Source organism: Bradyrhizobium sp. CB3481 (assembly GCF_029714305.1).
In the GTDB taxonomy this organism is placed as follows: domain Bacteria; phylum Pseudomonadota; class Alphaproteobacteria; order Rhizobiales; family Xanthobacteraceae; genus Bradyrhizobium.
Window position 1 is genome coordinate 623,623 of record NZ_CP121647.1, and the last position, 112,999, is coordinate 736,621.

At 63.9% G+C, this 112,999-nt stretch carries 107 protein-coding genes, 1 tRNA gene and 1 riboswitch (2 of these 109 running past the window's edge); of the genes, 61 read left to right on the plus strand and 47 right to left on the minus strand.

Annotated features, from left to right (window positions below; genetic code table 11):
• The 3 genes in view from soxX to soxC are tightly spaced (at most 44 nt apart) and all read right to left on the minus strand, a layout consistent with a single transcriptional unit that may run on beyond the window.
• Positions 1–318, minus strand: partial view of a sulfur oxidation c-type cytochrome SoxX gene (gene soxX / locus QA643_RS02920; RefSeq protein WP_283034688.1) — the 5' portion only. Its footprint begins 27 nt before the window's first position; only the first 318 of its 345 coding nucleotides appear in the window; its start codon is at positions 316–318; its stop codon lies beyond the left edge, outside the window.
• 44 nt (positions 319–362) lie between these two features.
• Positions 363–1,034 carry a cytochrome c gene (locus QA643_RS02925; RefSeq protein ID WP_283031718.1) on the minus strand — a complete coding sequence of 224 codons (672 nt, stop codon included), beginning with the start codon at positions 1,032–1,034 and terminating at the stop codon, positions 363–365.
• Complete coding sequence (gene soxC, locus QA643_RS02930; RefSeq protein WP_283034689.1) at positions 1,018–2,226, minus strand: sulfite dehydrogenase; 1,209 nt, start codon at positions 2,224–2,226, stop codon at positions 1,018–1,020. Before soxC ends, QA643_RS02925 begins: the two co-directional genes overlap by 17 nt.
• Before the next feature lie 253 nt (positions 2,227–2,479).
• On the opposite strand from soxC, the gene QA643_RS02935 reads away from it, so the two are divergent.
• From QA643_RS02935 to QA643_RS02955, 5 genes are all read left to right on the plus strand, one after another.
• Positions 2,480–2,845: a metalloregulator ArsR/SmtB family transcription factor gene (locus QA643_RS02935; RefSeq protein WP_283031719.1), complete on the plus strand. Its 366-nt coding sequence runs from the start codon at positions 2,480–2,482 to the stop codon at positions 2,843–2,845.
• A gap of 47 nt (positions 2,846–2,892) precedes the next feature.
• Positions 2,893–3,576, plus strand: a complete 684-nt coding sequence (locus tag QA643_RS02940; protein ID WP_283031720.1) for a DUF938 domain-containing protein — start codon at positions 2,893–2,895, stop codon at positions 3,574–3,576.
• Between the two features lie 138 nt (positions 3,577–3,714).
• Complete coding sequence (locus QA643_RS02945; protein WP_283031721.1) at positions 3,715–4,959, plus strand: MFS transporter; 1,245 nt, start codon at positions 3,715–3,717, stop codon at positions 4,957–4,959.
• Positions 4,960–4,997: 38 nt separating this feature from the next.
• A complete protein-coding gene (locus QA643_RS02950) occupies positions 4,998–5,360 on the plus strand; it encodes a nuclear transport factor 2 family protein (protein WP_283031722.1) in 363 nt (120 codons plus the stop codon).
• Between the two features lie 204 nt (positions 5,361–5,564).
• Complete coding sequence (locus QA643_RS02955; protein WP_283031723.1) at positions 5,565–6,797, plus strand: MFS transporter; 1,233 nt, start codon at positions 5,565–5,567, stop codon at positions 6,795–6,797.
• A 97-nt stretch (positions 6,798–6,894) separates the two neighbouring features.
• On the opposite strand, the gene QA643_RS02960 is transcribed toward QA643_RS02955, so the two are convergent.
• Positions 6,895–7,389 carry a VOC family protein gene (locus QA643_RS02960; RefSeq protein ID WP_283031724.1) on the minus strand — a complete coding sequence of 165 codons (495 nt, stop codon included), beginning with the start codon at positions 7,387–7,389 and terminating at the stop codon, positions 6,895–6,897.
• A gap of 176 nt (positions 7,390–7,565) precedes the next feature.
• Positions 7,566–8,111, minus strand: a complete 546-nt coding sequence (locus QA643_RS02965) for a carboxymuconolactone decarboxylase family protein (RefSeq protein WP_283031725.1) — start codon at positions 8,109–8,111, stop codon at positions 7,566–7,568.
• A gap of 159 nt (positions 8,112–8,270) precedes the next feature.
• Here QA643_RS02965 and QA643_RS02970 point away from each other — a divergent pair, with 159 nt between their 5' ends.
• Positions 8,271–9,455 carry an acyl-CoA dehydrogenase family protein gene (locus QA643_RS02970; RefSeq protein WP_283031726.1) on the plus strand — a complete coding sequence of 395 codons (1,185 nt, stop codon included), beginning with the start codon at positions 8,271–8,273 and terminating at the stop codon, positions 9,453–9,455.
• 150 nt (positions 9,456–9,605) lie between these two features.
• Positions 9,606–10,745, plus strand: a complete 1,140-nt coding sequence (locus QA643_RS02975; RefSeq protein ID WP_283031727.1) for an acyl-CoA dehydrogenase family protein — start codon at positions 9,606–9,608, stop codon at positions 10,743–10,745.
• Between the two features lie 168 nt (positions 10,746–10,913).
• Here QA643_RS02975 and QA643_RS02980 read toward each other — a convergent pair whose 3' ends face one another.
• The 12 genes from QA643_RS02980 to QA643_RS03035 form a co-directional block, all read right to left on the minus strand.
• Positions 10,914–11,954 (minus strand): amino acid ABC transporter substrate-binding protein, encoded by a 1,041-nt coding sequence (locus QA643_RS02980; RefSeq protein WP_283031728.1) that lies wholly within the window; start codon positions 11,952–11,954, stop codon positions 10,914–10,916.
• Positions 11,955–12,006: 52 nt separating this feature from the next.
• Complete coding sequence (locus QA643_RS02985; protein WP_283031729.1) at positions 12,007–12,606, minus strand: L,D-transpeptidase; 600 nt, start codon at positions 12,604–12,606, stop codon at positions 12,007–12,009.
• Positions 12,607–12,761: 155 nt separating this feature from the next.
• Positions 12,762–12,884: a DUF2474 domain-containing protein gene (locus QA643_RS02990; protein ID WP_283034690.1), complete on the minus strand. Its 123-nt coding sequence runs from the start codon at positions 12,882–12,884 to the stop codon at positions 12,762–12,764.
• A 5-nt stretch (positions 12,885–12,889) separates the two neighbouring features.
• A complete protein-coding gene (gene cydB / locus QA643_RS02995) occupies positions 12,890–13,900 on the minus strand; it encodes a cytochrome d ubiquinol oxidase subunit II (protein WP_283031730.1) in 1,011 nt (336 codons plus the stop codon).
• Positions 13,897–15,294, minus strand: coding sequence for a cytochrome ubiquinol oxidase subunit I (locus QA643_RS03000; protein WP_283031731.1), 1,398 nt, complete (start codon positions 15,292–15,294; stop codon positions 13,897–13,899). The genes cydB and QA643_RS03000 overlap by 4 nt, the downstream gene beginning before the upstream one ends.
• Before the next feature lie 158 nt (positions 15,295–15,452).
• Positions 15,453–16,412, minus strand: a complete 960-nt coding sequence (locus tag QA643_RS03005) for a hypothetical protein (RefSeq protein ID WP_283031732.1) — start codon at positions 16,410–16,412, stop codon at positions 15,453–15,455.
• Positions 16,413–16,645: 233 nt separating this feature from the next.
• Entirely contained in the window at positions 16,646–16,846 is a 201-nt protein-coding gene (locus tag QA643_RS03010; protein ID WP_283031733.1) for a hypothetical protein, read from the minus strand.
• A gap of 174 nt (positions 16,847–17,020) precedes the next feature.
• A complete protein-coding gene (locus QA643_RS03015) occupies positions 17,021–17,632 on the minus strand; it encodes a sigma-70 family RNA polymerase sigma factor (protein ID WP_283031734.1) in 612 nt (203 codons plus the stop codon).
• 488 nt (positions 17,633–18,120) lie between these two features.
• Positions 18,121–18,828, minus strand: coding sequence for a response regulator (locus QA643_RS03020; protein ID WP_283031735.1), 708 nt, complete (start codon positions 18,826–18,828; stop codon positions 18,121–18,123).
• Entirely contained in the window at positions 18,825–20,570 is a 1,746-nt protein-coding gene (locus QA643_RS03025) for a DUF3369 domain-containing protein (protein WP_283031736.1), read from the minus strand. The genes QA643_RS03020 and QA643_RS03025 overlap by 4 nt, the downstream gene beginning before the upstream one ends.
• Positions 20,540–22,534 (minus strand): ATP-binding protein, encoded by a 1,995-nt coding sequence (locus QA643_RS03030; protein ID WP_349253282.1) that lies wholly within the window; start codon positions 22,532–22,534, stop codon positions 20,540–20,542. Before QA643_RS03030 ends, QA643_RS03025 begins: the two co-directional genes overlap by 31 nt.
• Before the next feature lie 89 nt (positions 22,535–22,623).
• Complete coding sequence (locus QA643_RS03035) at positions 22,624–22,887, minus strand: hypothetical protein (RefSeq protein WP_283031737.1); 264 nt, start codon at positions 22,885–22,887, stop codon at positions 22,624–22,626.
• Between the two features lie 404 nt (positions 22,888–23,291).
• Here QA643_RS03035 and ugpB point away from each other — a divergent pair, with 404 nt between their 5' ends.
• From ugpB to QA643_RS03090, 11 genes are all read left to right on the plus strand, one after another.
• Positions 23,292–24,593, plus strand: coding sequence for a sn-glycerol-3-phosphate ABC transporter substrate-binding protein UgpB (gene ugpB / locus QA643_RS03040; RefSeq protein ID WP_283034692.1), 1,302 nt, complete (start codon positions 23,292–23,294; stop codon positions 24,591–24,593).
• 138 nt (positions 24,594–24,731) lie between these two features.
• Positions 24,732–25,688, plus strand: coding sequence for an aminoglycoside 3'-phosphotransferase/choline kinase family protein (locus QA643_RS03045; protein WP_283031738.1), 957 nt, complete (start codon positions 24,732–24,734; stop codon positions 25,686–25,688).
• Positions 25,689–25,917: 229 nt separating this feature from the next.
• A complete protein-coding gene (locus QA643_RS03050; RefSeq protein ID WP_283031739.1) occupies positions 25,918–27,540 on the plus strand; it encodes an ABC transporter substrate-binding protein in 1,623 nt (540 codons plus the stop codon).
• Positions 27,541–27,986: 446 nt separating this feature from the next.
• Positions 27,987–29,000: an ABC transporter permease gene (locus QA643_RS03055; protein ID WP_283031740.1), complete on the plus strand. Its 1,014-nt coding sequence runs from the start codon at positions 27,987–27,989 to the stop codon at positions 28,998–29,000.
• A 5-nt stretch (positions 29,001–29,005) separates the two neighbouring features.
• Positions 29,006–29,905, plus strand: a complete 900-nt coding sequence (locus QA643_RS03060; RefSeq protein ID WP_283031741.1) for an ABC transporter permease — start codon at positions 29,006–29,008, stop codon at positions 29,903–29,905.
• A 97-nt stretch (positions 29,906–30,002) separates the two neighbouring features.
• Positions 30,003–31,799, plus strand: coding sequence for an ABC transporter ATP-binding protein (locus tag QA643_RS03065; protein WP_283031742.1), 1,797 nt, complete (start codon positions 30,003–30,005; stop codon positions 31,797–31,799).
• Between the two features lie 107 nt (positions 31,800–31,906).
• Entirely contained in the window at positions 31,907–32,089 is a 183-nt protein-coding gene (locus QA643_RS03070; protein WP_283031743.1) for a DUF4089 domain-containing protein, read from the plus strand.
• Positions 32,090–32,094: 5 nt separating this feature from the next.
• On the plus strand, positions 32,095–33,492 hold the full coding sequence (locus QA643_RS03075) for an AtzE family amidohydrolase (protein ID WP_283031744.1): 1,398 nt from the start codon (positions 32,095–32,097) through the stop codon (positions 33,490–33,492).
• A gap of 2 nt (positions 33,493–33,494) precedes the next feature.
• The gene (gene hpxZ, locus QA643_RS03080; protein WP_283031745.1) at positions 33,495–33,896 is read left to right on the plus strand and encodes an oxalurate catabolism protein HpxZ; all 402 of its coding nucleotides are present in this window, start codon (positions 33,495–33,497) and stop codon (positions 33,894–33,896) included.
• The gene (locus QA643_RS03085) at positions 33,893–34,597 is read left to right on the plus strand and encodes a GntR family transcriptional regulator (RefSeq protein ID WP_283031746.1); all 705 of its coding nucleotides are present in this window, start codon (positions 33,893–33,895) and stop codon (positions 34,595–34,597) included. The genes hpxZ and QA643_RS03085 overlap by 4 nt, the downstream gene beginning before the upstream one ends.
• 143 nt (positions 34,598–34,740) lie before the next feature.
• On the plus strand, positions 34,741–35,943 hold the full coding sequence (locus tag QA643_RS03090; protein ID WP_283034693.1) for a urate hydroxylase PuuD: 1,203 nt from the start codon (positions 34,741–34,743) through the stop codon (positions 35,941–35,943).
• A gap of 21 nt (positions 35,944–35,964) precedes the next feature.
• Here QA643_RS03090 and atzF read toward each other — a convergent pair whose 3' ends face one another.
• Positions 35,965–37,776 carry an allophanate hydrolase gene (gene atzF / locus QA643_RS03095; RefSeq protein ID WP_283031747.1) on the minus strand — a complete coding sequence of 604 codons (1,812 nt, stop codon included), beginning with the start codon at positions 37,774–37,776 and terminating at the stop codon, positions 35,965–35,967.
• 211 nt (positions 37,777–37,987) lie between these two features.
• Positions 37,988–38,512 (minus strand): MarR family transcriptional regulator, encoded by a 525-nt coding sequence (locus QA643_RS03100; RefSeq protein WP_283031748.1) that lies wholly within the window; start codon positions 38,510–38,512, stop codon positions 37,988–37,990.
• Positions 38,513–38,661: 149 nt separating this feature from the next.
• On the opposite strand from QA643_RS03100, the gene QA643_RS03105 reads away from it, so the two are divergent.
• The gene (locus QA643_RS03105) at positions 38,662–40,524 is read left to right on the plus strand and encodes a feruloyl-CoA synthase (RefSeq protein WP_283031749.1); all 1,863 of its coding nucleotides are present in this window, start codon (positions 38,662–38,664) and stop codon (positions 40,522–40,524) included.
• A gap of 213 nt (positions 40,525–40,737) precedes the next feature.
• Here the strand turns inward: QA643_RS03105 and QA643_RS03110 are convergent, their stop codons facing one another.
• Complete coding sequence (locus tag QA643_RS03110; protein ID WP_283031750.1) at positions 40,738–41,253, minus strand: MarR family winged helix-turn-helix transcriptional regulator; 516 nt, start codon at positions 41,251–41,253, stop codon at positions 40,738–40,740.
• A 136-nt stretch (positions 41,254–41,389) separates the two neighbouring features.
• Between QA643_RS03110 and QA643_RS03115 the strand changes: the two genes are divergently transcribed.
• On the plus strand, positions 41,390–42,577 hold the full coding sequence (locus QA643_RS03115) for an ABC transporter substrate-binding protein (protein ID WP_283034694.1): 1,188 nt from the start codon (positions 41,390–41,392) through the stop codon (positions 42,575–42,577).
• 389 nt (positions 42,578–42,966) lie between these two features.
• On the opposite strand, the gene QA643_RS03120 is transcribed toward QA643_RS03115, so the two are convergent.
• The gene (locus QA643_RS03120) at positions 42,967–43,497 is read right to left on the minus strand and encodes a MarR family transcriptional regulator (protein WP_283031751.1); all 531 of its coding nucleotides are present in this window, start codon (positions 43,495–43,497) and stop codon (positions 42,967–42,969) included.
• Positions 43,498–43,577: 80 nt separating this feature from the next.
• Between QA643_RS03120 and QA643_RS03125 the strand changes: the two genes are divergently transcribed.
• The 3 genes from QA643_RS03125 (at position 43,578) to QA643_RS03135 (ending at position 47,990) form a co-directional block, all read left to right on the plus strand.
• Entirely contained in the window at positions 43,578–44,789 is a 1,212-nt protein-coding gene (locus tag QA643_RS03125; protein WP_283031752.1) for a cytochrome P450, read from the plus strand.
• Positions 44,790–44,893: 104 nt separating this feature from the next.
• The gene (locus tag QA643_RS03130) at positions 44,894–46,108 is read left to right on the plus strand and encodes an ABC transporter substrate-binding protein (RefSeq protein WP_283031753.1); all 1,215 of its coding nucleotides are present in this window, start codon (positions 44,894–44,896) and stop codon (positions 46,106–46,108) included.
• A gap of 301 nt (positions 46,109–46,409) precedes the next feature.
• Complete coding sequence (locus QA643_RS03135) at positions 46,410–47,990, plus strand: tannase/feruloyl esterase family alpha/beta hydrolase (RefSeq protein WP_283034695.1); 1,581 nt, start codon at positions 46,410–46,412, stop codon at positions 47,988–47,990.
• A gap of 130 nt (positions 47,991–48,120) precedes the next feature.
• Here the strand turns inward: QA643_RS03135 and QA643_RS03140 are convergent, their stop codons facing one another.
• A complete protein-coding gene (locus QA643_RS03140; RefSeq protein WP_283031754.1) occupies positions 48,121–49,395 on the minus strand; it encodes an NAD(P)/FAD-dependent oxidoreductase in 1,275 nt (424 codons plus the stop codon).
• Between the two features lie 309 nt (positions 49,396–49,704).
• Between QA643_RS03140 and QA643_RS03145 the strand changes: the two genes are divergently transcribed.
• The 7 genes from QA643_RS03145 to QA643_RS03175 all read left to right on the plus strand — a co-directional run bounded on the left by QA643_RS03145 (position 49,705) and on the right by QA643_RS03175 (position 55,880).
• Positions 49,705–50,010 carry a hypothetical protein gene (locus QA643_RS03145; RefSeq protein WP_283031755.1) on the plus strand — a complete coding sequence of 102 codons (306 nt, stop codon included), beginning with the start codon at positions 49,705–49,707 and terminating at the stop codon, positions 50,008–50,010.
• Between the two features lie 70 nt (positions 50,011–50,080).
• Complete coding sequence (locus tag QA643_RS03150) at positions 50,081–50,911, plus strand: RNA polymerase sigma factor (RefSeq protein ID WP_283034696.1); 831 nt, start codon at positions 50,081–50,083, stop codon at positions 50,909–50,911.
• Between the two features lie 313 nt (positions 50,912–51,224).
• Positions 51,225–52,400 (plus strand): ABC transporter substrate-binding protein, encoded by a 1,176-nt coding sequence (locus QA643_RS03155; protein ID WP_283031756.1) that lies wholly within the window; start codon positions 51,225–51,227, stop codon positions 52,398–52,400.
• Positions 52,401–52,552: 152 nt separating this feature from the next.
• Entirely contained in the window at positions 52,553–53,470 is a 918-nt protein-coding gene (locus tag QA643_RS03160) for a branched-chain amino acid ABC transporter permease (protein ID WP_283031757.1), read from the plus strand.
• Positions 53,467–54,414, plus strand: a complete 948-nt coding sequence (locus QA643_RS03165) for a branched-chain amino acid ABC transporter permease (protein ID WP_283031758.1) — start codon at positions 53,467–53,469, stop codon at positions 54,412–54,414. The genes QA643_RS03160 and QA643_RS03165 overlap by 4 nt, the downstream gene beginning before the upstream one ends.
• The gene (locus QA643_RS03170; protein WP_283031759.1) at positions 54,407–55,174 is read left to right on the plus strand and encodes an ABC transporter ATP-binding protein; all 768 of its coding nucleotides are present in this window, start codon (positions 54,407–54,409) and stop codon (positions 55,172–55,174) included. Before QA643_RS03165 ends, QA643_RS03170 begins: the two co-directional genes overlap by 8 nt.
• Positions 55,167–55,880 carry an ABC transporter ATP-binding protein gene (locus QA643_RS03175; protein WP_283031760.1) on the plus strand — a complete coding sequence of 238 codons (714 nt, stop codon included), beginning with the start codon at positions 55,167–55,169 and terminating at the stop codon, positions 55,878–55,880. Before QA643_RS03170 ends, QA643_RS03175 begins: the two co-directional genes overlap by 8 nt.
• A gap of 19 nt (positions 55,881–55,899) precedes the next feature.
• Here QA643_RS03175 and QA643_RS03180 read toward each other — a convergent pair whose 3' ends face one another.
• Positions 55,900–56,388 carry a TetR/AcrR family transcriptional regulator gene (locus QA643_RS03180; protein ID WP_283031761.1) on the minus strand — a complete coding sequence of 163 codons (489 nt, stop codon included), beginning with the start codon at positions 56,386–56,388 and terminating at the stop codon, positions 55,900–55,902.
• Positions 56,389–56,534: 146 nt separating this feature from the next.
• Between QA643_RS03180 and QA643_RS03185 the strand changes: the two genes are divergently transcribed.
• Complete coding sequence (locus tag QA643_RS03185; RefSeq protein ID WP_283031762.1) at positions 56,535–57,698, plus strand: enolase C-terminal domain-like protein; 1,164 nt, start codon at positions 56,535–56,537, stop codon at positions 57,696–57,698.
• Positions 57,699–57,745: 47 nt separating this feature from the next.
• Here the strand turns inward: QA643_RS03185 and QA643_RS03190 are convergent, their stop codons facing one another.
• Together QA643_RS03190 and QA643_RS03195 are read right to left on the minus strand one after the other, a co-directional pair.
• The gene (locus QA643_RS03190; protein WP_283031763.1) at positions 57,746–59,182 is read right to left on the minus strand and encodes a glutamine synthetase family protein; all 1,437 of its coding nucleotides are present in this window, start codon (positions 59,180–59,182) and stop codon (positions 57,746–57,748) included.
• A 113-nt stretch (positions 59,183–59,295) separates the two neighbouring features.
• Entirely contained in the window at positions 59,296–60,654 is a 1,359-nt protein-coding gene (locus tag QA643_RS03195; RefSeq protein WP_283031764.1) for an aromatic ring-hydroxylating dioxygenase subunit alpha, read from the minus strand.
• A gap of 94 nt (positions 60,655–60,748) precedes the next feature.
• On the opposite strand from QA643_RS03195, the gene QA643_RS03200 reads away from it, so the two are divergent.
• Both QA643_RS03200 and QA643_RS03205 read left to right on the plus strand, forming a co-directional pair.
• A complete protein-coding gene (locus tag QA643_RS03200) occupies positions 60,749–61,540 on the plus strand; it encodes an IclR family transcriptional regulator C-terminal domain-containing protein (RefSeq protein WP_283031765.1) in 792 nt (263 codons plus the stop codon).
• 3 nt (positions 61,541–61,543) lie between these two features.
• Positions 61,544–62,029, plus strand: coding sequence for an N-acetyltransferase (locus tag QA643_RS03205; RefSeq protein ID WP_283031766.1), 486 nt, complete (start codon positions 61,544–61,546; stop codon positions 62,027–62,029).
• Positions 62,030–62,173: 144 nt separating this feature from the next.
• Here the strand turns inward: QA643_RS03205 and QA643_RS03210 are convergent, their stop codons facing one another.
• The 4 genes from QA643_RS03210 to QA643_RS03225 all read right to left on the minus strand — a co-directional run bounded on the left by QA643_RS03210 (position 62,174) and on the right by QA643_RS03225 (position 64,464).
• Positions 62,174–62,707: a hypothetical protein gene (locus tag QA643_RS03210; protein ID WP_283031767.1), complete on the minus strand. Its 534-nt coding sequence runs from the start codon at positions 62,705–62,707 to the stop codon at positions 62,174–62,176.
• Between the two features lie 69 nt (positions 62,708–62,776).
• The gene (locus QA643_RS03215) at positions 62,777–63,004 is read right to left on the minus strand and encodes a hypothetical protein (protein WP_283031768.1); all 228 of its coding nucleotides are present in this window, start codon (positions 63,002–63,004) and stop codon (positions 62,777–62,779) included.
• A 25-nt stretch (positions 63,005–63,029) separates the two neighbouring features.
• The gene (locus QA643_RS03220; RefSeq protein ID WP_283031769.1) at positions 63,030–63,389 is read right to left on the minus strand and encodes a PilZ domain-containing protein; all 360 of its coding nucleotides are present in this window, start codon (positions 63,387–63,389) and stop codon (positions 63,030–63,032) included.
• Between the two features lie 169 nt (positions 63,390–63,558).
• On the minus strand, positions 63,559–64,464 hold the full coding sequence (locus QA643_RS03225) for a helix-turn-helix transcriptional regulator (protein ID WP_283031770.1): 906 nt from the start codon (positions 64,462–64,464) through the stop codon (positions 63,559–63,561).
• 151 nt (positions 64,465–64,615) lie between these two features.
• On the opposite strand from QA643_RS03225, the gene QA643_RS03230 reads away from it, so the two are divergent.
• The 5 genes from QA643_RS03230 (at position 64,616) to boxB (ending at position 71,088) form a co-directional block, all read left to right on the plus strand.
• Complete coding sequence (locus QA643_RS03230) at positions 64,616–66,154, plus strand: benzoate-CoA ligase family protein (protein ID WP_283034697.1); 1,539 nt, start codon at positions 64,616–64,618, stop codon at positions 66,152–66,154.
• A 172-nt stretch (positions 66,155–66,326) separates the two neighbouring features.
• A complete protein-coding gene (locus tag QA643_RS03235) occupies positions 66,327–67,145 on the plus strand; it encodes an alpha/beta hydrolase (RefSeq protein ID WP_283031771.1) in 819 nt (272 codons plus the stop codon).
• 33 nt (positions 67,146–67,178) lie between these two features.
• Positions 67,179–67,697: a DUF309 domain-containing protein gene (locus QA643_RS03240; protein ID WP_283031772.1), complete on the plus strand. Its 519-nt coding sequence runs from the start codon at positions 67,179–67,181 to the stop codon at positions 67,695–67,697.
• Positions 67,698–67,803: 106 nt separating this feature from the next.
• Positions 67,804–69,492, plus strand: a complete 1,689-nt coding sequence (boxC, locus tag QA643_RS03245; protein WP_283031773.1) for a 2,3-epoxybenzoyl-CoA dihydrolase — start codon at positions 67,804–67,806, stop codon at positions 69,490–69,492.
• A gap of 159 nt (positions 69,493–69,651) precedes the next feature.
• A complete protein-coding gene (gene boxB, locus QA643_RS03250; RefSeq protein WP_283034698.1) occupies positions 69,652–71,088 on the plus strand; it encodes a benzoyl-CoA 2,3-epoxidase subunit BoxB in 1,437 nt (478 codons plus the stop codon).
• A 148-nt stretch (positions 71,089–71,236) separates the two neighbouring features.
• On the opposite strand, the gene QA643_RS03255 is transcribed toward boxB, so the two are convergent.
• Both QA643_RS03255 and QA643_RS03260 read right to left on the minus strand, forming a co-directional pair.
• On the minus strand, positions 71,237–72,037 hold the full coding sequence (locus QA643_RS03255) for an SDR family NAD(P)-dependent oxidoreductase (RefSeq protein ID WP_283031774.1): 801 nt from the start codon (positions 72,035–72,037) through the stop codon (positions 71,237–71,239).
• 748 nt (positions 72,038–72,785) lie between these two features.
• Positions 72,786–73,844, minus strand: a complete 1,059-nt coding sequence (locus QA643_RS03260) for a polysaccharide deacetylase family protein (protein WP_283031775.1) — start codon at positions 73,842–73,844, stop codon at positions 72,786–72,788.
• 168 nt (positions 73,845–74,012) lie between these two features.
• Here QA643_RS03260 and QA643_RS03265 point away from each other — a divergent pair, with 168 nt between their 5' ends.
• The 10 genes from QA643_RS03265 to phoB all read left to right on the plus strand — a co-directional run bounded on the left by QA643_RS03265 (position 74,013) and on the right by phoB (position 83,849).
• A complete protein-coding gene (locus tag QA643_RS03265; RefSeq protein ID WP_283031776.1) occupies positions 74,013–75,407 on the plus strand; it encodes an OmpA family protein in 1,395 nt (464 codons plus the stop codon).
• Positions 75,408–75,409: 2 nt separating this feature from the next.
• Positions 75,410–75,706, plus strand: a complete 297-nt coding sequence (locus QA643_RS03270) for a hypothetical protein (RefSeq protein WP_283031777.1) — start codon at positions 75,410–75,412, stop codon at positions 75,704–75,706.
• A 268-nt stretch (positions 75,707–75,974) separates the two neighbouring features.
• Positions 75,975–77,036: a lysylphosphatidylglycerol synthase domain-containing protein gene (locus QA643_RS03275; protein WP_283031778.1), complete on the plus strand. Its 1,062-nt coding sequence runs from the start codon at positions 75,975–75,977 to the stop codon at positions 77,034–77,036.
• A 44-nt stretch (positions 77,037–77,080) separates the two neighbouring features.
• A complete protein-coding gene (locus QA643_RS03280) occupies positions 77,081–78,382 on the plus strand; it encodes an ATP-binding protein (protein ID WP_283031779.1) in 1,302 nt (433 codons plus the stop codon).
• A 139-nt stretch (positions 78,383–78,521) separates the two neighbouring features.
• The gene (pstS, locus tag QA643_RS03285; RefSeq protein WP_283031780.1) at positions 78,522–79,532 is read left to right on the plus strand and encodes a phosphate ABC transporter substrate-binding protein PstS; all 1,011 of its coding nucleotides are present in this window, start codon (positions 78,522–78,524) and stop codon (positions 79,530–79,532) included.
• Positions 79,533–79,746: 214 nt separating this feature from the next.
• Complete coding sequence (gene pstC / locus QA643_RS03290; protein ID WP_283031781.1) at positions 79,747–80,736, plus strand: phosphate ABC transporter permease subunit PstC; 990 nt, start codon at positions 79,747–79,749, stop codon at positions 80,734–80,736.
• Between the two features lies 1 nt (position 80,737).
• A complete protein-coding gene (gene pstA / locus QA643_RS03295; protein ID WP_283031782.1) occupies positions 80,738–81,583 on the plus strand; it encodes a phosphate ABC transporter permease PstA in 846 nt (281 codons plus the stop codon).
• Complete coding sequence (gene pstB / locus QA643_RS03300; RefSeq protein ID WP_283031783.1) at positions 81,580–82,401, plus strand: phosphate ABC transporter ATP-binding protein PstB; 822 nt, start codon at positions 81,580–81,582, stop codon at positions 82,399–82,401. The genes pstA and pstB overlap by 4 nt, the downstream gene beginning before the upstream one ends.
• A gap of 10 nt (positions 82,402–82,411) precedes the next feature.
• On the plus strand, positions 82,412–83,128 hold the full coding sequence (gene phoU, locus QA643_RS03305; RefSeq protein ID WP_283031784.1) for a phosphate signaling complex protein PhoU: 717 nt from the start codon (positions 82,412–82,414) through the stop codon (positions 83,126–83,128).
• A 10-nt stretch (positions 83,129–83,138) separates the two neighbouring features.
• The gene (phoB, locus tag QA643_RS03310; RefSeq protein WP_283031785.1) at positions 83,139–83,849 is read left to right on the plus strand and encodes a phosphate regulon transcriptional regulator PhoB; all 711 of its coding nucleotides are present in this window, start codon (positions 83,139–83,141) and stop codon (positions 83,847–83,849) included.
• A gap of 361 nt (positions 83,850–84,210) precedes the next feature.
• Here the strand turns inward: phoB and QA643_RS03315 are convergent, their stop codons facing one another.
• On the minus strand, positions 84,211–84,723 hold the full coding sequence (locus QA643_RS03315; RefSeq protein WP_283031786.1) for a GcrA family cell cycle regulator: 513 nt from the start codon (positions 84,721–84,723) through the stop codon (positions 84,211–84,213).
• A 503-nt stretch (positions 84,724–85,226) separates the two neighbouring features.
• Between QA643_RS03315 and QA643_RS03320 the strand changes: the two genes are divergently transcribed.
• The 3 genes from QA643_RS03320 to QA643_RS03330 all read left to right on the plus strand — a co-directional run bounded on the left by QA643_RS03320 (position 85,227) and on the right by QA643_RS03330 (position 88,561).
• Positions 85,227–86,435, plus strand: a complete 1,209-nt coding sequence (locus tag QA643_RS03320; RefSeq protein ID WP_283031787.1) for an aspartate aminotransferase family protein — start codon at positions 85,227–85,229, stop codon at positions 86,433–86,435.
• The gene (gene argF / locus QA643_RS03325; RefSeq protein ID WP_283031788.1) at positions 86,435–87,361 is read left to right on the plus strand and encodes an ornithine carbamoyltransferase; all 927 of its coding nucleotides are present in this window, start codon (positions 86,435–86,437) and stop codon (positions 87,359–87,361) included. The genes QA643_RS03320 and argF overlap by 1 nt, the downstream gene beginning before the upstream one ends.
• Positions 87,362–87,556: 195 nt before the next feature.
• Entirely contained in the window at positions 87,557–88,561 is a 1,005-nt protein-coding gene (locus tag QA643_RS03330) for an Hsp33 family molecular chaperone (protein WP_283031789.1), read from the plus strand.
• A 797-nt stretch (positions 88,562–89,358) separates the two neighbouring features.
• On the opposite strand, the gene apaG is transcribed toward QA643_RS03330, so the two are convergent.
• Entirely contained in the window at positions 89,359–89,751 is a 393-nt protein-coding gene (apaG, locus tag QA643_RS03335; protein WP_283031790.1) for a Co2+/Mg2+ efflux protein ApaG, read from the minus strand.
• A 238-nt stretch (positions 89,752–89,989) separates the two neighbouring features.
• Here apaG and QA643_RS03340 point away from each other — a divergent pair, with 238 nt between their 5' ends.
• From QA643_RS03340 to QA643_RS03350, 3 genes are read left to right on the plus strand one after another with little or no spacing between them, the layout of a single operon-like run.
• On the plus strand, positions 89,990–91,222 hold the full coding sequence (locus QA643_RS03340) for an OpgC domain-containing protein (protein WP_283031791.1): 1,233 nt from the start codon (positions 89,990–89,992) through the stop codon (positions 91,220–91,222).
• Entirely contained in the window at positions 91,219–92,001 is a 783-nt protein-coding gene (locus tag QA643_RS03345) for an SGNH/GDSL hydrolase family protein (protein ID WP_283034699.1), read from the plus strand. The genes QA643_RS03340 and QA643_RS03345 overlap by 4 nt, the downstream gene beginning before the upstream one ends.
• A 12-nt stretch (positions 92,002–92,013) precedes the next feature.
• Positions 92,014–93,075 carry an SGNH/GDSL hydrolase family protein gene (locus QA643_RS03350; RefSeq protein ID WP_283031792.1) on the plus strand — a complete coding sequence of 354 codons (1,062 nt, stop codon included), beginning with the start codon at positions 92,014–92,016 and terminating at the stop codon, positions 93,073–93,075.
• A 167-nt stretch (positions 93,076–93,242) separates the two neighbouring features.
• Here QA643_RS03350 and QA643_RS03355 read toward each other — a convergent pair whose 3' ends face one another.
• Positions 93,243–94,436, minus strand: a complete 1,194-nt coding sequence (locus tag QA643_RS03355) for an O-succinylhomoserine sulfhydrylase (RefSeq protein WP_283031793.1) — start codon at positions 94,434–94,436, stop codon at positions 93,243–93,245.
• 70 nt (positions 94,437–94,506) lie between these two features.
• Positions 94,507–94,586, minus strand: a riboswitch (SAM riboswitch).
• A gap of 122 nt (positions 94,587–94,708) precedes the next feature.
• Here QA643_RS03355 and QA643_RS03360 point away from each other — a divergent pair.
• The gene (locus QA643_RS03360; protein WP_283031794.1) at positions 94,709–95,815 is read left to right on the plus strand and encodes a 2'-deoxycytidine 5'-triphosphate deaminase; all 1,107 of its coding nucleotides are present in this window, start codon (positions 94,709–94,711) and stop codon (positions 95,813–95,815) included.
• Positions 95,816–95,982: 167 nt separating this feature from the next.
• Here QA643_RS03360 and QA643_RS03365 read toward each other — a convergent pair whose 3' ends face one another.
• Positions 95,983–97,320, minus strand: coding sequence for a sorbosone dehydrogenase family protein (locus QA643_RS03365; RefSeq protein WP_283031795.1), 1,338 nt, complete (start codon positions 97,318–97,320; stop codon positions 95,983–95,985).
• A gap of 211 nt (positions 97,321–97,531) precedes the next feature.
• Between QA643_RS03365 and QA643_RS03370 the strand changes: the two genes are divergently transcribed.
• On the plus strand, positions 97,532–98,974 hold the full coding sequence (locus QA643_RS03370; protein WP_283031796.1) for an MATE family efflux transporter: 1,443 nt from the start codon (positions 97,532–97,534) through the stop codon (positions 98,972–98,974).
• A gap of 129 nt (positions 98,975–99,103) precedes the next feature.
• Here QA643_RS03370 and QA643_RS03375 read toward each other — a convergent pair whose 3' ends face one another.
• From QA643_RS03375 to QA643_RS03395, 5 genes are all read right to left on the minus strand, one after another.
• Positions 99,104–99,589 (minus strand): hypothetical protein, encoded by a 486-nt coding sequence (locus tag QA643_RS03375; RefSeq protein ID WP_283031797.1) that lies wholly within the window; start codon positions 99,587–99,589, stop codon positions 99,104–99,106.
• A gap of 118 nt (positions 99,590–99,707) precedes the next feature.
• Positions 99,708–100,109 (minus strand): SRPBCC family protein, encoded by a 402-nt coding sequence (locus QA643_RS03380; protein WP_283031798.1) that lies wholly within the window; start codon positions 100,107–100,109, stop codon positions 99,708–99,710.
• 169 nt (positions 100,110–100,278) lie between these two features.
• The gene (locus tag QA643_RS03385; RefSeq protein ID WP_283031799.1) at positions 100,279–100,638 is read right to left on the minus strand and encodes a VOC family protein; all 360 of its coding nucleotides are present in this window, start codon (positions 100,636–100,638) and stop codon (positions 100,279–100,281) included.
• 54 nt (positions 100,639–100,692) lie between these two features.
• A complete protein-coding gene (locus QA643_RS03390) occupies positions 100,693–101,532 on the minus strand; it encodes an AraC family transcriptional regulator (RefSeq protein ID WP_283031800.1) in 840 nt (279 codons plus the stop codon).
• Positions 101,533–101,541: 9 nt separating this feature from the next.
• Positions 101,542–102,120, minus strand: a complete 579-nt coding sequence (locus QA643_RS03395; RefSeq protein WP_283031801.1) for a methylated-DNA--[protein]-cysteine S-methyltransferase — start codon at positions 102,118–102,120, stop codon at positions 101,542–101,544.
• 145 nt (positions 102,121–102,265) lie between these two features.
• Between QA643_RS03395 and QA643_RS03400 the strand changes: the two genes are divergently transcribed.
• From QA643_RS03400 to QA643_RS03410, 3 genes are all read left to right on the plus strand, one after another.
• Positions 102,266–102,339, plus strand: a tRNA-Gly gene (locus QA643_RS03400).
• A gap of 21 nt (positions 102,340–102,360) precedes the next feature.
• Positions 102,361–102,939, plus strand: coding sequence for a hypothetical protein (locus tag QA643_RS03405; protein WP_283031802.1), 579 nt, complete (start codon positions 102,361–102,363; stop codon positions 102,937–102,939).
• Between the two features lie 117 nt (positions 102,940–103,056).
• The gene (locus QA643_RS03410; protein WP_283031803.1) at positions 103,057–105,132 is read left to right on the plus strand and encodes a HAMP domain-containing methyl-accepting chemotaxis protein; all 2,076 of its coding nucleotides are present in this window, start codon (positions 103,057–103,059) and stop codon (positions 105,130–105,132) included.
• A gap of 22 nt (positions 105,133–105,154) precedes the next feature.
• On the opposite strand, the gene QA643_RS03415 is transcribed toward QA643_RS03410, so the two are convergent.
• From QA643_RS03415 to QA643_RS03435, 5 genes are all read right to left on the minus strand, one after another.
• Positions 105,155–105,475, minus strand: coding sequence for a cupredoxin domain-containing protein (locus tag QA643_RS03415; RefSeq protein ID WP_283031804.1), 321 nt, complete (start codon positions 105,473–105,475; stop codon positions 105,155–105,157).
• Between the two features lie 10 nt (positions 105,476–105,485).
• Positions 105,486–106,007 carry a DUF4142 domain-containing protein gene (locus QA643_RS03420; RefSeq protein ID WP_283031805.1) on the minus strand — a complete coding sequence of 174 codons (522 nt, stop codon included), beginning with the start codon at positions 106,005–106,007 and terminating at the stop codon, positions 105,486–105,488.
• A 238-nt stretch (positions 106,008–106,245) separates the two neighbouring features.
• Complete coding sequence (locus QA643_RS03425; protein ID WP_283031806.1) at positions 106,246–106,929, minus strand: RNA polymerase sigma factor; 684 nt, start codon at positions 106,927–106,929, stop codon at positions 106,246–106,248.
• Between the two features lie 160 nt (positions 106,930–107,089).
• The gene (locus QA643_RS03430) at positions 107,090–107,452 is read right to left on the minus strand and encodes a nuclear transport factor 2 family protein (protein WP_283031807.1); all 363 of its coding nucleotides are present in this window, start codon (positions 107,450–107,452) and stop codon (positions 107,090–107,092) included.
• A 117-nt stretch (positions 107,453–107,569) separates the two neighbouring features.
• A complete protein-coding gene (locus QA643_RS03435; protein WP_283031808.1) occupies positions 107,570–108,472 on the minus strand; it encodes a LysR family transcriptional regulator in 903 nt (300 codons plus the stop codon).
• A gap of 124 nt (positions 108,473–108,596) precedes the next feature.
• On the opposite strand from QA643_RS03435, the gene QA643_RS03440 reads away from it, so the two are divergent.
• The gene (locus tag QA643_RS03440; protein WP_283031809.1) at positions 108,597–109,661 is read left to right on the plus strand and encodes an aromatic ring-hydroxylating dioxygenase subunit alpha; all 1,065 of its coding nucleotides are present in this window, start codon (positions 108,597–108,599) and stop codon (positions 109,659–109,661) included.
• A 137-nt stretch (positions 109,662–109,798) separates the two neighbouring features.
• Positions 109,799–110,938: an alpha/beta fold hydrolase gene (locus tag QA643_RS03445; protein ID WP_283031810.1), complete on the plus strand. Its 1,140-nt coding sequence runs from the start codon at positions 109,799–109,801 to the stop codon at positions 110,936–110,938.
• Positions 110,939–111,003: 65 nt separating this feature from the next.
• Here QA643_RS03445 and QA643_RS03450 read toward each other — a convergent pair whose 3' ends face one another.
• Positions 111,004–111,354, minus strand: a complete 351-nt coding sequence (locus tag QA643_RS03450) for a RidA family protein (RefSeq protein WP_283031811.1) — start codon at positions 111,352–111,354, stop codon at positions 111,004–111,006.
• Between the two features lie 91 nt (positions 111,355–111,445).
• On the minus strand, positions 111,446–112,999 hold the 3' portion of the coding sequence (locus tag QA643_RS03455; RefSeq protein WP_283031812.1) for an FAD-binding dehydrogenase. 105 nt of this gene lie beyond the right edge of the window; 1,554 of the gene's 1,659 nt are visible here — the last part of the coding sequence; the start codon falls outside the window, past its right edge — the gene reads right to left on this strand; it ends in the stop codon at positions 111,446–111,448.

Genomic DNA, 112,999 nt, shown 5'->3' on the forward strand with positions numbered 1-112,999 from the left:
CGCGTTGATTTCCTTTTCAGTCAGGATTCGGTTGCGCCCGAACGGAGGCATCACGGTCAGCGGATTGCGGCGGGTTTCGTCGTGGAGAATGGTGACGAGATCCTCGCGCTTGGGGTATTTGCTCTTGATGTCCACCAGCTCGGGTCCGATCGTGCCCGGTAGGTCGCCGCCCTTGATGACGTGACAGGTCAGGCAATTGCCTTTGCTGCGGTCGAAGGCGAGCTTGCGACCTTCATCCACCGTGGATTGTGCGTGCGCAAGGCCGGTAAAAGCGACAGTGCCGATCGCCAGAGCCAGCGCGAAGGCCGGGAACCTCACGGATTTCGTCTTCAATGGAGCGATCACAGGCGTTTCCGTCATTTCTATTTTGGTTGCATCGTATCCAGCGGCCCGGTGGTGCGCGGCGTCAGGTTTCTGCCCTCCGCGGTCGACGAAATCTTGACGTCGGCGGCGTTTGTGCAGGCGCTCATGCAGGGCTTGGCCGCGGTATCGGGGCGCGGGTCGGTCCAGATGAAGCTGTCGCGATTGCGCATTTTGACTTTCGGCAGACTGTTGCGATCGGCAACAAATTCATGGGGAACGAGGTCATTCAGGTTCAGAATATAGGCGGTCAAAGCATAAACGTCATCCGCTGACAATGTGTGCGGCGCGGGCATCGGCATGGCGCGGTTAATATAGTCCCATAGGGTCGGGGCAAACGGCCAGTAGCTGCCGACCGTCGGCTCCGGACGCTCGTCCCGGAGCGATCCGACGCCGCCGACCAGCTTGGGAAACCGGCCTTCGCCTTCGCCAAAGGTTCCATGGCAGGCGGCGCATTGCTCGGCATAGACGTCGGCGCCGCGGTCGACCGTGCCCTTGCCCGGCGGCAGGCCGGCGCCGTCCTCGCCGCGCACGTCGATATCCCATCCGGCGATCTGCGCTGGCGTTGCCGCTGTTCCGTAACCGAACGCGCCTGGTTCGGCCGCCCCGGCGAGACTTCCAGCGGCCAGCAGGAAGGCGAGGGCCGGCAGGGTAATCTTACGCGAGCTGAACATTGAACACGCTTCCGTCCGGCTTGACCTGCCAGGTCTGGATCGAATTGTTGTGGTAGACCGAGTTCGAGCCGCGCTGCTTGCGCAGCTCTGCAATCGTCGGCTGCACGTAATCAGTCTCGTCGACCACGCGGGAGGCGACCAGCGCCGGGCGGCCGTCCCAGCGCCAGGGCAGCGTGAATTTCGTCAGCGCCTTCGATAGCACCGGCTCATGCAGCCGCGCACTCTGCCAGTTGACGCCGCCATCGGTGGAGACGTCGACGCGTTTCACCTTGCCGCTGCCGGTCCAGGCAAGGCCCCTGATCTCATAGACGCCGGGGCCGTCGAGCGGCTTTTCCGGGCAGGGAAAGGTGACGACCGATTTGGCGTCCATTAGCCAGGTGAAGCCGCGCGAGGTGCCGTCCGGCATCAGGTCGGTGTATTTCGAGGTTTCCTCGCGGCTGTGCCACGGCTTTTCGCCGAGCTTGATCCGGCGCAGCCACTTGATGTTGACGTTGCCTTCCCAGCCCGGCACCACCAGCCGCAGCGGATAGCCCTGTTCGGGCCGCAGCGCCTCGCCGTTCTGCGCATAGACGATGAGGCAATCGTCCAGGCATTTGTCGAGCGGGATGCTGCGGTTCATATGCGCGCCGTCGGCGCCTTCGACCATCGCCCACTTCGCCTCTTTCTTGACGCCCACTTCCTCCAGCAGCGTCGACAGTTTTACGCCGGTCCATTCGGCGCAACTGACCATGCCGTGGCTGAACTGCAGCGAGTTCATCTGCGCGGCGCGCCAGTTCATGCCGCCATTGGCCGGGCATTCGATGAAGTGAATGCGCGAGGTCTGTGGGAAGCGCAGGACGTCCTTCATCGTCAGCAGCAGCGGCCGCTCGACGAGGCCATGGATCATCAATTTGTGCTGCGCCGGATCGACATCGGGCCGCCCGGCATGGTGGCGCTCGAAGAACAGCCCGTTTGGCGTGATGATGCCGTGCAGGTCCTGCAGCGGCGAAAAGCTCACTGAGGATTCCGCGCTGGCGGTGAGCCAGGGCACGTTGCGGCGGATGACGGAGGCTTCGGTATCCGCAGGCCGTCCGTAGGGCCGGTCGACCACGCCCGCGCCAATCGATTGCGACCACGGCGCGTCCGCGGGCGGAGATGGCTGCGAAGGCTGGGCGATGGCGGATTTGCCGCCGAGGGCGAGGCTGCCGGTCAGGGCCGCGCCGAGGCCAAGAAGGCCGCGCCGGCCGATCCGCGCAGGCGAACCGGCGGTTTCAGGGAGAACAACGTTGCTGCTTGGCGATCTGTAGCGCACGTTCCTTCTCCTTGCGGCCAATTCGCCGCATCATTTATTGCTTTTTCGAAGCGGTATCCACATTTGCTAATTTAGTCAATGCTAAAGAACCGCCGGAGCGCTAGAGTGTCGGGCGTGCTTCGCAGGCACGGAAAACCATCCCGGATCTTACGCCATGAGAGCAGTCGCCGCGGCAGCCAAAAAGCCGCAACCGGCCCCCGGCGCCGACGATGCGGCGGCGCTGAAAAAGTTGGCGAAGCAGGCGGGCGAGGCTGCGCAACTCCTGAAAATGCTCGCCAACGAGAAGCGTTTGCTGGTCCTGTGCTTTCTCGCCGTTCGCGGCGAGATGACGGTCGGCGAACTTGTCGGCGTAGCGAAGCTGAGCCAGTCGGCCTTGTCGCAGCATCTGGCGAAACTGCGCGCCGATGGCCTGGTCGAATTCCGCCGAACCTCGCAGACACTGCATTACCGGGTGGCGGATACGCGCGCATTGCGCTTGTTGCAGGTGCTGAAAGAGATTTATTGCGGTGAACTGAAGTGACCTCTTCGGTGTTTTGAATACGCAAGGAATTTCAGGCGAGGCGGACAATGGCCGAATATGTCGTGGAATTCGGCAAGGATGGCCGGCCGGTCGAGCCCGACGGGCGGCTCGATGCGGCGGCGTTTCATCGCAACCATGCGCCGATCTGGTCAGTGCTGCAGACATTTCTCGCCGGCAAGTCCGGTGACGTCGTCGAGGCCGGCAGCGGCACCGGCCAGCATGTGGTTCATTTTGCCAAGCATGCGCCTGACATCACCTGGTGGCCGAGCGATCTCAACGAAAACCACCTCAAAAGCATCGAGGCGTGGCGCGCCTATACGGCGCTGCCGAATATCCGTCCGCCGCTGCGCATCGATCTTTCCGATCCCGCCTGGTGCCCGGCGATGCATGACGGCAGCGGACCCGCCAAGCTGCTTGCCGTGTTCTGCGCCAACGTGATTCACATCGCGTCCTGGCGGGTGGCCGAGGGGCTGTTCGCCGGCGCCGGCCGTTATCTCGGCGCCGATGGGCGCCTGTTTCTCTATGGCCCGTTCAAACGCGACGGCAAGCACACCGCGATGAGCAATGCCGTGTTCGACACCAGCCTGCGCGAGCAGGATGCCGAATGGGGCGTGCGCGACATCGCCGATCTCGAGAAGCTTGCTGCCGGCGCGGGCCTTGCGCTGGTCGAAGCCGTGCCGATGCCCGCCAACAACATGATCCTGGTTTTCGCGCGATCGGCCGGGTCTTAGGTCAACAATTCCATCGAGCGTGACGGGAGCGCATAGCGCGCGCCCGTTTGCGCCGGTTGATTGCACCGACTAGCGTCTTCATAGTGCCGGCAAATCGATCGATGAGGCTCCCCCCGGGGCCGGCCGGGCGGGAAGCTGATGTTGGATACGACTGCCACCGAAGAGATCGCCAATGACGCACGCGCGCGGGCCAACGTGCTGCGGCTTGCCGCGGCGCAGGCGCTGACCGGCGCCAACTCGGCGGTCATTTTCGCCACCGGCTCGATCGTCGGCGCGACGCTGGCCCCAAACATCTCGCTCGCGACCGTGCCGCTCTCGATGTATGTGCTGGGCCTGGCCGCCGGCACGTTGCCGACCGGCGCGATCTCGCGCGCCTATGGCCGCCGCATCGCGTTCATGATCGGCACGTTCTGCGGCGTGCTGACCGGCGTGCTCGCCGCCCTGGCCGTGCTCTACGCTTCGTTCTGGCTGTTCTGTGGTGCGACGTTCCTCGGCGGCCTCTATGGCGCGGTCGCACAGTCCTACCGGTTTGCCGCGGCCGATGGCGCCAGCGCAGCGTTCCGCCCGAAGGCGCTGTCATGGGTGATGGCCGGCGGCGTGTTCGCCGGCGTGCTCGGTCCGCAGCTCGTGCAGTGGACTATGGACATCTGGCCGCCCTATCTGTTTGCGTTCAGCTTCGTGGTGCAGGCGTTCGTCGCGCTGGTGGCGATGGCGGTGCTGTCGGGTGTCGATGCGCCCAAACCCGCACCGTCGGACATGCATGGCGGGCGGCCGCTATTCGAGATCGCGCGGCAGCCGCGCTTCATCGCCGCCGCCCTGTGCGGGGTGATCGCCTATCCGATGATGAACCTCGTGATGACTTCGGCGCCGCTCGCCATGAAGATGTGCGGGCTGACCGTCAGCGATTCCAATTTCGGCATTCAATGGCACATCGTGGCGATGTACGGGCCGAGCTTCTTCACGGGATCGCTGATCGCGCGCTTCGGCGCGCCAACGATCGTCGCGCTCGGCCTCATGTTGGAGGCCGCCGCCGCAAGCATCGGCCTTTCCGGCATCACCGTGATGCATTTCTGGGCGACGCTGTTCGTGCTCGGGGTCGGCTGGAACTTTGCCTTCATCGGCGCGTCCGCGCTGGTGCTGGAGACGCACCGGCCGCAGGAACGCAACAAGGTGCAGGCCTTCAACGATTTCCTGGTGTTCGGGATGATGGCGGTGGGCTCGTTCTCGTCCGGCCAGTTGCTGGCGCATTACGGCTGGTCGATGGTCAACATGGTGGTGTTCCCGCCGGTGCTGCTCGGTCTCGCGGTGTTGTCGTTCGCGTCGTTCGCCAAGCGGCGGGCGAAATTGCGCGCGGTTGACCAAATTCCAGATCCGGGCATCTAATTCAGTACCTGTCGTTCAAGTCAATCGATGGAGGCCTCATGCCGTCGCGCGCCCGTCTTGATGAGTTCATCGCTGCCGTCGTCTCCGGCGATCATGCCGGCGCGATCGAGCGTTTCTACACCGAGGATGCCAGCATGCAGGAGAACGCGGCGCCGCCGCGGGTCGGCCGCGACGTGCTGGTGGCGCATGAGCGCGCGGTGCTGGAGCGTGTCCAGCGCGTGACCTCGACCTGCGTGACCTCGATCGTCGAGGGCGACCACGTCGCGATTCATTGGATTTTCGACTTCGTGTTTCATTCCGGCAAGACCGGCCGCTTCGACGAGGTCGCGCTGCAGGAATGGCGCGGCGACAAGGTCTGGCGCGAGCGTTTCTTCTACGATCCGTCGAAGCCGGCGGCCTAGAGCATGATCCGGAAAAGTGTGAAGCGGTTTTCCCTCGCGACAAACGCGGACGCGTTTGCGCGGAGATCATGCTCAAACAAAGCTGCTGCCACCTGCTGACAATTCGGCGCACATCGAACTGATCGCCCTTGTAGCTTTGTTGGCTGTTACGACATGTGCCCGGACAAGCGCGGACTGACGAAACAGAAGCGAAGAGATATCTTTTTGGACGCTCGTAATTACCATTCGATCGACGAAACCTCGATCCGCTACGATGGCTGGCGCATCGTCGCGGTCTGCTTCCTGCTGGCGACGTTCGGCTGGGGGCTCGGCTTCTATGGCCAGAGCGTCTATGTCGCCGAGCTGCAGCGGCTCCACGGTTGGCCGGCATCGCTGATCTCGTCCGGCACCACCTTCTTCTACCTGTTCGGCGCGGCGCTGGTCGCCTTCGTCAGCGAAGCCATCCGCGCATTCGGCCCGCGCAATTGTCTGATCGCGGGCACGTTCGCGATGGCCGCCGCCGCCGTTGCGATCGGCCAGGTGCGCGAGCCCTGGCAGCTCTATCTCGCCAACGCCGTGCTGGCGTTCGGCTGGGCGGGCACCAGCCTTGGCATTATCACCAACACGCTCGGCCTCTGGTTCGACAGCAAGCGCGGCATGGCGATCAGCCTGGCGCTGAACGGCGCAAGCTTTGGCGGCATCGTCGGCACGCCGCTGTTGATCGCGGCGATCGGCCATTTCGGGTTCGAGGGCGCGATGACGGCGTCCGCGGTGGCGATGGTCGTGCTGATGGTGCCGGTGATCTTCCTGTTTGTCGGCCGGCCGCCGGTTCTTGCTGATCTCGGCGCGGTCGACGCCGCGGACGCGCCGTCGCCGCAGCAAATCCGCGCGCGGGCGTTTCGCGATATCGGCTTTCTCTCGGTGTCCTCGGCGTTCGCGCTGGTGCTGTTCGCGCAGGTCGGCTTCATCGTGCACCTGATCGCATTCCTGGACCCGGTGATCGGCCGCGAGCGGGCCGCCCTTGCCATGGCGCTGCTGACGGCGATGGCGGTGGTCGGCCGCGTGCTTTTCTCCTTCGTGATCGACCGCATGAACCAGCGCCTGGCGTCCTCGCTTTCCTTTGTCAGCCAGGCGGTCGCGCTGCTGATCGTGATCAATGTGCACAACGACTACATTCTGATCGCCGCCTGCGCGCTGTTCGGTTTCTCGGTCGGCAACCTGATTACGCTGCCGGCGCTGATCGTGCAGCGCGAGTTCGATCCGCGGTCGTTCGGCGTGCTGGTGAGCTTGATCACGGCGATCAACCAGATCACTTACGCGTTTGGTCCAGGCGTTGTCGGCCTGCTGCGCGATTTTTCGGGCGGCTACACGCTGCCGTTCTATGGCTGTATTGCAGTCGAATTGACGGCGGCGGTGTTAATTATGATCCGCGGCAGAGCCCTGTCATTGCGAGCGTAGCGAAGCAATCCATCGTGCGGCATAACGGATGGATGGATTGCTTCGTCGCTTTGCTCCCCGCAATGACGGCGGAGAAAGCAATGAAGGCGGTGGAGAGTTAGGCCTCCCGCGCCCGCAGCAGATCCTCCAGATCGAGCCGCTTGGTAAACATCGCAAGCGAGCCGTCCGCCGCGCGTGGCCATTCTTCCTTCGGCCGGTCGCGGTAGAGCTCGACGCCGTTCTGGTCGGGATCGCGCAAGTATAGCGCCTCGCTGACGCCGTGATCGCTGGCGCCGTCGAGCTCGATGCCGGCCTCGATCACGCGAAACAGCGCATCCGCCAGCGCCGGGCGGGTGGGGTAGAGAATGGCGGTGTGAAATAGCCCGGTCGTGCCTGATGGAGGCGGATGGCCGCCTTTGCTTTCCCAGGTGTTGAGGCCGATGTGATGGTGATAGCCGCCGGCCGAAATGAATGCCGCACTGGTGCCCATCCGCTGCATCACCTCAAAGCCGAGCACACCGCAATAGAAACCGAGCGCGCGTTCGAGATCGGCGACTTTGAGGTGGACGTGCCCGATCCGGGTGCCGGGGATGATGGGAGGATGTGGGGGCATGGCATCTCCACTCGCGATTCCTAAACCTCGCCCCGCTTGCGGGGAGAGGTCGGACTTTACGCGAAGCGGAAAGTCCGGGTGAGGGGGTACAGGTCTATCGTTAGGTCACGATTCGCGGAGGGAGCCCCTCACCCCAACCCTCTCCCCGTGAAGAACGGGGAGAGGGAGAGGAGAGGTCATGCCAAGTCGGAAATTTCGCCCTCCGGCAATCCAAACTCGAACGTGTTCAGCGTCATCGACACCATCGTGTAATAGCCGCACAGCCCGATCACCTCGACCACGCCGCGCTCGGTGAGCAGCTTCACCGCCTCATCATACAGACCCTGCGACACACCTTTGCCCTCATGCAGCGATTTTGCGAGGTCGTAGATCATCCGGCCCTTCGGATCGTCGAATACAGGCGTGCGCCGATCCCTTATGTCCTCGATGATCTTCGGGTCCATGCCGCCTTTCAGCGCCAGGCGCTTGTGGGCGAACCACTCGTAATGCGAGGTCCAGTGCCGCGCGGTGACGAGGATCGCGATCTCGGAAAGTTTTGCCGGAAAGATCGTGTTGAAGCGGAGCTGCTCGCCGAGCCGCGTCGCGTGCCGCGCCATGTCAGGGCTGTTGAGCCAGGCCATCATCGGCGCCGGCGGCGCGCCGCGTTTTCCCGCAATCGCCTCGTCGTAGATTTCTTTCTGGTCGGTATTCATTTCGCCAGGCGAAAGTAGCTTCAGCCGCATGCCCGTTTCCTCTTGTTTTTCAATCGTTCCGGCTTTTGCGCACCCGATCGGGTATCATGACCACTGTACCAGCGGCATGGCCTGACGTCAGACATATATTGAATTCCGCGCGCCGAGGGCTAAGGTCGTCGCCAAACATCCCACATGGAAACGCCTGACATGTCCGATCTGGAAACATTCCGCCGTGAAACCCGAGCCTGGCTGGAGGCCAATTGCCCGCCGGAGATGCGCCGTCCGATGACCTCGGAGAACGATACCTATTGGGGCGGGCGTAACGCAAAATTCTCGTCCGAGCCGCAGCGCGTCTGGTTCGAGCGGATGCGCGACAAGGGCTGGACCGTGCCGGACTGGCCGAAGGAATATGGCGGCGGGGGACTCGATCGCGCCGAGCACAAGGTGCTGCGCGAGGAGATGACGGCGATGGGCGCGCGGTCACCGCTGTCGAGCTTCGGCATCTGGATGCTCGGGCCGGCGCTGCTCAAATACGGCAACGAGGCGCAGAAGAAAGAGCATCTGCCGAAAATCGCCGCCGGCCTGATCCGCTGGTGCCAGGGCTATTCCGAGCCGAACGCCGGATCGGACCTCGCTTCGCTGCAGACCCGCGCCGAAAGCGACGGCGACGATTACATTATCAACGGCCAGAAGATCTGGACGTCATATGCGAACTACGCCGACTGGATCTTCTGTCTGGTGCGCACCGATCCCACGGCAAAGAAGCACGACGGCATCAGCTTCATCCTGTTCGACATGGCTTCCAAGGGCGTCTCGACCAAGCCGATCCTTTTGATCTCGGGCTATTCGCCATTCTGCGAAACCTTCTTCGACAATGTGCGCGTGCCGAAGTCGCATGTGGTCGGCACCGTCAACCGCGGCTGGGATGTCGCCAAATATCTGCTGCAACATGAACGCGCGATGATCTCGGGCACCGGAGAGCGCGGCATCGGCCGTCCGCTCGGTCAGGTCGCGGCCGACTCGCTCGGCAGCGATGATGCCGGCCGGCTCGACGATGCCATGCTGCGCAGCCAGATCGCTCAGTTCGACATCGACGAGGCGGCGTTCGCGGCGGTGGCCGAGCGCGCGATCGATCTCGCCAAGGCCGGGCAGTCGCATCCGGCGTTCTCCTCAGCGATGAAATATTACGGCACCGAGCTCAACAAGCGCCGCCATGAAATCCTGATGTCAGCCGGCGGCATCGATGCGCTGGAATGGGAAAGCGAGCGCTCGCGCGGCGGCGCCCGCCCGCGCGCCTGGCTGCGCACCAAGGCCAACTCGATCGAAGGCGGCACGTCAGAGGTGATGCTCGGCATCGTCGCCAAGCGCATCCTCGATCTGCCGGGGGCGTGAGTAATAGTTCCTCATCCTGAGGAGCGCGAAGCGCGTCTCGAAGGATGAGGCCCCGATGTCGGCCTCATGGTTCGAGACGGCGCCAAGGCGCCTCCTCACCATGAGGATCAAGATCGAAATCAATCGAAGATTATTTTGACGGAATTACCAATGCCCCTCGTCCTCACCGAAGAACAATCCATGTTGCGCGACAGTGCGCGCGGCCTCATCAACGACAAGGCGCCGGTGTCGCATCTCCGGCACCTACGCGACAGTAAGGATGAGACGGGATTCTCCCGCGACCTCTGGAAGGCGTTCGCCGAGATGGGTTTTTCGGGTCTCCTGGTGCCGGAGAATTTTGGCGGCAGCGGGCTTGGCTATGTCGAGGCCGGCGTAGTGATGGAAGAAATCGGCCGCACCTTGATGCCGTCGCCGTTTCTCTCGACCGCGGTGCTGGCAACGTCAGCGCTTTTGCGCGGCGGCAGCGAGGCGCAGAAATCGGCGCATCTGCCGAAGATTGCCGACGGCTCGCTGCTCGCCGCGCTCGCGGTCGATGAGGGAACAAAGCATCGCCCGCTGCAGACCAGCCTGCAGGCGCTTCGCGCCGGCAACGGCTTTAGGCTGAGCGGCGCCAAGGCGCTGGTGGTCGACGGCCACACCGCCGATCTCCTGATCGTCGCCGGCCGCACCGGCGGCGCGCCCGGCGAGCGCAACGGGTTGACGCTGTTTCTGGTCGATCCCAAGGCCAAGGGCGTTGCGATCGAACGCACCGTGATGGTCGATGCGCACAACGCGGCGCGCATCGCGTTCGATCATGTCGAGGTCAATGCCGACCAGGTGCTCGGCGAGGTCGATCAGGGTTTTCAGCTGCTGGACGGCCTGCTCAATATCGGCCGCGGAGCCGTGGCCTCCGAAATGGTGGGCCTCTCCGAAGAGGTATTCGGCCGCACCGTCACCTACCTCAAGGAGCGCAAGCAGTTCGGCAAGCTGATCGGCGAATTCCAGGCGCTGCAGCACCGCGCCGCCGAACTCTATGTCGATATCGAGATTACGCGCGCTGCGGTGTTGAAGGCGCTACAGGCGCTCGACGCCGATCTCGATCAGGCCGGCGCCGCGATCGCCGTTGCGAAAGCACGCGCCGGCACCACGGCGACGCGCGCGGTGCAGGAAGGCGTGCAGATGCACGGCGGCATGGGCATGACCGACCAGTTCGACATCGGCTTCTTCATGAAGCGCGCGCGGGTGTGTCAGGAGTTGTTCGGGGATAGCAATTACCACGCCGAGCAGTTGGCGCGGATGAAGAGTTATTGATTGTTCCTGAGGCGCACGAAGCGCGCCTCACACACCGATGTCATCACCCGCGCAGGCGGGTGATCCAGTACGCCGCGGCCTATCGGCTGAATCACTAACGTCTCTGGGATACTGGGTCACCCGCCTGCGCGGGTGACGACGGTCTTTGTGTGGCGCCGGCGTCGCGCGTTACCGTATCGGCGGCGCGTACTGGATCCCGCCGTTGCTCCACAGCGAATTCAGCCCGCGCGGGATCTTCAGCTTCGATCCTTCGCCGACATTGCGCTCGTAGATCTCGCCATAATTGCCGACATGGCGGATAACGCGCGCAGCCCAGTCCTTCGGCAAGCCGAGGTCTTCGCCATAGGTGCCTTCGGTGCCGACCAGGCGCATGACGTCCGGCTTCTTCGACTTCAAGGCTTCGTCGATGTTCTTCGAGGAGACGCCGAGCTCCTCGGCATTGATCATCGCGTAAAGTGTCCACTTCACGATCATCATCCAGTCGTCGTCGCGCTGGCGCACCACGGGGGCGAGCGGCTCCTTGGAGATGACGTCGGGCAGGATGACATGGTCGCTCGGCTGGATCAGGTTCAGCCGCAGTGCGTAAAGCTGGGAGACGTCGGCGCTGAAGGTGTCGCACTTGCCGCCTTCATAGGCCTTGAGAACGTCTTCCAGCTTGGGAAGCTTCACTTCCGTATATTTCATGTTGTTGGCGCGGAAATGGTCGGCCGCGTTGAGCGCCGTCGTCGTCCCCTCCTGCACGCAAACCTTGCTGTTGTTGAGGTCGAGCGCGGAATCGATGTTGCGCGAGCGCGGCACCATGAAGCCCTGGCCGTCATAATAGGCGACGGCCGGGAAATAGAGGTCATAATTGGTTTCGCGCGACATGCTCCAGGTCGAGTTGCGGGAGAGGATGTCGACCTTGCGGCTCTGCAGCTCCTTGAAGCGTTCGCTGGCGTCCAGCGGCACGAACTTCGCCTTCTTCGGATCGTCGAAGATCGCGGCAGCCACCGCGCGGCAGAAATCGACGTCGAACCCGGTCCAGTCGCCCTTGTCGTCGGGGATCGAGAAGCCGGGCAAGCCCTTGTTGACGCCGCACAGCACCTCGCCGCGGCGGATGGTGCGCTTCAAGGTCTTGGTATCGTACCGCTCATAGGTGATCGCGGCAGCCGCAACCGCAGCCGCGACAGCCAGCCCGATGAGCAGGCCGCCTCGAAATGTCCGTAGCATTTTTAACTCGCCAATATGTTGGAATGGAGCGCTGAAGAGACAGCGGCGGGGACTAAAGCTCAGGCTTCTGACGGATGATCACCTTGGTGCCGACAGGCACGCGCTCATAGAGATCGGTGACGTCGGCGTTGACCAGCCGGAAACAGCCGGAGGAAACGGCGGTGCCGATCGTGTCGGGACGATTGGTGCCGTGAATGCGGTAGACGGTGGTGCCCAAGTACATCGCGCGGGCGCCGAGCGGATTGCCGGGGCCACCGGCCATGAAGCGCGGCAGATAGGGCTGGCGCGCGATCATCTCCGGCGGCGGCGTCCAGTCCGGCCATTCCGCCTTGCGGGTGATGTTGACGAGCCCCTGCCACTGGAATCCTTCGCGGCCGACGCCGATGCCGTAACGCAGCGCGCGGCCGCCGCCCTGGATCAGATAGAGATGGCGCTCGGCGGTGACGACGATGATGGTGCCCGGCGCCTCGTTGGTGCGATAGAGCACCGCGGTCTTCCTGAACTGCGGATCGAGTTCGACGGATTCGTCGGGAAGCAGTCCCGGCTGATCGCCGACATCCGGCTGGCGCAGCTGCGCCTGGCTCTGCGAGGTCGAAATGACCAGAGCGCTGGTCGCGACCAACATCCAGATCAGCTGCCGAAATTTTTTCATTGCAGAATTCTCCTAGCGGCCGCGTTTGCCAAATCAATGAAACCATCAAATCTCAGGGCTAGCTTGATGGCAAGTTTAGGGCGAGTGCGACTTATATCCCACTGAAATATCTTCAATTTCCGTAAGTCGCCATATTCATGGGATCTTACGCCGCCTTATTTCGGTGCGATCCAGAGCCGCAGCAGAAACGAAATCAGCGCTACCGTGCCGACCCCGCCGAGCCACAGCGCGACGAACCACAGCAAACGATGGGTCAGAGGACGCTGGCCTGGCTTGATCTCTGTCAATGGTATCCGCTTTCCGGTCTGACCTTGCCGCGGAATACCCAATAGGCCCAGGCGGTGTAGGCGAGGATCAGCGGGATCAGCCCGGCGACCCCGACCAGCATGAAGAGCTGGCTGTTCTCCGGCGCCGCCGCCTGCCAGATCGTGATGCTCTGCGGCACGATGTAGGGATACATGCTGATGCCGAGGCCGGCATAGGACAACGCGAATAACGCCAGCGCCAGGAAGAACGGCTGGTAGTCCAATTTCTTCGCGAGGCTGCGCAGCAGGAGCGCGGTGATGACGGCCACTGAGATCGGCACCTGCGCGGTCAGGAGGACATTCGGCCAGGCGAACCATCGATGCGTGTACTGCACATGCAGGAACGGCGTTGCAATGCTGACCGCACCGATCGCGCCCAGCATTGCCAGCAAAAATATCCAGCTCAGGTGATAGGCGCGGTCGCGCAATTCACCTTCGGTCTTCATGACGAGCCATGTCGCCCCGAGCAAGGCATAGCCGATCACCAGCGACACGCCGGTCAGAATGCTGAACGGCGTCAGCCAGTCCCACCAGCCGCCGGCATAGTGACGCCCCTCGACATGCACACCCTGCAGGATGGCCCCGAGCGCGATGCCTTGCGCCAGCGTCGCCAGCAGCGATCCGCCGAAAAAGGCGATGTCCCATTTGTTTCGCGCCTTGGTCGTGCGCCAGCGGAATTCGAAGGCGACGCCGCGGAACACTAGGCCGAGCAGCATCGCGATCATGGGCGTATAGAGCGCCGGCATCAGCACGGCATAGGCCAAGGGAAACGCGGCCATCAGCCCGCCGCCGCCGAGCACCAGCCAGGTCTCATTACCGTCCCACACCGGTGCGACGCTGTTCATGATGACATCGCGATCCCGCTTCTCCGGAAACAGCGGAAACAGGATGCCGAGGCCGAGATCGAAGCCGTCCATCACGACGTAGACGAACACGGCGAAGGCGATGATGAAGGCCCAGACGGTGGCGAGGTCGACCGCGATGCTCATGGGCGGGCTCCCTGGGTCGCGGGTGTGATGCCGGCGGATCTGATCGGCGTCTCATGCGACGGTCCTTCCTCGCCGGGATGCGGCGGTGCCGCCATCAGGCGCAGCAGGTAGATCACGCCGGCTGCAAATACGATGAAATAGACGATGATGAAAGCGAGCAGCGAGGAGCCGACGGCGGGCGCGGCCAACGGCGAAGCCGAATCGACGGTTCGTAACAGTCCATACACCGTGAACGGCTGGCGCCCGACCTCGGTGGTGATCCAACCGGCCAGCACGGCAATGAAGCCCGCCGGCGCCATCGCCACCGCGAACATGTGCAGCAGCCGCGAATCGTACAGCTTGCCTTGAAAGCGCATCAACAGGCTGAACAGGCCGAGCGCCAGCATCAGCAGGCCCATGCCGACCATGATGCGGAACGACCAGAACGCGATGGCGACCGGCGGCCAGTTTTCGCGCGGCACCGTATCGAGCCCGGCCATCGGCGCATCCGGCGAGTGCTTGAGAATGACCGAGCCGAGCCTCGGCACTTCGATCGCGTAATCGACCCTTGCGGCTTGCTGGTTGGGCAGGCCGAACAGGATCAGCGGGGCGCCGTCCTTGTGGCTCTGGAAGTGGCCTTCCATCGCCATGATCTTCACCGGCTGATGCTCCAGCGTGTTGAGCCCATGCTGATCGCCGGCGAGGATCTGAATCGGCGCCACCAACGTGGCCATCCACATCGCCATCGAGAACATCACGCGCGCGCCTGCGAGGTGGCGGTCGCGGAGCAGGTGCCAGGCACCGACCGCGCCGACCACCAGCGCAGTGGTGAGATAGGCCGCCAGCACCATGTGCACGAGGCGGTAGGGGAACGACGGATTGAAGATCACTTTCAGCCAGTCGGCGGCGATGAACTGCCCGTCGGCATTGACGGTGTGGCCGGTCGGGGTCTGCATCCAGGAATTGGCGGAGAGAATCCAGAACGCCGAGATCAGCGTGCCGATCGCGACCATCAGTGTCGCCAGGAAATGCAGTCTTGGGCCGACGCGCTTGAGGCCGAACAGCATCACGCCGAGGAAGCCGGCTTCCAGGAAGAACGCCGTCAGCACCTCATAGGCCATCAAGGGGCCGATCACCGGACCGACCTTGTCAGAGAAGGCCGACCAGTTGGTGCCGAACTGGTAGGACATCACGATGCCAGATACGACGCCCATGCCAAAGGCGACGGCAAAAATTTTCAGCCAATAATTGAAAAGATTGATGAAGACCTCGCGGCCGGTCCACAGCCACAGCGCTTCGAGCACGGCGAGATAGCTGGCGAGCCCGATCGAGAAGGCGGGGAATATGATGTGGAACGACATCGTGAAAGCAAACTGCGCCCGGGCCAATACGACCGCATCAAAGCCTTCGAACATCGGCACCACCTGTCGCAGTTTCGCGGACGCAATTTTTCGCAAACGGAACAAGCGTTTTCGAAAATTGCGTCCGAACCAGGTGTTCAGTCTACCACGCCCGTTATGACGATGACACTATACCTGCGCGCATGCATGCCGCGCGGAACAGGCGTGCAGGCCTATCTGCCATCCCATGGATTCAGTCCCAGCCTTCGGACGATCTCGGCCTGCACGGCACGGGTCTGCTCCTTGCCGACCAGCACTGGGCTTCGAATTTTCTTGCCGGTGTGGAGCCGGATCGCGATGACATAGTGGCTGCCCCTGCGGCCGCCGCTTTCGATGTCGATGCGCTCGACATTGTCAGCGCCGACCGTCGCCCTCTCTATCGTCCCCTTCAGCGACAGCCGTTCAAACTGGATGGCGCCGTCGTGGACAATCCAGAAGGCGCTGGTTCGACGCAGATATCGGATCAGCACGAAGGCCATGATCGCGCCGAGCGACCAGACGGCAATTCCAAGGGCGGACAATTTGCCGCTCCATAGTGCATAGATGAACGGAAGGCTCAGCGAACCGGCGAGCAGCACCAGAAGAGCCCGGTAGGCCTGGACGCGTCTGGAACCGATCGGCTTGCCCAGCCGTATCCTGGCATTGGCCGCGTCGAGCGGGTTCTCGACCAGGTCGGGAGCCGGCAATTGCAGCAGCCGGGCAATCTGCAAGGTGGTTCTTTGCACCTGGGTGACATCAGGCAGCGGCGGCGAGGTCAGCGTATCTTTCGCCTCGGTCTCGACGACGAGGGTGAACTCGACCGATTTGCCAATGCTCTTGCGCAGGCGCATTCCGGTTATTTCATCATCCCGGATCAATCTTCGGTGCACCTTCCCGAAGGGACGCTGTTCACCAATCAGAATCCCGCCCGGCGTAACGATCCAGACGACGTTGCGATCGAACAGCGCCGCGCCCAGCAGCAGGCATCCGAACAGCAGTGCGAAGAGGGCGGCGATGCCGAGCCACTGGTCGTTTGCAAGGTGCGCGAGGCCGGGCAGGGCGATCAGGCACAAGACGACGGCAATGCCCGCGAGGACGAGACGCTCATTGAGCGTCGTGCCCTTGCGTAATCGGATTTCGTTCTCGTCTGCCACAGCATCCACCGCCGGCGGCAAACATCACGTGCGGCCTTATCGCGTCAAGCGGCAACGCGAGGGGGATGAAACACGATTGCGCCAGCGGGGATCGAACTTCGGTCGGACGTGAGTCTTTTCCGTGTCACGCAAACAGCGGACGCCAAATACAAAGCGACCCGGCTGTGGGGGGCATCCCGGCCGGGTCGTTGGAGGTTGCTTGGAGGTCTAGAGCTTGGGAGGTGAGAGAAAATTCAGCGGGGGGTCTCGCTGTCGTAGGAGATCACACAGATCTCCTTTGGACTCTTGGTGCCGCAATCGACCACCTGTTCACGCACGAACGAGGAGCCGGTGTCACGCTGGACGCGGGGCTGGACGTTCTGGGCCGAAAGGGTGGCGAGCGTTGCGACGGCGCCGAGCGGGACGATGAAAAAGCGGAAGGACGGCTTCAGCATGTTCGCTCTCCTGTTCGGCGTTGGCGTTGCGTTGATGGCAGGTATAGGGGCTGAGTTTTTCCGGGTGATGTCGCCGATTGTTTCATTTGTTTCGTCGGAGGTAATCCTTATCCGCCGAAACCGACCCCGTTTTACGTCCCCAATACCCCGCTAATCGATTGGAATAACTAGGTTTTATGCCGCGAGGCTGTCTACGCCGGCGCCCTTAAGCAACTCGGCCAATTGTTTGCGGGCATAGAACATCCGGGTCTTCACCGTGCTCTGGGGGATGCCGATGATCAGGCCGGCCTCTTCCACCGACTTCTCGTGGTAGTAGACCAGATTGATGATCTCGCGATGCGCCGGCGACAGCTTTGCGACGCAGGCGCGCAGGATCGCGCTGGTGTTGCTGCGGTCGAGCGAAGCTTCCGGGGTGTCGGCCTCGTCGGCGATCTCAAGCACGTCTTCCTGCTCGATATCCTCATGCTTGCGCTGGCGCAGCGCGGTCAGCGCCTTGAAGCGGGCGATCGACAGCAGCCAGGTCGAAACCTGCGAGCGGCCCTCGAACTGCGCGGCGGTGCGCCACACGTCGAGAAACACCTGGCTGACGAGGTCTTCGGCCATCGTGGTGTCGCGCACCATGCGCAGCACGAAGCGGTAAACCCGAACGCTGTGGCGGGAGTAAAGCACGTGCATGGCCGTCCGGTCGCCCTTGGCAATGCTCAGCAGCAGCGTTTCGTCCGATGTCGCGCGGGCGGCGGCGATCGACTGGTTGGCTGCGGCGTTGATGGCAATGACGTTCGACATGACAGGCTCCCAATTCCCCACGCCCGGCGGCGTTTCGTTGGGAGGATTGTTAATGAGGCTCGGTTTCGGGATGTCTGCTCGACAAGGGGAAAATGGTTTCGTGCCGCAGAGAATTGTTTCGTCGCGCGGCCTGCGACGAAACATTCGGCCCAGAAAAGCCAATAATTTCAATGTGCGGAAAATTGGAAGATTTCAGCTGCGGATTTGTTCCGTGCAAACACCCGCTCGTCGTCCCTGCGAACGCACGGACGACGGGCAGAGAGTGCGTGCGCACGTTGTCCCGCCACAGCTCGTCATCCCCGCGAAGGCGGGGATCCAGTACGCCGGGAAGGCTGTGATCAATCCGATAGGCCGCGGCGTACTGGGTCGCCCGGTCCTAGTGCGCAATTGCGCACAAGGCCGGGCGATGACAGCGGAGTTTGTTGCGCCCGATTGCCTCCGCCGAATGGCTTGCGCGGAAGGTGCGTTCGCAGGAACGACGGAGAAAGCTAACCCTTCTCGCCGGTCGGCGAGAACAGATAGCCGCCACCACGAATCGTGCGGATCACGGCGGGCTTGGTCGGGTCGATCTCGATCTTGCGGCGGATGCGCATGATGCGGAGGTCGACCGCGCGGTCGAAGGCTTCGGCGTCGCGCGCATTGGCCAATTCCAGAAGCCGCTCACGCGACAGCACGCGCTTCGGATTGGACGCGAACACTTTTAGCAGGCCGAATTCGGAAGCCGTCAGCGGATGCTCGTTGCCTTCATCGTCGCGCAGCGCTTGGGCTTCGAGATCGAGCCATTTGGTGCCGAACCGCACCAACTGCTCTTTCTCCGCCTTGGCCGGCGTGCTGCGGCGAAGCACCGAGCGGATGCGCGCCATCAGTTCACGCAGCTCGCAGGGCTTTGCAATGTAGTCGTCGGCGCCGAGCTCGAGGCCGACGACGCGGTCGATCGGGCTCGCCGTCGCCGTCAGCATGATGACGGGAACGTTGATGCGGCTCTTCAGGTCGCGAATGATCGACAGCCCGTCTTCCTCGGGCATGTTGAGGTCGAGCACGACGAGGTCGGGCACGGTGGTCTCGATCTCTTTGCGCAGGCTTTTTCCGCCGTCGCACAGCGTGACGCCGAAACCATGCATCTTGAGGTAATCGCCGACCATCTCGCGGGCCGGTGCCTCGTCGTCGACAATGAAGATGTGCGGGTTCTGGGTCATGTCGTCTCTGTCGCCGGCAGTGTAACGGTAAAGGTCGATCCCTGTCCGGGGCCGGCGCTTTCCGCGGTCACATGGCCGCCATGCATATCGATGATGCGTTTGACGATCGACAGGCCGAGGCCGGTCGAGCTTTCGCCGGCCGTCGGCTTGGCCGACAGCCGCTGAAAGCGGCCGAACAGCCGGCCGAGATCCTCAGGCGACAGGCCGGCGCCCTGGTCGGCAATGCGGATCACGGTGTCGCCGTCCTCATGGTTGACGGTGACCGTGATCTTGCCGCCGATCGGCGAATATTTGATGGCGTTGCTGACGAGGTTGTCGATCGCCTCGCGGATCCGGTCGGTATCGCACATGGTGACAACGTTCGGCGGCGCCGACACGTGGATGGTCTGCTGCTTGTTGACCGCGGAGGGCAAGTTGGAATCGGTAACCTCGGTAACCAGCGCCGCGATGTCGACCGGCTCGCGGCGGATGGTGATGTCGAAGGCGTCGGCCATTGCATCCGAAATCAGGTGGTCGACCATCGTGGTCAGCCGCTTGGTGGCGTCCCTGATATGCTCGACCTGGGCGGTGACGTTCTCCTTCGGGGAGCCGGCGCCGATCAGTTCGGTCAGCATCTCGGTGCGGCCGAGGATCACGCCGAGCGGGTTCTTCAGGTCGTGCGCGACGGTGCCGAGAATTTCATTCTTGAAGCCGTTGGCGCGCTGCAGCCGCAGCCACTGTGCCGAGAGGCGGCGGTTGGCCTGCATCAGCGCACGGGTGCGCTGGGCAACGCGGTCCTCGAGCTGGGTGTTGGCCTCGTGCAGTTGCCGGTAGAGGATGACATTGTCGAAGGCGATCGACAGGCGGCTGGAGAAGATTTCGACCAGTGCGCGGTCGGTATCCGACAATTGGCGCTCGGCCTGCAGCAGCACCACCACCTCGCGGCCGCTTCCGGTGCGCAAATAAAGCACGCTGCGATGGTCGGCGAACTCGTTCTTGCGGCGCTGGAAGGCGGCTTCCACCATCGCCCGCAGATCCGGATCGAGCGCCTTGGAGCTGGTGGTGCCGATGAAGCGGCTGTAGCAGCCTGAACCGGCCAGCACGGAGAACTCGCTGCCCGAGGCGCCGTCGTCGCGCAGCACCAGGATGCCGGCGCAGTCGACATTGAGCAGCGAGGCGAGCTGGGTCAGCACGCCCTCGGCCAGCCGCTGCATCGACTTGAAGTCGTACAGCGTCGAGGCGGCGTCGATGATGATCTCGAGCCCGCGCCGCGTCTGCACCATGCGCTCGAGCTGCTGGTAGCTGCGCAGCGCCGCGGTCAGCGAGGTGAACAGCTTGTCGGCGGTCAGCTCCGTCTTGGCCTTGTAGTCGTTGATGTCGTACTGGACGATGACGCGGCGCTCCGGCGCCTGGCCCGGCTGTCCGGTGCGCAGGATGATGCGGACGGTCTCGTTCTTGATCTCGTTGCGGATGTATTCGACGAGCTCCAGCCCTGCGACGTCGGTCTCCATGATGACGTCGAGCAGCACGGCGGCGACATCGGGATTGTCGCGCATCAGCTTGCGACCTTCGGCCGCGGAGTAGGCGGAGAGGATTTCCAGCGTCGCGCCGTTCAGGCTGTAGTCGCTCAGCGCAAAGCGGGTGCCCTCGTGCACGGCAGCATCGTCGTCGATGACGGCGACCTTCCATTTGCGGGCGGACGAGTCCTCCGGAGCAGCCCCGGTATCGTCGATCAGGTGGAGGACATCGTCCTGTTCGGCCATTGCGAAGTTCCGTCGGCTACTGTCTGGTCTATAATCGAAGGTCCGCCCTTGGCGACCTTGGGCATGATAATGCGGAATGTGGTGCCTTGTCCCAGCCTCGACTCCAGCATCATCCGGCCGCCGAGCTGTTGAGTGACAAGATTATAGACGATATGCAAGCCCAGCCCGGTACCGCCCTCGTTGCGCCGCGTCGTAAAGAACGGGTCGAACGCCTGCCGCTGCACGTCCGGCGTCATACCGGCCCCGTTGTCGGCGAAAATGATCTCGACATCGTCGCTGCCGCGGGCCCGTGCCGAGATCGAGATCGCCCCGGAACGGCCGTCGCCGAAGGCATGGTTGGCGGCGTTGAGGAAAAGATTGGTCAATATCTGGCCGTAGGAGCCGGGATAGCCGTCGATGACGAGCCCGTCCGGCACGTCGACCGACAGCGTGATCGCGGCCTTCTTCAATACGGGCTTCAGGCTCGCGACGATCTGGTCGGTGGCCTCGCTGAGATTGAACTGCCGGCGCTCGGCATGCGAGCGGTCCACTGCCACCTGCTTGAACGACTGGATCAGCTCGCCGGCGCGGTGCAGGTTCGCCACCAATTGCCCGGCCGCATCGCGCGAGGACTTGACGAACTCATCGAGCTTGGAGCGGCGCAGCGGCTCGGTGCGCAGTTCGGACTCGAACGTCTCGGCGCGGCGCGCGAAGCTCGAGGCCACCGTCAGGCTGATGCCGATCGGATTGTTCACCTCGTGGGCGACGCCGGCCACCAGCCCGCCGAGCGCCGCCAACCGTTCGGCGTCGATCAAATTCTGCTGCGCGGTGTTGAGCTCAAGCAGCGCGCTCTCGGCGCGCTCCTTGGCGGCGCGCAGCTCGTCCTCGGTCTTGCGCTTGGCGATGGCGTTTTCGCGGAATACGTCGACCGCGCGCGCCATGGCGCCGACCTCGTCCCTCGCAGTGGTGCCCTGCACGCTGCGATCGTAATGGCCTGACGTGATCGCATGCATGGACGCCAGGATCTGCTGCAGCGGCAGGCGGATCGAGAGTGCGATCAAGACGCCGGCGGACAGGATGATGCCGAGGAACATCACCGCAATCGACAGCACCCGGCGCGAAATACCCGATAGCGTGCGGTCGAACGTCTCCTGCGCCTTCTGCTCGCGCTGGCGCATCTTGACCGACAATTCGTCGATCACGCCGATCGCCTCGGCCTGGCTGGCATCGATGGTGTTGCGCAACAGCTCGGTCCGGATCGCGAGCTGCTCGGTCAGCTTCGCCATGCCCTCGCGCAGCGCCACCGTCCGCGCCTGCAGGCGCTTGAGCGCCATGCGCTGCAATTCATTGTCGGCGAGGTCGGCCATCACGGGGATGGTCTTCTCGATCGTCTCGGTGTTCCGGCGGGCGTCCTCGGCCGAGGTCGAGGCCGGCGACAAATAATAGGCGTTGGCGGCGACCAGCAGCGCCGTAAACGCCTCGCGGGACCTTCCGAGCGCCGGCCAGATCTGCGCGTCGCGGTGCCCGGTGGCACCTTCGATGACCGAGTAGAGTCCCGCCATTTCCCTCGCCGGGCCCAGCACCTGCTGCTCATAGGTCTTGGTGATGGTCGCCTGCGCGGCGCGCAATTCGCCAAAGCCGTTGAGGAAGCGGTCGGTGACCTGCTCGAGCCGCTCGACCGACCCCGACAGTATCGGGTCGTTGGCGGCGCGGTTGGTCAGCGTGCCCAGCACCGCCTCGCGCAGCAGCAGGATTTCGGCGAACAGTTCCGGGCTCGGCTGGTTGATATAGCGGTGGATCAGGTTCTGCAGCCGGCTAGTCTCGCTTTCGAGATGCGCCAGGATCTTGTCGGACTCCCGCACCAGGCGGACATCGTCCCAGGCCGAACCGAGCACTTTGGCGCCGTTCCAGATCAGGATCGCGAGCACGACCACGACGGCGGAGTTCAGCGCCGCAATCGACAGGATGCGCCAGCGGATCGGCACCGCCCGCAGCCACTGGACGACGCGAAAGCGGCCGCGTACGGCGAAGTTCGGCGGCCGTTCCGCTGTCTGCTGCTGTTGCGGTGCGCCGGTCAAATCCGCTCCGTCTTGTCTGGGCGCCAGACCAATAGCGGCGCGATCGTGCCGATCAATGCAACGATGGTACGGTCGGGGGCGGTTGCGCGGGTTCCGGTCTGTTCCTGTTCTGCAGCGGATTGGCCTTGGCGATCGCCTTGGGAATCGGTTTGGGGGTCTTGCGTGTGGAACCCGCGCGCAAATGCGCCCGTTGAGACCGCCGCAAGCAACAGCGCAACAACAAGCACGAAGGTCCGCGAAAGGTTGGCGCGGCGGTACACTGGCGACAAATCCCCTTCAGATGAAGTCTGCGCCGGGAACAAAAAGGTTCAATGCATTTTTAGCAGAATTTACCGATGCTTGGCTATTGGCCGGCCCGGCTGCCGGATAGGATGCCCAAGGTAATTTCGGCAATGCTCCACAATCTCTAATTGTGCATTGCGATGATGCCGGCCGATTGAAACCTCCAGCGCGGGGATTTATGAGGGCGCGCAGGAGAGCAAGATAACGACGTCAGAACAGCTCCCAACCTCATCCTGAGGAGCCCGCGAAGCGGGCGTCTCGAAGGATGCAGGCCACAGACGGGGCCTCATGGTTCGAGACGCGCTTCGCGCTCCTCACCATGAGGGGCTTGGGAGCCATAGAGGGACCGCCGGTGAAATTGGCCTTCAGATTCTTGCAAGTCATGGCGGCCGCGGCGCTCGCGTCCGCCGTGTCGGCATCTCCATTGCGGGCCGCCACCGAGATCAACTGGTGGCACGCGATGTCGGGGGAACTCGGCAAGCATGTCGAAAAGCTGGCGGCCGATTTCAATGCCTCACAGTCCGACTACCGGATCGTGCCGACCTACAAGGGCAATTACACCGAGACGGTGACGGCGGCGATCTTCGCGTTCCGTTCGCGCAGCCAGCCCGCGATCGTCCAGGTCAACGAGATCGCGACCGCGACCATGATGGCGGCCAAGGGCGCGATCTATCCGGTCTTCGAGCTGATGCGCGACCAGTCGGAGCCGTTCTCGCCGGAGGCCTATCTACCGGCGGTAACAGGCTATTATTCCGACGTCGCCGGCAACATGCTCTCGTTCCCGTTCAACGTATCGACGCCGATCCTTTACTATAACAAGGATCTGTTCCGCGCCGCGGGCCTCGATGCAGAGGCGCCGCCGAAGACCTGGGCCGAGATCGGGGCTGCGGCAAAACGCCTGCGCGCGGCCGGCTCGCCCTGCGGGCTGACCACGTCATGGCCTTCCTGGGTCCATGTCGAGAATTTTTCCGCGTTCCACAACCTGCCGCTGGCCACCCGCGGCAATGGCTTCAACGGGCTCGACGCGGAATTAACCTTCAACAGGCCGGAGGTGGTGCGGCATGTCGCCCAGCTCGCCGAATGGCAGGCGACCAAGATTTTCGATTACAGCGGCCGCGGCCAGTCGGCCGAGCCGCGCTTTCAGAAGGGCGAATGCGCCATCTTCATCGGCTCGTCCGGCACGCGCGCGGACATCAAGGCCAATTCCAGGTTCGAGGTCGGCTACGGCATGATCCCATACCGGAGCGAAATCGCCGGCGCGCCGCAAAACTCGATCATCGGCGGCGCCACGCTATGGGTGCTGCGCGACCGCCCGGGCGCCGAATATGCCGGCGTCGCGCGGTTCTTCGCCTATCTCTCGAAGCCGGAAGTGCAGGCCGCCTGGCACCAGAACACCGGCTATCTGCCGATCACCCGCGCCGCCTTCGACCTGACCCGCAAGCAGGGCTTCTACGACCGCGATCCCGGCGCGGCGATCGGAATCGAGCAGCTCACCCTGAAGCCGCCGACCGAGAACTCGAAGGGGATTCGGCTTGGCTCCTTCGTGCTGATCCGCAACGTGATCGACGAAGAGCTCGAGCACGTTTTCAAGGGCAAGCAGTCCGCGCAGGCCGCCCTCGACCAGGCCGTCGAACGCGGCAACCGCCTGCTGCGCCAGTTCGAGCGGGCCAATCCGGATCGGTAGTGTCCCCTCCGTCATTGCGAGCAACAACATGTCCGCCGTCATTGCGAGGAGCAAAGCGACGAAGCAATCCATCTATCCGCTCGTGGCGCTATGGATTGCTTCGCTTCGCTCGCAATGACGGATAAAGTCGTTGCTTCCATGACCGCATCACTTCCGCTCTTCACCGCCTATGAGTCCTTCAGCGCCTTTCGCGCCGACCCGGCGCAATGGCTGCCGATTTCGCGCGATATCGCCCGCAGCCATGGCCTCGCATGCACGGCACCGCACGTCTTCGCCACCGGCACCAATCTCGTCCTTGGCCTTGACGAAAAACTGATCCTGAAAGTCTTCCCGCCATTTCTTCGGGGCCAGTTCAACTCGGAACGAAGCACGCTGGCGCAGCTTCGCGGTCAGCTTCGCATCCCGATTCCCGAAATTGTCGTCGAAGGGGAGCGCGACGGCTGGCCTTATCTCGTCATCACGCGGCTGTCGGGTGTGTTGGGAGCGGATGCGTGGGCGTCCTTGCCGGAACCGGACAAAGAGCGCGTGCTTGCCGAAATCGGCGAGACCATTGCGCAGGTGCAGCGCGTCCCCGCCGGGGCGCTGGCGCGCATCGAGCCGGGCTGGGAGGTCTTCATGCGCGGGCAGATCGAAGGATGCCGCGCCCGGCATGCGCGGCTTGGATTGCCCGCAAAATTTCTCGACGGGATAGACGAACTCCTGCGCGATACGGCGGCGGCGCTGCTTGCGCTGGACGGGCCGCCGGTGATCCTGACCGGCGAATACATTCCGGAGAATTTTCTCTTGAGCCGCGGCGGCTCAGGTTGGCAGCTCGCGGGGTTGATCGATTTCGGCGACGTCATGACGGGCAGGGGCGAATACGACCTGCTGGGCCCAAGCGCCTTCATGACGTCAGGCATGCCGCGCCGAGTTAGATGCCTGTTCGAGGGCTTTGGCTATTCGGCTGCGGACATCACGCCCGAACTGAAGCGTCGGCTGATGGCGCTGATGCTGCTGCACCAATTCAGCGATCCGATCAGGCACATCTGCATCGAGGGCTGGCAACAAAAGGCCGCCAACCTCAAGGAATTGCAGGAGCTGCTCTGGCCGGTCTGAGCGCGCCTAGCGATGAAGCGTCAAGAATTTATGCCTAATCGATGGGCAAATATGCCGCTTTGTATGCAATCTGCCAGCTTGTCGCACCCGCCACAGGCGGCGGGGCGAAGTGAAATATCAAGCCACATCAATCGATTAGCGCGGTGATAACCTTCTCTTAGGGGTTGGCACAAACCTTGCGATTCCCTGTTCCAAGGCCCGTTTCCCTCAGGCGTTTGGAGCATCACCCATGAAGCGTCGCGATTTTCTCAAATCCGTGTCGGGGCTGGCGGCCGCCGGTGCGCTCTCGCCGGCACCGGCGATCTGGTCCGCCGCCAAGGCGGATGCGCGTTCGGAGACGCTGCTGATCGTCTCCGAGAGCGGCCCGAACAACCTCGACATTCACGGCGTCGGCACCAACGTGCCGGGCTATGAGGTGTCGTGGAATTGCTATGACCGCCTGATCAGCCACGAGATGAAGTCGGGTCCCGGCGGCGTGCCCTATTACGACCGCGACAAGTTCAAGCCCGAGCTCGCCGAGGACATGAATGTCGGCGACATGTCCGTGACCTTCAAGCTGAAGAAAGAGGCGACATTCCATGACGGCGCGCCGGTCACTGCCAAGGACGTCAAGTGGTCGCTCGATCGCGCGGTGAGCGTCGGCGGCTTTCCGACCTTCCAGATGGGCGCGGGCTCGCTGACCAAGACCGAGCAGTTCGTTATCGTCGACGACAACACGGTGCGGATCGATTTCGCCAAGAAGGATCGCCTGACGATCCCCGATCTCGCCGTCATCGTGCCCTGCGTCGTCAATTCGGAGCTGGTGAAGAAGAACGCCAGCGAGAAGGACCCCTGGGGCCTCGAATACACCAAGCAGCAGACCGCGGGCTCCGGCGCCTACAAGGTGACGAAGTGGACGGCCGGCACCGAGGTCGTCATGGAGCGCAACGACGCCTGGGTTGGCGGTCCGTTGCCGAAGGTGAAGCGCGTGATCTGGCGCATGGTGCCGCAGGCCGGCAACCGCCGTGCGCTGCTGGAGCGCGGCGACGCCGACATCTCCTACGATCTGCCGAACAAGGATTTCGTCGAGCTGAAGGATAGTGGCAAGCTCAACATCGTCTCGGTGCCGTATTCCAACGGCGTTCAGTATATCGGCATGAACGTCAAGATCGCTCCGTTCGACAACGTCAAGGTCCGCGAGGCCGTTGCCTGCGCGATCCCCTACCAGAAGATCATGGATGCGGTGCTGTTCGGCCTCGCTAAGCCGATGTTCGGTGCCGCCGCCGACAAGGCGACCGAAGTGGCCTGGCCGCAGCCGACCAAATACGTCACCGACATCGCCAGGGCCAAGGCGCTGCTGGCGGAGGCCGGTTATCCCAATGGCTTTGAGACCACGCTGTCGTTCGACCTCGGCTTTGCCGGCGTCAACGAGCCGCTCTGCGTGCTGGTGCAGGAGAGCCTCGCGCAGATCGGCATCAAGACCACCATCAACAAGATCCCCGGCGCCAACTGGCGCACCGAGCTGAACAAGAAGGTGCTGCCGCTCTACACCAACGTGTTCTCCGGCTGGCTCGATTATCCCGAATACTTCTTCATCTGGTGCTACGACGGCAAGAACTCGATCTTCAACACCATGAGCTACCAGTCCAAGGAGATGGACGGTTACATCAGCGGCGCCGTCGATGCGGCCGCAATCGGCAACACCGCGAAATACGACACCGACGTAAAGGGTTTTGTCGATCTCGCCTTCAAGGACATCCCGCGCATCCCGCTGTATCAGCCCTACGTCAACGTCGCGATGCAGAAGAACGTGTCGGGCTATCAATACTGGTTCCACCGCAGGCTGGACTACCGCGCGCTGGTGAAGGCGTGATGCGTCATGCCGCGTGCGGATGAAACGCTAGCGTGCTCCGCTCTCCCTCTGTTCAGTGAGGGGCGCACCGCTCTCTCACTCCCTCCCCCCTTGCGGGGGAGGGGCGGGGAGAGGGGTAGCGGCAACGGCGGTGCGCGTGGCCTACCCCTCTCCCCAACCCTCCCCCGCAAGGGGGGAGGGAGCGCAGCGGAGTTCGCTCTCAAATGGATGCATCAAACTGCTTTTGCTTTTTTTCGACTTGGTGAGGACGTCGCCGCTCTCCTTCTGTTCAGTGAGGGACGCGCCGCTCTCTCACTCCCTCCCCCCTTGCGGGGGAGGGGCGGGGAGAGGGGTAAGCCACACGCACTGCCGTTGCCGCCACCCCTCTCCCCAGCCCTCCCCCGCAAGGGGGGAGGGAGCGCAGCGTCGCTTGCGGCAGCACCATTCCTCGTCACCGGGAGCGCCCCATGCTGACCATGATCGGCAAGCGGCTGATGTTTGCGATCCCGTCGCTGATCGGGGTCGTCATCGTCACCTTCCTGCTCACCCGCGCGTTGCCCGGCGATCCCGCGGCCTATTTCGCCGGCCCCGCGGCGAGCAAGGAAGCCATCGAGCAGATCCGCAAGAAGCTCGGCTTCGACAAGCCCCTGGTCGAACAGTTCTTCCGCTACACCAATGATCTCGCGCATGGCGATTTCGGCACGTCGCTGACCACGGGCCAGCCGGTTGCGACCGAGATCCGTAATCGCCTGCCGGCTTCCGCCGAACTCACGCTGCTCGGCCTTGTCATCTCGATAAGCATTGCGATTCCGCTCGGCGTGCTCGCTGCGACGCGGCCGGGCTCCTGGATCGATCATCTCTGCCGCGTCACCACGACGGCCGGCGTGTCGCTGCCGGTGTTCTTCACCGGCCTGGTGCTGGTCTATCTCTTTTATTTCCGGCTCGGCTGGTCGCCGGCGCCGCTCGGCCGGCTCGACGTCTTCTACAGCGCGCCGGCGCATGTCACTGGCTTCTATCTGATCGACGCGCTGATCGCGCGAGACTTCGAGACCTTCCGTTCCGCGCTGAGCCAGTTGATCCTGCCGGCCGCGACGCTCGCGATCTTTTCGCTCGCGCCGATCGCGCGCATGACGCGGGCCTCGATGCTCGCGGTGCTGGCCTCCGACTTCGTCCGCACCGCGCGCGCCAGCGGGCTCTCGCCGTCCACCGTGATCGTCACCTACGCGTTTCGCAACGCGATGCTGCCGGTCATCACCACGCTCAGCATGGTGTTCTCGTTCCTGCTCGGCGCCAACGTGTTGGTCGAAAAAGTGTTCGCCTGGCCCGGCATCGGCTCCTATGCGGTGGAGGCGCTGATCTCCTCCGACTTCGCGCCGGTCCAAGGCTTCGTGCTGACCATGGCGGTCATGTATGTGCTGCTCAATCTCGTCATCGACATTCTCTACGGCGTGATCGATCCGCGTGTGCGGCTTGAGGGGTAAGGAAGATGAGTAGCGTTGCGCCTGCCGTCGAACCCGCCGCGCCCGCGCGGACCTCGAGCCTGTCAGCGACCTTCGAGCATGTCAGATACGTGCTCGGCGAGAACCGCGTCACGGCGTTTGCCTTCGGCCTCCTGGTCGTCATCCTGTTCGCTGCGATCTTCGGCCCGTTCATCGTGCCCTACGATCCGCTCGCCAGCGATACCTCTTCCGCGCTGAAGCCGCCGTCTGCGGCGCACTGGTTCGGCACCGATCAACTCGGCCGCGATATCTTCAGCCGCGTCATCGTCGCCACTCGTCTCGACACCTTCATCGCGGTCGCCTCGGTGGCATTGGTATTCCTAATGGGCGGGCTTGCCGGCATCGCCGCCGGCTATTTCGGCGGCTGGACCGACCGCATCGTCGGGCGCGTCGCCGACACCATCATGGCGTTTCCGCTGTTCGTGCTGGCGATGGGTATCGTGGCGGCGCTCGGCAACACCGTGCAGAACATCATCATTGCGACCGCGATCGTGAACTTTCCGCTCTACGCCCGCGTTGCCCGCGCCGAAGCCAATGTCCGCCGCAACGCCGGCTTCGTGCAGGCGGCGCGGCTGTCCGGCAATGGTGAGATAAGGATACTGCTGGTGCACATCCTGCCCAACATCATGCCGATCATGATCGTGCAGATGTCGCTGACCATGGGCTACGCGATTCTGAACGCCGCCGGCCTTTCCTTCATCGGCCTCGGCGTACGGCCGCCGACGGCGGAATGGGGCATCATGGTCGCCGAAGGCGCGACCTTCATGGTGTCAGGGGAATGGTGGATCGCACTGTTTCCGGGCCTGGCGCTGATGATCGCGGTGTTCTGCTTCAATTTGCTCGGCGATGGCCTGCGCGACATCGTCGACCCGCAGCGGAGGACGTGATGCCTCGCGTTAGCTTTGCGCGTCCTGTAAATGAGACAGTGGTGCTGACCTTTCTACTGTGCATGGGGTTGTTTTCGATATTTTTGCGGAGGTCGTCATGACGGCCCAGCCTCTGCTCGACGTTAGCGACCTCACGGTCGAATTCACCACCCGGCGCGGCATCGTCAAGGCGGTGCAACACGTCAACATCTCCGTCGCCAAGGGCGAGACGCTCGGCATCGTCGGCGAGTCCGGCTCCGGCAAGTCGGTGACCTCCTATGCCGTAATGCGGATTCTCGACCGTGCCGGCCGGATCGCCGAGGGTTCGGTGATGTTCTCCGGCATCGACGTCAAGGCGGCCGGCGAGAACGAGATGCGCGATTTGCGCGGCCGTGAGATCTCGATGATCTTCCAGAACCCGCGCGCGGCGCTGAACCCGATCCGGAAAGTGGGCGACCAGATCGAGGACGTGCTGCGCCAGCATGTGCAGAGCGCGGCCAGCGACCGCGGCGAGAAGGCGATCCAGGCGCTGGAGCAGGTCAAGATCGCGCGCCCGCGCGAACGTTATCACGCGTATCCGTTCGAGCTCTCCGGCGGCATGTGCCAGCGCGTCGTGATCGCGCTGGCGCTGGCCTGCAATCCGCGGCTCCTGATCGCGGACGAGCCGACCACCGGCCTTGACGTCACCACGCAGAAGGCGGTGATGGACCTGATCGTCGAGCTGACCAAGCGCCGCCACATGTCGACGATCCTGATCACCCACGACCTCGGCCTCGCCGCTGCCTATTGCGACCGCGTGGTGGTGATGGAAAAGGGCAGGGTGGTCGAGACCGCGAAGTCCGCGGACATTTTTGCCAAGCCCGAGCACCCCTACACGCGCAAACTGATGCGCGCGACGCCAAGAATTGGGGTGTCATTGCGCGATTTGTTGCCGGAAGATGAGGCTCCAGCCTCTCCCCGCACGCGGGGAGAGGCCGACGCGCGCAGCGCGGCGGGTGAGGGGGACTCTCCGCGCACCGTGCTCGCGGAGGCGGCCCCTCACCCCGACCCTCTCCCCGTAAAGGACGGGGAGAGGGAGAAGCCACCCCTCCTCACCGTCGAAAAACTCGTCAAGGAATATCCGCGACAGGGCGCAAGCGCGGTGCTGACAAAACTATTCTCGCGCAAGCCGCCGGTGGAAGCGGAAGTGTTCCGCGCCGTCGACGGCATCAGCTTCACGGTCGGCCATGGCGAGAGCGTCGGCCTGGTCGGCGAGTCCGGCTGCGGCAAGTCGACGACGTCGATGATGGTGATGCGTCTCTTGGACCAGACCTCCGGCCGCATCGCCTTCGACGGCGAGGAGATCGGCGCCATCATGCCGCAGGCGTTTGCGCGGCTGCCGCAGCGCAAAAGCATCCAGATGGTGTTCCAGGACCCGACCGACAGCCTCAACCCGCGCTTCACCGCCGCCCGCGCCATCGCCGATCCGATTCTGCAGCTCGGCGACATCAGAGGGCGCGACGCGCTGCGCGCCCGCTGCGAGGAGCTTGCCGGTCTGGTCGGGCTGCCCGTCAATTTGCTCGATCGCTTTCCGCATCAGCTATCCGGCGGACAGAAGGCGCGCGTCGGCATCGCGCGCGCGATTGCGCTGCGTCCAAAGCTCGTGATCCTCGACGAGCCGACCGCGGCGCTCGATGTTTCCGTGCAGGCAGTCGTACTCAATCTGCTGCAGGATCTGAAAGCGTCGATGGGCATGAGTTATTTGTTTGTGTCGCATGATCTGAACGTGGTGCGTTTGCTGTGCGATCGTGTCATCGTCATGCGTAGCGGGCGAATCGTCGAGCAAGGCGCGTCCGAACGCGTGCTCGGCGATCCCCAGGACGCCTATACAAAGGAATTGCTGACGGCGATCCCGCATCCGCCGTTGCCGGTCTAGCTGTCATGCCCCGCGAAGGCGGGGCATCCAGTACTCACTGATGCCGGTGGTTACTGGATCGCCCGGTCAAGCCGGGCGATGACACGGAAGAGAGAAGGTAGAGTGAAATGGCCGACGATCATCTTGATCAGTACATCGATGCCGTCGCGAAAGCGTTGGCACTGCCAGTCGAGGAAGCCTGGCGCCCCGCGGTGCGCACCAATCTTGAGGTGTCGCTGAGGCTGGCGCGGCTCGTCGATGAATTCCCGCTGCCGGACGAGACCGAGCCGGCCAGCATCTATTCGGCTTGATGGTCATGACCGCAGCATCAGACCTCCTGTCGGCGCAACAGATCGCGCAAGCGGTATCCGGCCGCCAGCTTTCGGCGCTGGGTGCGACCGAGGCGGCGTTGGCGCGGGTCGCGGCGCATGATCGCGTGCTGAATTCGTTCACTGACGTTACCGCCGATCGTGCCCGCGCCACGGCCAAGGCGATCGATGCCACGATCGCAGCAGGTGAAAAGGTCGGCCCGCTCGCCGGTGTGCCCTTTGCGGTGAAGAACCTGTTCGACGTGAAAGGCCTCGCCACCCGCGCCGGATCGAAGATCAACCGCGACCTCGCGCCATCGCCACGCGACGCCACGCTGATCGAGCGGATGGAGGCGGCCGGCGCCGTGCTGGTCGGCGCACTCAACATGGGCGAATACGCCTATGACTTCACCGGCGAGAACGTGCATGACGGCCCGTCGCGGAACCCGCACGATCCGACGCGGATGACCGGCGGTTCTTCCGGCGGCTCGGGCAGCGCCGTCGGCGGTGCGCTGGTTCCTATCGCGCTCGGATCCGACACCAACGGATCGATCCGGGTGCCGTCCTCGTTCTGCGGTATATTTGGCCTGAAGCCGACCTACGGCCGGCTGTCACGGGCGCGCTCGTTTCCCTTTGTCGCCAGCCTCGATCATCTCGGTCCGCTCGCGCGAAGCGTCGGCGACCTCGCGCTGGCCTACGACGCCATGCAGGGATCTGATGCCGATGACGCCGCCTGCACCACGCGACCGGTCGAGCCTGTCACTTCGCTATTAGCAAAGGGCGTCGACGGCCTGCGGGTCGCAGTGGCCGGCGGCTATTTCCAGAAGAACGTCTTTCCCGAAGCGGTCGAGGCGGTCACGCGTGTTGCCAAAGCACTGAACGCAACGCAGACGGTCGAATTGCCCGAGGCCGCTCGTGCCCGCGCCGCGGCCTATGTGATCACGACCACCGAAGGCGCCTCGCTGCATCTCGACCGTCTGCGCACGCGTCCCAATGATTTCGATCCGGCGGTGCGCGACCGCCTGATCGCCGGCGCGATGGTGCCGGCGCCGCTGGTCGATCGCGCGCAGAAATTCCGCCGCTGGTACCGCGCCAGGGTGCTGGAGCTGTTCAAGTCGGTCGACGCGATCATCGCGCCGGCGACGCCCTGCACTGCGCCGAAACTCGGTCAGGTCAATTTCGTGCTTGACGGCGTCGAGCTGCCGGTGCGCGCCAATATCGGCATTCACACCCAGCCGATTTCGTTCATCGGTCTGCCGGTCGTCGCGGTGCCGGTGCCGCTGGAGCCGATGCCGATCGGCGTGCAGATCATCGCCGCGCCCTGGCGCGAAGATATCGCGCTACGCGTCGCGCATGCACTGGAACAGATGGGTGTCGCGGCCGCGCCGGCGCGGAGAGGATTTTGAGGATGGAAATCGATCTTCCCGATGTGCTCGCCGAGGTCACCGCGGAATTCCAGCGCTATGAGGCGGCGCTGGTGTCGAACGACGTCGCGGTGCTCGACGAGTTGTTTCGCAATGATCCGCACACCCTGCGTTACGGCATCGCCGAGAATCTCTACGGCTACGAGGCGATCATGGCGTTCCGCGCCGCGCGCTCGCCGGTGGGGTTGATGCGGCGGACCGACAAGACTGTCATCACGACCTATGGCCGGGATACCGCGGTCGCTTCGACGCTGTTCTATCGCGATGCGTGGGCCGGATCGAAAGTCGGTCGCCAAATGCAGACCTGGGTGCGGTTTCCCGACGGATGGAAGATCGTCGCCGCGCATGTGAGCATCATCGACGAGCCGAAAGGTCAAACGGCATGAGGCTGGACGACCTTTCGGAAACCGGGGTTCGCCGCGTCGATCGCCCGTCGTCGCGACGCGACAAGGTCACGCGCGCGGAAGAGCTGCGGCTGCAGCTTGCCGACGAGATCGTGCGCGGCGTGCTGCCGCCGGGATCGCCGCTCGACGAAACCGATATTGCGCGCCGCTTTTCCGTGTCCCGTACGCCGGTGCGCGAGGCGTTGCGTCAGCTTGTTGCGAGCGGGCTCATAGAGGCCCGCGCCCATCGCGGCGCGGTGGTGGCGCAGCCTTCGCTGGACCGGTTGACTGAAATGTTCGAGGCGATGGCGGAGCTGGAAGCCCTGTGCGCCGGCCTCGCCGCCGAGCGGATGCCGCCGGCGGAACGCCAGAAGCTGGAGGCGATCCATGAGGAGCTGCGCGTGCTCAGCCATGCCGGCAATCCCGAGCGCTTCCACGAAGTCAACGAGCGTTTCCACAACGCGATCTATGCCGGTTCGCAGAACGGCTACATCGCCGAGATGACATTGGCGACGCGGGTGCGGGTGCAGCCGTTCCGCCGCGCCCAGTTCCGCAACCTCGGCCGTCTCGCCAAATCGCATGCCGAGCACGATCGCGTCGTCGTCGCCATCATGCGCGGCGACAAGGCCGGCGCGGCGGCGGCGATGCGCGCCCATATTGAATTGGTGCGTGGAGAGTATGAGATTTACGCGGTGTCGGTATAGTCGTTTTGCGGAGCTTTTGATCGGAGTCAACTTTCTGCCGGCCGGCCTGCGGTAACCGACTATTGGCAAATGCTGGAAAGGTTTATGACAAAGGCAATTCGGGACAAGGCTGGGATCGTGTTTGAAAGCGCGCTCTCGCGATGATCTGGCAATCCATCATTACGGATTGGTTGAGCCTGGGCTTTCGCTGGCTGCATATCGTGGCTGCGATCGCGTGGATCGGCAGCTCGTTCTATTTCATCCACCTCGACCTCAGCCTCAAGCCGAGCGGCGACCTTCCCGATGGCGTCCAGGGCAGCGCCTGGCAGGTCCACGGCGGAGGCTTTTACCGGATCATAAAATATCTGGTTGCGCCGAAGGCAATGCCCGACGAGCTGACCTGGTTCAAGTGGGAAGCCTACACCACCTGGCTGTCCGGCATCGCCTTGATGATCGTCGTCTACTATCTGGACGCCGACCTGTTCTTGATCGACAAGTCGAACCTCGATCTCTCACCGCTGCAGGCCGCCGCCTTCAGCGCCGGCAGCCTCGTCCTTGCGTGGATCCTCTACGACACCGCGTGCAAGACCGCTCTGGCCCGGAACGAATGGCAATTTGCGTTGGGCGGCTACCTGTTTCTGGTTGGCCTGACCTGGATTTTCACGCACGCCTTAAGCGGGCGCGGCGCCCTGAACCAGATCGGGGCGATCGTCGGCACGATCATGGTGGCCAACGTCTTTCTGGTCATCATTCCCAATCAGAAGAAGATCGTTGCCGCACTGCTCGCGGGGCAGTCGCCCGACCCGCGGCTCGGCAAGGCGAGCAAGCTTAGGTCGGTTCATAATAACTACCTGACCCTGCCGGTGGTCGCGCTGATGATGAGCAACCATTATCCGCTTATTTTTGCGACGCGCTATAATTGGGTGATCGTCGCGATCCTGCTGCTGCTCGGCCCCGTCATCAGGCATTTCTTCAACGCCCGGCACGCCGGGAAGAAATCTCCGTGGTGGGTCTGGATTATTGCTGCCGCCGGGATGCTCGCCATCGGCTGGCTTTCGGCGGCAGGGCCTCCCGCCGTTGCGGTAGGTGCGCTGCCCGAGACTCAACCGAAATTTTCGGAAGTCGAAGAGATCGTGGTGTCACGATGCAGCATGTGTCACGCGAGCGAACCGGTCTGGGCGTCGATCGCGACAGCGCCCAAGGCCGTCCTGCTGGACCGGCCAGAGCACATCAGGCGCAACGCCAAGCTCATCGGCCGATATGCGGTGTGGTCGATTGCAATGCCGCCCGGCAACGTCACGGAGATGACGGGTCAGGAGCGCGCGACCATCGCCGCATGGCTTGCGGCGGGCGCCCCTGGTAATTAGCCGAACGGCTAGCCCGCGCGATCAAATCTTTGTCCCCGCATTCTCCATGAACGCGCGCCAGCCGCCGAATGCGGAAATATCGCGCGCGCCGTTGATCGCGGCCGCCTCCACGAGAAACCCTTTCACGGCTCGTCCGTCGGCCAGGCCAATCGTGCCGATGCCGAGCGGCGGCGGGATGGCGGCGACGAATTTGCCGAAGGCGGTGGCCGACAATGCCCAGAGCTCTAGCTTGATCGCGCTTCCGCTGCTCGCGTCGACGCGCAGCATGCCGGGCTTCGGCGGCGTAGTGTCGAGCGCGTAAAGCTTGTAATCCGGCGCGGTTTCGGTCGCCTCGAGCAGGCGGGCGCCGAGCGCCTGCAGTTCGCCGTTGAGCGCCATGCCCGAGAGATGCGCGCCGACCACGGCGATGGTGATTTCATCACCGCTCGCGGCTGATGGCCGCGATGCGAGCGGCGGCGGCATCACGCCGTGGGCTCCGATTTTCAGTTTGGTGTTGGCATGAAACACCCGCCCGATGCTGGCGAGCTCGGCGTCGCGGCCGGCGGGCGCGAGCAGCGTGACGCCGAATGGAATGCCGTCGTCGCGCATCGCGGCCGGCAGTGCGAGGCCGCAGAGGTCGAGCAGGTTGACGAAATTGGTGTAGGTGCCGAGCCTGGAGTTGAGCTCGATCGGATTGGCCAGCACCTGCGCGGTCGTGTAGGCGGTCGGTGCCGTCGGCAGCACCATCGCGTCGAACTGGGCAAAGCTGCGCTCGGCGGTGCGGCGCAGCGCTTGCAGCCGATAGAGCGCGGCGAAGGTCTCGGCCGCCGTCAACCGCGCGCCAGCTGCGGTGATCTCGCGCGTCACCGGATGGATCGCGTCAGGCGCCGACGCGAGCAGGTCGCGGATCACGAGGTAGCGTTCGGCGACCCATGGCCCCTCGTAGAGCAGCCGCGCGGTCTCGTAGAACGGTTCGAGGTCGAACTCGACCAGCGTGGCGCCAAGCTGCGTCCAGCGCTTCAGCGCCGCGTCATAGGCTTTCTCGGCGGCGCGGTCGCCGAAGAAGATCAATTGGCCGTTGCGGGGAACGCCGAGTCGGAGTTTTTCGGGAAACGCTGTTACTGCACCAAGTGGCCGATTGCGCGAATATGGATCGGCGCTGTCGGGTCCCGCCATCGCCGCCAGCGCGGTCATCGCGTCGTCGACCGTGAGCGAAAACACGGAAATGCAGTCCAGCGTGCGGCAGGCCGGCACTAGCCCGGCGTTGGAGATCAGCCCAAGGCTCGGCTTCAGCCCGACGATGTTGTTGAGCATCGCCGGCACGCGGCCTGAGCCGGCCGTGTCGGTGCCGAGCGCGAGCGGCACGAGGCCGGCCGATACCGCGACCGCGGAGCCCGAACTCGATCCGCCCGGAACGAGGTCGCCGCGGATCGGATTGACTGGAATGCCATAGGGCGAGCGCACGCCGACGAGCCCGGTGGCGAACTGGTCGAGATTGGTCTTGCCAATGATGATCGCGCCGGCGGCGCGCAGTTTTGCAACCGCCGTCGAATCCTGCGCCGGCGAATAGGAAAAGGCCGGGCAGGCCGCCGTGGTCGGCAGGCCCTGCGCGTCAATATTGTCCTTCACCGCGACAGGAATGCCGAACAACGGCAGCACGGCCGCGTCCTTCGAAGCGAGCGCCTCGGCCTCGCTTAGCGCGTCGTTCTCGTCGCGCAGGCTGATGAAGATGGCGGGATCGTTGTGGTCGCGGATGCGCTTGTAGGAGCGGGCGACGGTCTGCGCTGGGGTGAGCGTGCCGGCGCGGTGCGCCGCGACGATGGCGGAGGCGGTTTCAGGCGCGTCGGACCCCATGGCGGGCAAAACTCCAGCGAGCAAAGACTACCCGGAAGAAAGCAAGCGATGTGCCATTGTGTACAATAGCGAGGATCGATCCGAATTTGATGATAGTTAAACTATTTCAGTGGCTTAAATCGACGGCCCGCTGGCTCGGCCGGGTCGGTGCGGCGGAACAGTTGCATAAAAAATAGGCGACCTCGCTCCCAGCGAGGCGGGCAGGCCTTGATCAGGTGAACGCCGAAAGAATCTGCAGGAGTTTCTCCCGGTTTGCCTTGCCGATCTTCTCGGCGACATGGCGCTCATGTTCGGTGGCGAGGCGCTTGAACTGGGCCAGCGCTGTTTTGCCGCGCGCCGTCAGGTGCAGGGCGTGGGAGCGACGGTCGGTGGCGGAGCGGATGCGGCTGATGAGGTCGCGATGCTCGAGACTGTCGAGCAGATGCACCAGGCGGGCGCGTTCGATCCCGAGCCGCTTGGCGACGGCCATCTGGCTCAGGCCGGGATTGGCGCCGATCACGGTCATGACGGAATACTGCGTCGGGCGGATATCGACGGCGCCGAGCGTGCGGATGAAATCCTGAAATATCCAGATCTGGAAGCGCCGCACGGCATATCCGGCGTGGCCGGCCAGCGCGTCGAGGCCGATCTCGTCGTCGAGGTTTGCGCCGCCATTGGCGGCCTGCTTCCGTCCGCGAGGCAGCCTCGCGCTGGGTCGCGATCTGCCTGTTTTGGATACCTGCGCGCTTTCCGTCATCGTCTACGCTTCTAGCGCATCGGCGCTCCGATGAGAAGATTGTTGTTGACGACAACAATTGTTGTGCTCAACATTAGCCGCAAGCAGCCTTCTGAGCTGCAGGCCGGCGTGACGCCGGCGATCGGCGAACCAGCCGGCAGGAGGAAACCATGACCATCGCCGCATCAAGCGGTGACAAATCCAGCAAACTGTTTGCGACGCCCGCGATCGTCGCCGATCGCCGCGCCGACGGCAGCATCATCGTGAAATCGACCGCTCCGCTAGGCGAAAGCACGCGCTGCATCGGCGACTGGCTGGAGCATTGGGCGCGGCAGGCGCCGGACCGCATCTTTCTTGCCGATCGCGCCAGCGCGGATGCGCCGTGGTCGACGGTCACCTACAAGGATGCATTGAAGCAGGTACGGGGCGCGGCCGCCTGGATCCTCGCGCAAGGCCTCAGTGCCGAGCGGCCGCTGGTGATCCTGTCCGATAACAGCGTCGAGCACGCGCTGTTTGCGCTCGCCGCCCAGCATGTCGGCGTGCCCTCGGCCGCGATCTCGCCGGCCTATTCGCTGATGTCCAGGGATTACGACAAGTTCAAGAGCATGGTCGGGCTGCTGGAACCAGGCGCGATCTATGTTTCCGCAATAAAGCCGTTTGCTGCAGCGCTTGCTGCGATTAGGCCGTTGCATACGGCGACCATCGTCAGCGGCAATGCGGATGATGGCGACGCGGTCGCCTTCCGAACCATCGCGGCGACGCCGGAAACAACCGATGTCGACAAGGCGTTCGCCGCAATCACGCCCAATACCATCGCAAAATTCCTGTTTACCTCAGGCTCGACCGGCACGCCGAAGGCCGTCATCAACACCCAGCGCATGCTGACCTCGAGCCAGCAGGCGAAAGCGCAGACCTGGACGTTCCTCGAAGATATCGGCGACAAGCTCGTGATCCTCGACTGGTTGCCGTGGAGCCACACCTTCGGCGCCAACCACAATTTCAATCTGGTGCTGCGCAATGGCGGCACGCTCTATGTTGACGGCGGCAAACCGGCGCCCGGCCTGTTTTTGACCTCGCTCGCCAATCTGCGCAGCGTGAGGCCGACGGTCTATTTCAACGTGCCGCGTGGCTTCGATATGCTGATCGCGGCGCTGCGCGGCGAAGACGAATTGCGGCACAGGTTCTTCAGCGAAGTAAAATTCGCCTTCTATGCCGGAGCGGCGCTGCCGCAAAATCTCTGGGATGCGCTGGAAGAGCTCTCGATCAAGACGGTCGGCCGCGCGCTGCCGATGGTGTCGGCCTGGGGCTCGACCGAGACCTCGCCGCTCGCCACCGACTGTCATTTTCAGGCCAGGCGCTCCGGCAATATCGGCGTGCCGATACCGGGGACCGAACTAAAACTGGTGCCGTCGGGCGACAAGCTGGAGGTGCGCGTGCGTGGCCCGAACGTCTCGCCGGGCTACTGGAAGGCGCCGGAATTGACCGCGCAGGCGTTCGACGCCGAAGGCTTCTATCTGATCGGCGATGCCGTCACCTTTGCCGATCCGGAGCGTCCCGAGCTCGGCCTGTTCTTCGACGGTCGCGTTGCCGAGGATTTCAAGCTGAACTCCGGCACCTGGGTCAGCGTCGGCACGCTCCGCGTCGCCGGGATCGCAGCGCTGGCGCCGCTGGCGCAGGACATCGTCGTCACCGGCCATGGCGGCGACGAAGTGCGATTCCTTATCTTCCCGAATATCGCTGCCTGCCGGGCCCATGCCGGCCTGCCTGATACTGCCGATGTGAAGGACGTCATCGGCCACGATAGGGTTCGCAGTGCGATCGCGCAGGGCCTTGTGAAACTGAAGGCGCAGAGCGGCAATTCGTCGGGACATGCGACACGCGCGCTGCTGCTGGCCGAGCCGGCCTCCGTCGATGGCGGCGAGATCACCGACAAGGGCTACATCAACCAGCGCGCGGTGCTGACGCGGCGCGCGGGCGCGGTGGCAACGCTCGACGACGATGCTTCGGCCGAATGGATCGGCTGCGCCGGCTGACTTCTTGCGCTCCTCATGGGGAGGAGCGCCACCGGGTCCGCGCGAAGCGCGGCCCGATGACAGGCTCCGCGTCTCCGGACGATGCTTCGCTTCGCCGGGAGAACCATGAGGCCACAGAAGGGCCTGCATCCTTCGAGACGCCCGCTTTGCGGGCTCCTCAGGATGAGCGGTTTGGAGAGGCAATAACGCAGCAGAAATAGGACGTGCTGTGCCTCAAATGCCGTTCTCGTGCGCCTCGACCAGCCGCACCAGCATCTGGAGAAAAGCCGCCTGCTCGGCTTTGCTGAGCACCGAAAGCGTCCGCGCGTTAAAACTCTCGCCGAGCCGGCTGGCTTCGTCGGCGCGACGCTCGCCGGCGGCGCTGAGGCTGAGTTCGACCGCGCGGCGGTCCCGCGCCGAGCGCTTGCGCTTGAGAATGCCGGTCTCCTCCATCCGGGCGAGGATTTTCACCAGGTTGGGCAGCTGCATTTTCAGGACCGCGGCAAGCTCGCTTTGCGTCACCGTCTTGTTGTCACGCACCGCGACCAGGATGGCGTATTCGAGCGGCGAGAGTTTCAGCGATTCAAAATACGGGTAAAACGCCTCGAAGTTCTGCAGTTGCAGAATCCGGATCATGAATCCAGGGGTTTCCTGGAGCGCGCTGAGATCGAGCTCCCGCTGTCCGTCCGGCTCGGCCGCCTTTGCGGCCCCGTTACCCCTGCGCGTCGTCGCTTTGCCGATTCTACCCATGGGCAATAGCTCGCACGTCGTCATGTGAATTGACAATCCTCAAAATGCTTATAAAATATAACTAATCAGAAGCGGTCGCGAAGGCCCGCCGTATCCACACAGGAGGGAACGCATGCGACAGTTTTTTCGCCTTGGAATGCTTGTGGCCGCGCTCGGCGGCATGTTCGCCGGCGCGGCTCACGCCCAGGACCGCGTTCGGATCGGCGTGCTCAACGACCAGTCAGGCGTGTTTTCGACCTATCAGGGCGTCGGCTCGGTGATCGCAGCGCAGATGGCCGTGGAGGATTATGGCGGCAAGGCCGCCGGCAAGCCGGTTGACGTCATCACCGCCGATCACCAGAACAAGACCGATGTCGGCGTCGGCATCGCGCGGCGCTGGTACGACACCGAAAATATCGACGCCATCTTCGACCTGCCGAATTCGGCGATCGCGCTTGCGGTGGCCGCGATGAGTGAGCAGAAGAACAAGGCGTTCATCGGCTCCGGCGCCGGCACGGCGCTCCTCACTGGCGAGAAATGCACGCCGAATACCGTGCACTGGACCTACGACACCTATGCCTATGGCCGCGGTCTCGGCAAAGCCGTGGTGGCGCAGGGTGGCAAGAAATGGTTCTTTCTGACCGCCGATTATGCCTTCGGCCATGACCTGGAGAAGCAAGCGATGGAGGGCGTCAAGGCCTCCGGCGGCGCAGTGCTCGGCGCCGTGCGCCATCCGCTCGGGACGGCCGACTATGCCTCGTTCCTGCTGCAGGCGCAGGCCTCGGGCGCCGACGTCGTCGGCGTCGCGAATGCAGGCGACGACACCATCACCTCGATCAAGCAGGCGGCGGAGTTCGGGCTGACGCAAAAGCAGAAGCTGGTCGGCCTGATCCTTGGCATGAACGGCATTCCCGCGCTGGGGCTGAAGGCGGCGCAGGGCGCGCAGATCATGAATCCTTTCTACTGGGATCTGAACGACGGCACGCGCGCCTTCGCAAAACGTTTCGCCGAACGCCATCCGCAGAAGAATTATCCGAACGACATGCAGGCCGGCGTCTATGCTTCCGTGCTGCATTATCTCAAGGCTGTCGACAAGGTCGGCGGCGCCGCTGACGGCAAGGCCGTGGTCGCTGCCATGAAGGCGATACCGACCGACGATCCCTTGTTCGGCAAGGGAACGATCCGCAGCGACGGGCGCAAGATTCATCCGCTCTATCTGCTCGAAGTGAAGAAGCCGGACGAATCCACGTCGAAATGGGATCTGCTCAAGGTCGTCGCGACGATTCCCGGAGATCAGGCGTTCCGTCCCGAGAGCGAGGGTAACTGCCCGTTGGTGACGAAGTAGCTTGGCCTTGCGAACGCCCGGCCGTCGCCTATGCGCCCATTGTCCTAGTCCGATGTGCCCACAAACTCGTCGTGCCCGGGCTTGTCCCGGGCATCCACGTCTTGGCAGCAAAGGAAGTCGTAGATGGCCGGGACAAGCCCGGCCATGACGATCGGACCGCTTACGGGTCATTCGTGGAACTTTCGACGGGCCCGTCATTTATGTTGCCAAGGCAACTAGTTTGTGAGAGCGTATTCTCAGAACAAGCGGCCGAACGAAGAGCACGGAGTGCCGAAGGCCGTATAGGGGAGAAACGGATGTCCGGGCGATTGGATCGTCACGACGCATTGCGCCATCGCACGCGCGTCGGCTCTGCGGCGTATGTTCGCGCTGCGGCCGCCTCCGGCCGTTCAGGCGCGATCGTCGATTTCGCCGGCGCCTTTTACCGCATCGAGATTGCCGTGCACCCGCAGCAGCAGCGCGATCAGCGTCTCGCGTTCCGGCTTGCTCAGGCAGGACAGCAGGCGACGTTCGCGTTCCAGCGCGACCGCGATAACCTGATCGTGGGTGGTATAGCCCTTTGCCGTCAGCGAGATCGAATGGGTGCGCCCGTCCTGGCGGTCGGCGCGGATGTTGACCAGACCGCGCTCCTCCATTCCGGCCAAGGTCCGGCTCACTGGGCCCTTGTCGAAACCGATCACGTGGCAGATGCGGGCCGCCGAAATTTCCGGCTCGATCGCCAGCAGCGACAGGATCCGCCATTCCGTGACGTTGACCCCGAAACGCTTCTGATAGACGACGGTCGCGCTGCGCGACAATTTGTTGGCGATGAAGGTGATGAGCGCCGGCACGTAACGGTCGAGGTCGAGCACCTGTTCGGCGCGCCCGCTCCTGCCTGCCGTACCCGCGCGAGGGGCGCGCGCCTGTCTGTTCCTGCTCATGCTCTTCCGAAGCCGCTCCAGCATTTTAGACATAGAGACAGCGCACGCCGCTCTGCAAGAACATTATGCGGGAGACCCACATGAGCGCGACAGAGAAAGCTGCACCGTCAGGCGTTCCCAGCCTGGACGTCGATCCGTTCTCGACCGAGTTCTTCGACGATATGCATGCGATCCATGAGGTCCTGCGCGAGGCTGGACCGGCGGTCTGGCTCGATAAATGGGGCGTCTATGGCGTAGCGCGCTATGCCGAGGTGCATGCCGTCCTCAACGATCCCCTGACGTTCTGCTCGAGCCGTGGCGTGGGTCTCAGCGATTTCGCCAAGGAAAAGCCGTGGCGACCGCAAAGTATCATTCTGGAGGCAGATCCGCCGGCGCACACCCGCACGCGCGCGGTGCTGAACCAGGTGCTGTCGGCCAGCGCATTGAAGCCGCTGCGCGGTCACTTCACCGACTTGGCCGAAGCCAAGGTTGATGAACTGCTCGCGCGCGGCAGTTTTGACGCGATCGCCGATCTTGCCGAAGCCTATCCGCTGTCGGTCTTCCCCGACGCGCTCGGGCTGAAACAGGAAGGGCGGGAGAATCTGTTGCCCTATGCCAGCCTGGTGTTCAACGCGTTCGGTCCGCCGAACCAGCTTCGCCAGGAGGCGATCGAGCGCTCGGCGCCGCATCAAGCCTATGTCGCCGAGCAATGCCAGCGCGAGAATCTTGCGCCCGGCGGTTTCGGCGCCTGCATCCATGCCCGCGCCGATGCCGGCGACATCACCCATGAGGAAGCGCCGCTTTTGGTGCGTTCGCTGCTGTCGGCCGGGCTCGATACCACCGTCTACGGCATCGGCGCCGCCGTCTATTGCCTGGCACGCTATCCCGAGCAACTGGCGAAGCTGCGCGGCGATCCGACGCTGGCGCGCAACGCCTTCGAGGAAGCGATCCGCTTCGAAAGCCCGGTGCAGACCTTTTTCCGCACCACCACGCGCGAGGTCGAGCTCGGCGGGCACGTGATCGGCGAGGGCGAGAAAGTCTTGATGTTCCTCGGCGCCGCCAACCGCGATCCGCGGCGGTGGGAAAACCCTGACAATTACGACATCACCCGCCGAACCTCGGGCCATGTCGGCTACGGCTCGGGCATTCACATGTGCGTCGGCCAGCTTGTCGCGCGCCTCGAAGGCGAAGTGATGGTGGCGGCGATCGCGCGCAAGGTCGGCAAGATCGAGATCTCCGGCCCTGTGAAGCGCCGCTACAACAACGCGCTGCGCGGGCTCGAAAGCCTCCCGATCGCCATTTCCGCGGCCTGATGGATACCGCCGGCAGCTGATCGGCAGCTCTAGCGGGTGCGTCGCGTCATTCTTAAACCCGGCGAAAGTCCGGGAACGCTAAAGTCATCACGGAGGAGAAAACAATGCGGGGTTTAGGGTTGGGTCTGGCGCTGGCCCTGTCGTGCGCGGCAAGTAGTGCAGCGCATGCGCAGATTTCCGACAACGTCGTGCGCATCGGCGTGCTCAACGACATCTCCGGTATCTTCCAGGATACCAACGGCATGGGCTCGGTCGAGGCCGCGCGCATGGCGGCGGAGGATTTCAATGGCGGCGGCAAGGGCATCAAGGTCGAGATCGTCTATGCAGACCACCAGAACAAGGCCGATGTGGGATCGGCGATCGTGCGCAAATGGCTCGACGTCGATGGCGTCGATGCGGTCGTCGACGTGCCGAACTCCGCGGTCGGCCTCACCATCAATTCGCTGCTGCGCGACAGCCGCATGACGTTTCTGGCTTCGTCGACGGCCAGCTCCGACCTGACCGGCAAGGCCTGCTCGCCCAACACCATCCAATGGGTCAACGACGCCTGGGCGACCGGCAATTCGACGGCGGCGGCGATGATGGCGCGCGGCGGCAAGGAATGGTTCTTCATCACCGTGAATTTCGCGCTCGGCCAGGGCATCGAGGCTGAGGCCACCAACTACATCGAAAAGCACGGCGGCAAGGTGCTGGGCTCGGCGAAGCATCCACTCAACACGGCGGATTTTGCCTCGCTGCTGCTGCAGGCGCAGAATTCCAAGGCCAAGGTGATCGGGCTCGCCAATGCCGGCGGCGACACCGTGAATGCGGTGAAGCAGGCGGCCGAGTTCGGGCTGCAGCAGGGCGGTCAGAGCATGGTGGCGTTCCTGCTGTTCATCAACGACATCCACGGCATGGGGCTGAAGGTCGGCCAGGGGCTGCAACTGTTCGAGGCGTTCTACTGGGACATGGACGACGACACCCGCGCGTTTGCAAAGCGCTTCGGTGCCCGGCCCGGCATGAACGGCAAGATGCCGAGCGGCAACCAGGCCGGCGTCTACGCCTCGACCTTGGCCTATCTCAATGCGGTGGCCGCGACGGGCAGCGATCACGCCAAGGACGCGGTGCCGCAGATGAAGAAGTTCAGGGGTAAGGACAAGCTGTTCGGCGACGTCACCATCCGCCAGGATGGCCGCGTTATTCACCCGATGTACCTGTTCGAGGTGAAGAAGCCGGAGGAGTCGAAGTACCCCTACGACTATTACAAGCAGGTCTCGACCATTCCCGCCGACCAGGCTTTTCGCCCGCTCGCCGACGGCGGCTGCGCGCTGGTGAAGTGAGGCGCGGCACGATAGGTGCCGGCATGGCCGGGCGTAGCCGTCCGAAGGACGGCGTCGCTTCCGCCCGCCTGTGTCCCAGCCATCGACGTTCTTCACGCAGAGACCAAGACGTGGATGCCCGGGACAAGCCCGGGCATGACGCGTTTGTGGATGTACGCCGGGCCAGTTCGATGGCAGCATATGCTGCAATACCAAGGGGGAAACGATGCAACGCCTGGGAATCGATATGCGTATCTCGGTCTGGCTGATCGCACTGACGCTGGCGATCTCGCTCATTGCCGCAGAAGCGACCGCCGCGAAGATGACCGGTGCTCCCGCGGCGACATGCAGCGGCCTCGTCGGGCCAGCCGACAACGGCGTGAAGATCGATTCCGCCAGCATCGTCGCACCGTCGCCGCTTGCGGTCGCCGAGAAGGGGCCGACGCCGGCGGCGCGCGTCTCGCCGGCCAATCCGGAATTCTGCAAGGTGCTCGGTCACATCGCGCCGTCAGACCCCAATGCGCCGCCGATCAAATTCCAGGTCAACCTGCCACTCGAATGGAACGGCCGCTCGCTGCAATATGGCGGCGGCGGCTTCAACGGCGTGCTGATCACCGGGCTGGCCTTGCCGCCGGCCTATCCGTTCGGCGCGCCGTCGCCGCTGGCACGCGGCTTCGTCACCTACGGCACGGATTCCGGCCACGAGACCAAGCCGGGCGAGCCGCCGCAGGTCTTTGCGCTCAATGACGAGGCGTTCGAGAATTTTGCGCATCGCGCCTACAAGCGCGTGCGCGATGCCGCGATCGCCCTGATGGTGCGGGCCTACGGCAACCCGCCGGCAAAACTCTATTTCATGGGATCGTCGGAAGGCGGCCGCGAGGCGCTGACCATGGCGCAGCGCTATCCCGATGATTTTGACGGTATCTTCGCCCGCGTGCCCGTTATCAACTGGGTCGGCCTGCAACATGCCGGAACGAAATCGGGCCTCGCCACGATGGGCGAGGGCTGGATACGTCCGGCGCAGGTCGACCTCGTCGCCAAGGCGGTGCTCAAGGCGTGCGACAAGACCGACGGTGCCGAGGACATGCTCGTTCTCGATCCCGTCGGCTGCAAAGCGAAATTCAGGGTGGAAGAGCTGCGCTGCGCGGCGGGCCAGAGCGGCGATCAATGTCTGAGCGAGCCGCAGGTCGCGGCGATCAAGACGCTGCATGGGACGTACAAATTCTCCTTCGCGCTGGAGAATGGCCTCGACGATTACCCGGGCTGGGGCGTCTCCGGCGAAAATACCCCGGCGTTCGGCCCGACCGGCGGCTGGAACGCCTGGTGGCTCGGCAAGGCCGCGCCGGTGCAGCCGCCGGCGCCGAACAACGGCATCGCCTGGATCTATGGCGCGGGCGGCATTCAATATGTCTTCGCGCGCGATCCGAAGCTCGACGTCACCACTTACAAGCCCGAAGATCACAAGGAGCGGCTGCTGCAGGTGTCACGGCTGATGGATTCGACCAATCCGGATTTGAGCCGCTTCGCGGCGCGCGGCGGCAGGCTCGTCATTCTCGAAAACATGGCCGACTACGCCCAGAGCCCCTATGCCGGCATCCGCTATTTCGAGAATGTGCAGCGCACGCTCGGCAAGGAGAAGACAGCAGAGTTCGCAAGGCTCTACACGGCGCCGGGCGTCGATCATGTCGGCTCCGGCGCGCCGGCCAATGTCGACATGCTGGCGGTGCTGGTCGACTGGGTCGAGAAGGGCAAGGCGCCCGGCGATCTCGACGTGACCGAGCAACGGCTCGACACGCCGGCCTTCGAGACAACGCGCTCGCTGCCGCTGTGCCAGTGGCCAACGTGGCCGCACTATAAATCGGGCCCGATCGATCGGGCCGCGAGCTTTGCCTGCGCGCCGTAGACCCTCATGGTGAGGAGGCGCCTTGGCGCCGTCTCGAACCATGCAGGCCCGTCTGTGGCCTACATCCTTCGAGACGCCCGCGTTGCGGGCTCCTCAGGATGAGGGTTCTGCAGATCGTGATGCCTCAAAGCTACCCCGTCACCTTGCTCGATCCCTGCGTGATCAGCCGAGCGGCGCGCTGGTCGCGGGCGTGAATCCACAGCCAGCTTAGCGCGACGCTGAGGCGGTTGCGTAGGCCGATCAGGAAGTAGATGTGGGCGATGCCCCAGATCCACCAGGCGAGATTGCCGCGTAGCTTCATCCAGCCGAAATCGATCACGGCCTTCTTCTTGCCGATCTGAGCGAGGCTGCCGGCGTGCTTGTAGCGGAACGGCGGCAGCGTCTCGCCGTTGAGGCGCGCCTTGATCAGCGCGGCCACGTAACGTCCCTGCTGCTTGGCCGCCGGCGCGATGCCCGGTACGGGGTTGCCGTCCGGGCCTGCGATCGTCACGGTGTCGCCGATCGCGAACACGTCGGGATGGCCGGGCACGGTCAGATCAGGCTCGACCTTCAACCGATAGGCGCGGTCGGCCGGCGCGTTCATCCATTCCGCCGCCCGCGAGGCGCGCACGCCGGCGGCCCAGACGATGGTCCTGGCCTCCAGCTTCTTGCCGCCGAAGACGACGCCATCGATGGCGCATTCGGTGACGGGCTGGCCCAGCACCACCTCGACGCCGAGTTCCTCCAGCGACCGCTGCGCGTAGGCGGAGAGATCCTCCGGAAATCCCGCGAGCACGCGCGGACCGGCCTCGACCAGGACGACGCGAGTCTTGTGCGTGTCGATGTTGCGAAAATCCGGCGGCAGTGTGTCCTTGGCGAGATCGGCGATGGTGCCGGCCATTTCGACGCCGGTCGGGCCGGCGCCGATGATGACGAAGGTCAGCAGCGCGGCGCGCCTGATCGGATCGGTTTCTCGCTCGGCACGCTCGAACGCGACAAGGATACGACGCCGCAGCGTGGTGGCGTCCTCCAGCGTCTTCAGGCCGGGGGCGAACGGCTCCCACTCGTCATGGCCGAAATAGGCGTGGCGGGCGCCGGTGGCGAGCACCAGCGTGTCGTAGGCGATGGTCTCGCCGTCTTCGAGCAACACGCGCTTACCCCCTGCATCGATGCCGTTCACATTGGCGAACAGCGTCGTCACCTCCTTGCGGTCGCGCAGGAGATAGCGCACCGGCCAGGCGATCTCAGACGTCGCCAGCGAAGCGGTCGCGACTTGGTAGAGCAGCGGCTGGAACAGATGATGGTTGCGGCGATCGATCAGCGTGATTTTTACCGGCGCGCCGGCGAGGCCGAAGGCGGTTTCCAGCCCGCCGAATCCGGCACCGACGATCACCACGTGATGAGGCTGGTTCGGCGCTGTCGTCATGGTGTGGCCCCGGTCTATGAATGCAGGGGATTATGTAGCCATTCGCGCCTGATGGTCCAATACGCCTTTGCTAATTGGCCGATAGCGAAACGTTATCACCTGTCGTCCCGGCCTTGAGCCGGGACCCATAACCACCCAGGGGCTTTGTTGAGAAGGCTGGAGCCACAGCAACAGCGTAACAACCAAATCCTGTGGTTATGGGTCCCTGCGTTCGCAGGGACGACGGCAAAATAAATCTCCTGCCACCGCATCCTTTGTCAGTTCCCGACCGTCCTTGGGGTCGAGATGGCCACTGACGAGGAGAGCGTCATGCGACGAACCGTGATAAGGTACAAGACAACGCCTGAAATGACCGAGAAGAACGCCGAACTGGTCGCAAATGTGTTTGCGGCGCTGAAGGCGGTGCAGCCGGAAGGCCTGCGCTATCTATCGCTGCGGCTGGAGGACGACACCTTTATCCATTTCGTCGAGACTGCGGCCGAGGGCGCCAGCCCCTTGCAAGGCCTTCCGGCATTCGCGGCGTTCCAGAACGGCATTCGGGAACGTTGTGCCGAGCCCCCGCTCGCCAAGGGCGCGACGGTTATCGGCAATTATCGCATGCTGGGCGATACATGAATTCGCCGGAGGCTGAGTGACCGTGATTTCCGAGACGTCGAACTCTGAAATCGAGCGTCTGCTGATCGCGATGCGGCCAAGGCTGCATCGCTATTGCGCGCGCATGGTCGGCTCAGTGATCGACGGCGAGGACGTCCTGCAGGACGCGCTGATCAAGGCGGTGGAGGCCCATGCCACCGCCGGTCCTGTCGGCAATCCCGAGGGCTGGCTGTTCCGGATCGCGCACAACACCGCGCTGGATTTTTTGCGCCGTAAGCGCCGCCTGGAAGCGCTCCGGGGCGATGCGGAGATGGACATGATCGTAGACCAGCTCGATGCTGTGGAGAGTCGCCAGATCGCCGCGACCTCCTTGCGCACCTTCATGCGCCTGCCGGTGGCGCAACGCTCAAGCGTGATCCTGATGGACGTGCTCGGATGTTCGCTCAAGGAAATCTGCGAGGTCATGGAATGCAGCCTGCCGGCGGCGAAGGCATTCCTGCATCGCGGCCGTGCGCAGTTGCGCGACATCGCCGATGAACCTGATGATGCGCCGCAAGCAAAATTGTCGGATGCAGACCGCGCGCGCCTCGGCGCCTATGTCGCCCATTTCAACGCGCGCGATTTCGACGCGATCCGGGCGATGATTGCTGATGACGTCAGGCTCGATCTCGTCAACAAGACCCGCATGCGCGGCAAGGTCGAAGTGTCCCGCTATTTCGGCAATTACGCGAAGGTCAGCGACTGGCATCTGGTGGCCGGCCTGGTCGAAGGGCGCCCCGCCATCCTGGTGTTCGATCCGGGCGAGCGGGATTCAGGCCCGAAATATTTCATGCTGCTGGACTGGTCGGCCGGCCAGGTCGCCACGATCCGGGATTTTCGCCACGCGCCCTATGTCATCGATGGCGCGGAATACCTGATCTGAACGAGCGCTTCCGGCCGATGCCGGGCGAGGTTCGCCACGGACGTGGCCGCTCCTTCCGGCTTTCCGGCCCAAAACTGCGACAAATCGTTGCCCTGGCAACCGGCACTATAGTTCTTGCCATCCCCGCCATCCGCGAATTATGGTTCCGGTGGCTTAAGCATGCGCCGAAGGTCCAAAGCCGGGCAAACCGGTTCATGCTTGCCGCTGACCGGCGATTTCGCGCACAAAATACCTCAGTGATAATGAGGTGCGCGAGACAGCGCCGGTCGCCCGGGAGACCCGGGTCTAATCGATAACGAGGAGGGGAGTGATTATGAAAAAGGCATTCTGGCTGGCGGGCGCGGCAATTCTGGCGCTGGCGCAGCCCGCATCCGCCGGCGACACCATCAAGATCGGCTTTGTCTCGACCTTCAGCGGCCCGACCGCTGTGATCGGCAACGACATGCGCAATTCCTTCGAGCTGGCGCTCGACCATCTCGGGCGCAAGATCGCTGGCAAGCCGGTCGAGGTGATCTACGAGGACGACGGCCAGAAGCCTGACGTGGGCAAGCAGAAGACCGAAAAACTGATCCAGTCCGATAAGGTCGATTTCATCGTCGGCTATATCTGGTCGAACGTTTTGCTGGCCTCGCTGAAGACCGCGGTCGATGCCAAAACCTTCCTGATCTCGGCCAATGCCGGCCCCTCGCAGCTCGCCGGCGAGCTCTGCTCGCCCTACGTGTTCTCGACCTCCTGGCAGAACGACCAGACCCCGCAGGCGGTCGGCACCTACATGAACCAGAAGGGCGTCAAGTCGGTATTCCTGATCGGCCCGAACTACGCCGCCGGCAAGGACATGCTGGCCGGCGTGAAGAGCACCTTCAAGGGCCAGGTCGTCGGCGAGGAATATACGGTGTGGCCGAGCCAGCTCGACTTCTCCGCCGAACTCACCAAGGCCAAGAACTCCAAGGCCGAATCGATCTTCGTGTTCTATCCGGGCGCGGCCGGCGTGCAGTTCCTCAACCAATATGCGCAGGCCGGGATCAAGGCGCAGATTCCACTCTACACCGCCTTCACCATCGACGAATTGTCGCTGCCTTTGCAGAAGGAAAACGCGCTCGGCGTGCCCGGCGCGCAGCAATGGGTCAACGACCTGCCGAACGCCGAAAACAAGAAGTTCGTCGAGGACTACCGCAAGAAGTACACCGGGCTGCGGCCGACCTTCTACGGCGCGCAGTCCTATGACGCCGCGAACCTGATCAACAGCGCTGTTGTCGCGGTGAAGGGCGATACGTCCAAGAAGGACGAGATGAAGGCCGAGATGGAGAAGGCCAACTTCAAGTCAGTGCGCGGTCCCTTCAAATACGGCAACAACCACATCCCGATCCAGAACTTCTACCTGCAGGACGTGGTCAAGGACGCCGACGGCCAGCTCGCGCTCAAGACGGTGGCGACCATCGTCAAGGACGATCAGGACCGCTTCCACGACAAATGTCCGATGAAGAAGTGATGGTTGGCATGGCCGGTGCATGATCGGGTGCAAAACGCCCTCGGGCTTGACCCGGGGGCGGGTTGCGACAGATCATCCGCCCAACAAGAAAAATGGCGGCGGCGCAGATGTGCTGCCGCTGTTTTGTTAGGCCCCCAGCGTTCAAGGGATCAATGCTTGTCTTAATCGAACAATCGCTGAACGGCTTGCAGTTCGGCCTGTTGCTGTTCTTGCTGGCAGCCGGCCTGACGCTGGTGTTCGGCATCATGGATTTCGTCAATCTGGCGCACGGCTCGCTCTACATGATGGGCGCGTATTTCGCCGCCACCTTCGTCGCCTGGACCAACAGTTTCGTGCTCGGCATCCTGCTGGCCCTCGGCGCTACATTGCTGCTCGGCATCGCGCTCGAATTCATCGCGTTGCGGCATCTCTACGGCCGCGACCATCTCGACCAGGTGCTGGCGACCTTCGGCCTGATCCTGTTCTTCAACGACGCGGTGCGGCTGATCTGGGGCCCGGCCGGCCTGTCGCTGCCGCTGCCGGCCTGGCTCACCGCGCCGGTGCAGATCGTGCCCGGCGTGTTCTATCCGGCCTACCGGCTTTCCATCATCGTGGTCGCGCTGGCGGTCGCCGCGATGCTCTATCTCGTCGTGATGCGGACCAGGATTGGCATGTTGATCCGCGCCGGTGCCTCGAATCGCGAGATGATCGGCGCGCTCGGTATCAACATCAAGCTCTTGTTCACTTTGGTGTTCGGGCTTGGCGCCGCGCTCGCCGGCCTTGCCGGGCTGATGCAGGCGCCGATCCTCACGGTGCAGATCGGCATGGGCGAGAACATCCTGATCCTCGCCTTCGTCATCATCGTGATCGGCGGCATCGGCTCGATCCGCGGCGCCTTCATGGCGGCGATCTTCGTCGGGATGATCGACACGCTCGGCCGCGCCTTCCTGCCGGATCTGCTGCGCATGGTGCTCAGTTCCGCCGCCGCCTCTACCGCGGCGCCCGCATTGTCGTCGATGCTGATCTATCTCCTGATGGCGATCGTGCTCGTCGTCCGTCCGGAGGGGCTGTTTCCGGCTGCCAAGCGATGAAATCTCCCGTCAACGCCCGCAACGTCATCGTGGCGCTCACAGCGCTTTTCTTGCTGCTATTGCCGGCCTATTCGGCGCTGACCGGCAACATCTTTATCCTGACGCTGTTCACCCGCATCGTCATTTTCGCACTTGCGGCTGCCAGCCTCAACCTCATCATGGGCTATGGCGGCATGATGAGCTTCGGCCATGCCGCCTATCTCGGCATCGGCGGCTATGCGGTGGGCATCCTCGCCTATGAGGGTATCGGCTCCGGCTTCATCCAGTGGCCGGTGGCGCTGATCGTATCCGCGCTCTATGCGCTCGTGATCGGCGCCCTGTCTCTGCGCACCCGCGGCGTCTATTTCATCATGATCACGCTCGCCTTCGCCCAGATGGCCTATTACATCGCCTCGGGCATGTCGCGCTATGGCGGCGACGACGGCCTCACCATCTACAAGCGCAGCCATTTCGGTGGCATCATTGACCTCTCGAACCGCGTGCAGTTCTATTATCTCTGCCTCGCCTGCCTGTTCGGCGGCATCTACCTGATCTGGCGCATCGTCAATTCGCGCTTCGGCATGGTGGTGCAGGGCGTGCGCTCCAACGAGCAGCGCATGCAGGCGATCGGTTTTCACGCGAACAGATATCGTCTCGTCTGCTTCGTCATCTCAGGCACGATCTGCGGGCTTGCCGGCGCGCTGCTGGCCAACAATACCGATTTCATCAGCCCGGCGACGATGTACTGGACCCGTTCCGGCGATCTCATGGTGATGGTGATCCTGGGTGGCATGGGCTCGCTGTTCGGGCCCGTGATCGGCACCATTGTCTTCCTGGTGCTGGAAGAGGTGCTGTCGCAGTTCACCGAATACTGGGCGTTGATCATGGGCCCGCTGCTATTGCTGATCGTGCTATTTGCGCGCGGCGGCATCATGGGCGTGCTCGGGAGGTTGAGCCGTGGTTGAACCCTTGCTCCGTGTCGAGAATCTCGTCCGCAGCTTTGGCGGCATCAAGGCCACCGACAATCTCTCGCTCGACGTCTCGAGGGGCGAGCTGCACGCCATCATCGGTCCCAACGGCGCCGGCAAGACCACGCTGATCAGCCAGTTGACCGGGCAGCTGGCGCCGAACTCCGGCACTATTCACTTCGCCGGCCGCGAGGTCACCTGGCTGCCGTCCTACCAGCGCAGCCGGCTCGGCCTGGCGCGCTCGTTCCAGATCACCTGCCTGCTGCCGGATTTTACGGCCGCCGACAATGTCGCGCTCGCAGCGCAGGCGCACGATGGCCACTCCTTCCGCTTCTGGGGGGCGGCGCGCAAGGAGAGGCATTTGCGCGAGGCGGCGCAGGCGGCGCTCGACCGGGTCGGGCTCGCCAAGCGCGCCGATGTGCTGGTGTCGGAGCTCAGTCACGGCGAGCAGCGCGAGCTCGAGCTGGCGGTCGCGCTTGCCACCAAGCCGCAATTGTTGCTGCTCGACGAGCCGATGGCCGGCCTCGGTGTCACCGAATCCGCGCGCATGGTGGCGCTGCTGAAAGAACTGCGCAAGGAAGTCACCATCGTGCTGGTCGAGCACGATATGGAGGCGGTGTTCGCGCTCGCCGACCGCATCACGGTGCTGGTCTATGGCCGCGTCATCGCCTCCGGCGATCCTGATGCCATCAGGAACAATGAGGAAGTCAAGCGCGCCTATCTCGGCGAGCAGCATGCGGTGACCCGTCATGGCTGAAACCCTGCTCGAAATCGACGGCATCGAGACCTGCTACGGGCTCAGCCAGGTGCTGTTCGGCCTGTCGCTAAAAGTTCAATCGGGCGAGATGGTTGCCCTGATGGGCCGCAACGGCATGGGCAAGACCACCACCATCCGTTCCATCATGGGCATGACGGGCGCGCGCGCCGGCACGATCCGCTTTGCCGGCGAGGAAGTCCGCCGCCTGCCGTCATACAAAATTGCAAAGCTCGGCATCGGCCTGGTGCCGGAGGGACGCCAGATCTTTCCGAACCTCACGGTGTATGAAAATCTCGTTGCGGCCTCAGGCAACCGCCAGGGTGCCAGCGATCCCTGGACAATTGAAAAAATCCATGCGCTGTTCCCGCGCCTTGCCGAGCGCCGCAACAATATGGGCGTGACGCTTTCGGGCGGCGAGCAGCAGATGCTGGCGATCGGCCGCGCGCTGATGACCAATCCAAAGCTTTTGATCCTCGACGAAGCCACCGAAGGCCTTGCACCCTTGATCCGCGAGGAAATCTGGAATTGCCTGTCGATGCTGAAGGGCCGCGGGCAATCGGTGCTGGTCATCGACAAGAACGTCGCCAACCTCGCCAAGATCGCCGACCGCCACTACATCATCGAGCGCGGCCGCACGGTGTGGACGGGGACGAGCGAGCAGTTGATTGCCGAGCCGGATCTGCAGCACCGGTATCTGGGGATTTGATCCAGCAAGCCGCCACGCCTCACCGCAAAGAGTTCCGCAGCAGCCGGTTTGCTGCGTCGGCCGCCGCGGCCGCATAGGCGCGATCACCGTGCACCAGCATCAAGGAGATCGCGCCCTCCGAGAGCAGCCATATCTCGCGCGCGCGGCGGCGAGCATCGCGGACGCCGGCTCGCTTTAGCAAGTCCGCGAGATGGGCTTCGAGCAATGCCTTGTGTCGGCGTGCGATTGCTCGCGCGGGGTGGCCGGGTAGATCCGCAAGTTCGATGACCAGCCTGGTAAAGCCCGACCCGGCCCATCGTGGCCGGTCTGCCCATACCGCAAGATCGCGAAACAGGCCGTCAACAATCGCGGCTGGGGAGCCGGTGAGCTGATCGCCGAACGTTCTGAACGCGGCCAATGCCAGTTCATTCTGGGCTTCAAGCACGAAGGCGAGCAACTGATCCTTACTTTGAAAATGATTATACAGAGTCCGCTTCGTGACGTTCGTCGCCGATGCAATTTCGTCCATGCTCACGCGGCTATACCCGCGCTGGCGAAATAGCACGTATGCGGCGGCCAGGATCCGCCGTCGGGTCGGCTCTGCAGATCGTGCCATGCAGTCACCCTTTAACTATACCGGGTAGTGAATTTACATCCTTTGAAAAACCAGTTGGAATGGCGCCCAGGATTTATTTTTCGGCCCAGCGCGCCGGCTTCCATCGAGCTTCGAAAGGTATCGTCATGCCCGAACCATTGACGCTCAGGGAAATCAAGGCTCGTCCTGTGATCCTCAAGCTCAAGCGGCCGGTAGTCGTGCGTATCGCCACGATATCGGAGTGGCCGCTCATTCTCATCGATCTCATCACCGAGGAGGGCATCGTAGGGCGAAGCTATCTCGAGCCCTACATCGTGAAATCGATGCGATATCTGGTTCCCGCGATCCATGATCTCGGCGAATTGCTCAGAGGCCGGAACGTGGCGCCTGTCGAACTCTTCGAGGCGGCGCGCAAATCTCTGCATTTCGTCGGCTATGAGGGATTGTCCATGATTGCCGCCTCCGGCCTTGACATGGCCGCGTGGGACGCGCTGGCGAAGGCTGCAAATAAGCCGCTCTGCGTGCTGTTGGGTGGTACGGTCGGCGCCGTGAAATCGTACAACAGCAACGGCCTTTGGCTGAAAGAGCCGGCCGCGGTCGCGGCGGAAGCGATGGAATTGCGCGAGGAAGGAGGATTCTCCGCTCTGAAACTGCGGCTAGGCAGAAGCGATCCGCGCGATGATTTGGCTACTCTCGACGCCGTTCGCAGAGCTGTCGGTGACAGCGTGCACTTGATGATTGACTACAACCAGGGACTAAATCTCGCAGAAGCCATCGAGCGATGTCACATGATCGATGACCATGGGCTCGACTGGATTGAAGAACCCGTCGTCTATGACAATCTCGACGGCTACGCTCAACTCGCGGCGGAACTGAAGACCCCGATCCAGATCGGAGAGAATTTCTATGGGCCCAGGGAAATGCATAAGGCGATTGGGAAAAAAGCCTGCGACCTGGTGATGCCGGATTTCATGCGCATCGGGGGTGTGACCGGTTGGATGCGCGCGGCAGCGATTGCCGGCGCGGCGGGCATACCGATATCAACACATCTTTATCCGGAAGTTGCCGCTCACGTCATGCGCGCAACAGAGACGGCGCATTGGCTGGAGTGGCAGGATTGGGCCGATCCGATTCTCGAACGGCCCTATGAAGTGAAGCATGGGCTATTGCATATTCCTGACGCGCCCGGTCTTGGCCTGGAATGGAACGAAGGCGCAGTCGCGGCTCATCTCGCAAGCCTCTAAGCCGCGGCAGAACAGGCTTGTCCGACTTATCGGCGACTGGCTTGTCTTCAAAACATCTCAAAATACTCGCGGTGTTCCCAGTCCGATACCTCGGCCTGGAAACGCTCGATCTCCGCGTTCTTGATGTGGACGTAGTAGTCCACGAACTCCGCCCCCAGCGCGCCGCGGAAGAACGGATCGTCCTGTAGCGCGAACACCGCCTCGCGAAGACTCTTCGGCAACAGCGCGGCCTTGATCTCATACGGCGTGTCGGCTGACGGGGGCGGATCGAGCTTGCGGTCGACGCCGTCGAGCCCGGAGAGAATCTGCGAGGCCATGTAGAGATAGGGGTTCGCGGCGGGTTCGCCGATGCGGTTTTCCAGCCGCGTGGCGGCATCGTTCGGCCCGCCGAGCACGCGGATCATGACGCCGCGGTTGTCGCGGCCCCAGATCGCGCGATCGGGCGCCAGCGAATAGGAGCGGTAGCGCTTGTAGCCGTTGATGGTCGGCGTCGTGAACACGGTGGAGGCGCGGGCGTGCTCCAGCAGTCCTGCGAGATAGGCGCGTCCAAACGGGCTCAGCGCCTCGCCGGCGTCCTTCGCCATGAACGCATTCTCGCCGTTCTCACGCGACACCAGCGATTGATGCAGGTGCCAGCCGGAGGCGAATACGTTGGGCAATTTCGGCCGGCACATGAAGGTCGCGTGATAACCATGGCGGCGCGCGATCTGCTTCACGGCCGAGCGGAACAGCATCATGTTGTCGGCAGGCACCAGCCCCTTGGTCGGCTGGAAGGTGAATTCGCACTGGCTCGGGCCGAACTCGACCTCGACCGAGCGCAGGGGCAGGCCGAGCGCCAGCACGTCGCGGCGGATGATTTCCAGCGCCGGCTCCATCTGGTCGTAGCGCTGCTCGGTCAGATATTGATAGCCATGCGAGAGCAGGCTGACCGATGGCGGCCGCCCGGGCTGGCCGGCATCGTCGGGCGTCATGTGCGCATCGTCGAGCTTGAAGAGGTGGAATTCGACCTCGAGGCCAGCGACGAAATCGAAGCCGCGCTGCCCGAGCTGGTCGATCACCCTGCGATAGAGGTGGCGTGTGGCGAACGGCACCGGGCGGCCGTCGTTGAAATAGAGGTCGCAGAGCAGCCAGCCCGTGGTCGGCGCCCAGGGCAGCACGCGGAACGTGGTGGGATCGGCCACCATCAGCACGTCGGCGGCGCCTTCCATCTCCTTCATGCCAAAACCGCCGCCTGATGTGAACACCGGGAACACCGTCTTGTGCGAGGTGTCCTTGGCCAGCATCGTGGTGGTGATGGAGCAGCCGCTTTCCAGCGATGCGATCGCCTCGCTCGCAATCAGCGTCTTGCCGCGCAGGATGCCATGCTGATCGGGGAACGATAGGCGGATGACTTCGAGATTCTTCTCTTCGACGATCTTGCGCAGGCGGGTGGCCACCTCGCGTTGTTCGTCAGACCAAAGGCCGTGACGTTCGACAAAACTCAAGGCGTTGCTCCCCATCTTCCGTCATTCCGGGGCGATGCGCAGCATCGAACCCGGAATCTCGAGATTCCGGGTTCGGCTCTGCGAGCCGCCCCGGAATGACGGTGCCACAAACATCACTCCGCCGCCGTCAGATGCGTAACCTTCCCAGCGATCTCGCGCGGCACCGGCGCGGCCCAGGGCGCGCCGCGGCGGCGCTTGACGTCGACTTCCATCCAGTAGAGCTCCCAGCCCAGCGTCGGCCCGATGCCGTCCATTGTCGCCGGCCCCTGAATGCTGCGGGCCGTCGCGTCATCAAGAAACAGCATCGGCTTCTCGCCACCCACGACTTTCTCGATCTCCTGCCGCAGCAGGCGGCGGTACTGCACGATCGCCTTGTCGGAAGTGCCGAGATGCTCGTTGGTGCGGTCCTGGATCGGCCCCATCGATTCCACCGCCCACTGGTCATGGACGTTGATGTCGCTGCCCATGCCGGTATAGGTCGCGGTCGCCTGCTCGTGCGGATCAAAGCCGTAATCGTTGCTCTTGTTCTTGCGCGATTTGTAATCCGGCAGTTCATACAGCTCGAGCCGCTGGTCGCGCATCTTCTTCTTGTCGACCGGCGCCGTATAGGAGGTGAAGATCGCGTACCAGTAGCAGTTCTCGTCATCGATGGGCACGTGCCACTGCGTGATCGTCATCTCCTGGCTCATCGGAATGACGAAGCCGTGCGGGAAAAGCTGGTTGGTGACGCGCACATGCGTCCGCTCTTCGTCAAGCTCGCGCAGCGCGATCAGCCGCAGGCCATATTCGGTGTGCTCGACATTGATGATCGGGTTGTCGTATTCGCGCAAAATCTTCGTCATCGGCATGTCGCTGCTGGCGGATGCGCCGCGGAACTGCTTGCCATAGGCCGTGGACGTGTCCTCGTCTTCGAAGAAGCGATGCAGGAACGAGGCGTGTGCCGGATCGATACCGACTTCGAGCGCCTGCAGCCAGTTGCAATTGATGTGGCCCTTGAACGCAAAGGTGTGGCTGTCGGGCGCGACGAAACAATCGATCTCCGGAAAGGCCGGCGGCTCGCCTTCGCCGAGATACGCCCAGAGAATGCCGCTCTTCTCGACCACGGGATAGGAACGCTGCCTGATGCCCTGACACAGCTTCGAGCCCTTCGGCTCGGCCGGCGTTTCCAGGCATTGGCCGGAGACATCGAACAGCCAGCCATGGAAGGCACAGCGCAGGCCGCCATTCTCGAGTCGGCCGAAGGCGAGGTCGGCGCCGCGATGCGCGCAGTGGCGGTCGATCAGGCCGTAGCGTCCCTGTTCGTCGCGAAACAGCACGAGGTTTTCGCCGAGCAGTTTGATGGGACGAACCGGCCGCGGTCCCTCGAGCTCGTCGACCAGCGCCGCCGGCTGCCAGTACATCCGCATCAGCCTGCCGCAGGGGTCCTTGCGGCCGGTGCGGGTAATCAGGTCGTTCGCTTCCTGGCTCATCATGGCGAGGTCCTCCGGGTAGATTTGTTCGCCTATTGAACTTTTGTGCGATTCTAGCGTAGGCTGGAGATGAGGCAAGCGGATTTTGGAGGCAGCGATGCCCAAGCTTAAGCGCGCGGCGGACGCAGACAACCGCGGCGCGACCGATTTCATCGAAAGCCTCGACCGCGGCCTGCGGGTGCTGGAGGTGTTCGGCAGCAGCCAGCAGCCGATGACGCTGAGCGATCTCGCCAAGGCCGCCCTCCTACCGCGCGCCACCGCCCGGCGGATTCTCTTCACGCTGGAGCGCGCCGGCTTCGTCACCACCGACGGCAAGCTGTTTCGCCTGATGCCGCGCGTGCTGGTCTTGGCATCGAGCTATCTCGCATCCAACCACGTCGTCTCGGTGCTACAGCCGGCGCTCGATCGATTGTCGAGCGAGGCGCAGGAAATCTCCTCGATGGCGATCCTCGACGGCAACGACGTGGTCTTCATCGCGCGCGCCAGCCCGACGCGTATCTTTTCGGCAGGGATCGATATCGGCTATCGGCTGCCGGCGTTCTGCACCTCGGTCGGCCGTGTCCTGCTGTCGCGGCTATCAGATGACGAACTCGCTGCTGCGCTTGGCCGGATGGAGCTTACTGCGCTGACGCCGTTCACAGTCACCGACAAGAAGAAGTTGCTCAAAACCATCATCGCCGATCGCGCGCAAGGCTATTCGCTGGTCGACCGCGAAGCCGAGCCGGGGTTTCGCTCGGTCTCGGTGCCGGTGCGCCGCTATGACGGCGCCATCGTTGCCGCCATCAACATGGGCGCGCATGTCGACCGCGTTTCCGCGGAGGAGATGATCGAGCGTTTCCTGCCGCGGCTGCAGGAGGTTGCCGCCTCGGTGAAATCGCTGCTGGTGTAAGACATGATAGTCAGGTTCGAAATGCCCGACGATATTGCGGCCATCCGCATCGTCCAGGAAGTCGCGTTCGGCCAGCCGGTCGAAGCGCAGCTGGTCGACGATCTCCGCGCGGCCGGCGACTGTGCGTTCTCGCTGGTCGCCGTGGATGACGGCATCGTCGTCGGCCATATCATGTTCTCACGGATGAAAGCACCGTTTCCCGCGCTGGCGCTCGCACCGGTCGCGGTGCTGCCGGAGTACCGCCGGACAGGTTTTGCCAGCCGCTTGATCCAGCAAGGGATCGCGCGCAGCGAGGCTGCCGGCTGGCGGGGAATTTTCGTTCTGGGCGATGGCGCCTTCTATCGCCGTTTCGGATTCGATGCCACCAAGGCGGCGGGTTTTACGTCACCCTATGCCGGACCGCATCTGATGGTGCTGCCGCTTGGAGGAGGCGAGCTCCCGACCACCGGCATCATCCAGCACGCCTCCGCCTTCGCGAAGCTCGGATAGCGTCCACCGTCATTGCGAGGAGCGAAGCGACGAAGCAATCCATCTCTCCGCTTGTGGCGCGATGGATTGCTTCGCTACGCTCGCAATGACGGGGTTGGCGGCTCAAGATGACGGCGACAGGTGATGTGCTGCCCGACCTGCGCTTCAGGCGTCGAGCCTGAAATGGCGAACGATCCGCTGCGCGGTCACCGCGGCCGGATCGTTGCTCGTATCCAGCCTGAGGCAATCGGCGCGCGGCACCGCGGTGAGATCATAGCGGTCGAGATCGCGGATCAGATGCTCGCCGGAAGATATTTTGCGCCGCGCCACGCGGTCGGGATTGCCGATCCTGCGCAAAGCCTCCTCACGCGAGCAGTGCAGGAAGACCGGAAGCAGTTCGCCGTCATAGCGCTGCATGATCTGCTCGACACGGCCGAAATACACGCGATCTTCGGGCTCGGCATAGCAGAAGGTTGTGACCAACAGCGGCACGTCCCGTTCGGCGGCGGCTTCGAACGCGGCTTCGCGGACGTTCTGAACCAGCTCCCAGAAGCCGGGCGCGCCAAAGTCGAAGACCGTCAGCGCCAGGTCGATCGCGGCGTGATTGTCCATCAGCCGGGCCGGCACGATCCGGAGCAGCGCCTTTGCGACGGTCAGTTTGCCGGCGGCGGGCGCGCCATGGAGGAAAAGCAGCTTCATGCCATCAGTATCGCGATCGAAGAGTGAGTGCGAGGGCACTCGGGGGCGCATGATATCAGATCAACCGCGCTAGCGCGGCGATAGGCGCTTGAGCGCGGCTTCGAGCGTCTCGAACGTGGCGACGATCTGCGGCGTTACCCGGTAATGTAGCGTCACCGCGACGGTCACGCCGACGAGTGTGGCGATAATCAAATACTGCGTCAGCAGCGCCAGCAGGATCGTGCGCAGCGGACGCCGCCGCGCCTTCGGCGGCCTGAAGCCGGCGCGCGGGAAGTCCTCATTTTCAAGCGTGCTCATGCGGCTATTCCAGACGAGGCCGCATTCAATGCTCGTTCAATAGCTGATCGAGGCGCGATTTCAGCCGGCGGTTGGCGCGCTCGCTGGCGCGGAGCTTGCGCGCCCAGTCCAGCGTAACGACGCTGCCCGTCTCGTGCTCTTCGCAAAACACCAGGCCCGCCGCGTTGTGATCGCGCCAGACCAGGCGGGCGAGGCAGGTCAGGCCCTTGCGCGCGACCTCGAAGTCGACGCTGTCGGGCAGCATCGCCGAATTCTCGAATTCGATCTTGGCGCCGCGCGAGCTGAAATTGCGCACGACGCAGTCGACCGTCGAGTTGCGGCCGTTAAACGCAATCAGTCCGCCGTAATAGACCCGGTTTCTGTGTTGCAGGCGGCGTTCCAGCATCATCCTCTCCATTCCAATTAACGGATTGGTAACACAATTGGAGGGTGTGTTGCTGCCCCCGTGCGCATGGAATTTGCCAGGTGGTTAATTTGCGCAAGGCACAACCGGCGCGAGCATGCGCCCGCATGGTGAACTCAGGCCAAGATGGATCGTTCAGAGGCCGGAACGGTCAGGACACCGCGCTGCGCAGGCCAAAAGCGTGCTTGTCGTGCAGCACCGGGGCCACGGCATCGCTTAAGCGCGCGGCCGCGGTGTCGACGGAAAGTCCCGCGGTATCGACCACGGCGGAGGCGCGGGCATAGAGCGGCTCGCGGCTGACCAGGATGTTGCGCAATTCGGCCATCGCGGAGCGATCATCGGCCATCGGCCGCAGGTCGCCCTGGCCGCGGACGCGGGCCATGTGCTCTTCCGGATCGGCCTTGATCCAGATCGTGTAGAACGACGACAGGATCAGATCGAAGGTCAATGGCTCGGAGACGATGCCTCCGCCGGTCGCCAGCACCATCAGCTCCTTGCGGGCCAATAGCTGCGACAGCGCCGCCTGCTCCATCCGGCGAAAGCCTTCCTGGCCGTACAGCGCGATGATCTCGGCAACCGAAAGGCCGTTCTGCGCCTCGACCTCCTTGTTGAGCTCGACGAACTTCCAGCCGATCTTTTTCGCCAGCATTCGCCCTAGCGTCGACTTGCCGGCGCCGCGCAGGCCGATCAGCGCGATGCCGGCGAACGAGATGCGGCGCTGCGCGGCCGCCGCGCCGCCGGCGAGCGCGTCCTTGGCCTGCGCGATCTGTGCCGGCGTTGCCTTGCGCAGGAGATCGCGAATGACGGCCCAGTCCGGCGTCGGCTCGGCGGAGGGAATCAGGTCTTCGAGATGCGCGCCCATCGCGTTCGACACGCGGCGCAGCAGCACGATCGAGACATTGCCCTTGCCGCTTTCGAGCTGCGCGATGTAGCGCTCGGAAATTCCGGAAACCTTGGCGAGCACTTTTCGCGACATGCCGCGCAGGGCGCGCATGGTGCGCACACGCTGGCCAAGCTGCTCGAGAAAGCCGGTTTCGGGGTCGCTGGCCTCGGTCATTGCCCTCGTTCGGCGCTGCCACGGGTAAGGAGGTATTTCGGAAACATAATGCCGATGAGGATTGACAGCAAGCGTGGCCGGTGGCTTTCTATGAATTATAATTCTTAAAAACTGTGGGAGAAGCGTCGTGAGCGGCACGTCCGGTTCATACATGTCCGGTTCGTACAATGCGGTGACCTGGCTGCTCGATCGCAACGTCGATGAGGGCCGTGGCACCAAGCTCGCCTTCACCGATACGGTCTCCGAACTCAGCTATGGCGAGCTGCAGCGGCAGACCTGCCGTGTCGCTAACATGCTGCGCCGCCTCGGCGTCCGCCGCGAGGAGCGCGTGGCGATGATCATGCTTGATACGGTCGACTTTCCCGCCGTGTTTCTCGGCGCGATCCGCGCCGGCATCGTGCCGGTGCCGCTGAACACGCTGCTGACCGCGGAGCAATATGCCTACGTGCTGGCCGACAGCCGCGCCCGCGTGCTGTTCGTTTCCGAAGCGCTCTATCCCGTCGTGAAGGATATCGTGGGCCGCATGGCGGACCTCGATTGCGTCGTCGTGTCGGGCAAGAATGCGTTCGGCCACAAACTGCTTTCCGAGGAGTTGGCAGGAGAGAGCGACTCCTTCGCCACGGTGCAAACCCATCCCGACGAGCCGGCGTTCTGGCTGTACTCCTCGGGCTCCACCGGCATGCCGAAGGGCGTGCGCCATCTGCACGCCAACCTTCAGGCCACCGCCGACACCTATGCCAAGCAGGTGCTCGGCATCAACGAGAACGACGTCTGTCTCTCGGCGGCAAAGCTGTTCTTCGCTTACGGCCTCGGCAACGCGCTGACCTTTCCGATGTCGGTCGGCGCCTCGACAGTGCTCAACGCCGACCGGCCGACGCCGGCGCTGATGTTCGCGCTCCTGAACAAATACAACCCGACGATCTTCTACGGCGCGCCGACGCTGTTTGCGGCGATGCTCAACGAGGAGACGACGAAGAACGAGCGGGCAGGGACGCGGCTGCGCATCTGCACCTCCGCCGGCGAGGCGTTGCCGGAATCCGTCGGTCTGGCCTGGAAGGCGCGCTTTGGCGTCGACATCCTCGACGGCATCGGCTCGACCGAGCTATTGCATATCTTCGTGTCGAACGCGCCCGGCGACATCAAATACGGGACATCAGGCCGGCCGGTCCCCGGCTATCAGGTCCGGCTGGTCAGCGAGACCGGCGATGACGTCGCGGACGGCGAAATCGGCGAGCTTCTCGTCGAGGCGCCGTCGGCCGGCGAAGGCTACTGGAATCAGCGCAGCAAGAGCCGGCACACCTTTCAGGGCAACTGGACCCGCACCGGCGACAAATATGTTCGCGACGCGGATGGCCGCTACACCTTCTGCGGCCGCGCCGACGACATGTTCAAGGTATCCGGCATCTGGGTTTCGCCCTTCGAGGTCGAGAGCGCGCTGATCACGCACCCGGCCGTCCTGGAGGCCGCCGTCGTGCCCCATGCCGATCCGGAAGGCCTGTTGAAACCGAAGGCGTTTGTCGTGCTGCGCGAAGGCGGCCGCTCGGACGGCCTCTATGAATCGCTGAAAGAGCACGTCAAGCAGAAGATCGGCCCGTGGAAATATCCGCGCTGGGTTGAAGTCGTCGATAGTCTGCCGAAGACAGCGACGGGGAAGATTCAAAGGTTCAAGCTGCGGGATGGGGCGCAGTAACCTCCGCGTGTCGTCCCGGTGAACGCCGGGACCCATACGCCGCGGCCTCTGTTGTTCAGGAAGGTGTCGGCCATCCTGCCTATGCGAGGAGCCGCGGAGTATGGGTCCCGGCTCAAGACCGAGACGACGAGCTTGCGAGTACGACGTCACGATCACTTTCGGAAAGCTTACAATGACAACCCTAACCCCCCAAGGCTTCCTCACCGTCGGCGCCGCGCATCTCGAATACCGCATGATCGGCCCGTCGCCCGAGCACGCGCCGACCATTGTGATGCTGCATGAGGGGCTGGGATCAACGAAGCTGTGGGGCGATTTTCCCGATCAGCTTCAGGCCGCGACCGGGGCCGGCGTGTTCGTCTATTCGCGCGCCGGCTATGGCGCATCGACGCCGGTCAAACTGCCGCGTCCGCTCGACTACATGCATGTCGAGGCGCTCGATGTGCTGCCGAAACTACTCGAGAAGATCGGCTTTCGCCACGGCATGCTGCTCGGCCATTCCGACGGCGCCTCGATCGCGGCGATCTATGCCGGCTCGCATCAGGATCACCGCGTGCAGGGCCTCGCGCTGATCGCCCCGCACTTCATCGTCGAGAATATTTCCATCGCCTCGATCGCGCAGATCCGGACCGCCTACGAGACCACCAACCTGAAGGGCAAGCTGTCGCGCTGGCACCGGGACGTCGACAACGCCTTCTATGGTTGGAACGGCGCCTGGCTCGATCCGGACTTCCGCAAGTGGGACATTTCCGAACACCTCGCCTATATCCGCGTTCCCGTTGCGATCCTGCAGGGCACGAACGACCAGTATGGCACGATGCGGCAGATCGAGATTGCCAGGGAAGAGTGCTACTGTCCGGTCGATGTGACTGTGATTCCACAGGCGGGACATCAGCCGCATCGCGATGCGCCGGAGGCGACGCTCGATGCGATCAAGGAATTCGCAAACGCGGTGTTGCAGGTGGGGAGCGGCTCGCACAGAGGCGCCGCCTAGCGCGTTCGTGCCGGCGCGCGCCGGGAGGTCCCGATGATCGCGCCATCCGGCAGCGCGGGCCATTTGCCGCTGCCGCGATGGGCCTATGTGCCCGGTATCTCCGAGAAAGATAGTGCCGATTACGAGACGCTGGCGCAGGTCACGGCGTTGGTGCCGGCGCGTTTCCATGGCTACGTGCCGGCGCGCCATCCGGCGCTGCGCTATGGCATCGCGCTCAACGACCACGGCTATTTTTGGGAAGCGCAGGAGATCCTGGAGGCGGTGTGGGCGGCAGCGCCGCAGGGCGGTCGCGAACGGACCTTGCTGCGCGCCTGCATCCTGATCGCGACCGCAAATCTGCGGCTGCGCATGCGGAAAGCCCACGTCACCGCGCGCCTGCTCGGCGAGGCGCTAACCGAGCTGGATGCCCTGGGGCTGCGCAGCGCCGGCGGCGACGGTTTCGCCGACAGCTTTCCGGTGGCGGCGCTGACAGAGCTCGTCAGAGCGAGGCTGGCCCGGCCGCAGCTCGACATGGCCGATTGGGTGGCGTTTTCGGCTGCTGTCAGAACATGAAGCAAAATGCATGTTCCGGCGTTTTTGGCTGGACGAAGTCTAAAACATGCACTATTGTGCATCTAACGATCAGAACGTTACCAGAGAAAACGACAGAGGGTGGCTCATGGCCGGCGAAGATCGCGTCCTCGCAGGCGGCGCGAAATACATCGATTTTCAAACCGACCCGTCGCGCTATCGGCACTGGAAGCTGGCCGTCGATGGCGAAGTCGCGACGCTCACCATGGACGTCGATGAGAATGCCGGCCTGTTCGAGGGCTACCAGCTCAAGCTGAATTCCTACGATCTCGGCGTCGACATCGAGCTGGCCGACGTGGTGCAGCGGCTGCGCTTCGAGCATCCGGAGGTGAAGGTCGTGGTGATGCGTTCCGGCAAGAACCGGGTGTTCTGCGCCGGCGCCAATATCCGCATGCTGGCGGGCGCGACGCACGCCCACAAGGTCAATTTCTGCAAATTCACCAACGAGACCCGCAACGGCCTGGAAGATTCATCGGAAAATTCCGGTCAGCGTTTCATCACCGTGGTCAACGGCACCGCGGCCGGCGGCGGCTATGAGCTGGCGCTGGCGACCGACCACATCATCCTCGCCGATGATGGCGCCGCCGCCGTGGCGCTGCCGGAGGTGCCGCTGCTCGCGGTGCTGCCGGGCACCGGCGGCCTGACCCGCGTCGTCGACAAGCGCAAGGTGCGCCGCGACCATGCCGATTTCTTCTGCACCATCGAGGAAGGCATCAAGGGCAAGCGCGCCGTCGCCTGGCGGCTGGTCGACGAGATCGCGCCGAACAGCAAGCTGGACGCCAAGGTCGCCGAGCGCGCCAAGGCTTTCGCGGCCGCTTCGAAACGCAACGGCAGCGGCAACGGCATCATGCTCACGCCGCTCGACCGCACCATCGACGAGGCCGGCATCCGCTATGGTTTTGTCAGCGTCGACATCGACCGCGCGGCGCGCATCGCCACCATTTCGATCAAGGCGCCGGAGCAGGGGCCACCGGCCGATATCGACGGCCTGATCGCGCAAGGCGCGGCGTTCTGGCCGCTGCAGGTCGCGCGCGAGCTGGATGATGCGATCCTTCACTTGCGCATCAACGAGCTCGGGATCGCGATGCTGGTGTTCAAGTCGCACGGCGATCCCGCCAATGTCGTCGCCTGCGATGCCTTCCTCGAGGCCAACAAGGCGCACTGGCTGGTCAACGAGATCAGGCATTACTGGAAGCGCGTCTTGAAGCGCATCGATGTCACCTCGCGCACGCTGGTGACGCTGGTCGAGCCCGGCTCCTGCTTCGCCGGCACGCTCGCCGAACTCGTGTTCGCCGCCGACCGCTCCTACATGCTGATCGGATCGCGCCAGGGCGACAACCGGCCGCCGCCGGCGATACAGTTGACCGCGATGAATTTCGGTCCCTATCCGATGAGCCACGGGTTGACGCGGCTGCAGTCGCGCTTCCAAGCCGATCCATCCGACCTGGAGCGTGCCGAAGCCACCATCGGCACCACGCTCGACGCGGAAGCGGCCGAAGAACTCGGCCTTGTCACCTTCGCGCTCGACGACATCGATTGGGACGACGAAGTGCGGGTGTTCCTGGAGGAGCGCACGTCGTTCTCGCCCGACGGCCTCACCGGCATGGAAGCGAATTTGCGCTTCGTCGGGCCCGAGACCATGGAATCGAAAATCTTCTCCCGCCTCACGGCGTGGCAGAACTGGATCTTCCAGCGCCCCAACGCGGTCGGCGAAGACGGCGCGCTGCGCCGCTACGGCACCGGCCAGAAGGCGCAATTCGACATGACGAGAGTTTAAGTCCGTGTCCCGGGCGCTGCGCGGCACGCAAGTGACGCGCTGCAGAACCGGGACCCACCTCAGCCACCGAATAGGTCCCGGCTCTGCGGTGCATCGTAAAGAACGCTGCACCGCGTCCGGGACACGAGACCGAACCACGGGAGGCCCCCAATGAATTACATGAACGTCGACTATTCGACCAAGATCCCCAACAACGTGAATCTCAGCGAAGACCGTCAAGTGCTGAAAGCGCTGGAAGGCTGGCATCCCGGCTACATGGACTGGTGGGGCGACATGGGGCCGGAAGGCTTTCAGCAGTCGCTGGTCTATCTACGCACCGCCTATTCGGTCGATCCGCGCGGCTGGGCCAAGTTCGACTATGTGAAGATGCCGGAATATCGCTGGGGCATTTTGCTGGCGCCGCAGGAAGAAAACCGCGTCGTTCCCTTCGGCGAGCATTACGGCAAGCCGGCCTGGCAGGAAGTCCCCGGCGAGCACCGCGCCATGCTGCGCCGCCTGATCGTGATCCAGGGCGACACCGAGCCGGCTTCCGTCGAGCAGCAACGCCATCTCGGCAAGACCGCGCCCTCGCTTTACGACCTGCGCAACCTGTTCCAGGTCAATGTCGAGGAAGGCCGCCATCTCTGGGCGATGGTCTATCTCTTGCAGAAATATTTCGGCCGCGACGGCCGCGAGGAAGCCGATGATTTGCTGCGCCGCCGCTCCGGCGATGCGGACTCACCGCGGATGCTCGGCGCCTTCAACGAGGCGACGCCGGACTGGCTGTCGTTCTTCATGTTCACCTATTTCACCGACCGCGACGGCAAGATGCAGTTGCATTCGCTGGCGCAGTCCGGCTTCGATCCGTTGTCGCGCACCTGCCGCTTCATGCTGACCGAAGAGGCGCACCACATGTTCGTCGGCGAGACCGGCATCAGCCGTGTCGTGCAGCGCACCTGCGAGGCGATGCGGGAAGCCGGCATCACCGATCCGACCGATATCGCAAAAGTCCGCGCGCTGGGGGTCATCGACCTGCCGACCATCCAGAAGAAGCTGAACCTGCACTATTCGCTGTCGCTCGACCTGTTCGGCTCGGAGGTTTCGACCAACGCGGCGAACGCCTTCAACGCCGGCATCAAGGGCCGCTACAAGGAAACTCAGATCGACGACGACCACCAGCTCAAGAACGCGACCTATCCGGTGCTCAAGCTGGTCGATGGCGTGATCAAGCGCGTCGACGAGCCGGCGCTGACCGCGCTCAACATGCGCCTGCGCGACGACTACACCCAGGACTGCGTCAAGGGCATGCTGCGCTGGAACAAGGTGATCTCGACATCAGGCTATCAGTACAAGCTGACGCTGCCGAACGTCGCGTTCCACCGCCAGATCGGCGAGTTCAAGGATATCCATGCCACGCCCGAGGGCGTGCTGATCGACGACGCCACCTGGAACAAACGTAGGAGCGAATGGTTGCCCTCGTCGCAGGATGGCGACTTCATCGCCTCGCTGATGAAGCCGGTGACGGAAATCGGCGCCTTCGCTTCCTGGATCTCGCCGCCGAAAGTCGGCATCGACAACAAGCCCGGCGATTTCGAGTATGTGAAGATCGAGACGTGACCTTCACTGTCGCCCCGGCCTTGAGCCGGGGCCCATAACCACCGGACGCCGTTATTTCGGTACGGCGTCCACCATCCTGCGCTCTCGATGCATCACGCGGTATGGGTCCCGGCGTTCGCCGGGACGACGCTGGCTTGACGGACTCCGCCTACCCCGCGATCTCGCTGCCGGCCGTCGCATACACCACGCCGCCGTCGACCGCGATCGTGTTGCCGACCACATAGTCGCCCGCGCGCGAGGCGAGATAGATCGCAATCCCCGCCATATCCTCATCTGTGCCGATGCGCCGTGCCGGAACGCGCTTGGCCACCGCCTCGGCCTGGTCGCGCGCGGCGCGGTTCATGTCGGAGGCGAAGGCGCCCGGCGCGATCGCGGTGACGTTGATGTTGTCCTTGATCAGCTTGGCCGCCATCCGCCGCGTCAGGTGGATCACGGCGGCCTTGCTCGCGGCGTAGGAGTAGGTCTCCGTCGGGTTGACGAAGATGCCGTCGATGGACGCGATGTTGATCACCTTGCCGGGCCGCTCGGCCGAAGCTGCCGCACGCAAGGGTTTGGCCAGCGCCTTGGTCAGGAAGAACAGCGACTTGACGTTGAGGTTCATCACCTTGTCCCAGCCGCTCTCCGGGAATTCGTCGAACTCCGCGCCCCATGCAGCGCCGGCATTGTTAACGAGGATGTCGAGCTTCGGCTCCAGCCTGATCATTTCGGAAGCCAGCTTCTCGCAGCCCGCCACCGTCGAGATGTCGATCGGCAGCGCGATGCATTCGCCGTCATAGGCGGCGGTGAGTTCTTTCGCGGTGGCCTCGCAGGGGCCGGCCTTGCGCGCAGTGATATAGACCTTGGCTGCGCCCTGCGCGAGAAAACCGGCCGCGATCATCTTGCCGATGCCGCGCGAGCCACCAGTCACCAGCGCGATCCGGCCGTTAAGCGAAAACAGATCCTTGAACATGCGTTCCTCCATTGTCTTGCCGCCGGTTTTGGGCGGGGGAGGGCGATGAGTCAAGGAAGGCATCCGTCGTCGTCCCTGCGAACGCAGGGACCCATAACCACCGGCTTTGGTTATTTTGGCAGACGGCTGCTTCATCGCCCTGACGGATGGGTCGCGGCGTATGGGTCCCTGCGTTCGCAGGGACGACGTATGAGGCACGCGCCGCGTCGCCGGTGCCACACTCTCCGCTCGCAGGAGAGGCCTGCATCAATCGCGCGAACGTGCGCTTGCGACGGGTGATGAGTTTGTCCGCGGTCGCGGTCGCGGCAATGGGGGGTGATACAGGGGGTGCGAAGCGACAGCCTTGGTTACGGAGGGCTGCGGCTGCGCGACGGGGTTGCTATGGCGGCCGATATAGTAGGCTCCCAGCGCCGTAGCGCCCAGCAGAACGAGTAGCGTTTTTATCCGCATACTCGCCCCACTGAACATCAGCCGGCCTGCCGGCCATCCATGGGCCGTTCGACTTCGTCAGCCAGTTCATCCAGATGTCGCGCAAGACGATCGAACATTTCCCGCTTCGCTTTGTCAGTAGCCAGGTCCCGGACAAGCGCGCATTCGGCCGCGTCTTTGCGCAGCTTCTCAAGATACGATTGATAATCTTTTATCGTCGCCTGCCTGTCTTAACTTTTCATGACCGTGGCACCGCGGACAGGCGGTCGGGTCCTCACAAATGTTACGTACGCAGGAGCCGTAGCCCAACAACAGGAATCTACGCCGCGTCGATGCGACGAAATCCGTTCCACATCGCGGTGGCGGCGCCGGAGGTCAGGACGGGAATGATCCGCGCGTCCTGGTAGTTGCCGTTGAGCGAAACCCGTTGCAGCGCGGTCAGGTGGTCGGCGCTCTCCGGGAAGATCATGCCCGGCCGCGTCGTCACTGCGGTCTTGAAGCCGGCGGCCTTGGCCAGCGTGAATTCGCGCCGGCCGGCCGCGATCCGGTCGCCATAGGGATAGGCGAGATGCAGCACCGGCCGCTGCAGCGCCGCCTCGATCCGCGCGCGGCTCTCGGTCAGCTCGAACGCGGCGGTCTCCTCGCTCTGCCGCGCCAGGTTGCAATGCGTGATCGTGTGCGCGCCGATCGTCACCAGCGGATCGTCGGCGAACGCCTGCAATTCTTCCCAGGACATGCAGAGCTCGCGGGCGATCGGTGCTTCGTCCACATCATGCCGCGTGCATAGCGCGGAAATTTCGCGTCGCATGTCGTGCTCGGTCGGCAGTTGGCGCAGCCAGTCATGCATGCGGTCGAAGGCCACCTGCTTGGCCGCCGGCGTCGAGGCGTCGAGCTTGATCTTGGTGCCGCCGATCGGCACTTCGATCGAAGCCGCCTTGGCGATCGTCCGCTCCAGCGCGACCCACCACAACCGCCCGGTGCCTTCGGCGAAATCGCTCGTCACATAGACGGTGAGCGGCGCGTCAAACTCGCGCATCACCGGCAAGGCGTGATCGCGGTTGTCGCGATAGCCGTCGTCGAGGGTGAAGCAGGCGAAGCGCCGCGCGAAATCGCGCGCCTGCAGCCGCTGATGCGCCTCGTCCATCGTAACGATGTCGACCTCGAGCGCCCGAAGGTGGGCCAGCAGCGCACGCAAGAATTCCGGCTCGACCTCGAGATGATGGTTGGGCTGAAACTCGCCGTCGCGGCGGGGACGGACGTGATGGAGCATGAAAATGACGCCGACACCTGCGAAGATTGGCCGCAGCAGATAATGCGCACCGGAGAAGTACAGCGCTTCCAGTCCGGCGCGAATGACGGTGTTGCGAAGCAGTTTCATCGGGATGTAGGGGCCGCCCGGTTATTTACGGAGAGAAACTAGCGAAACATCGCTGAAGAAACAGTTAGCCGGACCCGTTTCAGAGCCGGCCGGCGGCTGCGACATTTCGTGTTTGACAGTCCCGCAAGGGTTTGTTTTCTCTCCGTTTCAGACCCTGCGGGAACTCGAATGCACGGACTTTTCAGGTGGAGTGGCAAATGGTGGCCGGGCATCATTCCTTTGGTCATCTTTTGGGCTATCGCGGCCTGGACGAGCACTGAGCCGCTGGAAGCCGATCTGGCGCAGCGCTCAATCGCGGCCCTTAAGGACACCGTCCTCGACAAAAGGCGAATTTCGGTCGCCGGCCGGGATGTGACGCTCGCAGCGGATGCCTTTTCGGAAGGCGGCCGGCAGGGTGCGGTGACGTCGGTCGCGGCTGTGCCGGGCGTGCGGCTGGTCAACGACGAAACCCGGCTCGTTCCCGAAGCCAAGCCGTTCGTCTGGTCGGCGGAACGCGATGTCGTCCGCGTGACGTTGTCGGGCAGTTCGCCCTTGCCGGCCATCAAGGGCCGCCTGATGGAAGCCGCCCGCGCCAATCTCGGCGGCATCGAAGTGGCCGACCGGATGAATCTGGCGCGCGGAGCGCCGCAAGGATTCGACAGCGTCGCGCTGCTGCTGCTCGATCAGGTCGGAAAACTGAAGGACGGCAAGATAACGCTGTCCGATACCAGCGTGAGCCTTTCCGGCATGGCGCGCGAACTCGGCGGCCGCGAGGCCATCGCCGCCGCGTTGAAAAATCTGCCGGAGGGCTTTTCGGTCGCGGCCAACGACGTCAAGGCGCCGCCCTACATCTTCCAGGCCTACAAGGACCCGGTCGCGGTGACGCTGACGCTGACCGGCTATGTGCCTGACAAGAATGCCCACGCCGAACTGGTCGCGGCGGCGGGCCGCAAGTTCTTCAACGAAAAGGTCGTCGACAATCTCAAGGAAAGCATCGGCGCGCCATCGCGCTTCGCCGCCGCTGTCGTGCCCGCGCTCGGTGCGCTGTCGCGGCTCTCGACCGGCACGCTCGTCGTCTCCGACCGCGAGGTGAAGCTGTCGGGAGACGCGCTCTATGAAGCCGCTGCCGCCCAGATCCGCGCCGGCCTCGGCAAGGATTTTCCGCAAGGCTGGCAGTTCACACCGGAAATCTCGGTCAAGCCGGCCGCCGCGCCGGTCGATGCGACTGTGTGCCAGCAATTGTTCACCGAGCTGCTCGGCAAGGCTCGGATCCGCTTCGAATCCGGCAAGGCCGACATTGTCGCCGATTCCGCCGGCCTGCTCGACCGCCTGATCGAAACCGCGTTGCGCTGTCCGACCGCCAACATCGAGATATCGGGGCATACCGACAGCGACGGTGACGAGGCGGCCAACCAGGCGCTGTCGGAGAAGCGCGCGCAGGCGGTTGCCGACTACCTCGTCAAGGCGGGGCTGCCGGCGAGCCGGTTCAGCGCGGTCGGCTATGGCTCGACGCAGCCGATTGCGGGTAATGACAACGACCAGGGCAAGGCGCAGAACCGCCGCATCGATTTCGTGGTGAAGTGAGCATGGGCTATCTGACCACATTCTACTGGGGTTGGCTCGTGGGGTCGGTGCTGCTCGGCTTCGCCATGGGCTGGATTTCGGTGGTTCAGCGCGGCGATGGGGTGTCGCGGAAGCTGCGATGGGGCCTTTCGGCGTTGGTCGCGGCGCTGATCGCCGCCGCGCTCACGCGCGTGGTGCCCGGCCGTTTCGGCTACTGGCTCGATCTCGGACTGATCATGTTCGCACTTTATTTGTGCGGCTGCACGGTCGGATCGTTGCTGCGCGGCTGGGTGGTCTCGCGCAGCGCGCCGCCGGCCTGATGCGCCTGCTGGCCGCGCCGCCGTCATTGTCACGGGTTGTTGACCAACCCCTTCTATGGTCCGAAACCTGCACGGGGCGGGGGATGGTAGAAAAACCCTGCTACCGCAGTCGTCAACCAGACCTAATATGTTGAAGAAGCGCGTTTTATCGTCGTCAGGCGAATTCCACTGCGGCCCAAAACGCGCTACCAGAGAGGCCAGGGAGCGTAGCGTCAGCGGCGGGGTTCGCGCCATTGCCGTTGTCACGGAAACGCAATTCGAGGTGTAGATGCTGGAAGCAATACGCAGGGCGATCTCGTTTCTGCGCCAGAAGCAGGTCCTGCACAAGCTCGGGGTCTTGATCAGCATCGCGGTGATCGCCGTTGCGTGCTACGTGCTCTATCACATGCTCCGCGGCATCGACACCAATGAGGTGATCGACGCCATCAAGAGCACCGAGCCGACCCAGGTCGCGCTGGCGGCCCTGTTCGTCGCGGCGGGCTATTTCACACTTACTTTCTACGATTGGTTCGCGGTCCGCGCCATCGGCCAGCGCCACGTGCCGTATCGCGTCAATGCGCTGGCCGCCTTCACCTCCTATTCGATCGGGCACAATGTCGGCGCCAGCGTCTTCACCGGCGGCGCGGTGCGCTACCGCATCTATTCGGCCTGGGGGCTGAATGCGATCGACGTTGCCAAGATCTGCTTCCTCGCCGGGCTGACCTTCTGGCTCGGCAATGCCGCGGTGCTCGGCCTTGGCATCGCCTACCATCCGGAGGCCGCCGCCTCGATCGACCAGCTGCCGCCCTGGCTCAACCGCATCGCGGCGTTCGGCATCCTCCTCGCCCTGTTCGGATATGTGGCCTGGGTCTGGGCCGCGCCCCGCGGCGTCGGCCGCGGGCCGTGGACGGTGACGCTGCCGGGCGGCCCGCTGACGCTGCTGCAGATCGCCATCGGCATCGTCGATCTCGGCTTCTGTGCGCTGGCCATGTACATGCTGGTGCCGGACGAGCCGCAAATCGGTTTCGTCGTCGTCGCCGTGATCTTCGTCTCGGCGACGCTGCTCGGCTTCGCCAGCCATTCGCCGGGCGGGCTCGGCGTGTTCGATGCCGCCATGCTGGTCGGACTCTGGCAGATGGACCGGGAGGAACTGCTCGCCGGCATGCTGCTGTTCCGCGTGCTCTATTATATCGGGCCGTTTGTCATTTCTGTAATCTTGCTGACGCTTAGGGAGATTATCATCGGCGCGCGTTCGAAGCGCCTGCGCCAACTGGCGCCTGCCGCCGACCCTGAGCCGCCGAGGCATGAGGCCGCCGTCTATGTGCGCGAGCGTGGGGAAACGGGCACCTGATGATGCGGCGGGCGCCTCAGCATTAGAGGAAGAAAGCCTGCGCCATGGCGATTGACGATTCTCACTCTGCCTCCTTCTTTGCACCGTGGCCGGACCGGCTGAGGCATTCGGCCATCATCCTGCTCGCAGCGGGCTTTGCGCTGTGCGCGCTGGTGGTGCTGGCCGATGTGTCGCTGGCGCGCGCGGTCGCCGTTTTCATATGCATCGCGGCCGCGGCGCTGGTGCCATGGCGGCTGCACGATGCCGTCAGTTCCCGCGAGGATGCTGGCGCGGTGCGTCCCGTAGAAACCGCTGCCGTCAGCGCGGTCGTGGCCGGCATGCCGGATCCGGCCGTGCTGCTCGACCGCGCCGGGCGCGTCATACATCTCAATGCCGCGGCGGCCCAGCTTGCGCCGGCGCTGCGCAAGAACGAGCTGGCGCAGTTCGCGCTGCGCTCACCCGAGATTGTCACCGCGCTGCGCGAGGCGATCGCCACCACCGAGCCGCGCCGCGCGAGCTATCTCGACCAGGGGCCGGTCGACCGCTGGATGGAGCTGATCATCACGCCGGTGCCGGTGCCGACAACGTTCGGCGGCACCGAGAAATGCATGCTGCTGACCTTCCACGATCAGACGCCGCTGCGGCGGGTCGAGGAAATGCGCGCCGATTTCGTCGCCAATGCCAGCCATGAATTGCGCACGCCGCTCGCTGCTTTGTCCGGCTTCATCGATACGCTGCAGGGCCCTGCCAAGGAGGATGCCAAGGCGCGCGAGCGCTTCCTCTCCATCATGCATGCGCAGGCGACGCGGATGGCGCGGCTGATCGACGATCTGCTGTCGCTGTCGCGGGTCGAATTGTCGGCGCATGTGCAGCCCGAGTCCTCGGTCGATATCGTCCCCATCATTCGCCAGGTCGCCGATGGGTTGGAAGCGCTCGCCAGGGAGCGCCAGGTCGAGATCGAAATCGATCTGCCGGCCGCGCCGGTGACGATCGCGGGCGACCGCGAGGAGCTGCTGCGGCTGTTCGAAAACCTGATCGAGAACGCGCTCAAATATGGCGCCTCCGGCGGGCGGGTGATGGTTTCGCTGAAGGAGGCCGCCGCGGCCGACGGCGCGCCGGAAGTCCGCGTCATGGTCCGCGATTTCGGTCCCGGCATCGCCCCGGAACACCTGCCGCGGTTGACCGAGCGCTTCTACCGGGTCGATGTCGGCGACAGCCGCGCGCAGGGTGGAACCGGTCTCGGTTTATCGCTGGTGAAACATATTCTTAACCGTCATCGCGGCCGGCTTTTGATCGAAAGCGTGCCGCGGAACGGGGCTACGTTTACCGCCTGTTTTCCCCACGCGAAGCCCCCGGCGTCAGCTTAAATGCAAGTGATTTCAGTTGCTTGCTCCTGTCATCCAACTGTCATCCAACCTTCGTAAAAGCTCTATCGACCGCTCCTACACGGGCGGTGTGAGCGCAATCGGGCGCACCGGCGCTTCGCTCACCAAGATGGAGACCAGCATGAATTTCATCAGAACGATCGTCGCCGCCGGCATGGTCGCCGCGTCGACGTCAGCCTTCGCTGCCGACATCACCGGCGCAGGCGCGACCTTCCCGTTCCCGCTCTATTCGAAGTGGGCCGACGCCTACAAGAAGGAGACCGGCAACGGCCTGAACTACCAGTCGATCGGCTCCGGTGCCGGCATCAAGCAGATCCAGGCCAAGACCGTGACGTTTGGCGCCAGCGACATGCCGCTCAAGCCCGAGCAGCTTGAAAAGGACGGCATGATTCAGTGGCCGCAGGCGATGGGCGCGCTGGTGCCGGTCGTGAACCTCGAAGGTGTCAAGCCGGGTGAACTGGTGTTCTCCGGCGAACTGCTGGGCGACATCTATCTGGGCAAGGTCAAGAAGTGGGACGATCCCGCAATCGCCAAGCTCAATCCCAAGGTCAAGCTGCCCTCCGAAGCGATCACGGTGGTCCGCCGTTCGGACGGCTCCGGCACCACGTTCATCTGGACCGACTATCTCTCGAAGACCAATGCCGAGTGGAAGGCGAAGGCCGGTGCCGGTACCGCGGTCGAGTGGCCGACGGGCGTCGGCGCGAAGGGTAACGAAGGCGTCGCCGGCAACGTCAGCCAGACCAAGAACTCGATCGGTTATGTCGAATATGCCTACGCCAAGCAGAACAAGCTGACCTATGGCGCGGTCGTCAACAAGGCTGGCAAGACGGTGCAGCCGACCATTGGGGCGTTTCAGGCCGCGGCTAGCAATGCCGACTGGGCCGGTGCCAAGAATTACTATGTGATCCTGACCGACCAGCCGGGCGATGCCTCCTGGCCGATCACCGGCGCGACCTTCATCCTGATGCACAAGTCGGCCACCGACAAGGCAGCCGCTCAGGAAGCCATCAAGTTCTTCAAATGGGCGTTCGAGAAGGGCGATAAGATGGCCGAGGAGCTCGACTACATCCCGATGCCGGACTCGGTCGTCAAGCAGATCGAAAAGACCTGGTCGGCCGAGATCAAGAGCTGAGGTCCCTTGTCCCGGACGCGGTGCAGCGTTCCCCGGCGATGCGAAGCATCGTCCGGTGCGCTGCGCCGCAGAGCCGGGACCCACGCGTCACCAAGAACGCGTCACCCATCAAGTTGGGCCCCGGCTTGGCACCGCTACGCGTTGCGCCGCATCCGGGGCACGAGACGGGGCAAGCAAGATCAAGTAGAAGTACAGGGGATCGGGCGTGGCAGAAATGGCGGTTGATAGCGACGTAATCGAAGCTGCCGGACCTTACGATCGCGCGAGGGCCCTGAGCGCGTTCAAGGTCGGCGACGTCACCTTCTACTGGATCACGCGCATCTGCGCGATCTCGGTCCTGCTCATCCTCGGCGGCATCATCCTCTCGCTGATCGTCGGCGCCTGGCCGGCGCTGCGCGAATACGGCCTGGCATTCCTCACGACCCAGCGCTGGGCACCGTCGGCCGATCCGCCGGTGTTGGGCGCGCTTGGCCCGGTCTACGGCACGCTGATCACCTCCGTCATCGCGATGATGATCGCGATTCCCGTCGGGCTCGGCATTGCGGTGTTTCTCACCGAAATCTGTCCGCTATGGCTGCGCCGCCCGATCGGCCTTGCGGTCGAGCTGCTCGCCGGCATTCCCTCGATCATCTACGGCATGTGGGGCTTCTTCGTGCTCGGCCCGTTCCTGGCCAACACCTTCCAGCCGCTCATGATCAACCTGTTCGACGGCGTGCCGGTGCTGGGCGCGATCTTCGCCGGCCCCCCATCCTATCTCAGCCTGTTCAACGCCTCGCTGATCCTCGCCATCATGGTGCTGCCCTTCATCACCTCGATCTCGGTCGACGTCTTCAAGACGGTGCCGCCGGTCCTGAAAGAAGCGGCCTACGGCGTCGGCTGCACCACCTGGGAAGTCGTCCGCAACGTCGTCATTCCCTATACGCGGGTCGGCGTGATCGGCGGCATCATGCTGGCGCTCGGCCGTGCGCTCGGCGAGACCATGGCAGTGACCTTCATCATCGGCAACTCGTTCAAGATCCAGTCCTCGATCTTCGCGCCGGGCACCACGATCTCGGCGGCGATCGCTTCCGAATTCGCCGAGAGCGACGGGCTGCACCAGTCCGGCCTGATCCTGCTAGGCCTGCTCCTGTTCATCCTGACGTTTTTCGTGCTGGCCGCCGCGCGGCTGATGCTGATGCGTCTGGAAAAGAAGGCGGGCAACTGACATGAACGCGATCTACGCTTCCCGCCGCCGCAAGAATATCGTCATCAAGTTCCTGTGCCTGGGCGCCGCGGCATTCGGCGTCACCTGGCTGGCGCTGATCCTGTTCACGCTGTTCTACAACGGCCTCACCGGGCTCAATCTCGCCGTCTTCGCCCAGGACACGCCGCCGCCCGGATCGACCGAGGGCGGACTGCGCAACGCCATCATCGGCTCGATCATCATGACAGCGATCGGCGTCGGCATCGGTGCGCCGCTCGGCCTGTTCGCGGGCACCTATCTCGCCGAATATGGCAAGCACGACAAGCTGACCTCGGTGATCCGCTTCATCAACGACATCCTGCTTAGTGCGCCGTCGATCATCATCGGCCTGTTCATCTACGGCGCGGTCGTGGTGCCGATGCGCGGTTTCTCGGCGATCGCCGGTTGCCTCGCGCTCGCCGTGATCGTGATCCCCGTGGTGGTGCGCACCACCGAGGACATGCTGGGACTGGTGCCCAATCCGCTGCGCGAGGCCGCGTCCGCGCTCGGTATGCCCCGCTCGCTGGTGATCCGGCGCATCGCCTACCGCGCCGCCCGCGCCGGCCTGATTACCGGCGTGCTGCTTGCCACCGCCCGCGTCGCCGGCGAAACCGCGCCGCTGCTGTTCACCGCGCTGTCGAACCAGTTCTTCAGCCTCGACCTCACCAAGACGATGGCGAACCTGCCGGTCACCATCAACAATTTCGTGCAGAGTCCCTATGCCTACTGGAAGCAGCTGGCCTGGGCCGGGGCGCTCCTGATCACGCTTACCGTATTGGCCCTGAATGTTGGCGCGCGCATCCTTGGCGCCGAGAGGACATCCAAATGACCGAACTGTCCGTATCCGTGAGTAACGCGAGCGGTCCCGTTTCACAGATGCCGCTGCCGGACGCCGCGCCGAAGGTGACGGTGCGTGGCCTCAACTTTTATTATGGCGAGCACCACGCGCTGAAAAACATCAACCTGACGCTCGGCACCAACCGCGTCACCGCCTTTATCGGCCCGTCCGGTTGCGGCAAGTCCACGCTGCTGCGTATCTTCAACCGGATGTACGATCTCTATCCCGGCCAGCGCGCCACCGGCCAGCTGCTGCTCGACCAGACCAACATCCTCGATCCCAAGCTCGACCTCAATCTGCTGCGCGCCCGCGTCGGCATGGTGTTCCAGAAGCCGACGCCGTTCCCGATGACGATCTACGAGAACATCGCCTTCGGCATCCGCCTCTATGAGAAGATCTCGAAGTCCGAGATGGACGACCGCGTCGAGAAGGCACTGCGCGGCGGCGCGCTGTGGAACGAGGTCAAGGACAAGCTCAATGCCAGCGGCCTGTCGCTGTCCGGCGGCCAGCAGCAGCGCCTATGCATCGCGCGCACCGTCGCGGTCCGGCCAGAGGTGATCCTGTTCGACGAACCGTGCTCGGCGCTCGACCCGATCTCAACCGCCAAGATCGAGGAACTGATCCAGGAACTGTCGGAGGACTACACCATCGCCATCGTCACCCATAACATGCAGCAGGCGGCGCGCGTCTCCGACAAGACCGCTTTCATGTATCTTGGCGAACTGATCGAATTCGACGACACCAACAAGATTTTCACCTCGCCCGGCGATCGACGTACGCAGGACTACATCACCGGCCGGTTCGGTTGAGGAGACAGAGATGGGTTCCGAACACACTGCCAAAGCATTCGATAGCGATCTTCAGGAATTGACCCGTCTCGTTGCCGAGATGGGCGGCCTCGCCGAGCGCATGATTTCTGAATCCGTTGACGCGCTGGTCCGCCGCGACGTCACCCTCGGCTCGCGGGTCGTCGCCTCCGACGTCGAGATCGACCGTCTGCAGCATCTGATCGAGGAGCGCGCGGTGTTGACCATCGCTCGCCGCCAGCCGATGGCGATCGACTTGCGCGAAATCGTCGGCGCCATGCGCGTCGCCACCGACCTGGAGCGGATCGGCGACCTCGCCAAGAACATGGGCAAGCGCGTCGCGGCGCTGGAGAAGGATTTCCAGCCGCTGAAACTGATGCGTGGCCTGGAGCACATGACCGACCTCGTGCAGTCGCAGGTCAAGTCAGTACTGGACGCCTATGCGGCGCACGACCTGCCCGCGGCGATGGCGGTGTGGAAGGGCGACGAGGAAGTCGACGCCATCTGCACCTCGCTATTCCGCGAGCTGCTCACCTATATGATGGAAGATCCGCGCAACATCTCGTTCTGCATCCATCTGATGTTCTGCGCCAAGAACATCGAGCGGATCGGCGACCACGCCACCAACATCGCCGAGACCGTGTTCTACATGATCGAGGGGCAGCAGATTCTCGACAAGCGCCCGAAGGGCGACATGACGACGTTTGCTGCGACCATTCCCAATAGCTGAGGATGATAGGATGAGCGCACGCATCATGGTGGTCGAGGACGAGGAAGCGCTGACCACGCTGTTGCGCTACAACCTCGACGCCGAAGGCTATGAGGTCGAAACCGTTGCACGCGGCGATGACGCCGATACAAGGCTGAAGGAACGGGTGCCCGACCTCGTGGTGCTCGACTGGATGCTGCCGGGGCTATCAGGCATCGAGCTGTGCCGCCGCCTCCGCGCGCGGCCCGAGACCAAGCAGCTGCCGATCATCATGCTGACGGCACGCGGCGAGGAGAGCGAGCGCGTGCGGGGTCTTGCGACCGGCGCCGACGACTACATCGTCAAGCCATTCTCGGTGCCGGAATTGCTGGCGCGGGTGAAGGGCCTGCTGCGGCGCGCCAGTCCCGAGCGGCTCGCCACCGTTTTGACCTATGGCGACATCGAGCTCGACCGCGAGAAGCGCCGCGTCGCGCGCTCCGGCCGCCAGATCGACCTCGGCCCGACCGAGTACCGCCTGCTTGAATTCTTCCTGGAGCATCCCGGCCGCGTCTTCAGCCGCGAGCAGCTGCTCGACAGCGTCTGGGGCCGCGATATCTATATCGATGAGCGCACCGTCGACGTCCACATCGGCCGCCTGCGCAAGCTGCTCAACCCCGGCCGCGAGCAGGATCCGATCCGCACCGTGCGCGGCGCCGGCTACGCGCTCGATGATCGCTTCGCGAAGGCGGAGCAGCCGCAGTAGCGTTCCACGGCTATCTCCGCACCCTCAGCCGTCGTCCCGGCCCATATGCGCAATTGCGCATCAGGAGCCGGGATCCATAACCACCAATCTCGATTGTCGAAATGCGCTGGAGCCCCAGCGAGGCATAACCACGCGCAACGATGGTTATGGGTCCCTGCGTTCGCAGGGACGACGTCGTTGAGGCAGTTTGCTCTTAGCGCACACAGCCGTCGTCCCGGCCTTTGAGCCGGGACCCATAACCACCAATCTCGATTGTCGAAATGCGCTGGAGCCCCAGCGAGGCATAACCACGCGCAACGGTGGTTATGGGTCCCCGCGTTCGCGGGGACGACATCGTTGAAATAATCCCGCGCGCCCGCCCTTACCGCGTCGTCTTCGGCTGCTGCCGCCGCCGATCGGCAGCGGGCTGGTAGGCGATGCGCGAGTGGTGCGCGCAGTAGGGCAGGCCGGTGAGCGCCTTGCCGCCGCAGAAGAAGAATTCCGGGCTTGCGGGATCGCCGACCGGCCAGTGGCAGGTCGCTTCGTTCAGTTCGAGCAGCGACAGGCGCTGGCTCATCGGCACCACATTGTCGAAGGCAACCGGATCGGGCTCCAGCTCCACCTCGAAGGCGTGCGCGAGCGCGGTGTTGCCGCGCGACACCGGCCGCGATACCCGCATCATCTGCTGGGCGGCGGGGCGCGCCTTGCGCTGCCGCGGCGCGGCCGAGGAGGGGCTCTTGGCACGGCCGGACAGGCCCAGGCGGTGCACTTTGCCGATCACGGCGTTCCGCGTCACATTGCCGAGTTCCGCGGCGATCTGGCTGGCCGATAATCCGGCTTCCCAGAGCTTTTTCAGCTGCTCGACGCGATCGTCGGACCAGGTCAATACCGTCATCGTATGCTTCCCTTCGCGTCGCGCCGGCCAACCTGGGGCAGCGCCCGCGATGTCATTCGTCTCAAAAATCCCTGCGGTCAGAATCCCTTAGCCCTCGCCGGGCGCGATATGGGCGCCCGAACGTTTACGCTTTCACAAAAGACTCTTAAGGGATCAAAACTGCCGCACGAGATGTCGTACCCGACAGCCCAAACGCTACAATATGGCGTGACTCGGGCGCAAGAGTCCGCGCCCCGACGTCCACATGTTCTGACATCTAGGCATTCCACTGCGTGTTTTCCACCACACCGCAATCCTACGGATTCACCATCTTGCACTGCAGGAAAGGCCGTTCCATGGCGTGTTGACAGCGCCCCGCGCCCACATAGAATACCTCTCGCGTGCCGCCCTTAAGCGGCGGCACGTTTCGTTTCGCAAGACCGGCTGTTGCCGACTTCGCGCCAAGGCACGCGTGTGCTCCGCGGCAGGTCTTGAAGGCAGGTCTCAAACCTCAAGTGATTGTCATGACCAATAGCGCCACGTCGCATCTGCTCCCCGTCTTCGCCAGGGTCGATCTCGGCTTCGAACGCGGGGAGGGCTGCTGGCTGACCTCGACGAGCGGCGAGCGCTATCTCGACTTCACCTCGGGGGTCGCGGTGAATGCGCTGGGCCATTGCCATCCGCATCTGGTCAAGGCGCTGCAGGAGCAGGCGACAAAACTCTGGCACATGTCGAACCTGTTCAAGTCGCCCGACGGCGAGAAGCTCGCCGCGCGGCTCTGCGAGCAGAGCTTTGCCGACCTCGTCTTCTTCTGCAATTCCGGCGCCGAGGCGATGGAGGGCGTGATCAAGGTGGTGCGCCGCTATCACGCTTCCAAGGGACATCCGGAGCGCTACCGCCTCGTCACCTTCGAAGGCGCGTTCCACGGCCGCACCCTGGCGACGCTCGCCGCCACCGGCTCCGCCAAATATCTCGAGGGTTTTGGCCCACCGATGGACGGTTTTGACCAGGTGCCGCATGGCGATCTCGAAGCGGTGAAGAAGGCGATCGGCCCGCAGACCGCCGGCATCCTGATCGAGCCGGTGCAGGGCGAGGGCGGCGTGCGCTCGGCGCCGCAGGCTTTCTTCAAGGCGTTGCGCCAGCTTTGCGACGAGCATGGCCTGTTGCTCGCATTCGACGAGGTGCAGACCGGCATGGGCCGCACCGGCGATCTCTTCGCCTACAAGCGCGTCGGCGTGACGCCGGATGTGATGTCGCTGGCGAAAGCGCTCGGCGGCGGCTTCCCGATCGGGGCGGTGCTGACATCAGCGGAAGCCGGCTCCGGAATGACACCGGGCTCGCACGGCTCGACCTTCGGCGGCAATCCGCTGGCGATCGCGGCCGCCAATGCCGTGCTCGACGTCATGCTGAAACCCGGCTTCTTCGACCATGTGCAGAAGATGTCGCTGCTGCTCAAGCAGAAGCTCGCCTCGGTGGTCGACCGCTATCCTTCCGTGCTGTCGGAAGTGCGCGGCGAAGGGCTGCTCGTCGGCGTCAAGGCGGTGGTGCCCTCGGGCGATCTCGTCAACGCGCTGCGTGACCAGAAACTGCTGACGGTCGGCGCCGGCGACAACGTCGTGCGTTTCCTGGCGCCGTTGATCGTGACCGAGGCCGAGATCGATCAGTCCGTTCAGATGCTCGAAGGCGCCTGCGCCGCATTGTCGGGCGCGCAGCTCAAGAAGGCGGCGGGATGATGAGCAAGTCCGTCCGTCACTTCCTCGACATCAATGAAATGCCGTTGGATGAACTGCGCAACATGCTGGCCTTGGGCGCCGACATGAAGGCGAAACTGAAGGCGCATGAGAAGGCCAGGAAGCCGCTCGAAGGCAAGACACTGGCGATGATCTTCGAGCGTCCCTCGACCCGTACGCGGGTCTCGTTCGACGTCGGCATGCGCCAGCTCGGTGGCGAGTCCATCATGCTGACCGGCGCAGAGATGCAGCTCGGCCGCGGCGAGACCATCGCCGATACCGCGCGCGTGCTGTCGCGCTATGTCGATGCGATCATGATCCGCATCCTCAATCATGATGCACTGCTGGAGCTCGCCGCGCACGCCACGGTGCCGGTCATCAACGGGCTGACGCGGCGCTCGCATCCCTGCCAGGTGATGGCCGATCTGATGACCTACGAGGAGCATCGCGGTCCCATCGAGGGCAAGACGGTGGCCTGGACCGGCGACGACAACAACGTGCTGGCGTCCTGGGCGCACGCGGCCGAGCGCTTCAAGTTCAAGCTCAATGTCGCAACCCCGCCGGAGCTCGCGCCGAAAAAGGCGATGCGCGACTGGATCAAGGCGACCGGCGCGCCGATCGTGCTCGGCACCGATCCGGAAGCCGCCGTGCGCGGCGCCGATTGCGTCGTCACCGACACTTGGGTGTCGATGGGTGACAAGGAGGGCGAACACCGCCACAACGTGCTGAAGCCCTACCAGGTCAACGAAAAGCTGATGTCGCTGGCCAAACCGGAGGCGATCTTCATGCACTGCCTACCGGCGCATCGCGGCGAGGAGGTCACCGACGAGGTGATCGACGGCCCGCAATCGGTCGTGTTCGACGAGGCCGAGAACCGCCTGCACGCGCAAAAGGGCATTCTGGCCTGGTGTTTTGACGCGGTGGGGTAACTCTCTCCGTCGTCCCTGCGAACGCAGGGACCCATACCGCGTGATCTCACGTTTTTGGCAATGTGGGAGACATCGTACGTGACGATGAAAGCCGGTGGTTATGGGTCCCTGCTTTCGCAGGGACGACGCATGGCGACGGTTTCATCGCTCTTCAACCCCTTTCACTTTGCTCTCCCAGACCCCAGATAGAGCGCCATGATTTCACAATCCCCCGACATGAAAATCGCTGGCGATGCGCCCGTTCGCGCGCCGTCGTCCGTTCCCGTCGACGATGCGGTGCTGCCGTTCGAGGTCGCCTCGCTCGATCTGCGCGGACGGCTGACCCGGCTCGGCCCCGCGCTCGACGATATCCTGACCAAGCATGATTATCCGGCGCCGGTCGGAAAATTGCTTGGCGAAGCGATCGTGCTGGCGACGCTGCTTGGTTCGGCGCTGAAGTTTGACGGCCGTTTCATTTTGCAGACGCAGACCGACGGGCCGGTGTCGTTTCTGATCGTGGATTTCCAGTCGCCGGATCGGCTCCGCGCCTATGCGCGCTATGACGCGAGGCGGCTGAAGGACGGACAGGATTCAGGCGCCCTGCTCGGCAAGGGTCATCTGGCGATGACCATCGATCAGGGCGGCGACATGAGCCGCTATCAGGGCCTCGTCGCGCTCGACGGCGGCGGCCTGGAAGATGCCGCGCATGAATATTTCCTGCGCTCCGAGCAGATCCCGACCCGCGTACGGCTCGCGGTCGGCGAGGAATGGCGCGGCGGCGACGGCGGCAAGCACCGCTGGCGCGCCGGCGGCATGCTGCTGCAGTTCCTGCCGAAGGCGCCCGAGCGCGCGCGGCAGGCCGATCTGCATCCGGGCGATGCGCCCGAGGGCACGGAAACGCATCAGGTCGCCGAGGACGACGCCTGGGTCGAGGGCCAGTCGCTGATCGGCACGGTGGAAGATGTCGAACTGATCGATCCCGACCTGTCGGGCGAGCGGCTCTTGTATCGCCTGTTTCACGAACGCGGCGTGCGCGTGTTCACGTCGCTGCCGCTCCGCGCGCAATGCTCCTGCTCGCGCGAGGCAGTCTCGGCCATGCTGAAGAGTTTTGCGCCGAAGGACCGTGCCGAGATGGTGAAGGACGACAAGGTGGTGGTGACCTGCGAGTTCTGCTCCTCGGTCTACCAGTTCACCCCACATGAAGCGGGCGTGGAGGAGTAGCGTTCGCTCGTTGTTTCGTAGGGTGGGCAAAGGAGCACAGCGACGTGCCCACCATCCATCCGCATCGACGCTGCAATGGTGGGCACGCTCCGCTTTGCCCACCCTACAGCAGCGGTGATGCAATTGCCCGACGGGCAAATCACTTCTGATTTACAGAAGTCGCGTCAAGCCAGTAATTTCTGAGAATCAGAAATATTCCGCTTCCGTTTTGACCCAAATCAGCGGCATAAATACCGCCGTCTCACCGCGAGATGAGGGGCGTTGGCCATCGTCACTGACGCGCGGGGAGATGCGATGGACGCCGATGCCATGACGGACGAGTGTGGCTGAGGCGTACGGTCAAGTCGTGTGGTTCTGGCGCCGTGGTGCTGGCGTTAAGTCTTCAAGATGCGAAAGCGTCTTGCGGGCGACGGAGGCAAAAGAGCCGTTCTCCGGGAAGAGCACGAAGTAAGCCGTAAAGCCATTGCGCAGGGAAGGCCGGGATGCTTCCGCCGAACCTGTATGCTCGTGTGCACCTCTTGCCATGCGCATAATGGCACACGAGACCGCGGGTGCGGCGCGCACCCGGTCTTCCCTGCGCCCTCTTATTGGAGAGGGCGGGAAGTTTCAGCAAACCTCGGACAATTCATGTCGCGAGATCGCCGCCTCATATTCAGTTGTCATCCCCGCGAAGGCGGGGATCCAGTATCCCAGAGACGTCAGTGATTGAACCGAGAAGCCGCGGCGTACTGGATCCCCGCCTTCGCGGGGATGACAGCGGTGTGTGCAGTGCTATCTCAGCAATGGGCGCGCTGCCTCTAATTCAACACCCGCCGGTTATCCGGGCTATCCAGCGAGAACGTCGGCACGTCGATCTCGAACCGTTCGCCGCTTTCGTTGACCATCTGGTAGCGGCCGGTCATGAAGCCGGAGGCGGTCTGCAGCGGCACGCCGCTGGTATATTCGAAGCGCTCGCCGGGTGCCAAGACAGGCTGCTCACCGACCACACCTTCGCCGCGGACTTCCTGCTTGCGCCCGGTCGCGTCGGTGATGATCCAGTGACGGGTGCGAAGCTGCACGGTCTCGGCGCCGGTATTGGTGATGACGATGGTGTAGGACCAGAAGTACTGACCGCGATCGATCGACGAGCGCTCTGGCAGGAAGTTTGGTTCGACGGTAACTTCGATCTGGCGGGTGACGGCGCGGTACATGCGGGCAAGCTTCCGGAAATCCTGCGTCGTATCATAGCCGGGAAAACCGGCGGAACCAATCGCCGGGCCATCAGGTTTGTCGCTTGCCTGATCGCGGTTTCAACACAGTTCCGCTCTAGAGCGCAACCGCGCGCGGTCCGGGCCCGTATCTCCTGTCGGCGTATCTTGTGCGCAAGTTGCGGGCCGATATTATCTTTTCCGGACAGTGCACGCGTCAAAGCTCAACCAACGGTGCCCGATGTCGTCCATTGCTGATCCAGTTGCCGGAACGCCTCTCAGCGACGTCAAGGCTGCGGCGCCGGCGATTGCGGTGCCGGTCGCCGGAGAGCGCGAATTGCGGCTCGACCTGTTTCGCGGCATGGCGCTGTGGCTGATCTTCATCGACCATCTGCCGACCAACATCCTGACCTGGTTCACGATCCGCAATTACGGATTTTCCGACGCCACCGAAATCTTCATCTTCATCTCCGGCTACACCGCCGCCTTCGTCTATGGCCGCGCGATGCTGGACGCCGGTTTCGTGGTGGCGACCGCGCGCATCATGCGGCGCGTCTGGCAGATCTACGTCGCCCATGTGTTCCTGTTCACGATCTTCCTGGCGGAAATCTCCTATGTCGCGACCCGTTTCGAAAACCCGCTCTACAGCGAGGAAATGGGCATCATGGATTTCCTCAAGCAGCCCGACGTCACCATCGTCCAGGCGCTGCTGCTGCGCTTCCGTCCCGTCAACATGGACGTGCTGCCGCTCTACATCGTGCTGATGCTGTTTCTGCCGATCATCCTGTGGCTGCTGAAGTGGCGGGCCGACGTCGGGCTGGCATTGTCGGTGCTGCTCTACGCGCTGACCTGGCAATTCGACTGGTACCTGACGGCCTATCCGAGCGGCTTCTGGATCTTCAACCCGTTCGCCTGGCAATTACTGTTCGTGTTCGGCGCCTGGTGCGCGCTGGGCGGGGCGCAGCGGATGTCCCGCATCCTGTCGTCGCAGGTGACGCTGTGGATTTGCGTTGCCTATCTGCTGTTCGCGTTCTTCGTCACGCTGACTTGGCACATCCCGCAGCTCAGCTTCCTGATGCCCAAGCGCCTCGAACAGTGGATGTATCCGATTACCAAGACGGACCTCGACGTGCTGCGGTTTGCCCATTTCCTGGCCCTGGCGGCGCTCACCGTGCGCTTCCTGCCCAGGGATTGGTCGGGGCTCAAATCGCCCTGGCTGCGACCATTGATCCTCTGCGGTCAGCATTCGCTTGAGATATTCTGCCTCGGCGTCTTCCTGGCCTTTGCGGGGCATTTCGTGCTGGCCGAAGTTGGCGGGGGTGCCGTTACGCACGCCCTGGTCAGCCTTGTCGGAATCCTCATCATGTGGGGCGTGGCGTGGGTGATTTCGTGGTACAAGCATTCGGCCGACAAGGGAGCGTCGAAAACGAAAAAACCGGTCATCAATGCGGATATGGCGGGGGGGAGCGTATGAAACCCCGCACCGGAGCTATGCTGGCCCTGACGCTGCTCGCGGGCCTTGCAGCCGCCGGTCCCGCGCGCGCCGAAGACAAGGCCCAAGATAAGGATGCTGCCGCCGCGCCGACCTGCGAGGTCCCATCCTATCTCCTCGCCACCGAAAGTACGCTCCCGAAGGTTGCCGAGGCCATCAAGAATGCCCGGCCGCTCACCGTCCTGGTGGTGGGGAGCCGGTCTTCGACCATCCTGTCCTCGGAGAACAGCGCCTATCCGGCCAAGCTGCAGGCGGCCCTGAAGGAAAAGCTGCCCACGATCCCGATCAATCTCTCCGTAGAACTACAGAGCGGCAAGACCGCCGAGGAGGTCGACGCCGGCCTCGTTAAGCTGGTGGAAGCAAAAAGGCCTACTTTGGTCATCTGGCAGACGGGAACCGTCGATGCTATGCGATCCGTCGATCCCGACGAATTTCGCGGTGCCATCGACAACGGGCTTGTTGCACTGCAAAATGCGGGAACCGATGTAGTGCTGGTCAATCTGCAATATAGCCCTCGCACGGAAACGATGATTTCCGCGCCGCCATACCTAGATAACATGAAGGTCGTGGCGCAGCAGCACTCGGTTCCGCTGTTCGACCGCTTTGCCATCATGCGTCACTGGAACGACGCCGGAGATTTCGATCTGTTCAGTACTTTTCATGGCACCGACATGGCCAAACGGGTTCATGCCTGCCTCGGCCGCGCGCTGTCGAAATTCGTGCTCGATGCGGCCCGCCTCGATCCGGCGCAGCAAAATTAGGGACCAGCGTTAATGAGTTCTCACTACCCTTTTTGTTTAAAGATATGGCTGGCCGTCTCCGCCGCAGCCTTGGCGCTGTTGACGCAGGCCTCACCGCTGCAGGCGCAGTCGGTTTCGCCGCCGGCGGGCCAGCACGCGGCGCTGTCCGATCAGCCCCAAAGCAGCAACGCGTCTGAAAACAAGGCCGGGAACAGTTCCGAAAACAAGGTTGAGACGAAGCCGGCCCCTGAAAGCGCCGCGCCGCCGGCTGCTACGACGGCCAATGCCAATCCGACTGCGCAGAAGGGCATCGCCGGCAAGGCAATCGACAAGGTGAAGGAGGTCGCCAAATCGGCCGGCGACATCTTCAGCCGCGTTCCCTGCCTGCCGCCCAAGGGCGCCTCCAAATCGATGGGCTCGCTGCCGCGTGTCGCGAGCAAGCTCGCCAACGGCCAGCCGGTGGTGATCGTCGCGTTCGGCTCGTCGTCGACGCAGGGCTACGGCTCCAGCGCGCCCGAGTTCACCTATCCCAACCGCCTCGCCGCGCAATTGCGCCGGCAATATCCGACCGCCTACATCTCCGTCGTCAACGCCGGCAAGGGCGGCGAGGACGCGCCGGAAATGATGAAGCGGCTGCAGACCGCGGTGATCGACCTCCATCCGGACCTCGTGATCTGGCAGGTCGGCACCAACGCCGTGCTGCGCAACCTCGATCCGGACGAAACGGCCAAGCTCGTCGAGCAAGGCATCTCGCGCATTCAGGCTGTTGGCTCCGATGTCGTGCTGATCGATCCGCAATATTCGCCGCGGGTCAACGAGCACGCCGAGAGCGCCGGCAAGATGACGAAGCTGCTGGGCAAGGTCGCCGAGCTGCGCAAGGTCGGGATCTTCCCGCGCTTCGCGGTCATGAAGGACTGGCACGAGAAGCAGGCGATCCCGATCGAGAATTTCGTGATCTCCGACGGCCTGCACATGAGCGACTGGGGCTACGCCTGCTTCGCGCAACTGCTCGGCGACGACATCATCAAGTCGGTCGGCCAGATCAAGCTCGGCGTCAACGTGCCCGGCGACGTGCGGACGTATCGGCCGATGTAGCCGAGCTATATCTACGCCGTCGTCCCTGCGAACGCAGGGACCCATAACCACAGGGCGTAGTGAGTTAAGGCGGGCGTCAACTAGCGTCTCTCATCAGCAAGGCCGCGGCGTATGGGTCCCTGCGTTCGCAGGGACGACACCGATTGTGTGGCTGTTTGCACCGCCCCTCACGCGTTCTCCAGCGCCTGCGCGAAATCCTCGATCAGATCATCCGGATGCTCGAGGCCGGCCGAGAAGCGGATAAAGCCCTCGCTTATGCCGAGCTCGGCGCGCGCTTCCGGCGCCAGTCGCTGATGCGTCGTCGTTGCCGGATGCGTGACGAGGCTCTTGGCGTCGCCGAGATTGTTCGAGATGCGCGAGATCTGCAGCGCGTTGAGGACGCGGAACGCCGCCGCCTTGCCACCCTTGACCTCGAAGCCGATCAGCGTCGAGCCGGCGCGCATCTGCTTCTTCACCAGCTCCGCCTGCGGGTGATCAGCGCGGCCGGGATAGATCAGCCGCGAGATCTTCGGATGTGAGGCGAGCGCGTCCGCAATTTTCGCTGCGGTCTCGGTCTGCGCGCGCACGCGCACGCCGAGCGTCTCCAACCCCTTGAGCAGGGCCCATGCGTTGAACGGCGAGAGCGACGGCCCGGTCTGGCGCATGAAGTTGTGGATGTGCTCGGCGATGAAGGCTTCCGAGGACAGGATGATGCCGCCCAGGCACCGGCCTTGGCCGTCAATATGCTTGGTCGCGGAATAGACCACGACGTCGGCGCCGAGCGACAGCGGGCTCTGCCAGATCGGCGTAGCGAACACGTTGTCGACGATCAGCCGCGCGCCGCCGCTATGTGCGATCTCGGCAATCGCCGGGATGTCGAGCACGTCGAGCGTCGGATTGGTCGGGCTCTCCAGGAAGAACGACTTGGTGTTCGGCCGCAAGGCACGTCGCCACTGGTCGAGATCGAGGCCGTCGACCAGCGTCGTCTCGATGCCGTAGCGCGGCAACAGCTCCTGCACGACGTAGAGGCACGAGCCGAACAGGGCTTTGGAGGCAACCAGATGGTCGCCGGCCCGCAGCGGCGCGAGGATCGCGGTCGTCACGGCGGCCATGCCGGTCGCGGTCGAGCGCGCGGCTTCCGCGCCCTCGAGCTCGATCATGCGGCGCTCGAACATCGAAATCGTCGGATTGGAGTAGCGCGAATAGATGAAGCCGGGGGCCTCGCCCTTGAAGCGCGCCTCGCACTGCTCCGCGCTGTCGTAGACGTAGCCCTGGGTGAGAAAAAGCGCTTCCGAGGTCTCGCCGAACTGCGAGCGCAGGGTGCCGCCATGGACCAGGCGGGTTTCGGGGCGGTAGCGGGCGGCAGACTTCAATTCAGACATGTGACCTCCGACGTGACCATTGGAAAATGGTCACAAAAAACCGGCCTGGAATAATTTCCACAGGCCGGGATCACACGTGTCCCCGGCCTGTTTAGCGATTTATTTAACGTGGCTGCAAGCCGGCCGGCTCAAATCACCACGGGATAAGTCATGCTGATATTCGCTTGCGCCCTTTCAGTCAAGGCGGCCATCGGATAACCCCTAAAAGCCCATATTTATGAGGTTTGGATGACATTTGGGCATCCGGAAGGGCCACCTCAGAGGACCGCGCCGTGCCGTTCACGCTCCCGCCCGACGCCAACGGAATTCTGCCCGACCGCATGATAGCGGCGATGGCCGATGCCGGCCTGATCCTGCCCGAATACCCGTTTGTCGAAAGCCAGATCCAGCCGGCGAGCCTTGATCTCCGGCTCGGCGACATCGCCTACCGTGTGCGCGCGAGCTTCCTGCCCGGGCCTGATGCCACCGTCGCCGAGCGCATCGACGAACTGAAGCTGCACGAGATCGACCTTTCGGATGGCGCGGTGCTCGAGACCAACTGCGTCTACATCGTGCCGCTGCTCGAGAGCCTCGCGCTGCCGCCGGAGATCGTGGCTGCCGCCAACCCGAAAAGCTCGACCGGCCGGCTCGACGTCTTCACCCGCGTGATCGCCGACGGCACCCGCCGCTTCGACATGATCGGTGCCGGCTACCACGGCCCGCTCTATGCCGAGATCAGCCCGAAGACATTCCCGGTGCTGCTGCGCGAGGGCTCCAGGCTCAGCCAGGTGCGCTTCCGCGCCGGCGATGCCATCCTCAATGCCGACGAACTCGATGCGCTGCATGGCGCCGAGCGGCTGGTCGATATCGACGATGCTGACCTCGCCAACGGCGTCGCGCTGTCGGTCGATCTGTCCGGGCAGAACACCGGCGGCTTCGTCGGCTACCGCGCCAAGCGCCACACCGGCGTCGTCGATGTCGACCGCCGCGGCGGCTATGCGGTCGACGAATTCTGGGAGCCGATCCCGGCGCGGTCCGACGGCAGCCTGATCCTCGATCCCGGCGAGTTCTACATCCTGGCCTCCAAGGAAGCCGTGCAGGTGCCGCCGGACTACGCCGCGGAGATGGTGCCGTTCGATCCGCTGGTCGGAGAGTTCCGCGTGCACTATGCCGGATTCTTCGATCCCGGCTTCGGCTATGCCGGCGCCGGCGGCAAGGGCGCGCGCGCCGTGCTGGAGGTACGCTCGCGCGAGGTGCCGTTCATCCTTGAGCATGGCCAGATCGTCGGCCGCCTGGTCTATGAGAAAATGCTGTCGCGGCCCGATGCGATGTACGGCCAGCGCATCGGCTCGAACTACCAGGCGCAGGGCCTGAAGCTAAGCAAGCATTTCCGGGTGTAGTTTGCGTGTCCCGGACGCGGTGCAGCCTAGGCGATGCGCAGCATCGTCCGGTAACGCTGCGCCGCTGAGCCGGGACGCAACTTCCTCAGCGCGCCAGTTGAACGAGGCCCCGGCTCTGCAGCGCATCACTGCGTGCTGCGCTGCGTCCGGGGCAAGAGAATGGCGGCCTACCGCGCCGCCGATTTCGCCGCCGGCGTCACGCGCCAGACCGTGTTGCCGACGTCGTCGGCGACGAGCAACGCACCCTGCTTGTCGAGCCGCACGCCGACCGGGCGGCCCTGTGCGTCGCCCTTGTCGCTGAGGAAGCCGGTCAGCACGTCCTGCGGCCCGCCGGATGGCTTGCCGTCCTTGAACGGCACGAAGATCACCTTGTAGCCCGACCGCGGCTTGCGATTCCACGAGCCGTGCTGGCCGATAAAGGCGCCGCCTTGCATCTCCTGCGGAAACAAATTGCCGGTGTTGAAGACAAGCCCGAGCGAGGCCGTGTGTGCGCCGAGCGCATAATCCGGCGCCATTGCCTTCTGCACCATATCAGGCCGCCGCGGCTCGACGCGGGTGTCGACGTGGTCGCCGTAATAGCTGTAGGGCCAGCCGTAGAACGCACCGTCCTTCACCGAAGTCATGTAATCGGGCACGAGGTCATTGCCGAGTTCGTCGCGCTCGTTGACGACGACCCAGAGCTCGCCGGTCGTCGGATTGAAGGCTGGACCGTTCGGGTTGCGCAGGCCAGATGCGAACACGCGCCACTTCCCGCTCGCGCGATCGACTTCCAGCACCGCCGCGCGATCCTTCTCCGCCTCGATGCCGTTTTCCGCGACATTGCTGTTGGAGCCGACGGTCGCATACAGCTTGGTGCCATCGGGACTGGCGGTGAGGTCCTTGGTCCAGTGGTGATTGAGCGGACCGGCCGGCAGGTCGGCGAGCTTCACGCCGGCTGCGCTGATCCTGGTGTCGCCCTCGTGATAGGGGAATTTCATGATCGCGTCGGTATTGGCGACGTAAAAATCCTCGCCGACCAGCACCATGCCGAACGGCGAACTCAGATTGCTCAGGAACACGCTGCGGAATTCGGCGACGCCATCGCCGTCGGCATCGCGCAGCAGTGTGATGCGGTTGGCGCTCGGCACGCCGGCGCCGGCCCAGTTTTGCGCCTGCTTGTAGATGAAGCCCTTGATGCCCTTGCCATCGTCCGGCTTCGGCGGCGCGTTGCTCTCGGCGACCAGCACGTCGCCGTTCGGCAGCGTGTAGACGGTGCGCGGATGGTCGAGCCCGGTGGCGAAGGCATTGACCGTCATGCCGTTGGCGGCCACCGGTTTGGCGCCGTCGGGCCAGCGGTTGACCGAGGCGATATCCACCGTCGGGATCCAGGAGTGTTCCGGCGGCGGCAGGGAAGGCGAGGGGCCATAGCTCTGCGCCACGGTCGCGGTGTCCCTGGGGTCGTTGCAGGCGGCCAGCGGCAGCGCCAGCACGGCGACGCCGACGGCCAGCAGGATGTTTCTACGCATGGTTGGGCTCCATCGGGATGTCGCCCCTACAATGCGCTGCTTGGCCGAACGTTCTTGGCCTGGCGCTGAAATCCCCGTGAAACCGGCCGGAATTGGCCCGGTTACCCGCAATCCCGCAGGCCCCCATTGCGCCCCGCGCACGTGGAATCACCCCCTGCCATGCTAGGAAGCAGCGCGCCGTGGCACCGAAGTCCGCGGGCGGGGAGCAGAAATGTCCGATCTCGGCGTCGCCGAAATTCCCGTAGACGAGAAGGAACGCCCGCTTCCGCCACCGGACGCGCCGGCGAAGAATGCGCTGCTCGACGGCCCGATCCTGCGCACGCTGCTGTGGCTGGCCTGGCCCAACGTGATCGCGCTGACAGCGGGCACCTGCGTGGTCATCGCGGAGACCTCCTATATCGGTCGTCTTGGCGTCGAAGCGCTGGCGGCGATGGCGCTGGTGTTTCCGACCGTGATCCTGACCATGACCATGTCGGGCGGCGCCATGGGCGGCGGCGTGGCCTCGGCGATTGCCCGCGCGCTCGGCGCCGGCGACATCGAGCGCGCGTCGACGCTCGCCTCGCATGCGCTCCTGATCGGCTTCTGCTTCGGCCTCGTCTTCATGCTCGGCATGCTGATCTTCGGCCCCGCGCTGCTCGAGCTGCTCGGCGGACGCGGCAATGTGCTGACGCAGGCAGTCGCCTACACGCAGATATTTTTCGGCGGCGCCGTCGTGCCGTGGCTGATGAACACGATGTCAGGCATTTTGCGCGGCACCGGCAACATGAAGCTGCCGTCGCTGCTGATGCTCTCCTCGTCAGCCTGTCAGATCATCCTCGGTGGCACGCTCGCGCTCGGCCTCGGCCCGATCCCGCAGTTCGGCATGCGCGGCGTCGCGGCCGGCTCGCTGATCGCCTATTTGATCAGCATCTCCGTGATGTCCTGGTACCTGTTCTCGGGCCGCGCGCGTGTCGTTCCGAAGATCTGGGGCCTGCGCATCCGGATGCCGATGTTCATCGACATCCTCAAGGTCGGCGCGATTGCGTGCTTCTCGCCGCTGCAGTCGGTGCTGACGATCAGCATCTTCACCCACATGCTGGCGAGCTTCGGCACCGAAATCCTCGCCGGCTACGGCATCGGCGCAAGGCTCGAATTCATGTTGACCTCGATCTCGTTCGCGATTGGTATCGCCTGCGTGCCGATGGTCGGCATGGCGGTCGGTGCGGGGCGCATCGCCCGCGCGCGCCGGATCTGTTGGATTGCGGGGCTCGTCGCATTCATCTCGGTCGGCACGGTCGCAACCTTCATCGCGGCATTCCCCGACATCTGGGTCAATCTGTTCACGGACGATGCGAGCGTGCGGGCCGCGAGCCGGCAGTATCTGTCCACGGCGGCGCCGATGTATGCCTTCCTCGGCCTCGCCACGACCTGCTATTTTTCATCGCAAGGCGCGGCCAAGGTGATCGGCCCGGTGCTGGCGCAAAGCGTGCGGCTGCTGTTCATCAGTGCCGCTGGCTGGTGGTTGCTATCGCACGACGCCACCGCGCAGAACTTCTTCACGCTGGCGGCGTCATCGATGGTGCTGCTCGGCAGTTTGTCCTGCCTCAGCGTAATCCTGACGCGCTGGGGGCCGAAGCCACAGCCTGTGGCGGAGGCGAGGCCGGCGATGTCCTAACGATCGTCATTGCGAGGAGCCAACGGGTCGCGCGAATGCGCGCCCGATGACAGGCTCCGCGACGAAGCAATCCATCTCTCCACTTGTCGCGCGATGGATTGCTTCGCTTCGCTCGCAATGACGAAGCAGCTACCGCCGCGAACGCTTCCGCCCGTGCCGGCCGCCGCCGACATTGGCCATGCGCATCAGTTGCGGCACCATGCCCATCAGTTCGCTGCCGCCGGCGCCGCCGAGCATGCCCATGAAATCGCCGCCGCCGGTGCCGCCGTAATTGCCCGCGGTGATGCCGTAGCCTTCGCCCACGTAACCGCCGGCTGCCGGAATGCCGCCGAAGCCGTCTGGCAGTCCGCCGCCCATCATGCCGCCAAAGCCGCCTCCACTGTTTTCCATCATGCGGCTCATCATCGGGCCCATGGTCTGCATCATCGCGGCAAAACGGCGCTTGCCCATCTTCGCTTTCATCATCTCCAGCATCGGCGCCATCTGCGTCATCATGTCCTGGCCGCCAACACCGCCACCGATGCCGGCGAATTGCGCCTTTGCCGGCATCGACGTCAGTGTCAGCAGCAGCAACAGCGCGGCTGCCTGGCAGATTACCTTGTCTGCTCCCATCATGGTCTTCACTCCTCATGCGCCGGCCGCCGCGGACCGCGGCACCGTTCGGGCGCAAGGGGTGAGGCTAGAAACGAGGCGACGGCCGATCTGTGAGAAGGATCACGCCTCGACCGATCGTTCAGGCTGCATTTCGGCCTAGGGCCTTCTGCATCGCCGCGAGCCCCAGATCCATCTGGCTGTCCATGTAGGGCGCGAACTCGTTCGGCAGCACGTCGGCGATCCAGACGAAGCGGGTACGCCCGTCGGCCTCGGCAAACACTTGCGCGGAGGCGCTGTGCTGCCGGATGCGCTCGCTGACGATGGCATAGACCAGCCGCCGCCGCGTCTCGTCGCAATCGACCAGGATTTCGCGCGCGACTGTGCCGTTGGCGAACGTGACGATGCGCGCATCGCCGTCGAGTTTTGTGTCGGTCACGAAGCCCGGCACTAGCCGCGTATGCAGCGCGCCGAAATCGCGCAGTGCGTCCCAGACGTCGTCAGGTCTTGCGTCGATGATGATCTCTTTGTGGATGGAAGCCATGGTGAGTCCTTGTTGTTGGGTCGTGGATATTGGGTTCGTCATTGTGAGGAGCCAACGGGTCGCGCGAATGCACGCCCGATGACAGGCTCCGCGACGAAGCAATCCATCTCTCCTGTGTGGCGCCATGGATTGCTTCGCTCCGCTCGCAATGACGGGGAGAGAGCGCGGCTTACGTGCACACCGCCTCAATATTATTGCCGTCGGGATCGATCAGGAACGCGGCGTAGTAGGTCGGGCTGTAATCGGCGCGCAGGCCCGCGCCGCCATTGTCGCGGCCGCCGGCTTTGAGGCCTTCGGCATGGAATTTCTCGATCGCGGCATGGTCCTTGGCGCGGAAGGCGACATGCGCGCCGGTGACGGCCTTGCCCGTGTGCCGATGCAGCCAGAGCGCGGGGGCGCCCTTTGGCCCGAAGCCAGCGCCGGAATCATCGCGCGAGCACAATTCGAAGCCGAGCGGCGCGAGCGTGGCCGTATAGAAGCGCACGCTGGCGTCGAGGTCGGCGACGCGCAATCCGATGTGGTCGTACATGCTGTTCTCCAGTCAAAAACGCCGCGAAAAGCGCGCGGCCTGGAGAAAGCCTAGCTAGTGCAGGGCGAGCCGTTCTTGGAAAATATTGCGCATCCCGCGTGAGGCTTGGCGGAACTTCAGCGGCGAGACGCCGGCGGCGCGATGGAACGTGCGCACGAAATTGGAGAGGTCGGCGAAGCCGACGTCATAGGCGATGTCGGTGATCGTGCTGTCGTCGTCGACCAGGCGCCGGGCGGCGTGGCGCAGCCGCGAGCGCACCAGATATTGATGCGGCGTGATGCCGAGCGCCTGCGAGAACAGCCGCAGGAAATGGAACGGGCTGATCCCGGCCTCCGCGGCGGCATCTTCCAGGTTGATCGGCTTGTGCGAATTGGCGTCGATCCACAGCGCGGTTTCTACCGCGCGGCGGCGGTCACGCGCCGCATCGTGGCCGGATTGACGGGGCTTGCCGGACACTAGTCCGACGAGGCGACTCGCCAGCACTTGGCCGATCTCGTCGAGGCCGATGTCGCTGCTGCCATCTGCTGCCGATTGGGCCAGCTCGCCGAGCACGACGATCTCCGGCAGCGGCGGTGCGGAGCCGATCTGCCAGGGCGCCCTGCTGTTGCCGATCGTCTCCACCAGTTCAGGGGCAAAGAAGAACGACAGGCATTCGTCGCCGCAGACGTGCTCGTGGGTGCAGGTATATTCGTCGCCGGGATGGCCGACCAGCACCGATCCCACCACCAGCTCGCTGCATTTGCCACGGCTGCGCAGGCCGAAACTGCCCTTGCGAACATAGGAGATCGAATAGCCGCCATGCTGCTCCGCGAACGGCTTGTCGCCCGGTCCCGCGGTGCAGCGAAAATTGAAGACGGATACGGATTTGCGTTCAAGCAGCGTGGTCGCGATCATCCCGCCTACTTAAGGATGCGGGCGGGGCGGCGCAACCGGCAGCAGCACGTCGAATAGCGTCTTGCCGGGCATCCGGCTGGTGCCCTCGATCGACAGCAGCCGCCGCTTCGAGATGGCTCCGCCGAAGGCTGAGATCTTGTCGGCGTAGTTGCCGGCTTCGAGCACGCGATGGCACGGCACGATGATCATGAAGGGGTTGCGGGCGATCGCCTGCGCCACCGAACGGGTAGCCCCCGAAGCGCGCACGCCGGCAGCCACTTCCGCATAGGTCCGTGTCTCGCCGCGCGGGATCGTGCGCACATAGGCATAGACGCGCTGGTTGAAGGTGGGAATGCCGGTCATGTCGAGGGCTACATCGGCGAAATCACAGACCATGCCGCGCGACAGCGCCGTGATGCCGTCGATCGCGGCCTGGGTATTCGCAGGCGGGGCAAGCTCGCGGGCGTCAGGATAAAGCTGGTAGAGCCGCCGCCGCGTGTCGATCTCGCGCATTTCGGGGAGTTGCACGCCGATGATGCCTGCCGGGCTCCATGCGATGGCGCAGCGGCCGATCCCCGTGTCGAAAATGCTGTAGCCGCGCTCCGCCATACGCTACCTGCCCCGAAAACCGATCATAGCACCGGCGTGCGCAGCCGCATCTGGAATTTTGCGGGAAGTTAACAGTGAAGCGAGGCGGCTCACGGAATAGCTTGGCGGATGGCGCGAGGTCGGCTAAATCATCAGGCGCAACCTCGCGGGCGTAGTTCAATGGTAGAACGGCAGCTTCCCAAGCTGCATACGAGGGTTCGATTCCCTTCGCCCGCTCCAGTTCCTCCAGCGAGGTGAGCGTTGACCCAGGCGATCACTTCCGCTGCCATCTCGCGTAACAATCTCTTGATGGTCGCTGCCGGCGGGCTCGTATCGGGCATTTTCACGACGTGGCTGCCCGCGTTGGTCGAGAACATCGTCGGCACCAACGGCCGGTTTCCCCTGGTTCAGTTTCGACTCGCATTGATTGCGCTGCCGTTCGCGGTGCTCGTGTTCGTGCTGGTTCGGCGCTTCAGCCGCAATGCGTCTTGGGCGGCGCTGATTGCTGCCATCGTCACGATGGTCGCTTTCGTCTGCGCGGTGGATGCTGCGATCCTCGTCGAGGGCAATACCGGCGATGCGCCGCGCGCGATGCGCTATCTGCTTGCCGGCCTGACCGGCGGTCTGGTCGGTACGGCCGTGATGGCGTTCGGGATCGCACTATTGCCGGCGGGGCCGCGACAGGCCGCGGCGTGGTGGCCGATGCTGATCACCGGCTCACTCCTCGGCACGCTGCTCGCGCTCGACGACGCGCTTGGCCTCGACAAGATCGCATTCCTCTATCCGCTGTGGCAGGCTGGCGTCGCGGTGCGATTGGCGATGATCCTGCGGCGATCCTGATCGCCTAACACAGTAGTTCTACGGGTCTCGCATCGTCGTTCGCGGCCGTCTGCATTAAGGCTGCCTTAGCCGAGTTCTGCGCACGTTGACCGCAGCTTAACCCAGCGGAATCACAACATGCGAATTGGCCGGCTCTTTGCGCTGTCGATGCTTTCGGTAACGGTCCTCGCGGTCATCCTCGGTGCCGGTGTCCTTGTCCCGCAGTACCGAACCTTCGCCGGCAAGAGCGAGGCGATCAAGACCGTCGAGGCCTATGGCGCGGTGCTGGCGGTCGGCCAGCAGGTCGCGGGCTATCGTGCGCCCTATGTTGGGCCGCTATTCCGGGAAGAGGCCGCGACGCCGGCCCAATTCGAGGTGGTGGCGAAGGCCGTGCAGGCGGCCGATGCAGCCTTCGCAAAGGCGCGGACGGTGGTCGGCGCGCTCAATGACGGCGCTGCGATTGTCCAGGGCCTCAACCAGGCGGCAGCCAAGCTCGACGAAGTTCGCGCGGCCAGCGATCGCGCGCTGACCGTGCCGATGAGCGCGCGCGATCCGGCCGCGATCAAGGGCTTCCTGCCGGGCATTGCCGCGGTGGTCGGAATTCTCGAACCGCTTTTGAACCGATTGGAAAACCAGGTGGCGATGGCGGATGCCTCGCTGACCGCGCTACTCAATGTTGCCCGCACCGCGCAGGATCTGCGCATCTCGGCGGGCGGCCGCGCCGCCACCATGTCGCTTGCGATCAGCACGCGCCGGCCGCTGACGGCGGCTGAAATATCCATCACCGACCGTGCCCAGGGCCGCGTCGATCTCGACCGCGAACGGATCGAGGCCGGGGTCGACCAGATCGGCAGTCCGCCGCGGCTTGCCAAGGCGATGCACGATGCCATCGAGGGCTATTTCGGCAAGGCCGCGCCATGGCTGGACAAGGAGATGGCGACAGCGCGCGCAGACGGCAACTATGCCATCAACGCCGATCAACTGGCCAATGCGATCGTGCCGGCGGTGCAGGCGTTCTTCGCGGTGCGCGATGCGGCGCTTAACGAGGCTGCCGAGCGTGCGGGTGCGGCGCGCGATGGCGCGCTGACCATGTTGGCGCTGGCGGGGGTGGCCGTGCTAGCGCTGCTCGGTGTGCTCGGTGGCGTTACGCTGATGCTGCGGCGGCGCGTGATCACACCGCTGGCTAACCTGACCGATGTCGTGGGCGAACTTGCCGCCGGCCGGCATGACGTTACCATCCCGACCATTGGCCGCTCCGATGAAATCGGCGCGATGGCCGGCTCGCTGCAGGTGTTCAAGGACGCCCTGATCGCCAAGAAGGCCGCTGACGAGGCCGCTGCGGTCGAAGCGGATGCCAAGATCCAGCGCGGCCAGCGTGTCGACCGGATCACCAGTGATTTCGAGGCGATGATCGGCGAGATCGTCGAGGTCGTGTCGCAGGCCTCGACCGAGCTGGAAGCCTCCGCCGGCACGCTGACGGCGACCGCCGAGCGCGCGGAGGAGCTGACCGGCGTGGTCGCATCGGCGTCGGAGGAAGCCTCCACCAATGTGCAATCGGTCGCCTCAGCCACCGAACAGATGGCGTCCTCGGTCAACGAGATCAGCCGCCAGGTTCAGGGCTCCGCTAGAATCGCCGGCGAGGCGGTGGAGCAGGCGCAGAAGACCAACGACCGCGTCGCCGAGCTCGCCAGGGCCGCCACCCGGATCGGCGACGTCGTGGAATTGATCAACACCATCGCCGGCCAGACCAACCTGTTGGCGCTGAATGCCACCATCGAGGCGGCGCGGGCCGGCGAAGCGGGCCGTGGCTTTGCCGTGGTGGCTTCTGAGGTGAAGGCGCTCGCCGAACAGACCGCGAAAGCAACCGGCGAGATCAGCCAGCAGATCGCGGGCATCCAGGCGGCGACGCAGGAATCGGTCGCGGCGATCAAGGAGATCGGCGACACGATCGGGCGGATGTCGGAGATCGCTTCGACGATCGCGGCCGCGGTCGAGGAGCAGGGCGCGGCGACGCAGGAAATTTCCCGCAACGTGCAGCAGGCCGCGAACGGCACGCAGCAGGTCTCCTCCAACATCGCCGATGTGCAGCGCGGCGCCAGCGAGACCGGGTCCGCCTCGGCCCAGGTGCTCGGCGCAGCGAAGTCACTGTCCGGCGAAAGCGAGCGGCTCAAGCGCGAAGTCGGCAAGTTCCTCAGCTCGGTGCGGGCGGCCTGAGTCGCCCACCTCGGAACGACGGCTACGGTGCGATCGTCAGCACCGCCTTCATGTTCGGATGAAAGCGGCAGTAATATTCGATTGTGCCGGCCTTTTTCAGCACGGACGTCACCGTCTTCTTCGCCGGCATCATCACGTCGAAGTCGCCGTTGCGCGCAGTCGCGGTGTGCACGAGAACGTCCTTGTTGATCCATTCGACGGTATCGCCGAGCTTGGCGGAAACCTCTGATGGCGCGAACACCATATCGGCCGCTGTGATCTGGATCGTCGCCGCCTGCGCCGGGATCGCCACCGCGCCGAACAGCAGTGCGGCCATGACCGGCAGATAGCATTCCCGGCGCATCGTGGTCTCCCTACTTCAGCTTGGCGGCGACTTGTTCGGCGTGCTGCTGGTGGCCCTGAAAAATCTTCAGGCCGGTCTGCAGCAGGCTCTTCAGCTCGGCATTGCTGGCGGATGGAATCAGCTGCGTCTCCAGCGCGCCGTTGACGGCCTTGTGGTAGGCCACCTCGTTGGCGACATAGGCCTTGTCGTATTCGGCGCCCTTCAGCTTGTCGAGCTCGGCGAGCTTCTCGGTGGCCTGCTTGGACAGCGTCTTGCTGGTGTCGTTGTCCTCCGGCGTCACCTTCAGCTTCTTGACGAGGTCGAGCGCCTGCTTGTTTACCGCCTCGTGGTCGCGCACCATGTCTTCCGCGAACGACTTGACGTCCTTATTGCTGGCTTTGGCGATCGCCTGTTTGGCTGCGTTGATGTCGATCACCCCGGCGGTATAGGCGATATGCGCGATCTGTGGATCGGTGGGCTTTGCGCCCTGCGCCAGCGCGGCGCTGCCGAGCAGGCTCAACGCGGCAATCGCCGCGCTCAATCGAATGAACATGTCTGACACTCCTGTGGCGCGGCGGGCCGCGCGTTGTTGATGCACAGGTGTTGGATGGTGGAAGTAGGCAGAGGTTCCGGGAAATCTACGTTGGTTGCAGGTTGCAGCGGCGGGGCCTGCATGGTTCGAGACGCGCGGCTCCGCCGCGCTCCTCACCATGAGGATTACCAGTAGCCCTCATCCTGAGGAGCTTGCGAAGCAAGCGTCTCGAAGGATGAAAGCCCCACTCGAGCCGGCGCTAATACCCCAACCGTTTCAGCACCACATCCGTCAGCCGCTCACATCGCCTGCCGGCAAACGGGAACGCTTCCATCACCACCGGGCCGATCTTCTGCTCGACGATATCGCGCAGCATGGTGCGGGCGCGGTGTAATCGGCTCTTCACCGTCTCCGGCTTCAGGTCGAGAATCTCGGCGGTCTCCTCCACATTCATCCCCTCGATCACGCGGGTGATGAAGACAAGACGGAACGCCTCCGGCAGTTCATCGACGGCATGCTCGACAACGGCTTGAATTTCACGTTGGGCCATGGATCTTTCCGGATCGTCAGACGCGGCAAGAGGGAAGGGGATGATCTCGGCTTCGAGCTTGCCCGGCGGCAGCGCGTCGAGGTCCACGGACGGCCGAGCGCGGCGCAGCCGGCCGAGCGCCTCGTTCATCGCAATCCGCGACAGCCAGGTCGACAGGCTGGAATCGCCGCGAAAGCTTTCCAGATGCGTGAAGGCGCGGACATAGGCTTCCTGCACCACATCCTCGGCCTCGGCATCATTGCGCAGGATGCCGCGGGCGAGGCGATAGAGCCGGCGGTTGTTCGCCTGCATGATGGCGCGTACGGCGGCCTCGTCGCGGGCGAGGGCGCGGCGCACCAGCTCGGCGTCGCCGCTGTCGAGGGGCGCGATGTTGGGTATGTGGGCCTGACGCATGATGGTCACCAATAACAGGATATTGACATTGGATGCGGCAGGGGCGGATAGGTTCCTGAAAAAATTTCGGCCGCGTAGGGTGGGTCAGGCGAAGCCGTAACCCACCATCTCGCCAAGAAATCGGTGGGTTACGCTTACGCTAACCCACCCTACATATCGGTTACCCCGCCGGCACCTGATCCAGGAACCCGGTCACGTTGCGGATGCGGCCGTCGCTCAGCACGGCGAAATCCGTGCCTTTGATCGGGCTGTCGCCGCCGTCGGGGCCGAGGCCCCAGGAGAAGCGGACGTGGTCGCCAAAACCGTTGGGCTCCCCGATCAGCTTGAAACTGAAATCCGGAAAGCGCTGCTGCACGCCCGCGATCAGCGCGTCGACGCCGTCGTGGCCGTCGCCGCTCATCAAGGGGTCGACATATCTGGCGTCCGAGGTCCAGTTCGCCGCCAGGATCTCGCGGCGGCGCTGCGGGGCGCGCTCGTTCCACAAATCGATGTAGCGGTTCGCGATGGTCGTGTGATCGGTCATGTTGCTCTCCTTCGATGGTGCCGGATGGATCGGCTGGATGCACTATCGAAGGTTCGCGCCGGCCGATCGATTACCTTGGAGGTCAAGATTTGACCTCGGAGGCCAAGGATTTCGATGTTACCTGTCTTCGGCCTCGTTGCCGCGGCCACGGGCATCCAGCGCATCGAGGAAGCATCGCACCTTGGCCGGAACGAATTGCCGGGCCGGCAGCAACGCGTGAACGTTGAGCGGTTCGCAGACATGATCGGGAAGGATCCGCCGCAGCAATCCGGCGCGAATTGCCGCATCGGTGAAGCTCGCCGTCACCCGGAGCACCCCGAGCCCGGCGAGCGCCACCTGCAACCGGATGTCGGCATTCGAACTCACCAGCCGCGCGTTCTGGACCGCAAGGTGCTCGGTGATGCCAGCCGGCGTGGTCAGCGCCCAAGGCGCATCGTTGGGGCCGGTCAGCATCGGAAGTCGCGCGAGTTCTTCCAACGTGCGCGGCTCGCCTGATTTTTCCAGCAGCTCGGGCGCGGCGTAGAGGCCGCGTTCCAGCGACGATACCTTTCGGATCACGATGCCGGTCGATGGCAAAGGCTGTTCCAGCATCGCGAACACGATGTCGTAGTTTTCGGCGACGGGGCTGACGATCTCATGCTCGACGTCGATCCGGATCGCGAGGTCAGGGTAGCGGTCCATCAGCTCGATCGCGACAGGCCCGGCATGATGCGCGCCGAACTCGTAAGGCGACTTGATGCGCAGCGTGCCCGATATGGCGCTGCTCATCGCCAATGCTTCGCCATGCGTATCGTGCAAGGCCGCGAACAGCGGCCTGACCCGTTGATAGATGGTCTCGCCGGCATCGGTCAGGCGCAGATGACGCGTGGTGCGCTCGATCAACCGCAGGCCCAGATTGGCCTCCAGCCGCTGCACTGCAGCACTGAGGCTCGACTTGGGATAGCCGAGCACACGCGCGGCGGCGCTGAAGCCGCCATGCTGCACCACCTCGCAAAACAGCTCCCAATCGCGCCAGTCCATCGGGGCAATCGTCCATATGGCGGGACGGTGTGTCCAGGGTTTTAAGGATATCCGCCGAACTGCCGATGCCCTAGAACATGACACAAAATAAGCGCCACGCGCAAAACACAGAGGGAGGAACGGCATGTCCGATGACGGCATCTTTCTGCGCAATTGCTGGTACGTCGCGGCCTGGAATCACGAGCTGATCGACGGCAGGAAACTGGCGCGTACGATCCTGGAAAAACCTGTCGTGATCTACCGCGGCGCGAGCGGCAGGGTGGTGGCGCTTGACGACCGCTGCTGCCATCGCGCGGCGCCGCTATCGATGGGCCGCATCGAAGGCGACGACATCCGCTGCATGTATCACGGCATGAAGTTCGAGCCGGGCGGCAAGTGCATCCAGATTCCGGGGCAGGATATCATTCCGGCAAAGCTCGGCGTGCGCAGCTATCCCGTGGTCGAGCGCTACAATCTGATCTGGATCTGGATGGGTGACGCCGAAAAGGCCGATCCCAATCTCATCGTGGACTATCCGCCGCTCGCCGATCCCAAGTGGCGCGGCCTGCCCGGCTACATGCATTACAAAGCCAACTGGCTGTTGATCGTCGACAATTTGAGCGACTTCGCCCATCTCGCCTTCGTGCATACGCATACGCTCGGTGGCTCCGAGGAATACGCCTACAAGACCAAGCCGGTGGCGATCGAGAAACTCGACGACGGTTTTCGCGTCGAGCGCTGGCACATGAGCGCCGATCCGCCGCCCTATCATTGCAAGGTGATCCCGAACCGGAACGACAAGGTCGACCGCCGCAATATCGGCCGCATGCTGATCCCAGGCATCTTCCTGCTCGACACCATGTTCGCGCCGGCCGGCCAGGGCGCCGAAAAGGGCGTGCAGGTGCCGGGCACGCGGCAATACCGCAACGCGCAATTCATGACGCCGGAGACGCGCAGCACGACGCATTTCTTCTGGAACTATCTGCACGATTACGATCTCGACAACCCGAACATCGCGCTGTCGCTGCGCAACAGCCTGGTAGAGGCTTTCCACGAGGATCTCGCGATCATCGAGGCACAGCAGAAGGTGTTCGATGCCGATCCGAACTATCAACTGCTCGCCATCGGTGCGGATGCAGCGCTGACCTATTTCCGCTGGCTGCTGGCGCGGCGGATCGAGGCGGAGGGGAGCACGGCACGCGCAGCGTAGCGGACGAACGGTGCGGCGGTGGTTGCACCGCGGCAACGATCGGGCTGTGCCCAGAGCCCGATCTGGCGTAAAAGCACGAACTCGATCTCGTCAGTTGGGGGTGCACTCGCGCCGTCCTCCTCGTCGCCGGGTGATCGATGGCAGAAGAAACCAGGACGCCGAAGCCGCATGCGAACGCCGACTGGGCGCAGCAGGCATGGCTATGGCCATTCGAAGCGACACGATTGGCGCTGAACGCCTACAGCCAATGGTTCGCCGATCAGAAGCCCGCGCCTTCCTCCGCGCCGGAACGGAAGCCGTTGGCCTGGACCACGCCGAATGCGGTGGCGCTGCAGCTTCCAACGATGGGATTGCGCGAGTTTTCCAAAGCAGGTTCGGCGCAGCCGGTTCTCGTCTGCGCGCCCTACGCGTTGCATGGCGCGCTCGTTGCCGACTTCGCGCCCGGCCATAGCTTGGTCGAGGCGCTACAGAAGGGCGGCGTGAACCGCATCTATGTCACCGACTGGTGCTCGGCGACGCCGGACATGCGCTTTCTCTCGATCGACAATTATCTTGCCGATCTCAACGTGGCGATCGACGAGATCGGCGCGCCGGTCGATCTCATCGGCCTGTGTCAGGGTGGATGGCTGTCGCTGGTCTATGCCGCGCGCTTTCCGGACAAGGTGCGGCGGCTCGTGCTGGCCGGCGCCCCGGTCGATGTCTCCACGCCCTCAGAGCTGTCGAAGATGGTAACCGCGCTGCCGCCAGCCGCTTTCGCGCAGATGGTGCAGCAAGGCGAGGGCATCGTCAGCGGCGAACATATGCTGCGGATCTGGAACATGCCGTTCAGCCCGCAGGACGTAGAGGCCGTGCTGCAACGAAAGCTCGGCGATGGATCGGATGAGGCGCAGTTGCTGGAGCGTTTCATGTGTTGGGACCGCGCGACGCTGGATCTGCCGGGCACCTATTATCTCGACGTCACCGAGCGAATTTTCCGGCAGAACCAGATCGCGAAGGGCCGCTTTGTCGCGCTCGGCCGCAGGAGCGATCCCGCGGAGCTGCGCGTGCCGGTCTTCGTGCTCGCAGGAGAGGACGATATCGTCGTCCCCCGCGATCAGGCGCTCGCAACAGTGCGGCTGCTCGGCACGCAGCCGTCATGGCTGGAACGCGCCTGCGAGCCGTGCGGCCACCTCAGCCTGTTCATGGGGCGAAATGTCCTGAGCCATTCCTGGCGCCGGATCGCGCGCTGGCTTCAGGCCGATATCGGCGACGTCGCCGGCGTCAAGATCCGCGCGTGAGGTGCAAACAAAAGGCCCCGGACTGCGCTGGCAATCCGGGGCGGTGTTCGTTGCGGCGGATCGCGTTACTTCGCCGCGACCACCATGATCTCGACATTGTACTGCGGCGCTGCGAGCTTGGCCTCGACGGTGGCGCGCGCCGGCGTGTTGCCGGCCGAGACCCAGCCGTCCCACACGGCGTTCATTTCGCCGAAGGTCTTCATGTCGGTGATGTAGATCGTGGCCGACAGCAGCTTCGACTTGTCGGTGCCGGCCTTGGCGAGGTGGCCGTCGATGATCGAGAGGATATCCTGCGTCTGTTCGGTCACGCTCTTGCCTGCCGCCGTGCCGGCGACGACGCCCGCGAGATAGACGGTGTTGCCGTGGACGACGACCTGGCTCATGCGAGGTCCGGTTTCGAAGCGCTGGATGGTCATATTGTTCTCCTGATAGGGGGCGGCGGTGTCTTAGCGTGCCCGTGTCCTGCGCGCCACTGCGTTATTTGCATCGATTGCACCGATGCATTGCTTAGCCGACAGCCTTCGCCGCCGCGCGCCCCGCATTCCGGCCCGAGAACAGGCAGCCGCCGAGGAAGGTGCCTTCGAGCGAGCGGTAGCCATGCACGCCGCCGCCGCCGAAGCCGGCGGCTTCGCCTGCGGCATACAGCCCGCTGATGATCTCGCGGTTGGTGCCGAACACGCGCGAGTCGAGATCGGTCTCGAAGCCGCCCAAGGTCTTGCGGGTGAGGATGTTGAGCTTCACTGCGATCAGCGGGCCGTGTGCGGGATCGAGAATTCTGTGCGGCCGTGCGGTGCGGATCAACTTGTCGCCGATATAGCGCCGTGCATTGTGCAGGTTCATGACCTGCGCGTCCTTGACATAGGGGTTTGCGATCTCGCGGTCGCGCGCTTCGATCTGCGCTTTGATGTGATCGTGGCTCAGCAGGTCGTTGCCGGCGAGGGCATTCATCGCGCTGACGAGGTCGGCGAGGTTGTCGCGCACGATGAAGTCGGCGCCGTTCTGCTTGAACGCTTCCACCGGCGCCGGCGCACCCTTGTTGGTGGCGCGCTTGATCGTCATCCGCCAGCTCTTGCCGGTGAGGTCGGGATTCTGTTCGGAGCCGGAGAGCGCGAACTCCTTCTTGATGATGCTCTGGGTCAGGATGAACCAGGAATAATCGTAGCCGGTCGACATGATGTATTGCAGCTGGCCGAGCGTGTCGGAGCCTGGGAACAGCGGCGCGGGCAGGCGCTTGCCGGTGGCGTCGAACCACATCGAGGACGGGCCGGGCAGGATGCGGATGCCATGGCGCGGCCAGATCGGGTTCCAGTTCTGGATGCCCTCGACGTAGTGCCACATCCGGTCGCGGTTGATCAGCCGCGCCCCGGCGGCCTCGGTGATGCCGATCATGCGGCCGTCGACATGTTCGGGCACGCCGGAGATCATGAAGCGCGGTGGTGCGCCGAGCCGCGTCGGCCAGTTCTGCCGAACCAGATCGTGGTTGCCGCCGATGCCGCCGGAGGCGACGATCACCACCTGTGCGCGCAACGTGAAGTCGCCGACCACCTTTCGCGACGAACTCTTGCCGCGCTCGACGCTGTCGGCTTCGAGAACTGCCCCGCTGACGCCGTCGACCGCGCCGTTCGTCATCATGAGTGTGTCGACGCGGTGGCGGAATCTAAACGTTAACAAGCCGTTTCTTTGCGCTTCGCGTGCGCGCCGTTCGAACGGCTCGACGAGGCCGGGACCAGTGCCCCAGGTGACATGAAAGCGCGGCACCGAATTGCCGTGGCCCATCGCGTCATAGCCGCCGCGCTCGGCCCAGCCGACCACCGGAAAAATACGGTGACCCATCGCGCGCAGCCAATCCCGCTTGTCGCCAGCGGCAAAAGCGACATAGGCTTCTGCCCATCGCTTTGGCCAATGGTCGTCGTCGCGGTCGAAGCCCGCGGTGCCCATCCAGTCCTGCAGCGCGAGATCGTAGGAATCCTTAATGCCTAGTCGGCGCTGCTCGGGACTATCGACCAGAAACAATCCGCCGAACGACCAAAAGGCTTGCCCGCCAAGGCTTTGCTCGCCTTC

Excerpts from the sequence above, each read along its gene's own strand:
- QA643_RS02925 (WP_283031718.1), bottom strand. The coding sequence starts at position 1,034 with ATGTTCAGCTCGCGTAAGATTACCCTGCCGGCCCTCGCCTTCCTGCTG.
- QA643_RS02935 (WP_283031719.1), top strand. The coding sequence starts at position 2,480 with ATGAGAGCAGTCGCCGCGGCAGCCAAAAAGCCGCAACCGGCCCCCGGC.
- QA643_RS02940 (WP_283031720.1), top strand. The coding sequence starts at position 2,893 with ATGGCCGAATATGTCGTGGAATTCGGCAAGGATGGCCGGCCGGTCGAG.
- QA643_RS02945 (WP_283031721.1), top strand. The coding sequence starts at position 3,715 with ATGTTGGATACGACTGCCACCGAAGAGATCGCCAATGACGCACGCGCG.
- QA643_RS02950 (WP_283031722.1), top strand. The coding sequence starts at position 4,998 with ATGCCGTCGCGCGCCCGTCTTGATGAGTTCATCGCTGCCGTCGTCTCC.
- QA643_RS02960 (WP_283031724.1), bottom strand. The coding sequence starts at position 7,389 with ATGCCCCCACATCCTCCCATCATCCCCGGCACCCGGATCGGGCACGTC.
- QA643_RS02965 (WP_283031725.1), bottom strand. The coding sequence starts at position 8,111 with ATGCGGCTGAAGCTACTTTCGCCTGGCGAAATGAATACCGACCAGAAA.
- QA643_RS02970 (WP_283031726.1), top strand. The coding sequence starts at position 8,271 with ATGTCCGATCTGGAAACATTCCGCCGTGAAACCCGAGCCTGGCTGGAG.
- QA643_RS02975 (WP_283031727.1), top strand. The coding sequence starts at position 9,606 with ATGCCCCTCGTCCTCACCGAAGAACAATCCATGTTGCGCGACAGTGCG.
- QA643_RS02980 (WP_283031728.1), bottom strand. The coding sequence starts at position 11,954 with ATGCTACGGACATTTCGAGGCGGCCTGCTCATCGGGCTGGCTGTCGCG.
- QA643_RS02985 (WP_283031729.1), bottom strand. The coding sequence starts at position 12,606 with ATGAAAAAATTTCGGCAGCTGATCTGGATGTTGGTCGCGACCAGCGCT.
- cydB (WP_283031730.1), bottom strand. The coding sequence starts at position 13,900 with ATGAGCATCGCGGTCGACCTCGCCACCGTCTGGGCCTTCATCATCGCC.
- QA643_RS03000 (WP_283031731.1), bottom strand. The coding sequence starts at position 15,294 with ATGTTCGAAGGCTTTGATGCGGTCGTATTGGCCCGGGCGCAGTTTGCT.
- QA643_RS03010 (WP_283031733.1), bottom strand. The coding sequence starts at position 16,846 with ATGCTGAAGCCGTCCTTCCGCTTTTTCATCGTCCCGCTCGGCGCCGTC.
- QA643_RS03015 (WP_283031734.1), bottom strand. The coding sequence starts at position 17,632 with ATGTCGAACGTCATTGCCATCAACGCCGCAGCCAACCAGTCGATCGCC.
- QA643_RS03020 (WP_283031735.1), bottom strand. The coding sequence starts at position 18,828 with ATGACCCAGAACCCGCACATCTTCATTGTCGACGACGAGGCACCGGCC.
- QA643_RS03025 (WP_283031736.1), bottom strand. The coding sequence starts at position 20,570 with ATGGCCGAACAGGACGATGTCCTCCACCTGATCGACGATACCGGGGCT.
- ugpB (WP_283034692.1), top strand. The coding sequence starts at position 23,292 with ATGGCGGCCGCGGCGCTCGCGTCCGCCGTGTCGGCATCTCCATTGCGG.
- QA643_RS03045 (WP_283031738.1), top strand. The coding sequence starts at position 24,732 with ATGACCGCATCACTTCCGCTCTTCACCGCCTATGAGTCCTTCAGCGCC.
- QA643_RS03050 (WP_283031739.1), top strand. The coding sequence starts at position 25,918 with ATGAAGCGTCGCGATTTTCTCAAATCCGTGTCGGGGCTGGCGGCCGCC.
- QA643_RS03055 (WP_283031740.1), top strand. The coding sequence starts at position 27,987 with ATGCTGACCATGATCGGCAAGCGGCTGATGTTTGCGATCCCGTCGCTG.
- QA643_RS03060 (WP_283031741.1), top strand. The coding sequence starts at position 29,006 with ATGAGTAGCGTTGCGCCTGCCGTCGAACCCGCCGCGCCCGCGCGGACC.
- QA643_RS03065 (WP_283031742.1), top strand. The coding sequence starts at position 30,003 with ATGACGGCCCAGCCTCTGCTCGACGTTAGCGACCTCACGGTCGAATTC.
- QA643_RS03070 (WP_283031743.1), top strand. The coding sequence starts at position 31,907 with ATGGCCGACGATCATCTTGATCAGTACATCGATGCCGTCGCGAAAGCG.
- QA643_RS03075 (WP_283031744.1), top strand. The coding sequence starts at position 32,095 with ATGACCGCAGCATCAGACCTCCTGTCGGCGCAACAGATCGCGCAAGCG.
- hpxZ (WP_283031745.1), top strand. The coding sequence starts at position 33,495 with ATGGAAATCGATCTTCCCGATGTGCTCGCCGAGGTCACCGCGGAATTC.
- QA643_RS03085 (WP_283031746.1), top strand. The coding sequence starts at position 33,893 with ATGAGGCTGGACGACCTTTCGGAAACCGGGGTTCGCCGCGTCGATCGC.
- atzF (WP_283031747.1), bottom strand. The coding sequence starts at position 37,776 with ATGGGGTCCGACGCGCCTGAAACCGCCTCCGCCATCGTCGCGGCGCAC.
- QA643_RS03100 (WP_283031748.1), bottom strand. The coding sequence starts at position 38,512 with ATGACGGAAAGCGCGCAGGTATCCAAAACAGGCAGATCGCGACCCAGC.
- QA643_RS03105 (WP_283031749.1), top strand. The coding sequence starts at position 38,662 with ATGACCATCGCCGCATCAAGCGGTGACAAATCCAGCAAACTGTTTGCG.
- QA643_RS03110 (WP_283031750.1), bottom strand. The coding sequence starts at position 41,253 with ATGGGTAGAATCGGCAAAGCGACGACGCGCAGGGGTAACGGGGCCGCA.
- QA643_RS03115 (WP_283034694.1), top strand. The coding sequence starts at position 41,390 with ATGCTTGTGGCCGCGCTCGGCGGCATGTTCGCCGGCGCGGCTCACGCC.
- QA643_RS03120 (WP_283031751.1), bottom strand. The coding sequence starts at position 43,497 with ATGAGCAGGAACAGACAGGCGCGCGCCCCTCGCGCGGGTACGGCAGGC.
- QA643_RS03125 (WP_283031752.1), top strand. The coding sequence starts at position 43,578 with ATGAGCGCGACAGAGAAAGCTGCACCGTCAGGCGTTCCCAGCCTGGAC.
- QA643_RS03130 (WP_283031753.1), top strand. The coding sequence starts at position 44,894 with ATGCGGGGTTTAGGGTTGGGTCTGGCGCTGGCCCTGTCGTGCGCGGCA.
- QA643_RS03135 (WP_283034695.1), top strand. The coding sequence starts at position 46,410 with ATGACCGGTGCTCCCGCGGCGACATGCAGCGGCCTCGTCGGGCCAGCC.
- QA643_RS03140 (WP_283031754.1), bottom strand. The coding sequence starts at position 49,395 with ATGACGACAGCGCCGAACCAGCCTCATCACGTGGTGATCGTCGGTGCC.
- QA643_RS03145 (WP_283031755.1), top strand. The coding sequence starts at position 49,705 with ATGCGACGAACCGTGATAAGGTACAAGACAACGCCTGAAATGACCGAG.
- QA643_RS03150 (WP_283034696.1), top strand. The coding sequence starts at position 50,081 with ATGCGGCCAAGGCTGCATCGCTATTGCGCGCGCATGGTCGGCTCAGTG.
- QA643_RS03155 (WP_283031756.1), top strand. The coding sequence starts at position 51,225 with ATGAAAAAGGCATTCTGGCTGGCGGGCGCGGCAATTCTGGCGCTGGCG.
- QA643_RS03160 (WP_283031757.1), top strand. The coding sequence starts at position 52,553 with ATGCTTGTCTTAATCGAACAATCGCTGAACGGCTTGCAGTTCGGCCTG.
- QA643_RS03165 (WP_283031758.1), top strand. The coding sequence starts at position 53,467 with ATGAAATCTCCCGTCAACGCCCGCAACGTCATCGTGGCGCTCACAGCG.
- QA643_RS03175 (WP_283031760.1), top strand. The coding sequence starts at position 55,167 with ATGGCTGAAACCCTGCTCGAAATCGACGGCATCGAGACCTGCTACGGG.
- QA643_RS03180 (WP_283031761.1), bottom strand. The coding sequence starts at position 56,388 with ATGGACGAAATTGCATCGGCGACGAACGTCACGAAGCGGACTCTGTAT.
- QA643_RS03185 (WP_283031762.1), top strand. The coding sequence starts at position 56,535 with ATGGCGCCCAGGATTTATTTTTCGGCCCAGCGCGCCGGCTTCCATCGA.
- QA643_RS03195 (WP_283031764.1), bottom strand. The coding sequence starts at position 60,654 with ATGATGAGCCAGGAAGCGAACGACCTGATTACCCGCACCGGCCGCAAG.
- QA643_RS03200 (WP_283031765.1), top strand. The coding sequence starts at position 60,749 with ATGCCCAAGCTTAAGCGCGCGGCGGACGCAGACAACCGCGGCGCGACC.
- QA643_RS03205 (WP_283031766.1), top strand. The coding sequence starts at position 61,544 with ATGATAGTCAGGTTCGAAATGCCCGACGATATTGCGGCCATCCGCATC.
- QA643_RS03210 (WP_283031767.1), bottom strand. The coding sequence starts at position 62,707 with ATGAAGCTGCTTTTCCTCCATGGCGCGCCCGCCGCCGGCAAACTGACC.
- QA643_RS03215 (WP_283031768.1), bottom strand. The coding sequence starts at position 63,004 with ATGAGCACGCTTGAAAATGAGGACTTCCCGCGCGCCGGCTTCAGGCCG.
- QA643_RS03220 (WP_283031769.1), bottom strand. The coding sequence starts at position 63,389 with ATGCTGGAACGCCGCCTGCAACACAGAAACCGGGTCTATTACGGCGGA.
- QA643_RS03225 (WP_283031770.1), bottom strand. The coding sequence starts at position 64,464 with ATGACCGAGGCCAGCGACCCCGAAACCGGCTTTCTCGAGCAGCTTGGC.
- QA643_RS03230 (WP_283034697.1), top strand. The coding sequence starts at position 64,616 with ATGTCCGGTTCGTACAATGCGGTGACCTGGCTGCTCGATCGCAACGTC.
- QA643_RS03235 (WP_283031771.1), top strand. The coding sequence starts at position 66,327 with ATGACAACCCTAACCCCCCAAGGCTTCCTCACCGTCGGCGCCGCGCAT.
- QA643_RS03240 (WP_283031772.1), top strand. The coding sequence starts at position 67,179 with ATGATCGCGCCATCCGGCAGCGCGGGCCATTTGCCGCTGCCGCGATGG.
- boxC (WP_283031773.1), top strand. The coding sequence starts at position 67,804 with ATGGCCGGCGAAGATCGCGTCCTCGCAGGCGGCGCGAAATACATCGAT.
- boxB (WP_283034698.1), top strand. The coding sequence starts at position 69,652 with ATGAACGTCGACTATTCGACCAAGATCCCCAACAACGTGAATCTCAGC.
- QA643_RS03255 (WP_283031774.1), bottom strand. The coding sequence starts at position 72,037 with ATGTTCAAGGATCTGTTTTCGCTTAACGGCCGGATCGCGCTGGTGACT.
- QA643_RS03260 (WP_283031775.1), bottom strand. The coding sequence starts at position 73,844 with ATGAAACTGCTTCGCAACACCGTCATTCGCGCCGGACTGGAAGCGCTG.
- QA643_RS03265 (WP_283031776.1), top strand. The coding sequence starts at position 74,013 with ATGCACGGACTTTTCAGGTGGAGTGGCAAATGGTGGCCGGGCATCATT.
- QA643_RS03270 (WP_283031777.1), top strand. The coding sequence starts at position 75,410 with ATGGGCTATCTGACCACATTCTACTGGGGTTGGCTCGTGGGGTCGGTG.
- QA643_RS03275 (WP_283031778.1), top strand. The coding sequence starts at position 75,975 with ATGCTGGAAGCAATACGCAGGGCGATCTCGTTTCTGCGCCAGAAGCAG.
- QA643_RS03280 (WP_283031779.1), top strand. The coding sequence starts at position 77,081 with ATGGCGATTGACGATTCTCACTCTGCCTCCTTCTTTGCACCGTGGCCG.
- pstS (WP_283031780.1), top strand. The coding sequence starts at position 78,522 with ATGAATTTCATCAGAACGATCGTCGCCGCCGGCATGGTCGCCGCGTCG.
- pstC (WP_283031781.1), top strand. The coding sequence starts at position 79,747 with ATGGCGGTTGATAGCGACGTAATCGAAGCTGCCGGACCTTACGATCGC.
- pstA (WP_283031782.1), top strand. The coding sequence starts at position 80,738 with ATGAACGCGATCTACGCTTCCCGCCGCCGCAAGAATATCGTCATCAAG.
- pstB (WP_283031783.1), top strand. The coding sequence starts at position 81,580 with ATGACCGAACTGTCCGTATCCGTGAGTAACGCGAGCGGTCCCGTTTCA.
- phoU (WP_283031784.1), top strand. The coding sequence starts at position 82,412 with ATGGGTTCCGAACACACTGCCAAAGCATTCGATAGCGATCTTCAGGAA.
- phoB (WP_283031785.1), top strand. The coding sequence starts at position 83,139 with ATGAGCGCACGCATCATGGTGGTCGAGGACGAGGAAGCGCTGACCACG.
- QA643_RS03315 (WP_283031786.1), bottom strand. The coding sequence starts at position 84,723 with ATGACGGTATTGACCTGGTCCGACGATCGCGTCGAGCAGCTGAAAAAG.
- QA643_RS03320 (WP_283031787.1), top strand. The coding sequence starts at position 85,227 with ATGACCAATAGCGCCACGTCGCATCTGCTCCCCGTCTTCGCCAGGGTC.
- argF (WP_283031788.1), top strand. The coding sequence starts at position 86,435 with ATGAGCAAGTCCGTCCGTCACTTCCTCGACATCAATGAAATGCCGTTG.
- QA643_RS03330 (WP_283031789.1), top strand. The coding sequence starts at position 87,557 with ATGATTTCACAATCCCCCGACATGAAAATCGCTGGCGATGCGCCCGTT.
- apaG (WP_283031790.1), bottom strand. The coding sequence starts at position 89,751 with ATGTACCGCGCCGTCACCCGCCAGATCGAAGTTACCGTCGAACCAAAC.
- QA643_RS03340 (WP_283031791.1), top strand. The coding sequence starts at position 89,990 with ATGTCGTCCATTGCTGATCCAGTTGCCGGAACGCCTCTCAGCGACGTC.
- QA643_RS03345 (WP_283034699.1), top strand. The coding sequence starts at position 91,219 with ATGAAACCCCGCACCGGAGCTATGCTGGCCCTGACGCTGCTCGCGGGC.
- QA643_RS03350 (WP_283031792.1), top strand. The coding sequence starts at position 92,014 with ATGAGTTCTCACTACCCTTTTTGTTTAAAGATATGGCTGGCCGTCTCC.
- QA643_RS03355 (WP_283031793.1), bottom strand. The coding sequence starts at position 94,436 with ATGTCTGAATTGAAGTCTGCCGCCCGCTACCGCCCCGAAACCCGCCTG.
- QA643_RS03365 (WP_283031795.1), bottom strand. The coding sequence starts at position 97,320 with ATGCGTAGAAACATCCTGCTGGCCGTCGGCGTCGCCGTGCTGGCGCTG.
- QA643_RS03370 (WP_283031796.1), top strand. The coding sequence starts at position 97,532 with ATGTCCGATCTCGGCGTCGCCGAAATTCCCGTAGACGAGAAGGAACGC.
- QA643_RS03375 (WP_283031797.1), bottom strand. The coding sequence starts at position 99,589 with ATGATGGGAGCAGACAAGGTAATCTGCCAGGCAGCCGCGCTGTTGCTG.
- QA643_RS03380 (WP_283031798.1), bottom strand. The coding sequence starts at position 100,109 with ATGGCTTCCATCCACAAAGAGATCATCATCGACGCAAGACCTGACGAC.
- QA643_RS03385 (WP_283031799.1), bottom strand. The coding sequence starts at position 100,638 with ATGTACGACCACATCGGATTGCGCGTCGCCGACCTCGACGCCAGCGTG.
- QA643_RS03390 (WP_283031800.1), bottom strand. The coding sequence starts at position 101,532 with ATGATCGCGACCACGCTGCTTGAACGCAAATCCGTATCCGTCTTCAAT.
- QA643_RS03395 (WP_283031801.1), bottom strand. The coding sequence starts at position 102,120 with ATGGCGGAGCGCGGCTACAGCATTTTCGACACGGGGATCGGCCGCTGC.
- QA643_RS03410 (WP_283031803.1), top strand. The coding sequence starts at position 103,057 with ATGCGAATTGGCCGGCTCTTTGCGCTGTCGATGCTTTCGGTAACGGTC.
- QA643_RS03415 (WP_283031804.1), bottom strand. The coding sequence starts at position 105,475 with ATGCGCCGGGAATGCTATCTGCCGGTCATGGCCGCACTGCTGTTCGGC.
- QA643_RS03420 (WP_283031805.1), bottom strand. The coding sequence starts at position 106,007 with ATGTTCATTCGATTGAGCGCGGCGATTGCCGCGTTGAGCCTGCTCGGC.
- QA643_RS03425 (WP_283031806.1), bottom strand. The coding sequence starts at position 106,929 with ATGCGTCAGGCCCACATACCCAACATCGCGCCCCTCGACAGCGGCGAC.
- QA643_RS03430 (WP_283031807.1), bottom strand. The coding sequence starts at position 107,452 with ATGACCGATCACACGACCATCGCGAACCGCTACATCGATTTGTGGAAC.
- QA643_RS03435 (WP_283031808.1), bottom strand. The coding sequence starts at position 108,472 with ATGGACTGGCGCGATTGGGAGCTGTTTTGCGAGGTGGTGCAGCATGGC.
- QA643_RS03440 (WP_283031809.1), top strand. The coding sequence starts at position 108,597 with ATGTCCGATGACGGCATCTTTCTGCGCAATTGCTGGTACGTCGCGGCC.
- QA643_RS03445 (WP_283031810.1), top strand. The coding sequence starts at position 109,799 with ATGGCAGAAGAAACCAGGACGCCGAAGCCGCATGCGAACGCCGACTGG.
- QA643_RS03450 (WP_283031811.1), bottom strand. The coding sequence starts at position 111,354 with ATGACCATCCAGCGCTTCGAAACCGGACCTCGCATGAGCCAGGTCGTC.